The 82,387-nt window shown below is 71.9% G+C and carries 72 protein-coding genes and 8 pseudogenes (1 of these 80 only partly in view); 33 read left to right on the forward strand and 47 right to left on the reverse strand.

The genetic code is table 11. The features are described from left to right. Positions 1 to 64, forward strand: the end of a protein-coding gene (locus ACFXGN_RS22830; protein WP_366444482.1) for an amino acid permease. Its footprint begins 1,466 nt before the window's first position; the window shows 64 of its 1,530 coding nt (coding positions 1,467-1,530); its start codon lies beyond the left edge, outside the window; its stop codon occupies positions 62 to 64. Between the two features lie 54 nt (positions 65 to 118). Here the strand turns inward: ACFXGN_RS22830 and ACFXGN_RS22835 are convergent, their stop codons facing one another. Then, entirely contained in the window at positions 119 to 874 is a 756-nt protein-coding gene (locus ACFXGN_RS22835) for a GntR family transcriptional regulator (protein ID WP_384862148.1), read from the reverse strand. A 183-nt stretch (positions 875 to 1,057) separates the two neighbouring features. Here ACFXGN_RS22835 and ACFXGN_RS22840 point away from each other — a divergent pair, with 183 nt between their 5' ends. Next, entirely contained in the window at positions 1,058 to 2,398 is a 1,341-nt protein-coding gene (locus tag ACFXGN_RS22840; RefSeq protein ID WP_384862151.1) for a DUF2252 domain-containing protein, read from the forward strand. Between the two features lie 69 nt (positions 2,399 to 2,467). On the opposite strand, the gene ACFXGN_RS22845 is transcribed toward ACFXGN_RS22840, so the two are convergent. From ACFXGN_RS22845 to ACFXGN_RS22885, 9 genes are all read right to left on the reverse strand, one after another. After that, complete coding sequence (locus ACFXGN_RS22845) at positions 2,468 to 3,859, reverse strand: FAD-dependent oxidoreductase (RefSeq protein ID WP_384862154.1); 1,392 nt, start codon at positions 3,857 to 3,859, stop codon at positions 2,468 to 2,470. 201 nt (positions 3,860 to 4,060) lie between these two features. Continuing rightward, a complete protein-coding gene (locus ACFXGN_RS22850) occupies positions 4,061 to 4,789 on the reverse strand; it encodes a S1 family peptidase (RefSeq protein WP_384862157.1) in 729 nt (242 codons plus the stop codon). Between the two features lie 135 nt (positions 4,790 to 4,924). Then, positions 4,925 to 5,461 (reverse strand): PadR family transcriptional regulator, encoded by a 537-nt coding sequence (locus tag ACFXGN_RS22855; protein ID WP_384862160.1) that lies wholly within the window; start codon positions 5,459 to 5,461, stop codon positions 4,925 to 4,927. Positions 5,462 to 5,565: 104 nt separating this feature from the next. After that, complete coding sequence (locus ACFXGN_RS22860) at positions 5,566 to 7,581, reverse strand: FAD-dependent oxidoreductase (protein WP_384862163.1); 2,016 nt, start codon at positions 7,579 to 7,581, stop codon at positions 5,566 to 5,568. A gap of 631 nt (positions 7,582 to 8,212) precedes the next feature. Further along, positions 8,213 to 8,632, reverse strand: coding sequence for a dihydroxyacetone kinase phosphoryl donor subunit DhaM (gene dhaM / locus ACFXGN_RS22865; protein ID WP_384862165.1), 420 nt, complete (start codon positions 8,630 to 8,632; stop codon positions 8,213 to 8,215). Then, the gene (gene dhaL / locus ACFXGN_RS22870) at positions 8,629 to 9,258 is read right to left on the reverse strand and encodes a dihydroxyacetone kinase subunit DhaL (RefSeq protein ID WP_384862342.1); all 630 of its coding nucleotides are present in this window, start codon (positions 9,256 to 9,258) and stop codon (positions 8,629 to 8,631) included. The genes dhaM and dhaL overlap by 4 nt, the downstream gene beginning before the upstream one ends. 26 nt (positions 9,259 to 9,284) lie before the next feature. Next, positions 9,285 to 10,277, reverse strand: coding sequence for a dihydroxyacetone kinase subunit DhaK (gene dhaK / locus ACFXGN_RS22875; RefSeq protein ID WP_384862168.1), 993 nt, complete (start codon positions 10,275 to 10,277; stop codon positions 9,285 to 9,287). Positions 10,278 to 10,852: 575 nt separating this feature from the next. Beyond that, positions 10,853 to 11,653, reverse strand: a complete 801-nt coding sequence (locus ACFXGN_RS22880; protein WP_384862171.1) for a serine protease — start codon at positions 11,651 to 11,653, stop codon at positions 10,853 to 10,855. A gap of 331 nt (positions 11,654 to 11,984) precedes the next feature. Beyond that, positions 11,985 to 12,509, reverse strand: a complete 525-nt coding sequence (locus ACFXGN_RS22885) for an RICIN domain-containing protein (protein WP_384862174.1) — start codon at positions 12,507 to 12,509, stop codon at positions 11,985 to 11,987. A gap of 1,290 nt (positions 12,510 to 13,799) precedes the next feature. On the opposite strand from ACFXGN_RS22885, the gene ACFXGN_RS22890 reads away from it, so the two are divergent. The 3 genes from ACFXGN_RS22890 to ACFXGN_RS22900 all read left to right on the forward strand — a co-directional run bounded on the left by ACFXGN_RS22890 (position 13,800) and on the right by ACFXGN_RS22900 (position 16,503). Then, positions 13,800 to 14,834, forward strand: a complete 1,035-nt coding sequence (locus ACFXGN_RS22890) for a hypothetical protein (protein ID WP_384862176.1) — start codon at positions 13,800 to 13,802, stop codon at positions 14,832 to 14,834. Positions 14,835 to 15,076: 242 nt separating this feature from the next. Next, on the forward strand, positions 15,077 to 15,952 hold the full coding sequence (locus tag ACFXGN_RS22895) for a hypothetical protein (protein WP_384862179.1): 876 nt from the start codon (positions 15,077 to 15,079) through the stop codon (positions 15,950 to 15,952). 107 nt (positions 15,953 to 16,059) lie between these two features. Beyond that, complete coding sequence (locus tag ACFXGN_RS22900; RefSeq protein WP_384862182.1) at positions 16,060 to 16,503, forward strand: hypothetical protein; 444 nt, start codon at positions 16,060 to 16,062, stop codon at positions 16,501 to 16,503. Here ACFXGN_RS22900 and ACFXGN_RS22905 read toward each other — a convergent pair. Continuing rightward, entirely contained in the window at positions 16,485 to 23,930 is a 7,446-nt protein-coding gene (locus ACFXGN_RS22905; protein WP_384862184.1) for a LamG-like jellyroll fold domain-containing protein, read from the reverse strand. The genes ACFXGN_RS22900 and ACFXGN_RS22905 overlap by 19 nt on opposite strands. A gap of 819 nt (positions 23,931 to 24,749) precedes the next feature. Here ACFXGN_RS22905 and ACFXGN_RS22910 point away from each other — a divergent pair. Beyond that, positions 24,750 to 25,274 (forward strand): hypothetical protein, encoded by a 525-nt coding sequence (locus ACFXGN_RS22910; protein ID WP_384862186.1) that lies wholly within the window; start codon positions 24,750 to 24,752, stop codon positions 25,272 to 25,274. On the opposite strand, the pseudogene ACFXGN_RS22915 reads toward ACFXGN_RS22910, so the two are convergent. The 5 genes and pseudogenes from ACFXGN_RS22915 to ACFXGN_RS22935 form a co-directional block, all read right to left on the reverse strand. Beyond that, positions 25,264 to 25,434: pseudogene (locus ACFXGN_RS22915) on the reverse strand (IS110 family transposase); the annotation flags it as partial. The gene ACFXGN_RS22910 and the pseudogene ACFXGN_RS22915 overlap by 11 nt on opposite strands. Positions 25,435 to 25,604: 170 nt before the next feature. Further along, complete coding sequence (locus ACFXGN_RS22920) at positions 25,605 to 25,787, reverse strand: hypothetical protein (protein ID WP_384862189.1); 183 nt, start codon at positions 25,785 to 25,787, stop codon at positions 25,605 to 25,607. 96 nt (positions 25,788 to 25,883) lie between these two features. After that, positions 25,884 to 26,012, reverse strand: a complete 129-nt coding sequence (locus tag ACFXGN_RS22925; RefSeq protein ID WP_384862191.1) for a hypothetical protein — start codon at positions 26,010 to 26,012, stop codon at positions 25,884 to 25,886. Between the two features lie 387 nt (positions 26,013 to 26,399). Beyond that, the gene (locus ACFXGN_RS22930; RefSeq protein ID WP_384862193.1) at positions 26,400 to 26,990 is read right to left on the reverse strand and encodes a hypothetical protein; all 591 of its coding nucleotides are present in this window, start codon (positions 26,988 to 26,990) and stop codon (positions 26,400 to 26,402) included. Positions 26,991 to 27,149: 159 nt separating this feature from the next. Then, on the reverse strand, positions 27,150 to 28,121 hold the full coding sequence (locus ACFXGN_RS22935) for a dimethylarginine dimethylaminohydrolase family protein (RefSeq protein ID WP_384862196.1): 972 nt from the start codon (positions 28,119 to 28,121) through the stop codon (positions 27,150 to 27,152). A gap of 1,674 nt (positions 28,122 to 29,795) precedes the next feature. Here ACFXGN_RS22935 and ACFXGN_RS22940 point away from each other — a divergent pair. From ACFXGN_RS22940 to ACFXGN_RS22960, 5 genes and pseudogenes are all read left to right on the forward strand, one after another. Next, positions 29,796 to 30,575, forward strand: a complete 780-nt coding sequence (locus ACFXGN_RS22940) for an META domain-containing protein (RefSeq protein WP_384862198.1) — start codon at positions 29,796 to 29,798, stop codon at positions 30,573 to 30,575. Positions 30,576 to 31,013: 438 nt separating this feature from the next. Next, a pseudogene (locus ACFXGN_RS22945) lies at positions 31,014 to 31,582 on the forward strand (N-acetylmuramoyl-L-alanine amidase); the annotation flags it as partial. Between the two features lie 34 nt (positions 31,583 to 31,616). Then, positions 31,617 to 31,799, forward strand: coding sequence for a hypothetical protein (locus tag ACFXGN_RS22950; RefSeq protein WP_384862349.1), 183 nt, complete (start codon positions 31,617 to 31,619; stop codon positions 31,797 to 31,799). Between the two features lie 5 nt (positions 31,800 to 31,804). Next, positions 31,805 to 32,302, forward strand: a complete 498-nt coding sequence (locus tag ACFXGN_RS22955) for a VanZ family protein (protein ID WP_384862345.1) — start codon at positions 31,805 to 31,807, stop codon at positions 32,300 to 32,302. A gap of 467 nt (positions 32,303 to 32,769) precedes the next feature. Continuing rightward, on the forward strand, positions 32,770 to 33,267 hold the full coding sequence (locus tag ACFXGN_RS22960; RefSeq protein WP_384862201.1) for a lipocalin/fatty-acid binding family protein: 498 nt from the start codon (positions 32,770 to 32,772) through the stop codon (positions 33,265 to 33,267). A gap of 420 nt (positions 33,268 to 33,687) precedes the next feature. Here ACFXGN_RS22960 and ACFXGN_RS22965 read toward each other — a convergent pair whose 3' ends face one another. From ACFXGN_RS22965 to ACFXGN_RS22975, 3 genes are all read right to left on the reverse strand, one after another. Beyond that, entirely contained in the window at positions 33,688 to 33,915 is a 228-nt protein-coding gene (locus ACFXGN_RS22965; RefSeq protein WP_384862204.1) for a hypothetical protein, read from the reverse strand. A gap of 398 nt (positions 33,916 to 34,313) precedes the next feature. Beyond that, positions 34,314 to 34,643, reverse strand: a complete 330-nt coding sequence (locus ACFXGN_RS22970; RefSeq protein WP_384862207.1) for a thioredoxin family protein — start codon at positions 34,641 to 34,643, stop codon at positions 34,314 to 34,316. Between the two features lie 147 nt (positions 34,644 to 34,790). Continuing rightward, entirely contained in the window at positions 34,791 to 35,342 is a 552-nt protein-coding gene (locus ACFXGN_RS22975; protein ID WP_384862210.1) for a hypothetical protein, read from the reverse strand. 295 nt (positions 35,343 to 35,637) lie between these two features. Here ACFXGN_RS22975 and ACFXGN_RS22980 point away from each other — a divergent pair, with 295 nt between their 5' ends. The 4 genes from ACFXGN_RS22980 to ACFXGN_RS22995 all read left to right on the forward strand — a co-directional run bounded on the left by ACFXGN_RS22980 (position 35,638) and on the right by ACFXGN_RS22995 (position 40,714). After that, positions 35,638 to 36,159, forward strand: a complete 522-nt coding sequence (locus ACFXGN_RS22980) for an EF-hand domain-containing protein (RefSeq protein WP_384862212.1) — start codon at positions 35,638 to 35,640, stop codon at positions 36,157 to 36,159. A 1,205-nt stretch (positions 36,160 to 37,364) separates the two neighbouring features. Continuing rightward, positions 37,365 to 38,783: a beta-propeller fold lactonase family protein gene (locus tag ACFXGN_RS22985; protein WP_384862215.1), complete on the forward strand. Its 1,419-nt coding sequence runs from the start codon at positions 37,365 to 37,367 to the stop codon at positions 38,781 to 38,783. Positions 38,784 to 39,264: 481 nt separating this feature from the next. Further along, the gene (locus tag ACFXGN_RS22990; protein ID WP_384862218.1) at positions 39,265 to 39,795 is read left to right on the forward strand and encodes an RICIN domain-containing protein; all 531 of its coding nucleotides are present in this window, start codon (positions 39,265 to 39,267) and stop codon (positions 39,793 to 39,795) included. A gap of 283 nt (positions 39,796 to 40,078) precedes the next feature. Then, entirely contained in the window at positions 40,079 to 40,714 is a 636-nt protein-coding gene (locus ACFXGN_RS22995; RefSeq protein WP_384862220.1) for a histidine phosphatase family protein, read from the forward strand. On the opposite strand, the gene ACFXGN_RS23000 is transcribed toward ACFXGN_RS22995, so the two are convergent. From ACFXGN_RS23000 to ACFXGN_RS23030, 7 genes and pseudogenes are all read right to left on the reverse strand, one after another. After that, positions 40,694 to 41,434, reverse strand: coding sequence for a lysophospholipid acyltransferase family protein (locus ACFXGN_RS23000; protein ID WP_384862223.1), 741 nt, complete (start codon positions 41,432 to 41,434; stop codon positions 40,694 to 40,696). The genes ACFXGN_RS22995 and ACFXGN_RS23000 overlap by 21 nt on opposite strands. Then, on the reverse strand, positions 41,431 to 42,654 hold the full coding sequence (locus tag ACFXGN_RS23005) for a hypothetical protein (protein WP_384862226.1): 1,224 nt from the start codon (positions 42,652 to 42,654) through the stop codon (positions 41,431 to 41,433). The genes ACFXGN_RS23000 and ACFXGN_RS23005 overlap by 4 nt, the downstream gene beginning before the upstream one ends. A 10-nt stretch (positions 42,655 to 42,664) precedes the next feature. Continuing rightward, entirely contained in the window at positions 42,665 to 43,687 is a 1,023-nt protein-coding gene (locus ACFXGN_RS23010) for a beta-ketoacyl-ACP synthase III (RefSeq protein WP_384862230.1), read from the reverse strand. After that, positions 43,684 to 43,923 carry an acyl carrier protein gene (locus tag ACFXGN_RS23015; protein ID WP_384862233.1) on the reverse strand — a complete coding sequence of 80 codons (240 nt, stop codon included), beginning with the start codon at positions 43,921 to 43,923 and terminating at the stop codon, positions 43,684 to 43,686. The genes ACFXGN_RS23010 and ACFXGN_RS23015 overlap by 4 nt, the downstream gene beginning before the upstream one ends. Before the next feature lie 112 nt (positions 43,924 to 44,035). Next, positions 44,036 to 44,878 (reverse strand): annotated as a pseudogene (locus tag ACFXGN_RS23020) (IS630 family transposase); the annotation flags it as partial. Beyond that, positions 44,821 to 45,033, reverse strand: a pseudogene (locus ACFXGN_RS23025) (hypothetical protein); the annotation flags it as partial. The pseudogenes ACFXGN_RS23020 and ACFXGN_RS23025, both read right to left, overlap by 58 nt. Next, a pseudogene (locus tag ACFXGN_RS23030) lies at positions 45,000 to 45,161 on the reverse strand (IS630 family transposase); the annotation flags it as partial. The pseudogenes ACFXGN_RS23030 and ACFXGN_RS23025, both read right to left, overlap by 34 nt. Positions 45,162 to 45,401: 240 nt before the next feature. Between ACFXGN_RS23030 and ACFXGN_RS23035 the strand changes: the two are divergent. Beyond that, a complete protein-coding gene (locus ACFXGN_RS23035; protein WP_384862236.1) occupies positions 45,402 to 46,028 on the forward strand; it encodes a SulP family inorganic anion transporter in 627 nt (208 codons plus the stop codon). Positions 46,029 to 46,301: 273 nt separating this feature from the next. Here ACFXGN_RS23035 and ACFXGN_RS23040 read toward each other — a convergent pair whose 3' ends face one another. Further along, positions 46,302 to 47,345: an SgcJ/EcaC family oxidoreductase gene (locus ACFXGN_RS23040; RefSeq protein ID WP_384862239.1), complete on the reverse strand. Its 1,044-nt coding sequence runs from the start codon at positions 47,343 to 47,345 to the stop codon at positions 46,302 to 46,304. Positions 47,346 to 47,448: 103 nt separating this feature from the next. Further along, positions 47,449 to 48,240: an alpha/beta fold hydrolase gene (locus tag ACFXGN_RS23045; RefSeq protein WP_384862241.1), complete on the reverse strand. Its 792-nt coding sequence runs from the start codon at positions 48,238 to 48,240 to the stop codon at positions 47,449 to 47,451. Positions 48,241 to 48,508: 268 nt separating this feature from the next. Here ACFXGN_RS23045 and ACFXGN_RS23050 point away from each other — a divergent pair, with 268 nt between their 5' ends. Further along, a complete protein-coding gene (locus tag ACFXGN_RS23050; RefSeq protein WP_384862244.1) occupies positions 48,509 to 49,462 on the forward strand; it encodes a GlxA family transcriptional regulator in 954 nt (317 codons plus the stop codon). Between the two features lie 369 nt (positions 49,463 to 49,831). Here ACFXGN_RS23050 and ACFXGN_RS23055 read toward each other — a convergent pair whose 3' ends face one another. Next, positions 49,832 to 50,764, reverse strand: a complete 933-nt coding sequence (locus tag ACFXGN_RS23055) for an LLM class F420-dependent oxidoreductase (protein ID WP_384862246.1) — start codon at positions 50,762 to 50,764, stop codon at positions 49,832 to 49,834. Positions 50,765 to 50,826: 62 nt separating this feature from the next. Here ACFXGN_RS23055 and ACFXGN_RS23060 point away from each other — a divergent pair, with 62 nt between their 5' ends. After that, the gene (locus tag ACFXGN_RS23060) at positions 50,827 to 50,961 is read left to right on the forward strand and encodes a hypothetical protein (protein ID WP_384862249.1); all 135 of its coding nucleotides are present in this window, start codon (positions 50,827 to 50,829) and stop codon (positions 50,959 to 50,961) included. A 104-nt stretch (positions 50,962 to 51,065) separates the two neighbouring features. Here ACFXGN_RS23060 and ACFXGN_RS23065 read toward each other — a convergent pair whose 3' ends face one another. Continuing rightward, the gene (locus tag ACFXGN_RS23065; protein ID WP_384862252.1) at positions 51,066 to 51,698 is read right to left on the reverse strand and encodes a nuclear transport factor 2 family protein; all 633 of its coding nucleotides are present in this window, start codon (positions 51,696 to 51,698) and stop codon (positions 51,066 to 51,068) included. A gap of 307 nt (positions 51,699 to 52,005) precedes the next feature. Here ACFXGN_RS23065 and ACFXGN_RS23070 point away from each other — a divergent pair, with 307 nt between their 5' ends. Further along, on the forward strand, positions 52,006 to 52,653 hold the full coding sequence (locus ACFXGN_RS23070) for a TetR/AcrR family transcriptional regulator (RefSeq protein ID WP_384862255.1): 648 nt from the start codon (positions 52,006 to 52,008) through the stop codon (positions 52,651 to 52,653). Between the two features lie 31 nt (positions 52,654 to 52,684). Here the strand turns inward: ACFXGN_RS23070 and ACFXGN_RS23075 are convergent, their stop codons facing one another. The 4 genes from ACFXGN_RS23075 to ACFXGN_RS23090 form a co-directional block, all read right to left on the reverse strand. Next, positions 52,685 to 52,861, reverse strand: coding sequence for a hypothetical protein (locus ACFXGN_RS23075; protein ID WP_384862258.1), 177 nt, complete (start codon positions 52,859 to 52,861; stop codon positions 52,685 to 52,687). A gap of 95 nt (positions 52,862 to 52,956) precedes the next feature. Next, positions 52,957 to 53,445: a hypothetical protein gene (locus ACFXGN_RS23080; protein WP_384862260.1), complete on the reverse strand. Its 489-nt coding sequence runs from the start codon at positions 53,443 to 53,445 to the stop codon at positions 52,957 to 52,959. Between the two features lie 80 nt (positions 53,446 to 53,525). Then, positions 53,526 to 53,831 (reverse strand): hypothetical protein, encoded by a 306-nt coding sequence (locus ACFXGN_RS23085; protein ID WP_384862262.1) that lies wholly within the window; start codon positions 53,829 to 53,831, stop codon positions 53,526 to 53,528. A gap of 124 nt (positions 53,832 to 53,955) precedes the next feature. Next, positions 53,956 to 54,126: a hypothetical protein gene (locus ACFXGN_RS23090; protein WP_384862265.1), complete on the reverse strand. Its 171-nt coding sequence runs from the start codon at positions 54,124 to 54,126 to the stop codon at positions 53,956 to 53,958. Positions 54,127 to 54,139: 13 nt separating this feature from the next. Between ACFXGN_RS23090 and ACFXGN_RS23095 the strand changes: the two genes are divergently transcribed. Next, complete coding sequence (locus ACFXGN_RS23095; RefSeq protein ID WP_384862267.1) at positions 54,140 to 54,490, forward strand: hypothetical protein; 351 nt, start codon at positions 54,140 to 54,142, stop codon at positions 54,488 to 54,490. A gap of 223 nt (positions 54,491 to 54,713) precedes the next feature. Here the strand turns inward: ACFXGN_RS23095 and ACFXGN_RS23100 are convergent, their stop codons facing one another. Genes ACFXGN_RS23100 through ACFXGN_RS23110 form a run of 3 tightly spaced genes read right to left on the reverse strand, consistent with a single transcriptional unit; the run spans position 54,714 to position 57,166 of the window. Next, positions 54,714 to 54,938, reverse strand: coding sequence for a hypothetical protein (locus tag ACFXGN_RS23100; RefSeq protein ID WP_384862270.1), 225 nt, complete (start codon positions 54,936 to 54,938; stop codon positions 54,714 to 54,716). Next, complete coding sequence (locus ACFXGN_RS23105) at positions 54,884 to 55,477, reverse strand: hypothetical protein (RefSeq protein ID WP_384862273.1); 594 nt, start codon at positions 55,475 to 55,477, stop codon at positions 54,884 to 54,886. Before ACFXGN_RS23105 ends, ACFXGN_RS23100 begins: the two co-directional genes overlap by 55 nt. Positions 55,478 to 55,483: 6 nt before the next feature. Further along, a complete protein-coding gene (locus ACFXGN_RS23110) occupies positions 55,484 to 57,166 on the reverse strand; it encodes an IPT/TIG domain-containing protein (protein WP_384862276.1) in 1,683 nt (560 codons plus the stop codon). 620 nt (positions 57,167 to 57,786) lie between these two features. On the opposite strand from ACFXGN_RS23110, the gene ACFXGN_RS23115 reads away from it, so the two are divergent. Together ACFXGN_RS23115 and ACFXGN_RS23120 are read left to right on the forward strand one after the other, a co-directional pair. After that, a complete protein-coding gene (locus ACFXGN_RS23115) occupies positions 57,787 to 58,020 on the forward strand; it encodes a hypothetical protein (protein WP_384862277.1) in 234 nt (77 codons plus the stop codon). Positions 58,021 to 58,033: 13 nt separating this feature from the next. Continuing rightward, on the forward strand, positions 58,034 to 58,528 hold the full coding sequence (locus ACFXGN_RS23120; RefSeq protein ID WP_384862347.1) for a serine protease: 495 nt from the start codon (positions 58,034 to 58,036) through the stop codon (positions 58,526 to 58,528). A gap of 461 nt (positions 58,529 to 58,989) precedes the next feature. Here the strand turns inward: ACFXGN_RS23120 and ACFXGN_RS23125 are convergent, their stop codons facing one another. Together ACFXGN_RS23125 and ACFXGN_RS23130 are read right to left on the reverse strand one after the other, a co-directional pair. Next, positions 58,990 to 59,679, reverse strand: a complete 690-nt coding sequence (locus ACFXGN_RS23125) for a response regulator (protein ID WP_384862280.1) — start codon at positions 59,677 to 59,679, stop codon at positions 58,990 to 58,992. Beyond that, positions 59,676 to 60,803, reverse strand: coding sequence for a sensor histidine kinase (locus ACFXGN_RS23130; RefSeq protein WP_384862283.1), 1,128 nt, complete (start codon positions 60,801 to 60,803; stop codon positions 59,676 to 59,678). The genes ACFXGN_RS23125 and ACFXGN_RS23130 overlap by 4 nt, the downstream gene beginning before the upstream one ends. A 168-nt stretch (positions 60,804 to 60,971) precedes the next feature. Between ACFXGN_RS23130 and ACFXGN_RS23135 the strand changes: the two genes are divergently transcribed. Together ACFXGN_RS23135 and ACFXGN_RS23140 are read left to right on the forward strand one after the other, a co-directional pair. Then, a complete protein-coding gene (locus tag ACFXGN_RS23135) occupies positions 60,972 to 62,177 on the forward strand; it encodes an alpha/beta hydrolase family protein (RefSeq protein ID WP_384862286.1) in 1,206 nt (401 codons plus the stop codon). Positions 62,178 to 62,533: 356 nt separating this feature from the next. Further along, positions 62,534 to 62,707, forward strand: a complete 174-nt coding sequence (locus ACFXGN_RS23140) for a hypothetical protein (protein ID WP_384862287.1) — start codon at positions 62,534 to 62,536, stop codon at positions 62,705 to 62,707. Between the two features lie 125 nt (positions 62,708 to 62,832). Here ACFXGN_RS23140 and ACFXGN_RS23145 read toward each other — a convergent pair whose 3' ends face one another. Continuing rightward, on the reverse strand, positions 62,833 to 63,066 hold the full coding sequence (locus ACFXGN_RS23145) for a hypothetical protein (RefSeq protein WP_384862289.1): 234 nt from the start codon (positions 63,064 to 63,066) through the stop codon (positions 62,833 to 62,835). Here ACFXGN_RS23145 and ACFXGN_RS23150 point away from each other — a divergent pair. Continuing rightward, positions 62,983 to 63,294, forward strand: a pseudogene (locus tag ACFXGN_RS23150) (hypothetical protein); the annotation flags it as partial. The gene ACFXGN_RS23145 and the pseudogene ACFXGN_RS23150 overlap by 84 nt on opposite strands. Here ACFXGN_RS23150 and ACFXGN_RS23155 read toward each other — a convergent pair. After that, positions 63,264 to 64,544: a glycosyltransferase gene (locus ACFXGN_RS23155; RefSeq protein WP_384862292.1), complete on the reverse strand. Its 1,281-nt coding sequence runs from the start codon at positions 64,542 to 64,544 to the stop codon at positions 63,264 to 63,266. The pseudogene ACFXGN_RS23150 and the gene ACFXGN_RS23155 sit on opposite strands and share 31 nt — an antisense overlap. 561 nt (positions 64,545 to 65,105) lie before the next feature. Here ACFXGN_RS23155 and ACFXGN_RS23160 point away from each other — a divergent pair. Beyond that, complete coding sequence (locus ACFXGN_RS23160; protein ID WP_384862294.1) at positions 65,106 to 66,797, forward strand: hypothetical protein; 1,692 nt, start codon at positions 65,106 to 65,108, stop codon at positions 66,795 to 66,797. 76 nt (positions 66,798 to 66,873) lie between these two features. Here the strand turns inward: ACFXGN_RS23160 and ACFXGN_RS23165 are convergent, their stop codons facing one another. After that, positions 66,874 to 68,568 (reverse strand): alpha/beta fold hydrolase, encoded by a 1,695-nt coding sequence (locus ACFXGN_RS23165; protein WP_384862297.1) that lies wholly within the window; start codon positions 68,566 to 68,568, stop codon positions 66,874 to 66,876. Between the two features lie 1,295 nt (positions 68,569 to 69,863). On the opposite strand from ACFXGN_RS23165, the gene ACFXGN_RS23170 reads away from it, so the two are divergent. Continuing rightward, positions 69,864 to 70,244 (forward strand): SAV_915 family protein, encoded by a 381-nt coding sequence (locus ACFXGN_RS23170; RefSeq protein ID WP_384862300.1) that lies wholly within the window; start codon positions 69,864 to 69,866, stop codon positions 70,242 to 70,244. Between the two features lie 13 nt (positions 70,245 to 70,257). Then, positions 70,258 to 71,853 (forward strand): diaminopimelate decarboxylase, encoded by a 1,596-nt coding sequence (lysA, locus tag ACFXGN_RS23175; protein ID WP_384862303.1) that lies wholly within the window; start codon positions 70,258 to 70,260, stop codon positions 71,851 to 71,853. A 95-nt stretch (positions 71,854 to 71,948) separates the two neighbouring features. On the opposite strand, the gene ACFXGN_RS23180 is transcribed toward lysA, so the two are convergent. After that, entirely contained in the window at positions 71,949 to 75,587 is a 3,639-nt protein-coding gene (locus ACFXGN_RS23180) for a CHAT domain-containing protein (RefSeq protein WP_384862306.1), read from the reverse strand. Positions 75,588 to 75,749: 162 nt separating this feature from the next. Between ACFXGN_RS23180 and ACFXGN_RS23185 the strand changes: the two genes are divergently transcribed. From ACFXGN_RS23185 to ACFXGN_RS23195, 3 genes are all read left to right on the forward strand, one after another. Beyond that, entirely contained in the window at positions 75,750 to 76,127 is a 378-nt protein-coding gene (locus ACFXGN_RS23185) for a hypothetical protein (RefSeq protein ID WP_384862309.1), read from the forward strand. Between the two features lies 1 nt (position 76,128). Further along, a complete protein-coding gene (locus ACFXGN_RS23190) occupies positions 76,129 to 77,121 on the forward strand; it encodes a hypothetical protein (RefSeq protein WP_384862312.1) in 993 nt (330 codons plus the stop codon). 279 nt (positions 77,122 to 77,400) lie between these two features. Beyond that, the gene (locus tag ACFXGN_RS23195; RefSeq protein WP_384862315.1) at positions 77,401 to 77,700 is read left to right on the forward strand and encodes a DUF1876 domain-containing protein; all 300 of its coding nucleotides are present in this window, start codon (positions 77,401 to 77,403) and stop codon (positions 77,698 to 77,700) included. Here ACFXGN_RS23195 and ACFXGN_RS23200 read toward each other — a convergent pair. The 4 genes and pseudogenes from ACFXGN_RS23200 to ACFXGN_RS23215 form a co-directional block, all read right to left on the reverse strand. After that, entirely contained in the window at positions 77,693 to 78,355 is a 663-nt protein-coding gene (locus tag ACFXGN_RS23200) for a CBS domain-containing protein (protein WP_384862318.1), read from the reverse strand. The genes ACFXGN_RS23195 and ACFXGN_RS23200 overlap by 8 nt on opposite strands. 180 nt (positions 78,356 to 78,535) lie before the next feature. Beyond that, positions 78,536 to 80,602 (reverse strand): discoidin domain-containing protein, encoded by a 2,067-nt coding sequence (locus ACFXGN_RS23205; RefSeq protein WP_384862320.1) that lies wholly within the window; start codon positions 80,600 to 80,602, stop codon positions 78,536 to 78,538. 155 nt (positions 80,603 to 80,757) lie between these two features. Further along, a complete protein-coding gene (locus tag ACFXGN_RS23210; RefSeq protein WP_384862323.1) occupies positions 80,758 to 81,351 on the reverse strand; it encodes a TetR/AcrR family transcriptional regulator in 594 nt (197 codons plus the stop codon). A 106-nt stretch (positions 81,352 to 81,457) separates the two neighbouring features. Next, positions 81,458 to 81,842, reverse strand: a pseudogene (locus ACFXGN_RS23215) (DNA polymerase III); the annotation flags it as partial. A 32-nt stretch (positions 81,843 to 81,874) separates the two neighbouring features. Here ACFXGN_RS23215 and ACFXGN_RS23220 point away from each other — a divergent pair. Together ACFXGN_RS23220 and ACFXGN_RS23225 are read left to right on the forward strand one after the other, a co-directional pair. Next, a complete protein-coding gene (locus ACFXGN_RS23220) occupies positions 81,875 to 82,057 on the forward strand; it encodes a hypothetical protein (protein WP_384862326.1) in 183 nt (60 codons plus the stop codon). Then, a pseudogene (locus ACFXGN_RS23225) lies at positions 82,011 to 82,387 on the forward strand (aminoglycoside phosphotransferase); the annotation flags it as partial. The gene ACFXGN_RS23220 and the pseudogene ACFXGN_RS23225, both read left to right, overlap by 47 nt.

Below are 82,387 nucleotides of genomic sequence, written 5' to 3' on the forward strand. Positions count from 1 at the left end.
CGGCACCCCGACGGCCTACGGCACGGCCCGCGAGGAGGCCGAGATCGCCGAGGGCATCGTCTGACACCGGGCCCATGTCCCGTCCGCGTTCCCCCCACGGACGGGAGCGGGAACACCGTCAGGCGCTGAACTCGTACGTCCAGGAGGCCGAACGGGACGAACAGCAGTCGATGTCCGTGATCTCCAGCGCGTGCCCGTGCTGGTCCGACACCACCCGGTGGACGACCAGCCGAGCCGCGCCGCCGGCCGTCGTCGTCATGGGACCCGGCGGAACGCCGACCGACTCCCGGTGGGTGATCCGCAGCCCCGCCTGGTGCATCCAGTGGTACAGCAGCCGCAGGTCCGGCTGCTGGCGGTAGTCCCGTCCGCGCCGGTAGCGGGACAGCTGCGGGATCTCGGTGAGGGCGGGCCGGGAGAACCAGGACACCGCCCGCTGGAGCGCGTTGCCCTGAGGTCCGAGCACCACGTGCCGGTGCACGAGGGTCGGCTCACCCGGGGTGAGCAGCAGCCTCGGGGCCAGTGGCGCGGGCGGTGTCTCCCAGGTCAGCGAGGCCCGGACCAGGGCCTCCGCCGCGCGCGGACCGCCCGGGAAGGTCGGCCGACGGGCCGTCAGGGACGGGACGGCCTCCTGGCTCTCCGCCCCGCCCGCGGCGAACGTGCCTCGTCGGTCCGTGACCACCAGCCTTTCCTCCCGCAGGAGTTGCAGCGCGCTGCGCACGGTCTGCCGGTTGACGTGGTACCGCTGGGACAGGGAGCGCTCCGAAGGGAGCCTGCTGCCGGGGACGATGCGCCGGTCGGCGAGGTCCTCGCGCAGCGAGGCGGCAACCCGGAGGTAGAGCGGCGGGACCGCCGCCTCGGAATCGGGCTCGGCCATGATCAAACCTTTCTTCGCTCTGTGTGACCACATGGGTCGATTGTGTGAGCAATTCCTATCATTGGTCTAAACCATTTAGCTAGGCCGGTCCGGCAGAGTGGCCGAAAGGAGCGTCGCACCGTGTAATGAGGTAGCAGGTGGCGGGCCAAGGGACCGCGCCGAGGCGAAGGCGGGTGAGGCCGGATGACGACGCCGTCGGAACGCGCCGCACGGGGCAAGGAAGCCCGTCGACGAGTCCCCCGATCCTCCCACGGCCGCTGGATACCCAGCTCCCAGCGCCCCGACCCCCTCGACGTCCTCGCACAGCAGTGCACCGACCGGCTGCCCGACCTCGTACCCCTCCGGTACGCCCGGATGGCCGCCTCCCCCTTCGCCTTCCTGCGCGGCGCCGCCGCCGTCATGGCCGCCGACCTCGCCGCGCCCCGCCACACCGGACTCACCGTCCAGCTCTGCGGCGACGCCCACCTCCTGAACTTCGGGGTCTACGCCTCCCCCGAACGGACGCTCCTCTTCGACGTGAACGACTTCGACGAGACGCTCCCCGGCCCCTTCGAATGGGACGTGAAACGGCTCGCCGCCAGCGTCGCCGTCGCCGCCCTCCAGAACGGCAGCGCCAAGGCGGGGGCCCACCGCGCCGCCCTCCTCGCCACCGAGTCCTACCGGACCCATATGCGCCGCCTCTCCGGACTCGGCGAACTCGCCGTCTGGTACGAACGGATCGACGCCGACGACCTCGTCCACCTGGTCCGACGTGAGGAACGCCCCCGGGTCGCCGACCGTCTCGCCCGTGCCCGGCGCCGCACCAGCCTCCACGCGCTCGCCAAGCTGACCGCCCCCGACGCGGACGGCACCCACCACTTCGTCGAGGACCCGCCGCTCCTCGAACGCACCACGGACCTCGACCGGGTCACCCTCGGCAAGATCTTCAGCGACTACCGCAGTTCCCTCTCCGAGGAGCGCCGCGTCCTCCTCGACCGCTACCGCTTCCTCGACGCCGCCCGCAAGGTCGTCGGCGTCGGCAGCGTCGGCACCCGCTGCTTCGTCCTCCTCCTCGAAGGACGCGACCCCGGCGACCCGCTCGTCCTCCAGATCAAGGAAGCCGTGCCGTCCGTCCTGGAGCCCTACCTCGGCCCGGCCCCCTACCCCCATCAGGGACGGCGGGTCGTCCACGGCCAGCGCCTCACCCAGGCGGCCAGCGACATCTTCCTCGGCTGGATGACGGGCCCCGAACGACGGCACTTCTACTGGCGCCAACTGCGCGACATGAAGGGCTCGGCGGAGGTCGAGACCATGTCACCGGCCACGCTGCGGGAGTACGCGCGGCTCTGCGGGCGCGCCCTGGCCCGCGCCCACGCCCGTTCCGGCGACCGCGTCGCCGTCGCGGGCTACCTGGGCGGCTCGGACGTCTTCGACCGCGCCGTGGCCGACTTCGCCCTCGCCTACGCGGGCCAGAACGCCGACGACTACGCCGCCCTCGGCGCGGCGATAGCGGCGGGCGTGGTCACGGCCGCACCAGCGGGCTGACGGGCCCGCCGGGGCGGGGCGACCGGGTCCGACCGGCCCGGCCCGGAGGGGCCCTGCGGGCCCGCTCCCTCAGGTCTCCCGGTGCAGTGGTGGTTCCGTCGGGGTCGGGGACGCCGGGCCGAACAGCACCGCGCGGGCCACCGAGGGGGCGAAGAGCCCCGTCAGGGGTCCGGCCAGGGTCAGCGCCTCCCGGAACGAATTCCCGACCACCGGATCGCCCGCCGCCCGTTCCTGGACCCGGGCCAGATACCAGCCGACGGCCTTGTCGAGCGTCCCCGAACGGGCCGCGTCGCCCGTCGCGCCGGGCATCTTCTTGTCCGCCCCTGCCGAGATGTCCCACGCCTGCCGCGAGGCGGCGAGCAGCGCGCGCTGCACCCGCCGGGTGGTCGGGACGCGCCTCCGGTCCGCGAGCGCCCGGCGCAGCGCGACCGCCGTGATCGCGGCGACGGCCATCCCCTGCCCGTAGACCGGGTTGAAGGCGCAGAGCGCGTCCCCGGTGGCGAGGAACCCGGCCGGGCGCCGCCCCGGACGGTCGTACCTGCGCCGGATGTTGGCGGTGCTGCGGAAGCCGTACACCGGGGACTCCGGTTCGGCCCGAGCCAGCCAGTCGCTGATCAGCGGGTGGGGGAGCCGCTTCGCGTACTCCTCGAACGCCCCCTCCTGGGTGGGAGGTTCGTCGCCGCGCAGGCCCGAGAGGGTGACGAGGTGCCGTCCGTCGCCGAGCGGCAGCACGACACCGCCGTACACCTGCGAGGGGTTGGGCACGACGTTGTAGCCGACGGTGTCGGTTCCGGTCTCCCCGGCGGGGACGCGGTACACGCGCGTGCCGTACGCGAGACCGGTGTCGAGGGTCTCCTCGTGCGGCGCCTCGGCGCCGATGCCCGCCAGCCAGTCGGCCGCCTTCGTGGACCGCCCGGACGCGTCCACCACCAGATCGGCGGCGAGCGTACGGGTCTCCTTGTCGCCGCCCGCGCCACGCGTCCGCAGCCGTACGCCCCGGACCCGGGTGGAGTCGCCGACCAGGCCCACGGTCTCGGTGCCGTCGAGCAGTTCGATCCGGGGGTCGGCCGACACCCGCCGCCGCACCAGCCACTCCAGCTGAGGGCGCGGACCGCTGTAGAAGTGCGAGCTCGCGGACGAGCGGCGGAACCACCGGCCGGCCTGCCACTGGATCATGTCCTGCGGGATGCCCACCTTCGGGGCACCGAGCTCCCGCAGCTCGTCGGTGAACCCCGGCAGCAGTTCGTCGAGCGCCCGCTGCCCGCCGTGGATCAGCACGTGCAGATGCCGTCCCTGCGGGACCCCGGCCCGTGACTCCGGCCCCTCCGGGAAGCGGTCGCGCTCGACGACGGTCACCTTCTCCGCGTGTTCGGCGAGGACCCGGGCGGCCAGCAGCCCGGCGAGACTTCCCCCGATGACCACCGCGTGACGTGTCGCGCGATGCCCCAAGTCGTCGGTCATACCCGCCCTTTCGTGTCGTGGACTCCCCGCCGCCCAGTATCCACGGCGGTACGTGCCCCGTCGTGCTCCGGCACCGGTGCGGCGGGCGTGACCGCACGGTTTCGGCCGCCCCGACCGGCCCCGGAGCGGGGCGCGGAACCGGGGCCCGCCCGCTGCGGGGACGGGCCCCGGCCGGGACGGACCCCGGGACGGACCTCCTGATCAGACTCCGGCGATCGACCGGATCCAGGAGCGGTAGGCCGTCACGTTGGTGTACGCGGTGGTCGTCTGGCGGTCGCTCGTCGACGCCACCCCGACCTGTATGCCGGAGGCCATCATCGGACCGCCCGAGTCGCCGCCCGCGGTGATGCCGTCGCCGCGCCGGGCGCAGATCGCCGAACCGCCGTAGGCGTCGGTGCAGCCGCCGGTCACCGTCACCTGGGCGACCTTCAGGTACCGGGACTGGCAGTTGATCTCGGAGCCGCACTGGGACGTGGCACCCCAGCCGTACACCTGGACGCCCTGCCCGACGCTCACCGAGCCCGGCTGGCCGAGCGGGGAGTAGGTCGTCGACACGGACCGGTCGAGGCGCACGAGCGCCAGGTCCGAGCTGTGCGTGTAGGTCTGGGCGCCGTTGGCGACGGTTCCGCCGCTGAACTGGTCCAGGCTGCCGATGCGGAAGGAGAGCCCGCCGCCGCTGACGCAGTGCTTGGCGGTCAGGATCCAGGTGGGGGCGATGATCGTCGCAGAACAGGTCTCCCTGCCCTGGGAGTACAGACGGGCGGCCCACGGGCCGCTGGAGGCGTAGCCGCCGCCGATGATGGGCCGGACGCTCTGGCCCGTGGCACCGGCCGGTCCGTCGTCGGGCGCGGCGGTCGCGGTGGGGGCCAGCAGGGCGAGCACGGAGAGCGCTCCGGCCGCGGCGGACGCCCAGATGCGGTGAATGCGCAAGGTTCCTCGTCTCCGACGGCGCGCGGAAGCGCCGCCCGTGGGGGTGGGGACAGTGGAACCAGACTCTTCTCGCGGGAGGCCGCCGGGTAATCCCGTCCGGCCATAACACCGTGCTATCGGTCGGCCTCCCCGGGCTCATTCCGCCCCGAGTTCCCCCAGGGCGCCCGTCAGCCACTCCACCCAGAAGCGCTCCGTCTCGATCCCGCCCCGCAGCACGAGATGGCGCAGCCGGTCGGGTTCCGTCCCCCGACGCTCCACCGGGAAGTCCCGCACCTCGATCTCCAGGTACTCGGCCAACTGTGCCTGGTGCAAGGCGAGATGACGGGACAGCTCGGCCCGGAGCCCGGCCGCGCCGACCACGGCCGCCGCCCGCATCCGCAGCAGCAGGGCGGCCCGCATCGGCCTGGGGTCCTCGGCGGTCGCGACCCAGGCGCTCAGCTCGGCGCGGCCCTCGGGCAGCACCTCGTACTCCTTGCGCCGTCCCCGTACCGGCACCGGGGCGGGCAGGGCGCGGATGTGTCCCGCCCGCTCCAGCCGGCCGAGTTCGCGGTAGATCTGCTGGTGCGTGGCCGACCAGAAGTAGCCGATCGACCGGTCGAAGCGTCGCGTCAGTTCGAGACCGGAGGACGGCTTCTCCAGCAGCGCGGTGAGGATCGCGTGCGGCAGGGACATGGCCGCATCCTAGGCCGGGTCCGGACGGCCCCGGCCGGGCCGCGTCGCCCGGCGCGCGGGGGCGCGGAACCTCCCGCGCCCCCGGAACGGGCGGTCCGTACGGCTCACAGGGTGGCCGCGAGCCGGGTGCCCTGGTCGATGGCCCGCTTGGCGTCCAGTTCGGCGGCGACGTCCGCGCCGCCGATCAGGTGCGCCGTACGGCCCGCCGCCACCAGCTCCTCGTACAGGTCGCGGCGCGGTTCCTGGCCCGCGCAGAGCACCACCGTGTCGACCGGGAGGAGCTGAGCCCTCCCGTCGACGGTGAGGTGCAGTCCCTCGTCGTCGATCCGGTCGTACGTGACGCCCGCGACCATCGTCACGCCCCGGTGCTTGAGTTCGGTGCGGTGGATCCAGCCGGTGGTCTTGCCGAGACCCGCGCCGACCTTGGACTCCTTGCGCTGGAGCAGGTGCACCCGGCGCGGCGCCGCGCCGCGCTCGGGGGTGCGCAGACCGCCCCGGTTCTCGTACGAGGTGTCCACGCCCCACTGCCGGAAGTACGTCTCGGGGTCCTGGCTCGCGCCCTCGCCGCCGTCGGTGAGGAACGCGGCGACGTCGAAGCCGATGCCGCCCGCGCCGATGACCGCGACCCGCTCGCCGACGGGCGCGCCGTCCCTCAGCACGTCCAGGTAGCTGAGGACGCTGGGGTGGTCGACGCCCGGGATGGCGGGGGTGCGGGGCGCGACGCCGGTGGCGACGACGACCTCGTCGTGGCCGTCCAGGTCGGCGGCGGTGACGGGGGCGCCGAGGCGCACCTCGACGCCGTGCTCGGCGAGCTGGACGCGGAAGTAGCGCAGCGTCTCGTCGAACTCCTCCTTGCCGGGGACCCGCTTGGCGATGTTGAGCTGGCCGCCGATCTCGGCCGCCGCGTCGAACAGGGTCACGGAGTGGCCGCGTTCGGCCGCCGACACCGCGCAGGCGAGCCCGGCGGGTCCCGCGCCGACGACGGCGATCCGCTTGGCGCGGCGGGTGGGGGAGAGGACCAGTTCGGTCTCGTGGCAGGCGCGCGGGTTGACCAGGCAGGAGGTGATCTTCAGGTTGAAGGTGTGGTCCAGGCAGGCCTGGTTGCAGCCGATGCAGGTGTTGATGGTGTCGGCCCGGTCGGCCGCCGCCTTCGCGACGAAGCCGGGGTCGGCGAGGAAGGGGCGGGCCAGCGAGACCAGGTCGGCGCGGCCGTCGGCGAGGATCTCCTCGGCGACCTCGGGGGTGTTGATGCGGTTGCTGGTGACGAGCGGTACGGAGACCGCGCCCATCAGCTTCTTCGTCACCCAGGTGTAGGCGCCGCGCGGCACGGAGGTGGCGATGGTGGGGATGCGGGCCTCGTGCCAGCCGATGCCGGTGTTGATCAGGGTGGCCCCGGCGGCCTCGATCTCCTGGGCGAGCCGGACGACCTCCTCCAGGGTGGAGCCGCCGGGCACGAGGTCGAGCATGGAGAGGCGGTAGACGAGGATGAAGTCCGGGCCGACCCGCTCGCGGACCCGGCGGACGATCTCCAGGGGGAAGCGGACGCGGTTCTCGTAGGAGCCGCCCCAGCGGTCGGTCCGGTGGTTGGTCGCGGCGGCGATGAACTCGTTGATCAGATAGCCCTCGGAGCCCATCACCTCGACGCCGTCGTACCCGGCCTCCCGGGCCAGCGCGGCGCAGCGGGCGTAGTCCTCGACGGTCCGCTCGACCTCGGCATCGGTCAGCTCGTTCGGTACGAAGGGGCTGATGGGGGCCTTGAGGGCGCTGGGGGCGACGAGCCCGGGGTGGTACGCGTACCGGCCGAAGTGCAGGATCTGCATCGCGATCCGGCCGCCGGCCTCGTGGACGGCGTCGGTGACGGTCCGGTGCTCGGCGACCTCTTCGGCGGTGGTGAGCTTGGCGCCGCCGTCCCAGGGGCGTCCGGCCTCGTTGGGCGCGATGCCGCCGGTGACGATGAGGCCCGCGCCGCCCCGGGCGCGCTCGGCGTAGAAGGCGGCCATGCGCGCGAAGCCGCCCTCGGTCTCTTCGAGGCCGACGTGCATCGACCCCATGATCACCCGGTTGGGCAGGGTGGTGAAACCGAGGTCGAGCGGGCTGAGCAGGTGCGGGTACGGGGTCATGGGGCGCCTCCTCGCGCGGGATCGTCGCCCTCAGTTCTAGGGGACCCCCTCTCGTTATGCAACTAGTTGCAGAACTTTCCGGGAGTGACATCTACTACTCGGTAGCATCGGGGGCCGCCACAGGGCCGGTACGCGTCCGGCGGCGGTGGCCCGCACGGCTTGGGGGCCTCGGGGGTGCTGGGTGGCTGGGACCCCTGAGGGGCCTTGGGCGGCGAACCCGGTATGGCCCCGGGCCGGGTGTTCGGGCGGTGAACCCGTACGGCCCCGGGACCGGTGGCTTCTCCGGGTGTCCGGGCGGCGCCCCCCGGGTACGGCCCCCGGACCGGTGGCTTCTTCGGGTGTTCGGGGCGGCGGACCGATGGGCCCCGACCGGTGGGCCCCGAGCCGCAGGCCCCGGCCCGTAAGCCGTGGTCCGTAAGCCGTGGTCCGTGACCCCCGCACCGTCGGCCACAGCCCACCCCGCCGACGACCGGCGAGGCGCGCCACGAAGGGGGCACGCCGCCCCGCTCGCGGGCGCCGCCGTGCGGTCCGTGCGTGTCGCCGCCCTACCCGCCGACGGCTAACGAGGCGCGCGCCTCGAAGGGGGCGCCCCGCATCCGCCTCGCGGGCTCGCCCCGCACCCGGCGGGCCCTCACTGCTTGCGGTAGGTGTACGCCTCCGACGCCGCCGCCGTCACCGCGTCGAGGTCGCCGCCGACGCTCGCCGTCACCACGGCCGCGACCGCGCCCTCGACGAACGGCGCGTCCACCAGCCGGGTCCCTCCGGGCAGTTCGTCGCCCTCGGCGAGCAGCGCCTTGACCGTGAGCACCGCGCTCCCCAGGTCGACCAGGACCGCGACCCCGGCCCCCCGGTCCACGGACTCCGCCGCCTTCCGGATCAGCTCCGCGCTGGTTCCCAGACCGCCGTCCGGGGTCCCGCCCGCCGGGGCCACCGGAGCGAGGTCCCCACCTCCGGCGAGGCCCCGCGCCAGCTCGGCCACCGCCGACGCGACGGCGGCGCTGTGCGAGACGAGCACGATGCCGACGGGCCCCGCGCCGCTTCCCGCGCTCATGACGCCGCCCCGGCGCGCGGGGTCCGCGCGGTCTCGTCCAGGGCCGCGAACAGCAGCGCCGAGGACGTCGCCCCCGGATCCTGGTGCCCCTCCGACCGCTCGCCCAGATAGCTCGCCCTGCCCTTACGGGCCCGTAGCGGCACGGTCGCGAGGGCGCCCGCCTCGGCGGCGGCGCGGGCCGCAGCGAACGACTCCCGCAGCCCGTCCACGGCCGGTACCAGCGCGTCCAGCATCGTCTTGTCGCCGACCTGCGCGCCCCCCAGCTGGGACACCGCCGTCACCCCGGAACCGAGGGCCTCCGCCAGTTCCTGCCGGGTGACCCGCGCCCCCTCGCCCAGCGTCTTGCCGGTACGCCGCAGCAACGTGCCGTACAGCGGCCCCGCGGCGCCGCCGACCGTCGAGATCAGCTCCCGCCCGGCGGTGGTGAGCACCGCGCCCGGTGTCCGGGGCGGCTCCTTCGCCAGCGTCGCCGTCACGGCGGCGAACCCGCGCCTGAGGTTGGCCCCGTGGTCGGCGTCGCCGATGGCCGAGTCCAGCTCGGTGAGCCGGTCCGCCTCGCGGTCCACGACCCCGGCGGCGGCGGTGAGCCAGCGCACCAGGAAGTCCGCGCCGAAGGTCTCCGTCATGTCGTCCATCCGTCCCATCCCTCGTCTCACCGGCCCCAGCGCAGCGCGGGCGTCCGCACGGGCGCGTCCCACAGCCGGAGCAGTTCCTCGTCCATCTCGCACAGGGTCACCGAGCAGCCCGCCATGTCGAGCGAGGTCACGTAGTTCCCGACCAGCGTCCGGGCCACCGGCACCCGCCGCTCGCCGAGGACCCGCTGGACCTCGGCGTTGAACCCGTACAGCTCCAGGAGCGGGGTCGCGCCCATCCCGTTCACCAGAGCGATCACCGGACCGGTGGGGCGGAGGTCGTCGAGGACGGCGTCCACGGTGAAGTCCGCGATCTCCCGGGAGGTCATCATCGGCCGCCGCTCCCGCCCGGGTTCGCCGTGGATGCCGACCCCGAGTTCGAGTTCGCCCGCCGGGAGGTCGAAGGTGGGGCTGCCCTTGGCGGGCGTCGTGCAGGCGCTCAGGGCCACGCCGAAGGAACGGGAACGCGCGTTGACCCGGCGGGCGATCGACTCGACCCGCTCCAGGGGCGCGCCCTCCTCGGCCGCCGCGCCCGCGATCTTCTCCACGAACAGGGTGGCGCCGGTGCCGCGCCGCCCCGCCGTGTAGAGGCTGTCGGTCACGGCGACGTCGTCGTCGACGAGGACCCGGGCGACCTGGATGCCCTCGTCCTCGGCGAGTTCCGCCGCCATCTCGAAGTTCAGCACGTCACCGGTGTAGTTCTTGACGACGAACAGCACCCCGGCGCCGCTGTCGACCGCCGCCGCGGCCCGGACGATCTGGTCCGGAACGGGGGACGTGAAGACCTCGCCGGGGCAGGTGGCGGTGAGCATCCCGGGTCCCACGAACCCGCCGTGCAGGGGCTCGTGCCCGGACCCCCCGCCGGACACCAGCGCGACCTGACCGGCCACGGGCGCGTCCCGCCGCACCACGATCCGCCGCTCCACGTCCACGTTCAGCTCGGGATGCGCGGCGGCCATTCCCCGCAGGGCGTCGGCGACGACGGTCTCGGGAACGTTGATGAGCATCCTCAACTGTCTCTCCTCGGCAGGTTAGCCAGACTGGCCCATGAGCTGCGTTCTTGCAGTTCAGAGCAGGTTTCATCGTTTGTCGATCTGGGTGCTTCGCGGCGGTTCGGGGCGCTCCTCGGCGGAACGCTCGCTGACTTTTCTGACACTTCACCGGAATGCGTTGAGCGGACCTGGGAGTTCTCGTGCAAATACGCGAACCAGTATCGGGTGACGGGGCCCGCCGGTGGAGGTGTAGTCGAGAACTGGTGTGGTGCGCCTGTCGCGGGGCTGTTCGGAGCCGATCGGTTGAAGCCGAAGCGGCAGTCCCGCTGGGGCGGGGCGGTGCGTGGGGCTGGCGCGTGGCGCGCAACGACTCGCGAGATCACGTAGGAGCACACCTTCCGCTTCACGAAGCGGACACTCGGGACGGACGGCCCACAGCGCCGGATCGACCGGGGGCCCTTGGGCAGCCCACGACCAGTCGAGGATGTGCGGGTGGCCACCACCCACCAGGAGGTCGTGTTCGTCACGGCGATCGGGGCTTCGGGGTGTTGCGGTGGTACGGCGGGGCGGGGCGGGGCGGGTGGGGTGTGTGCGGGTCAGATGCCGGTCTTGCCGGTGATCCAGGTCCGGTAGGCGCCGACGTTGGTGTGGACCGACGGGTAGGTGCCGCTGCACGTGGAGTGGCCCCAGCTGATGATGCCGATGACCCGGCCGTTCTGGGTGAGGGGGCCGCCGCTGTCGCCTTCGCACGCGGAGATGCCGGAACCCTTGTCGTAGGTGCAGATGTGCGTGAGGTTGATGTTCTGGCCGTACCAGCGTAGTTGGCACTCGCTCAGGGGCAGGACGGTGGCGGTGGCCTGCCGGAGGGTGTTCGACGAGGTGCCGTTGGCGGTGGTGTGCCCCCAGCCGGTCAGGACCGCGGTGCCGCCGAGCAGGTCGGGGAGCGCGGGCAGGGCGATCGGCTGGATCTGCGGGGTGTAGATGATCGGGGCGGCGAGTTTCAGCACGGCGATGTCGTTGGGATTGCCGGCGGCGTTGCCGTCGTAGTTCTCGTGCAGGCGGTACTCCTGCGCCGGGTAGATCACGCCGGCGGGGTCGAGGGTGTTCGACCCGGCCGCGACCCGCAGTCGGTTGGCGGCCCTGCCTTCCAGGCAGTGGGCGGCGGTCAGGACCCACTGCCGGTCGATGATCGACCCGCCGCAGCTGTGTCGCCAGCCGGTGGAGCCCTGGTACTGCAATGAGACCTGGTACGGGTACGCGCCCGCCGGGGCGTCCGTCCCGCCCACGATCGCGGACGCCTGCCCTGCCCCACCGCCGACCATTCCGGCCGCCGCCAGTACGGCTCCCAGCACCGACGCCACCATCCGCCCGAACCGGCCGGTCTCGCGCACCGTCATGCCGCCACCCCCGTACGACGTTGCACCCCCTCGGAGTGCGACCGTTTCGGAGCGTGACGGTCAGATACGGGGCCCGCAAGCGGCGAACCGGCCGTTCCCGGGCGACGGGTCCGGCCGGTTCGCCGCACACCCGGTCGGTATCAACATCCGGACCAGGGCCGTCGACTGCTGATGAGCCGTACGAACCGGGCCTACGAGGAAGGCGCGGCCCGAGGGCTGACCGGGCGGGTGCCAGATCTCGTGGCGGACGGGCCCGCCCGGGAGCACCTCAGGGTCGGCTCTGCCTCGGCCCCGGTGCGCCCGGACGGATGGAGGGAAACGGGGAGGGGGTTCAGGGCGCGGCGGTGAACGTCCAGCCGGTTTCGAAGGCTGTCCACCCGCTGAGGGCGATCGGGGTGCCGGAGGCGGCGGGGGTCGCGTCGACGGGGCCGTGTTCGAGGATGCGCAGACGGGTGCCCGGGGAGCCGGTGGGGTGTGGCTGGGCGGGCTTGGCCGGGTCGAAGGTGCTCCCGGCGAAGCCGGGGTAGCCCATGGCCCACATCTGCCGACGTCCCTCCGGCTGACCGGCTGCCGCGTGGGGCTGCTGGGTGATCGTGCCGTCCGGCTGGACGGCCAGGGCCAGACCGCTGTGGACGTTGACGATCCGGAAGAACGTGTACTTGGTGCCGTGGTGGTCGACTTCGAAGCGCCACCGCTGGTTCGCACCGTTGTTGCGGGTGTAGATGATCGGGGCGATGCCGGGTGCGGTGGACAAGCGCGGCATGTCCCACACCAGCGTGGGATGGGACGCCAGGGCGATGTACAGCTCGCCGTCCGGTGCCTGGTGCGTCTCGTCGAGGTCGCGGAACTGTGCCATGTAATCCCCTTGCTCCGTCTACGGTCCCGCCACTGGGCGGGGCCGTCGTCGGCCCTCGCCCGGGACGGACCTGTGGACACGTCCGCCACACAGTAGGAAGCCCGCCCGCCGCTGCCCAGAACGCCAATCCGGCCATCGGGCCCGTACACAGCGGGAAAGGTGCGGCCAGCGCCTGCCGCAACCGTGGCGCATCCACGTATCCGCAGCTGAGCGCTTTGTGCAACGCGCCATGTCCACGCCGACACTCGGTGGTCCGTGCACCGTGGGTTCGCCGTGATGCCGAACGTCTCGCTGTGGGGTCCCCGGCGGGTGTTGTCAGGCCGGGCTTTCGACGGACTGGGTGCGGAGGGTGGTCGGATTCTCTCGATCAGCCAGTGCTGGTTGGGCTTGTTCCGGTAGTTCCACCGGTCGGTGTCGGCGCCGTCGTCGACCGTGCCCCCGTGCACGGTGAGGGCTTTGTCGCTGTTCTGGTCGACCACCTTGGAGCGGGGCCGCGGTATGCCCCGGCATCCACGAGTCGCCACACGGATACGGGCCTCGCCCCGGCCGGTCCCGTCGATCGTTTCCTCGAAGACATGCGGAGCCAGCGGCCCTCGCGACCCCGCTATGAACCCGCTGTCAAGGAACGAAGTCCCGCCACCGACGTAGTCATGGGACTCGTCACCTCACGCCGACGTGAGGAGACGCCCGTCGTACTGGAGCGGCGTGAACAGGGGTTGCTGTGTCTTCTGGAGGGCGACGCCGATCGCCTCCACGGCGCGCTGCCGCCGTTGTCCTCTTCCCACACCTTGTACGCGATCAACAGCCCGTCGCCCGAGAGGGGCCGCTGTCCCACCGCGCCGTCGCCCGGGAATCCGTGCCGCTCCCCGGCGTCGACGCTCCCGAACGTCGGCGGCACATAGCCGGAGCTGGAACCGCTCCGGCTGATGCCGAAGAAGTCACACCCCGGGCCTGTGGTCTTGGAACACCACCCGGCCGCAGGTCGGCAACCGTCCCCTGCCCGGCCGCCGGGCGTGAGCGGAGCGCGCACCTCCGGGACGGGCGGCGCTTGGGTCAGAGGAGCCGTGCCCATGGCGCGAGGCCCGGAGGCGGAAGCTGGGCGTGACACCTTGCCTGGCCCGTCGTTGAGCTGGAAGGTCAGTGAGGTGGAGGCTCCGGGGTGTCGTGACGCCCGGGGCCTTCGTCTTGCCTTGCGACACCGGATCGGTGGATTGCTTGGCCCGCTGCTAAGGACTGGCCAGCTGGGACATTCCACGCACTCCATATAAATGAGATTAGTTCGATGAAAGGATGCCAACGATGCTCGCCGTCGAGGATCTGACGCAGCAGGCCGTGCGTGCCTTCGTCTACGCACTGAACACCCGGGACGGTGAAATCATGCATCACACCGTTCATCGCGGTTTCTCCTTCACCGTGAAGGCGCTCCGGCAGAGCGGCGGGATCAAGCAGCTGATGTCCTCCGAGGCGCTGCTGGCGGTGGCTGCCCAGAGCGACGACGGCCTGACCTTGGCCGGGGCCATGAAGTACGCCCCGTTCACCCAGACGCTTCCCGCGCGCTGGGTGTTCACGACCGACGGGGACGACAGGGTCCTCAGCCTCACCGTCGACGACCAGGCGGAGCTCACCGACGAGCAGCGGGAAGAAGCCAACGGCGCGGTCGAGGAACTCGAGAAGCAGGCCACCGCAGCCGTGTATGCCCGGGTCCGGGACGACGACGGGCGCACTCACCTGCCCGGCACGGCCCGCCGCCGGAAGATCGGTTCGGTCCCCTACCTGCACGCGTGGAAGCCCGGCGCTCTCGGCGCGATCAGCTGGATCAACACCGGCACGAAGCTGGAGGACCCGGAGGTGTTCAAGTCCTTCGCCAGTCCGGAATCCGGCGACTCCGTCCGCAAATCCGCCTCCAGCAGGGTGGACTTCCGGCTGTCCCTGGTCCTGGGCTGGGACGGGGACGACTACCAGAAGGCCGTGGTCACACTCGACGCCACGTCGTACTTCAAGGACGGGACATCCATTCTCGACTTCGGGACCTGGATCAAGGAGAAGCACGGTCTGGTCGACCGCGCCGTTCCGCGGGTGACCGGGACGCTGACCCTGACCGGTTCCGACGGAGTGGTGATCAGCACCGAGGAGATCACGGCGAAGGGAGTGAAGCCGCCCTACCCCATGTCCTTCACCCGTGAGTACGCCCTTGCCGGCCTGCCGGCCGGCCGCTACACCGTCGCTCTGACCGGCGCGGTCAAGACCGGTGGCTTCCAGTTCAGCGGGGACGACAGCACGGTGGACATGGACGACCGCTCCATCACGTTCGACGTCGGCGCCTGAGCCGGAAGGGCCGAGGAGACGAGAGGGCACGAGGTCGCCGGGCTGCCCGCTCCGGCGGGCAGGCAGGTGCGGCGGGAGGCCGCCGAACAGGTGTGGGCGCATCCTCAGCTGCCGTCGCACGTCAAGCCGTTCGCGACCCCGTCATCCGATCGGCTGAGTACGGCTCGTCACGGCATCGGCACGCCGTTGATCACCTAGCGTCTACCCGCCGCAACGAACTGCTGACCCGGGAGGACCGCCCCATGGGCTACCTGCGCACGACCAGCTTCCTGATCTTCCACGACCCGAAGGCGCCCGATACGGAGAAGACGTTCGACGCGGCGGAGATCGCGAAGATTGAGGCCGAGCACGAGGCCGGCAAGCAGGCCCGCATCGACGCCCTGATCACCAAGACGCTGAAGGCACCGGCGAAGAACTACTCCCTGGCCATCGAGGTCCCCGACGGCGTCCCCACCGGGGACGACACACCGGCCCCGGCGACCGTCACGCGCGAGGGACTGCGGGAGATCGTCCAGCGCGTCCAGGACGACAGCATCATCGACGAGAACGCGTTCAAGGACTACCTGCGCGAGACCTTCCGCGCCGGAAACGAGAAGAACCTCCGCGACTTCGCGTGGGAGGTCTACGGCATCGTGACCTCCAGGGCCACCCTCCCCGACACCAAGTACCGCCCGGCCCGCGACGCCTTCAACACCGTGCGGTTCAAGGACGGCGCCCGCTTCGGCGTCAACGAAGTCGCGGACAGGGTGTTGTGGAACAACAAGAAGACGATGTTCGACAACATCGACCACGTCGCCACCACCCGGGCCCAGCACCAGCTGCTGTGGGTGAAGGTCGCCGACGGCGGCTGGGAGGAGGACGGCAACTGGGGTGGCTACCTCCAGATCACCTCCGGCGGCCACCTCAAGGACCTGTGGATCGACTCCATCGAGGGCTGGGTGACCTCCCAGGGAAGCAAGGTCGACGGGACCACGTTCTACGACATCGGCCCCTACTACGAGATCTGGCAGGGCACCAAGGAGAACGGCAGGCCCCTGATCATCGAGAACGACCAACTCCGGTTCGTCAAGGGCGCCACCCCCGGCAGGTTCCAGATCGAGGACGCCACCTGGCACTGACCTGGCCCGCAGAACCGAACGCCCCGTCCAAAGGAGACCCGGACGGGGCGCGTACTGGCCTCGTCCCCGCCCCGGACCTCCCGCCCTCCCGGTGGTCGCGGGCCGCTGTGGGCGCTGGACACCGACGCCGTCCGGGCCGCGATGCCCATCTCGCCCATCAGCGGAGCGCGGCGGCGGACCGGATCGCCGAAGCGGTCGGCGACACCCCCAACCCCACCGCGTACGGCGAGAAGGCGTACGTGACCGCGTTCGTCGCGCGGCGGTTCGTCGGCTGCGGTCTGCTCGTCGACCTGAGCGCGAACCCTGACGGGGCGCTGCACCACCCCGGCCAGGTCTGTCGGCGCGAGAACCCGGCGGACCCGGTCGCCGCCGACGCCCCGCTGGAGAAAGCTCGCGGCGCTGCCTCCGGCACCCGCGCCCGCTTGATCCAGCGGGCGTTCGTACAGCACTACTGTCGCCGATCCGGCGCGCTTGTCGCCCGGGGTGGGCATCACCGTGCCGCCGGGCCGGGGTCCGGCCCGGCGGCAGGCGGCTACTCCGTGATGCCGTAGTAGTCGGTCAGGAAGGTGATGATCGAGTCCGCGTGTGGGAGCAGTTGGGGCAGGTGGGCGGTGAGGGCGGTTCGGGTGGCTGTGGCGAGGTGGGCCTGGCTGGTGGTGGCGGTGCGGACGTAGGGGTCGAGGCGGCGGATGAGTTCGTAGTTGCTGGGGATGTCGAGTTCTTTCAGCACCGTGTCGACCGGGGGTGCGCCGTCCGGGGGGATGGGCGGGAGGATGCGGGAGATGTAGGTGACCCGGTGCAGGATCCGCCAGCAGGGGGGTTTGTGGTCCGACTGGCGGGCCTGGCGGAGGGCCGTGGCGTTGGCCTCGGCGCTGTCGGCGAGCCAGGTGGGGTCGGCGACCTTGTTGTAGAAGTCGTCGAAGTGGGCGCTGTCCTGGCCCAGGTAGAAGGTCATGAACCGGTAGGCGTCGACCTTGCCGGGGGCGAGGACTGGCGTGCCGTTCAGCTCGACCGGACTGCCCTTTTCGTCGTACTTCTGGAGGTCGTTGGTGGGGGTGCAGGCGACGCTGAGGCTGTGGGTGCGGGTGGCCTCCTTGGAGCGGTGGCGGGTGGTGGTCGTCCCGCCGCCGACGGAGCCGTCGAACTGGACGCCGGAGCCGACGCCGAAGACCTCGAAGTCGACCTCCAGGGAGCTGGTGACGGAGCCGGAGAGGCTGTAGGAGCCGCCGGTGGTCTGGGTGACGACGTCGACGGTGCTGGTGGTCTCGGCGAAGAAGCCGCCGTCCGCGGTCCAGACGTAGGTGTTGGCGATGTTCCGGTTGGCGAAGGCGTCCCGGGTCCGGGTGGGCTCGCCCTTCGCGGGGGTGGCCGGGGTGGCGCCGATGGCGGAGTTCAGCACCCGGGCGGCGAGGTCGTGGGTGGGGTCGGGGTCGTGGGTCTCGGTGGAGACGGCGTTGTAGTAGCTCTCCAGTTCCTGGCGTTCGCGGAGGATGCGGCGCTTGAGGGCGTACGCCTCACGGGGCTTGAAGTAGCTGTACTCGCCGTACTGGCCGGCGTTGGGGTAGGCGGTGTCGAAGACCTTGGCGCCCTTGGCGTCGAAGCCGACGGCTCCGTCGAGGGTGCCCTGCTTGGTGTACTGGGGGTTGATGGGGAAGGTGAGGATGTTCCAGTCCCGGGGGATGTCCGGGTTGGGCATCATCCGGTAGGCGACGAGGGTGCCGGAGTGGGCGAGCCGGAGGGCGTAGACGTCGGCGGTCTCGGACTGCACGAGGGCGTACCCCTGGTTGGTGGGGACGTATCGCGCGCCGATGGTCGTGTTGCGCTCGCTGCCCTTGGCCTCCCAGTAGCCGGTGAGGGTGGCGGTGGTGGCCCGTTCGGTGGTGGTGCCCTGGGAGAGCGAGGTCTCGTCCGTCCAGGCGTTGGAGAATTCCACGGTGCCGCCGGCGCGGGCCCGCAGGGCGACGGAGGCGGCGGGTTCGGCGGTGCCGATGCCCAGTGGCGCCGAGATCATCAGGACGTTCTCGTCGATCTCGAAGCCCGCCGCGAAGCTGAAGCTGCTGTCGACGCTGCGTTCCCGGGAGGAGGAGAGCGAGGAGGTGACGGAGTCCGCCTGCTCGAAGGTGACGCTGGAGCAGCCTGCGGGCTCGGTGGTGGTGGTCGTGCGGGTGAGGTTCTCGGACGGGACCGGCGGTGCGCCCTCGATGTAGCCGATGAGCTGCGGATCGTACTGGACCTGGCCGACCCATTCGCTGGTCAGGTCGCCGACCTTGTATCCGGTGGTGAGGCTCCAGACGCCGTCCTTGAGGTGGCTGTAGCAGCGCTTGAGGACGCCGTACGTCTCGCCGGTCGGGGTGTACTGGAGGTCGGCGTACTCGGTGACCGCGGGCGGTGCGGAGATCTTCTGGTGGAAGGGGGAGGTGATGCCGGTGAGGGCGGAGCGGACGGCCGCGGTGTCGGTGGAGACCGGTGCGGAGGAGGTGGTGACGGTGGGCCGGTCGGTGCCGGTGCCCAGGGCGAGGTCGTTGCCGCGCAGCGAGTGGTCGGCCACGGTCGCGGCGTCGGCGGTGGTGGAGGCGCTGTCGAAGGGCCAGTAGCCGAGCAGGTCCTTCTTGTCGCCCTTGATCCGGGTGAAGAGGTTGTCGAGGAGTTGTTCCTCGGTGCGGGCGGTCTGCCAGACGCGTACCTCTTCGAGGGTGCCGTGGAAGAACTCGGCGTGGGTGGTGCCGCCGGTGTTGATGGCGCCGAGGGTGAGCTGGTTGCCGCTCCAGCCCTGGAGCGACGCGGTGGTCACGGCGGTGGAGGGGAGGGGGCGGCCGTCGCGGTGGAGACGGAAGGTACTGGCCTGGGGGTCGGGGTCGGTGGTCCAGCGGGCGCCGCGCAGTCGCAGGGTGTGGCCGCCGGCCGGGTCGTCGGTGGTGCTGCCCTCGTTCTCCTCGAAGCTCCAGCGGGCGATCAGGCCCTCGTCGCGGGGGTGGAGCGGGGTGCCGAGCTGGAGGGTGTCGCGGGCCTTGCCCCAGAGGCGGATCTCGCCGATGCTGCCGGTCAGTGAGGCGGTGTCGGTGCTGTCGCGGACGCGGCCGATGTCCAGGGTGCCGTCGTTGCCCTGGGGGCCGGGGCCGGTGTAGCGGCCGGTTCCGATCTCCTTGCCGTCCACGACGAAGAGGATGTCGTCCCAGGTCTTGGTGTCCACCCGGTCGATCACGTCGACGGTCTGCTTCTTCTCCTTGCCGTCCGCGTCCTTGTAGGTGATCTCCTTGGTGCCCTTGATCTCCTCGGTGGACCTGCCGCTGCGGCGGACCACGGCGAGGCGGTGGAAGCCCGCGGTGATGGCCTCGGCGGAGGTGTAGCGGCGCAGTACGGGGCCGGGTTCCTCGAAGGCGAACTCCAGCTTTCCGTCGGCCAGGACGGAGAGCTGGTACGGGACCGTGCCCGTGCTGTCGCCGAGCCGCCCCTTGGAGATCAGGCCCTGGCGGGCACCGAGGGCGTCGACGGTGGCGAAGACCTCGATGGTGAGGTCCTCGGTCAGGTCCAGCTGGTCGGCGTCCTGGGTCTCCGCCCAGGAGGAGCCGTCGAAGCGGAGCCCCCAGGACTGCTCGTACACGGCGGCCAGATGGGTCCACTGTCCCAGCGGCAGGCGCTGGTCGCCGAGCCGGGTCTGGTCGCCGACCTTGGCGACCACCCGGTGGCCGAGGGGGGAGTCGCAGACGGCGGGGTCGCCCCAGACGCCGCCGTGCCGCTGGGAGGTGGAGCGGTCCACGAGGGCGAGCGCGCCCGAGGCGACGGCCGTCGAGCCCTTCTCGTAACCCCAGGCACCGGTGAGGCCCTGCTCGTTCCCCGCCGCGGGCAGGTCTTTGAGCCGCGTGATCTCCTCGGAGGAGCGGGCCGTGTTCCAGGTCCGGAGTTCGGCGAACTGTCCGACGAAGAAGTTCTGTCCGCCCTGGTCGGTGCGCCCGACGATGAGGGGGCCGACCGGGGTGGGGGCCGTGGTCGCGGTGCGGCGGCCGACCTCGGCGCCGTCCCGGTAGACGATCTGGACCTTGGTGGTCGCGTTGAAGGTGGCCGCCCAGTGGTGCCAGTCGGTGTCGGACCAGGTCCCGGTGGTGGTGAGCGTCTGGGCGGAGCTCCCCGTGCCGAAGGAGAAGGAGAAGGCTCCGGCGGAGGTGAAACCGAAGGTGAGCCCGCTGGCCCCGCAGGAGACGAGGGTGTCGGCCGTCGCCGTTCGGTTGGCGCCCCGCTTGATCCAGCACTCGATGGTGAAGTCGCTGTTCGCCGCGGGATGGCCGTTGTCGATACTCATCGCCTGACTGCCGGTCAGGGTCATGCCGGGCGGGGCCGCCAGCAGCATCAGCGCGGCCTTCGTCTCGCCGGACTCCAGCTGGACGAGGCGCCGACGGACCGCCCTGGCGTTGCTCTCGGGTTTGGCCCACAGCTCCACAGTGAGATCCCCGGCCGCGACCGCGACCTGGGTGAGCAGGGTCCTCGGCAGGGAGAGCCGCTGGGCCGTGCCGTCGAAGGAGAGGGCCCGGCCGGGTGAGTCGCCGCGCCAGCGGGGGCCGTGGCCGGGGGTCGTCCCGTCGGCCGTGGCGAAGGGGGCCAGGGTCTCCAGGCTCTTCGCGCTGACGACGATCCAGCGGGAGCCGCGCTCCAGGGAGACGCCGGGTCGGGACGCGGCGGCCAGGGCCGTGTCGTAGCGCACCAGGGAGACGGGGGTGTCCGCGACGGCGGCGGCGCCCGGGGCGGTGGCCAGGGTCACCGTGAGCTGCCCGGCCTTCACGGCGGCGGCGACCCGGTGGGAAGTGGCGCCGATGCTCAGATAGTGGGTGTCGGTCAGGTCCACCGGAGTGCCGTTCGCGAGCGTGAGCGTGGTGCCCGACACGCTCCTGACCACGCCGATCCGTACGGGTTCGTCCTGGACCCCGTTGACGACGGCCGCGAGGTCGGCGGCGCGGCGGGGCACGTCCCGGAAGGTCTCGGTCTCGGTGCCCCGGGTGATGGTCAGGGTGCACAGGCCGCTCACGGATCCGGCGGTGGTGATGATCGTGGTGTTCTTGGCGAGGTTGACGGCGGGATCGCGGGCGGTGAACAGCAGGGTGCCGTCCGTCCCGGAGAGCCGCTGGGTCGAGCGGACGGTGGTGGTGTCCAGGTAGGCGGCGTAGAACTGCTCGTCGGAGCCCTGGTAGTAGAGGGCCACCCGGCCCGCCGCGCTGTCCAGCAGGAAGGGGGTGGAGGCCGTCTTGGCGAAGCCGAGCAGGGCGCCCGTGGTGCTGAGACCGCTCGCGTCGACGCCGAGGAGCGGCACCGCGAGGGTGACGTCCGCGGCCCCCTGGGCGCCGTCGGTGAGCCGGGCGAGATCGGCCCTGGCCTGGTCGAGGGAGAAGCCCTTGGCGCTGAGCGCGCTCTCCTTGGACGCGATCTGACCGTCGATGCGGGCCTCGCTCGCGCGCTTTTCGGAGTTGAGCACGTCGGGCGCGGGCCGGTGCAGATCGGAGACGGCGATCCGGACCTCGGTGGACTGCAGGGTCCCGGCACCCAGCCACAGCTGGCTCGCGACGTTCTTGAAGCCCCGGGCCATGCGCTCCAGCGAGTAGGTGCTGCTGATCTCCCACTGGGCACTGTCGGGCAGCGCCTGGCCGAAGGAGCGCTTCTTGAGCAGCAGCCTGGCGCCGGCGTTGTCGCTCTCCGGCTCCACGACCCGGTAGCCGTCCGCGCCGAGGTCGACGATGGCCACCCGGCTCACGCCCCGGGGGCCGGGCACGGGCAGCAGCTGCCACGCGTAGGACCGGTTCAGTGTGGTGACCGGCGCGCCGTCGGCGGTGGTGCCGTCGCTTCCCAGGGTCACGAGCGAGCCGCCCTGGGGCATGAGAGTCACCTGCTGCCGGAGCAGGTCGATCACCCAGGGTTCGGCCGGCAGGGTGCGGTCGGGCCCCAGTGCCGCGCGCTCCGCCCGCAGCGCGTCGATCTCCGTCTGAAGGGTGTCTGCCTCGCTCTTGAGGGTGGTGATCCGCTGCTTCAGCTGGTCGACGGTGTCGGCGGGAACATCCGTGGTCTCGATGTCGGCGAGGGCGACCACATCGGTGATCTGGGCCAGCCGGCCGTCGAGACCGACTCCGAAGTCGACCGCGACGAGGCTCGCCTGATCGGCGGAACTCCCGGCTGTCCGGGTGGCGCAGGCCAGCAGCACCCGCGCCTGCCGCTTGGCCGGCTGGACGGTGCGGTCGTGGCCGGAGGCCAGTTGTTCCTGCTGGTAGTAGACGGCGGCGGCGAGTCCGGAGACGACGTCCTGCCCGCTGAGGGTGAAGCTGTCGCGGCGGACGCCGGGGTGGTCGCCGATGGGCGCCTCGGACGCCACCCAGGAGATGCTGCCGGTGAAGGTGCCGTGGGCGGCGCTGTCGCTCTGGTCGTAGGCCTTCGTCCCGCTCGCCTCGTCGAAGCGGTAGTAGGCGGCCAGACCCTCCTCGTTGCCGATGAGACGGTAGCTCCGCTCCTCGGCCAGCTCGGTCTGGGAGCGGGCCCGGTTCCAGATCCGTACCTCGTCCACGACGCCGGAGTAGCTGCCGCCCCGCCCGGTGGCGGAATTGTTGTTGATGGCGAGACGGGTCGTGCCGGGGGGCGCCTTGGCCAGCGCCCCTTCCGCGGCCTTCTCCCCGTCGACGTAGAGCGTCGCGGTCGTCCCGTCGTAGGAGGCGGCGATGTGGTGGTACTCGCCCTTCTTGAGCGCGTTCCTCGCGGTCACCGAACCGGTGGGGTGTTCGAGCGTCAGATGCCGGTCATCGGTCGGGACGCTGTACAGGTCGGTCTTGTCGGTGTGGACGCGGAGCTTGAAACCCTTCTGGAAGTCGTAGTCGGCCTGGCCCACCACCACTCCGCCCATCCTGCCCGGCTTGACCCACGCCTCGACCGCGTACGGCGTGTCGCCGAACCCCTTCGCGGGGACACCGCAGTCGATCCAGTTGCTGACACTGTCGGGAAAGCTGATCGCGCTCTCGGCGTGCAGGGCCTCCGGCACCACCGGCACCAAGTCCCGCCGGGTGAAGGGGCAGACGCCCGGGGCGCGTTCGTAGACGGAGTCCCGGTAGGCCGGGTCGGGGCTGGTCCAGTACCGGGTGCCCTGGGTGTTGAACAGGCCCTCGGTGCCCTGCTCGACGCTGAACGAGTCGATCCGGCTGGTCAGGGCGTTGTGGGCGAAGAACTGCCAGCGCTGGCGGCCCTGGACCGAGGTCGGGGTGAGCACGGCGGCGAACCGGCCGTCCTTCAGGTTCCGGATGAACGCCAGCTCCTGCGTGGGTTCGAAGAAGGGCCGGCCGTCCATGTCCGTGGCGCCCAGGCTGTCCTTGGCGGACGCGGGGGCGGTCCTGTGCCGACTGCGCCGGAAGCGGACCTCGTTGACGGGCTTCAGCACACCGCCGACCAGCAGGAAGCGGTCGACGAGCAGGGTCGCGTCCACCACCGGCGTCTTCGCGCCCGCGGTGTCCTTCACATAGTCGGTGCGGGTCACGTCACCGGAGCTGCCCTTGCCCGTGAGGACGTGCACCGCGTCGGCGTGGTCACCGTCGACGGCCTGGCGCAGCACCACGACATGGGTGCCGTCCGAGATCACCTGGAAAGGGGCGCCGGGGGCCGTGAGGCGCGCGGTGGAGGACAGGAAGGTGTCCGTCTCGTCGGCGGCGAGCAGTTCGTCCCCCGTGGCCTCGGTCCGGCCACCCCGTTTGACCACGGGCATCGCGGTCGCGCCGACCACGGCATAGCCGACTTTGACGATCTCGTTCGGGAACGGTAACTCGGCCGGGTTCTCCGACCAGTAGGCGGCGTCCAGCTCACCCTTGGCCTCGTCGTGGGTGGACAGGTCGAGCACCGTGTAAACGATTCTGCGGTCCTCGTCCAGCGCGAAAGCCAGGGCCGTTCCCTGGTGGCGCGCCACCGTCGTACGGGTGTAGCGGCGGTCGCTGTAGACCTTCAGCAGACTCCGGTCATCCGTCATGAGCATCCGTCCTCGGCGGGCCCGCCGGTGAGTACGGCGGGCAGCGGGCATGACACCGTGCACGACAAACGCGTGGCTCCGTCCACCGATCGGGAGATCCGGTGGGAGAGCCGCCGGACAGTGGACCACGCGGCGACAGCGCACGAATATCGAACAAAATGGCCAACCGGCCGCAGAAGGGTGCCGAGTGACTCAAACCGCACGGCTACCCTGGGTAAGCCCCGGCCCGTCGCGGAGAGCGGGCGCTCCGACCGGAGAGCTCGGGACCAGCACGATCCACCTGCCCACGCTCGGCCGCCGGGCCGACGGTACCGAAGGCCACGAGCGGGAAGAATGACCGGTTCGCCTTCGGCGGATCGCCACCGCGCTGCGGATGGCCCGATCACCCCGGTACGCGCCCGCGGTCAGGACCGTCCCGAGCCGGTGGGACGTGGACCTCGCGGACGGTGTCGATCAGATCCGGGAACCGGCCCCCCCGCGCCTTCGTCAGCTGCGCCGAGAGGCGCCGGTACATCGGCGCCGTATACGGCAGCACGCCCTCCGACACCAGGCGGTACATCACCCGCCGCAGCGTGCCCCCGCCGTCGTAGCCCTCGATGATCTCCCGGGCTACTCCACGACGACCGGCCACCGGATCCGCTCACGCGCCATGCCGGTACTCGTACCCATCGCGCCGCCGCCGGGCCTCACGGTCGGGGCCTACCTCTTCCCACGGCTATTGCGTGGAAGGACACCTCATGCGGCTGAGCCGTCAAGCGGAGCCCGGTCTCCGTCGGAAATGAGGTACTTGCTGCGGACACGGCCTGGGAGACTGCGCGGGTGACTGAGACGACCCCTTACGACGCCGACCGTGCCCGATTCACCCGCCAGGCACTGGCACGCCTGGTCCTCTGCGACCACGCCGTGGATGTAGCGGATAGCGCGAGGGGACTGGTCGCCACCGAGAACGACCCTGACACTGGTCCCGGGGGTCGGGTCAGCCAAGCGTTCCAGCTCGTCGAACTCGCTCAACGCGCATTGGCCTCGGCCGTGATCTACGAACGCGAACGGGGCAGCTCCTGGTCGGAGATCGCCCAGTACTTGGGGATCGACGCCGCGGAAGCGGGCGCTCGTTTCGCCGCAGACCTGGACGGCTGGGACAAAGCCTTCGACGCTCCCTACCGCCTCGACGAAACCGGCCGCAAGCGCGTACCGCAGCTGCCGACGGCGGCGTACGACCCCTCATGGGCCTGCGACCAGCTCGACCTCTGGGCCCGCCTCCAGCGCATCGATCGGCACCAGGCTGTGAGTTCCGGTCTGGTCATGGCCGCCCCGGAGGAGGAGTCCTCGTCAGTCACGCCGTAGCGGTGTCCACCGGAAAGGCCATCGCTTCGTCGAAGGGGACACGAGTCTGGAGGCAGTGGTGGAGCTGGCCGATCATGCGGTTGAACAGGTGCCGCAGGGCTTGCGTATGCCGGTCTCCGTGCTCCCGTCGCTTCCGGTGGTGCGCGTTGGCGCCCGGCGAGCGCGGCCTCGCCGGTCCACGCGAGGACGGCCTTGACGAGGCGCTCGTACGGTTCGCGGTCGAGCGGGAGCTCCGCCTCGATCAGCCCGTCGGGGTCGTACAGGACCGTGTGGCTGCTGGTGTGCATGGTGGCCTCGCTGCCGGGAGCGTCTCGTGCGGATGGCCGACGGTCACCGCTGGGGGTCCTCGCCGCCGTCGGCCCGGTCCTCCTGGTCCTCGCCGTGCCGACCGAGGAACCGGGCGGATCCGCGGTCCGCGCGGGCGAGCGGGGCCGGGGAGGGGACGCCGTACGCGGGAGGCCGAAGGCCGCGGCCCTCCGGGACCGGGGCGGTGGTGTCGTGGCGTGCGCGCATGAGGCCCCGCTTCTCCGGCTGGTGGCCCGTCGGTGGCTTCGCCGCCACGCAGCGTGGGGGCTGGCCCGCAACGGGATCGCGGGCAATCGCGGAGGTTCACTCCAGGGCGTCGATCGCGGTCGCGATGAGGTCGCGGGCGGCGTCGCCGTCGGGCAGCCACACGGCCGCCGCGCACACCACGCTCAGGAGCAAGCGCGGCCACGGCGACTTGATGGTCTGGAACACCCGGGTCCGCCCAGCGTCGAGCAGCTCGGCCAGGGGCCTCGGGCGAGGGCTCGGGCGGGGTGGTCGTGTCGTTCAGGTGGCGTCCTTCGGGGCGGTGGGCGGAGCCGCGATACCGGCCCGGCAGAAGAGCAGAAGATCAGCTCCTGCCCGATCGCCGAAGGTTGCTCCGGGGCCGCCCCGCGCGGCGCGGTCGTGGAGATCACGGTCGACGGCGAGGCGGAGCCGGTGCCCGTGAAGCTGGGGGTGTGGCTCTCGAACGCCAAGTCGAGGCGGGACAAGCTCCGCGCGGAGCAGCTGGCCGCCCTCGCCGCGCTCGGACAAGGCGGCCGGGCGGTTGCAGGCGGCCTGAAGGACGCCCCGGGGGTTGTTGTCTCCCAGTGTGAGCGGTCACTTGATCAGGGCATTGGCCACGATGACGGCCACGCCCAGGAGGGCGGTGGAGGTGCCGACGAGCGTGGCGCCCCGCCGACTCCGGCCACCCGCGCGGCCCGCGGCGGCGCCCCAGCCGAACAGCAGAAGGATGTTCATCCCGAGGATCACGTACTCCAGGTACAGCGCGGGCCACAGGCCGGTGTCGGCGCCCAGGAGGAGGACGACCGACGGCAGGGTCGCCACGACGAGCGGCCACTCGTCGAGGAGGCGGCCAGCCAGCTCGCCGGGGGTGTGGCGGCCGTGCGCGCCGTACGAGACGAAGTGGGCGTAGCCGTGGGCCAGGGCGGCGGCGAGGGCTGTGGCCACCAGCCACACGGCGCTGTAGTGGAAGCGGTGGGCCGGATCGGCGGGGTGTGAGGTGAGTGCGGCCACCAGGGAGCTGGCGAGCACGGTTCCGTAGACGCCCCCGAAGAAGAAGCCCGGCGACGTGCGGGACGAGGAGCCCCGCGTCCTTGAGGTGGCCCGCTGCTCCGGGACGCCCGGTGCTTCTCGCACCTCGGGGGTTTCGCGCGCGTCCTGTGGGTGGCGGGTGGGGAAGGCGCCCATGACCCTCCTTCCGGGGTCGGTGGTCCGGGATGCCGTTTCTCCTCAACGGGAGGGGCGGGGCGACGATTCCGCCGTCCCGCCCCTCCCGTACCGGCACCGCTGGACAGAGGACCTCCGGCCCCGTGCGGGACGGGGCCGGAGGTCCCTCCCCGGGGGTCTTCAGAACCTTCGCAGCAGCGGCTGGGTGCTGCACCGGAAGGACCCGCCCAGCGAGCGGGTGACGGAGAAGTCCACGTACTCGACCCGGACACCGAAGCCCTCCACCCGCTCGCCCACGAAGGCGAAGGCGGGGTCGGTCACGTAGACGTCGGGGCCGAGCGGGAGACCGTTGGTCGCCAGCAAGGTGGCCCGTTCCAGGTCGACGGTGATCCGGTCCCAGTCCTTCAGCGACTCGGGCAGCCCGTCCGGGAGCGCCTCTTCGCAGACGACCAGCAGGCCCTCTCGGACGAGCCCCAGGGCGCAGTCGAGGTGCAGCATCCGCTCGTGCAGCCGGACCGTCTCGACCGTGTAGCCGTGCGGGGCGAGGAGTTTGTCCAGCCAGCGGATGCCCAGCGGATTCGAGGCCAGTCCGGAGGTGCCGACGAAGACCCGGTCGCCCAGGACCAGGACGTCGCCGCCTTCGAGGAAGGGCCCGGGGCCGAGGGCGGGGTCGTCAGGGGCGGCGACCTCCGGCACCGGCACGGCGACGTACGTACAGTCGGCCGGGTAGACGTGGTCGAGCATCACCGGCCGCAGCGGCAGCACCTCGCGGCGGCGGTGCAGGAAGCGCATGGACGCCTCGACGACGTGGCGGCCGACCGTGAAGAAGGGGTCCCGGGCGAAGAAGTTCGCGTAGCCGTCGGTGCCGGCCGCGGCCTTCTCGGCCGCGGTGAGCGCCCGGGGGCGGTGGACCCGGACCCCGTGCCGCTCCAGCACCGCCCGGAACGCCTCCCGCTCCCGCTCCCAGCGGGCCTGACGGGCGGGATCGAGGTCCCGCATGTCGCCACCGACGGGATTGCGCAGCAAGGAGTCCGCCGGGAGGAACCGCATGTCGTCCGAGGAGACGGCCGACGAGGGGACGGCCACCTCGCTGCGGGCCAGCACCACGGTGCGCAGGGGGGCGAACTCGCTCTCGACGTACACCTCGGACATCGCTGCTCCTCCTGACGCCGCCCATCGTGCGGGCCTTTTGTCGCCTCCCCCTTTTTGTTCTTTCTTGTGAAGATAGCGCCAGGCTCCGCGCCCCGCAGAAGACCCGGCGGGGTGCCGTCGCAGAGTTCTGGTGGCAGGGAGCGCCGGGATCTGGCGGGTCACGGGGCGGTGCCGGCGTTCGATCGCGGTGGGACCGCCCGGGGCGGAGACGGTGGCCAGGGTGCGAGCCGTCGCACCGCTGGGCGGGAAACGACGGCCGCGCCGGTGGACCAGTCGCCGCGCGAGACACCCGGCTCCGGGTCGAAGCACCGGCCGCGGTGACACGCCCTCGACACCGGCACGGACGGGTCCCGGCGGGGGCGCCGTGCGTACGGCTCACGGACGATCTCCACGCTCGTACCCCAGCCAACGGCGTCAGACAGCGACCGGACACGGCTCCGCCGGGCGGCGCGCCGGAGTCGGGGGCGGCCCCGAGACCGGGGCGGATTCCCGGGGCCGCCGGACCGTGCACGCGTCACTCAGCACAACAGCCCGGACTCCCCCGAGGACGCGCAGCCGCGCCCGGCGGACTCGGCCCTGGCCCCTCGGGCCCGCCCGCACCTGTGTGTTCCGGAGTCGGCGGTACCCACGCCCAGGGGGTGGCGGCGGGGCCGGGATCCTGGCGGGCAGAAGAAGGCGGGGTGCGCCCGGCGGCCCTCCCGCCCGGGGAGGCTTGTCCAGGTGCGATGGGCGGGTGACGGACGTCCCCGTCGACCCGCAGCAGCGCGCCGCCCTGGAGACCGTGGCTGCCGCCATGGCGTACCCGAGCCCCCCGGGCAAGCTCCCAGCGTGCCCAGGGGAGGCTTCGGCTTGCCGGAGACCGACTCCGGGCCACCACGTCCCAGACGGTGACGCCGCGACCTCGGGAACCCGTCCCGCCCCGCGATCCGGACGCTGGGCAAGCCCTCCGCCCAGAGGGGCTTGCCCGACGGACCCATGGCGGATCGGCGGGCCAGGCGTGACCGATCCGTCTCCCCGCATCGGCCAACCAGCACGTCAGTGCCCTGACAGGCCCATGCGACTCCCGACCGGGACGATCACCGGCCACCGATCACCGATCACCGGCCACCGATCACCGGTCAGCCGCGCCCACGCCGTGAAGCCGGGATGCCCGTGCCCCGGTGACACCCCGGCGGGATCGACTCCGGCGGGATCGACTCCGGCCGGGGTGATCAAGCCGGTGCTCAGGGAGGTTTGCCCAGGTCGCCCCGGGCTTGCCCGGCAGGCGTCGCGGAGCTGGGGCGGCGGAAGAAGCGGCGGCCGGGCCTGCCCCGCTCCTGTTCGTCCTCCGGGGCGGGGCGGCGGCCTGGACGCGGGCGGCTTCGGCGGCGGCCTCCTGGCAGGGGCGGCTACTCCCTCTACGACCCTGTGCTCGGCCGCGTAGACCGTGACGTCCGAGAGGCCGGGCCCGCCGCCGCGGACCCGGCCGCGCACGCCGAGCGGTGGACGGCCCGAAGGCCCTGGCGCCGAGAGGCGCTCTACAACCTTACGGGGACCCTGTCCGTCTCATGCTGCATGTACAGGAGTTCCAAGCATGGATGCCGTACGGGAAGCATCGTCGGATCTCTGTTCGCCGCTCTGCTGCTCATCACCGGGTGTACGCCGACAGAAACGGATCGGGCCCCGGTCACGGCCATGCCCACGCCCACGGGACCTGGCGGGAACGGGGGGCTGCTGGTGGGAGCACGCTGGTACGTGCAGTGGATCAGCGCAGGAGGGCAGGTGACCACAGCCCCGCCCCGGGCCGCCGCCTGGCTCGAGTTCGGCTACGACGACACGACCCTGGGAAACTACGGGTGCACCCCGTTCGAAGCGGCGACCACTGTCACCGAAACCACACTCACCGTCGGCCGGAAAACCGATGAGGCGTCCACGGCCGGAACCTGCCCGAAGGCGCGTCTCTCCTTCGAGGAAGAGCTGCGGAAGCTCCTCAGCGGGCCGTTCACCATCAACCAACGCGTCGACGACCTGACGATGGACCTGAAGAACCGGCAGGGCGACTTCATCGCGGTGAAGCTGATACGGCCGAAGGGACTCTTCGGCTCCCGGTGGCGGCTCGACCACCTCGTCGTGGGCGACTCCATCGGACCGGTGATCGGTGGTAGGGAGGTGTACTACGTCTTCCACCGGAACGGGACCGTCACGGGCAAGGCCGGCTGCAACGACTTCACGGGCAGGGCCGTCTTCGAGAACGATGTCCTCCTGATGTCCCGGCTCACCCCGACAACCCGCCGGACCTGCTCGCAAGAGCTCATGGACCAGGAGAAGGGCCTGCTGACAGTCGGGCTGGGAGACGGGGAGCCCCCGCGCCGCATGTACTACAACAATGTCCTGACTCGCTCCTTCCAGGCCACCGACGAGAGTCAGGGGCTGAACTACTTCGGGTACAACTGGGTAGCGATGTCCGACGGCTGACGCCATCGTGCGCCGCCGAGCAGGAGGCGGGCGCGGTTCCGGAGCGCAGCGGGCGGTGCCTTTCAGCGGTGCGGTGAGGCGTCGGCCGACTTCGCGGAGGATGACCTCGGCGAGGGCTCCGCGACGGTCGCTCCTGGGCAGGACGGTGGCGCGCTCGGCGGCCGTCAGGGCGCGTGGGTCACGAACAGCCGGTTCGGGGAGAAGTGGGGCCGGGGCCGAGGGCCCGGCGGCGCGGTTGCGGTACTCGCCACCCCAAGTTCCCGGTGGTCCGCCGGGCCGCGACCGTCACCGAGGTCGACCCCGAGGACCCCGGCCGCGTCGGTCCGGCTGTCTTCAATCCGACCGGCACCTTCTTCCACCCCTTGCGGCGGGCGGCTGCGTGCAGTCCGGCGACGGCGCGATGCTGGCCGGGTCCTGGCACTGGCCGGAGCGTGCCCGATGGCGGCGCCGCTGTCCTCCGACGTTTTCCCGCGCGCGCTCCTCGATGAGGGCTTGGACGTCGTGGGGTTCCCGGCCGGTAGACCCGGAACCGCGACGCGCGCGGGCCCTGGGGCCCGGTGCACGGAGTAGCCGTCCACCACACCGTGACCTCTGGGACGGCCCGCACCGTCGGCATCGTCCGCGACGGCTACGAAGGGCTGCCCGGCCCTTGTGTCACGGGACGATCGCCAAGGACGGCCGAGTCCACCTCATCGGCCACGGACGGACCAACCACGCCGGGCTCGGCGCCCCCGACGTGCTACGTGCCGTGATCGTGGAGCAGCCGCTCCCGGCCGACGGCGAAGCGAGCGTCGACGCTAACCGCCACCTCTACGGCGTCGAGTGCGAGAACCTCGGCGACGGCATCGCCCCGTGGCCGGACGTGCGGTTCCTGTCCATCGAGCGCGCTGCGGCGGCCCTGTCGCCGGGGCGCCCGGCCGGTCCTGGGCCACCTGGAGCGGCAGCCGGGGAAGCCGGGCCCCAGAGGCATCCCCATGGCCGGGATGCGCGAACGGATCGCGGCGCGCCCCGGCCACGGCGCCCCCGGCACCGTCCCGCCCGGTGGTCTCCCGGAGCCTGCTGCGGGCTGCGGCCCGGTCCAACTCCCAGATGGCCGGGACGAGGGGCACGTACGCCGGGGTCATCGTGGTCGAGGCCGCGCTCGTCGACGAAGGCCTCCTGGCCGAGCAGTACGCGGACGGCCACTACGGGACGACCACCCTCACCGGCATGAGCCGCTGGTAGGAGCGGTGCGGTCATCGGGGCCGGAAGCCGGGCCTGTCCCCGCCGACGGCACCCCCGGCCGGGGCAGCCTGAACCGGCTCGCCGCGAAGCACCAGTTCGACACCCTTTCAGACGGGTACGGCACCGGCCGCAGCGTTTCCCCTGTCCCCTTCAAGGAATTCTGGGCCGCATCTTCCAGCACCGGTGTCGCCTTCTCAGAGGTGACCTTGGTCAACTTCGCTGGGAACATGCTCCTGCTCGTACCGTTCGGCGGAATCACCGCGCTTCTGTGGCCGCCACCCCGGCGCACGGTCAAAGGGGTCTTGACCACGGCAGCGCTCTCACTGGCCGTCGAGATCGCGCAGTACCACCTGTCACTGGGAAGGGTCTCGTCCGCCGACGACGTCACCCTCAACACGGCCGGAGCAGCGGCGGGAGCCCTCCTGGTGCGCCGATGGAACAAGACCGCACAGGCGTCCACTCCGCCGCTCGCAGAGCCCAGCTCCGCCGGAAAGGTCAGGTAACCAGGTCTACGGACACGACGGCCACCGGGTCGGTCTGCCCTCCTGGAAGAGAGGGGACCCGACGGCCACCGGACGCACCTTCGTGCCTGGTTCATGTGCGACACCGCAAGGGTGCCCACGGCCCGGGCCCGTATGAGCGGATGGGGCGACGGCCTCACAGTCCAGTCCGGGGAGGTAGCCATGGTCGCTGCTCTTGGCCTGGCCGCTTCCGGACAGGCCGCACCCGCGCACCGCTTAGTGAACCGCCCCGGTGCGGGCGGCGACCTCCGCGCGCACCGGGGCTATCGCCACCGTCCGCTCACTGTGCCCGCTGCCGTCGACCAGGGCGACGGAGACGGCGAACCATGCGCGGTCGGCCGCACTTGGGCCCGATTACTCCTGTTCCCGCCCGGCTGACAACCGGATCATGGTGAACGCGGCGCCGGTCACAGCCTCGCACCCACGATGACCACGATGGAGGGGCTCGCATGGGGCTCGGAGCGTTCACCGACTTCACCGGCACGTACGAAGTGGCCGGCAGCGAAGGGTACGAGGAGTACCTCGAGTCGATCGGTTTTGGACCGGACGCCCGCAAGGACATGGCATCGCCCGAGCAGGTCATGACGATCACTCAGGAGGGCGACCACTACACGTTCGAGACCACCGGCCCTGCCCGCACGATCGTCTCGCAGTTCACCCTCGGCCAGGAGTTCGTCGAGAGCCCGTACGGCGAACCGGTCAAAGGGATAGCCCGCCGGGACGGGAACCGCATCATCCTGCAGCAGCGGAACACCGTCGCCAAGCTCGACAGCACGATCGTGTTCGAAGTCGACGACGAAGGCATCGACGTGCACTTCACCGGCCCCGGCAACACCGTTGCCGAGCGACGCCACAAGCGCCGCACCCGACAGCGGCAGCCAGGGGCCCGGCTCCGTCCCGGGCTGCTGCCACAGCCACAGCTCCGGCCACTCGAACGGGACCCGTAAGGAAATGCCACGTTCGTGAGACTGGGCCGCCATGTCACCGGTCCGAGACGGATAGAAGCACCTTGTCACCGGGAATGTCCTGCGTCAGAGGCGGCGAGATCCTACGGCTGCGCCCGAGCTCGCCGGGCACGTTCGGGACGTGGGGTTCGACAAGGAGTCCGGCCGACTGGACGTCGTGCCCGCTGCTCTCGCGTACGGAACGAAGGCCCGCTGGTACGCGCCGCGGCTCATCGAGGCCGCCGACAGCCAGATGTCCGGCGCGAACGTCCGAGCGGTCAACGTGCTGTCGCCCGCCTCACGCGCCGTCACCACGGCGATGTCCTCGGCGGCCTCCGACGCACAGGGGCCGAGGTCCGGTCGTTCCGGCCGGGCTGACATCGGAGACCACATCGGCCGGGGCTACCACCGCGCCTCCGCCGCTCACCGCGCAGTGGTTCCGCCCCACCAGAAGAAGCCCGCCGCCGTACGGCAGGACCAGGCTGGCGCGAACTCGCCGCCGCGGCCTTCCCCCGGGAGCGCGGCGACCAGCCCCCGGGAGGCGAACGAGGCCTCCGCGTCCGTGCTCGGGTCGGGAACGACGACAGCCGCGTTCAGGTCCCTCGTCAGCGGGGTGGCGGGCTGGGTCCGGTCGCGATCGGGAAGAGCCAAGGGCGTTCTCTGCCTTTCGTCGGCTTGCCTGAAGGACCGTCACGAAGCTTCGGGGCACGCCGAAGGGGCGCCCCCGGGACCGGCGGGGGACATTCCCGCCCGGACACGATGCGTAGCGATCCGCATCCGCATCCGCGCAGTGCGACCGGGGAGATGTCGCCCCCCAGCCTCGTTCCGGACAACCCGCCCGTGAAACAAGCCGGGCGCCGTGCGGTTCTCGGACCGTCGGCCCAGACTCATGGCGTCGGGCGGATCCCGGGTGGTGGCGGTGCCCGTTGCTTCTGCTCCGCTGCCCCGGCTGTGCTTTGGACGCGGACGGCTGCGGCTCCGTGCCAGGCCGGGACCGGGGTGGGTCGGCAACCCGTGCGGGTCCCGGCGGGCGGGCGGAGCGGTGGTGCTCAGATGCCGTTGCCGCGGAGCCATTCGACGAGCTGGGCCTTGGACCAGGGGCCGATTTTGGTCCCGGCGACCTTTCCGGCCTTGAACAGCAGGTAGGTGGGGACCGCGGTGACCGTGAAGCGGGGAGGGGTGAGCGGGTTGCGGTCGATGTCGAGGCTGCCCACGGTCAGCCGTCCGGAGTTCTCGGCCGCGATCTCCGCCAGAGGTTGCTCGGCCGCCTTGCAGGGCCCCGACCACTGGGCGAGGAAGGCCACCAGGACAGGGCCCTGAGCCTTGACCACCTGGGCGTCGAACCCGGCGTCGGTGAGGGTGATGACGGTTCCGCTCATGCGTGTGACTCCTGGCGGCTCGTGAAGGGAACAGGGAGGGAACGAGCCGCGGGGAAACGGCGGTCTGCCTGGTCCAGTTCCCGCATGGGCGCCTGGACCAGGCCGAGGGGCAGTCGTCCCGCGCGACGCTCGTCGGCGGGCGGGACGTCAGGTGGTGGCCGCGTCCTTGTAGGGGTAGGCGGTCAGATGGACGAGCCAGTTCTGGACGAGGAACTTCTCGCCGCCCTCCAGGCGGAGCCGGACCTTGACCTCGGCGTTGCGGACCTTGGCCGCGTCCCAGGGGTAGTTGCGGGCCCGGGTGATGGTGTGGCTGCTCCAGGACTCGCCGCCGCTCTCGGTGAGGCACACCTGGTCGGTACGGGTGCCGGTGGTGCGGGCGGTCAGGGTCAGGTGCGGCTGCTCGGCGGTGAGCAGCGGGTGGTTCTCGTTGCGGGGGCTGCCGGGCTCTCCGCCGAAGGTGATGTCCGCGTGTCCGATCCCGCCGGGGCCCCGGACGGCGGCCTCGGCGGAGAAGGTGACCACGAGGAGCCCTCCGTTGAGGGAGAAGGACGGCCCCAGGGAGATCGGGATGAGCGCTCCGGGCAGGTTGACCCAGCCGCCGGGCGCGGTCTCGAAGGGCTCCGAGCCCCACGCGACCGCGGTCTGCGGGGTGATCTGGCTGCGGTAGGCGTATACGGGAGCGGTGGTCGAATCGGCCACGTTGCGTTGACCTCCATTGAGCTGACAGTCATCGGGCCTCCGCAGCCTAAGTGCGGACCGAGAGCGCCGCGTCGCTGTTTCCGGACAATCGGATCAGCGGACGGAACGTCCCAGGGGCGTGCTGCCAGGGTTGGGCCGCGCTCGTTGCCGCCGCCCCGGTGGGCAAGGTGAGGCCGTCCTGATGCCGTCAGATGTCCGGGTGGGCCCGGCATCACACCACTGGCCCAGTGTCCGATGTCGGCGGGAAACCGTTCTTCGGGTGAGACCACGTTCTGAGGAAGGGAAGGGTGAGGGGATGTCGGACACTGCGAAGCGGCGCATCTTCGCCATGCTGGACGTCGACGGGGACGGTGTGATCACGCTCCCCGAGTATCTGGGCCGGGTGCATCGTGCCGCGGCTGCGTGCGGCCGGGACCCTCACGACCTCCTCGTCTCAGCCGCCCTGACGGCGCACCGTGAGGTGTTCGACCGGATGGACGGGAACAACGACGGGGCGGTCACCTTCGAGGAGTACCGGGCCTGGGCCGGACACGACGCGTTCGAGGAGTCCTGTCGCCCCGCCCTCGGTTCTCTGTTCGACCTCGCGGACCTTGACGGCGACGGACACCTGAGCCGCGACGAGTTCACCCGGCTGCGGGCCGCCACCGGAAACAGTGCCGACGGCGCGGCCGCCGCGTTCACCGCACTCGACGTCCATGGTGAAGGCGCCGTGGACCGCGACACCTACCTCACGTCCATCCATGACTTCCTCACCACGGGAACCTCTCCCATGGCGGATGCCTATCCCGATCCCGCCGGAGCCACCGCCGCCTCCTGAACCAGATTCCGTGCGACGACGGCCCTTTCCGAGTGCCCAGGCCCGTCGTCGCACAGCCGAACGCACCCAGGTCCATCCCTGTGTGCGCAAGGAGCAGGGCGGACGCCGTCGGACGGCCCCTCCCGGGCAAGGTCCGTCCTCGGGCGAACGGAACGCTTCGCGATCCGCAGCACCGCACGTTGGATCGTGGGAAGGCCGAAACCCGCGACCGATGCGGGCGTTCCACGACATCCGGTCCTCCATGGGCACCGTCGCCCACGCCGTGAGACCGGGCGGGAGCGGCGTCGGTGGGGCGTGGCGGCGGGTTCCGGTTCGACCCTCTCGTCCCGAAGGCCACTCTCCAAGTCGACGAGCGTGGGCCCGGCGGGTGTACCGGCAGCCTGCGGCGCGAGGGTGCCGGTGCCGCAGAAGAGGGCGGGGGCGAGCAGGCGGCGAGGCCGCACCGACGGTCGGCGCCCCGGCCGTCGGTGTCCGAACGGGCTGCCGCCCGTCAGTCGCCCTGTCAGCGCCGGACACGGCCTGAGGGTTGGGGTCGGACCCTCCACCGGCTCCGCCACGGCCGTTCTGACCGCTGGTGCCGACAGGAGCTCCCGCACCGCCATCCCCATGTATGCGGGTACGACACGGGGGCACCCCATCCGTTGATCCGCGGGAACAGTGCGGCCAAAAATTGAACACATGACCTAGTGATCATTCGTTCGGATGATTGTGTGGACGGTCGCGATCAGACCGGCGCGGGAGGCACCACAGTGATCACCGGGCGCCATACCGATGGCGAGGGGAGTGGGGGTGAGGGAGCGCGCCGCCGAGGGGCCGCCGGGGCGAGACAGAAGGTCCCGCAGCCAGGGCACCGCAGGAACGGGTCCCCCGACGGCGGCGGCCCGCGCCAACCGCCGGGAAGAGACCTATGGGCCGCGGCCCGTCCCAGGACATCGCCCCCGGTCGGTGGCTACGAGTCCTTTCCGCACAAGGTCGGCTCAGGACTGATCAGTACCCCCGAACCGACACCGTGTCCCGGCACGGCCCCGAAACCCGGGAGGCCGGAATGCCCCTCGGTCAGGCCGTCACCCCGGCCCCCGCTCTGTTCGGCACGTGACCCGCCGCACCACCGTCTGACCCACATCCACGACATCGCCACACGGGCCACCGGTCGGCCACCTGGCCACGCGCTCCCACACCGGGGCCCGACGAGAGGAACCCGCCGTATGAGCCTGCCCATAGCATCCGTCTGGCCCTGGAAGCGGCCCGGCCGCCGATTCCTCGCGATCGCCGGTTCCTTCGGCCTCGCCATGGCGTCGTTGACCGCCGCGGTACCGACCGCGTACTCCGCCCCGGCGGCACGGATCACGGCTGAGGCGCCGCTCGCCTACGTGACGAACTACAGCGACGACACGGTCTCTGTGATCGACACCGGCACTGAAACCGTCATGTCGACCTTCCCGGTCGGCGACGGGCCCAAGGGCGTGGCCGCTTCCCCGGACGGAGCCCGCCTCTACGTGAGCAACGGGAACGCCGGCTCCGTCACCGTGACCGACACCGTGACGGGAACGGTCACCGCGACCATTGCTGTCGGCAACGGCGCCAACGGCATCGCCGTCTCACCCGACGGGACGCGCGCCTACGTCGTCAACAGCGCCCTTCAGCGGCTGACGGTCATCGACACCACGGCGAACACGGTCACCGCCACCATCGCCGTCGGCAGCGCCCCCCAGGACGTGGCCGTCTCCCCGGACGGCAGCCGCGCCTACGTCACCAACTACAACGCCCGCTCGGTATCGGTGGTCGACACCGCGACGAACACCGTGACCGCAACGATCAACGTCAGCGGATTCCCCCAGAGCGTCGCCTTCACCCCCGACGGCAGCCGCGCCTACGTCACCCGCCCCTACGCCAACTCCGTCGCCGTCATCGACACGGCCACCAGCACCGTGTCCGCCGGCATTCCCCTTACCGACGGTCCGTACGACGTCGCCGCGTCCCCGGACGGCGCACACGTCTACGTCTCCCGGGGCCAGGGCGCCACCGTCGCCACGATCGACACCGCGACGAACACCGTGATCGCGACCACCGCCTCCGGAAACACCCCCCGAGGCGTGGCTATCACCCCCGACGGCCGCCACGTGTACACCGCCAACGGCAACTCCGCCACCCTCTCCGTGATCGACACCACCACCCACACCACCAGCGGCATCCCCGTGGGCACCACCCCCGTCGACATCGCGATCGCCGAACGTCCGCTCGCCGACCTCGGCGTGGAACTGACCGCCACCCCCCGCCCCGGCCTGCTCAATGGCCGTATCGACTACACCTTGACCCTCACCAATCACGGCCCCCACACCCTCGCCTCCGCCACCGTCACCCTGGACCTGCCCACCCCCACCGGAGCGACCAGCCCCGACTGCACCCTGACCACCGGCAAGGCCACCTGCACCACCACCGCCCTCGCCCCCGGCGCCACCACCACCCGTCGGATCACCGTGCCCGTCGCCATCCTCAGCCTCGGCACCTCCTACACCGTCACCGCCACCCGCACCACCAGCACACCCACCGACCCCAACCCCGTCAACGACACCGCGTCACGCACCTGCACCGCCACCACCGCACTCCTCATCAACTGCACCTGACACACCCCCGCACCGACAGGGCCGGACCGGCCCATCACCGGCCGCTCCTCCCCACACCCGGGAGGAACGGCCGGTCCAGTGGGTCCGACGGCACATCATGCTGAGTACCTTCCCGGGAAAGGGAGAGGCTCGCTCACGGCAGCGGCCTGCGCGGGTGCGGTGAACAAGCCGGCCACCCCGAGGTACTGGTGGCCATCCCCGGGTCCACGCCCGGCGCGGGTGACGGAGGACAGAGAGAGCGGATAGGGCGGGAGCTCATGTGGAGAGCCTGCGGCCGGTTGCCGTGGTGGGCGGAGAGGCGGTGGTACGGGAGGAACCCCTGCTCGGCGCTGCGTCAGGCCCCGTGATGGCCTCATCCGAAAGGCTGAACTCGGTGGCCCGGACCGTTTTCCACGGCGTCGACCGGCAAGCATCCTCCTGCCGGTGGGGCAGGACCGTCACGGCACGCTGTCCCGAAGAACGAGAGAACCGAGGTGCTGCCATGCGTACACGACACAAGGCGCTGACCGCTCTGGCCGTCTTGGCCGCTGCCGTAGGAGCCCTCACCGGTCCGGCGGCCCTGGCCTCGCCGGAGGCCGCCGTGGCGGCCGATCCGCCGGGAACCCAGGTCTCGGTCGAGACCTTCGCGAACAAGTGCTTCGACGTGCGGACCCAGGACAGCGGTGCTCCCCTCGTGCAGGCCGACTGCGACAGCAACTCCCGTACCCAGCGCTTCTGGGTGAACACCGTTTCCGGCGGTGTGGAGATCCGCACCGCCGGAAACCTGTGCCTCGACCTGGAGGCCGCGAAGCGCGGCAACGGGACGAAGATCATCCAGTACCCGTGCGGATCGCTCCCCAGGTTCACCCAGACCTTCCTCACCTTCCCGGCCGGCACGGGACTGTCCACGATCCACACCATCGATCTCAGGTGCTTCGACGTCGAGAACGCCGATGAGGCGGCCGGGGCGGGCATCATCCAGTACAGCTGCAGCGGCGACTCCAACCAGAGTTTCAGGCTCCGCGAGATCTAGCACCACCAGCCACACACCCCGGACCACCATGGCGCCCGGCAGTCACACAGAGCCGTGGTGTCCGGGTCGTAGTCGTTCCTCCAGACCGTCCCCGGGAGGCACGGACCGCCGGAGAAGCGGCTGGGAGGCACGGGTGGTCAGGTGGGCCGGGCCGACGTTCGTGTTCCGTACGGGCCTCCGGCCTGTCCGGGTGAATTCCTGGTCGAGGGCGCCACGTCCAGTGCTGTGAGCGCCGTTGAGGGGGTGAGCGGCCCGATGGTGGTCGATTGCCTCTGGAGGGCAGATGCGTCTGTTGTTGATTCGTCATGGCCAGACGGCCGCGAACCTGGCGGCCGCCCTCGATACGGCGGCCCCTGGGTCGCCCTTGACCGAGGTGGGGCACCGGCAGGCCGAGGATCTGGTCCACGTTCTGCGGGAGGAGCCGATCGGGGCGGTGTTCGTCTCGCCTCTCACACGGGCCCGTCAGACGGCGGGGCCGTTGTCCTCGGCGCTCGGACTGCGGCCTGCGGTGCGCGACGGGCTCCGCGAACTGGAGGCGGGTGTCTGGGAGCTGAGCACCGAGGGGGACGACGTGAGCAGGTACGCGGCGGTGGCCTCGGCGTGGGCGTGCGGGCGTCCCGACGTTCCGATGCCGGGGGCGTCGGACGGGAGGGACTTCCTCGGCCGTTTCGACGCGGTGACCGCTGAGGCTGCGGGCTGCGGGGCCCGCGTCGCCGCGCTGGTGACGCACGGCACGGCGATCCGGATCTGGGCGGCGGCGCGAACGTACAACGTCTGCATCGGATTCGCTCTGGAGAACGAGGTCCCCAACACGGGTGTCGTCGTGGTGGAGGGCACGCCGACGGCAGGCTGGCGGGTGCTGTCGTGGGCCGGGAACGAAGTCGGGGATCGGACGGAGTCAGCCCTCCTGATGGGGTGAGTGCCAGGCCGGGGGTGCCTTGCGGGGGGCCGGCAGGTCGAGGAAATCCTGCCCGGAGAGGTCAGCGATGCGGTGCATGAGGTGGAGCGTGGTCTCCCGCAGTGCCGCGGTGGTCGGGAATCCGTCGGCGCGGCGCCCGTGGCCCTGGACCAGAGCCCGGGCGTCGAGCGGCGGCCCGAACCGGATCCGGACGGGGTGGGGACGCAGCCGGGTGGTACCGATGGGCTGTACGCGGTCGGTTCCGGTGATGCCGAAGGGGAGGAGGGGCGCGCCGGTGACGAGGGCGAGGGCGGCGGCGCCCGGGCGTCCTCGGTAGAGCCTGCCGTCGGGTGAGCGGGTGCCTTCGGGGTAGAGCGCGAGGAGGCCGCCGCCGTGCAGGACCCCGTGGCCTGTGTCCAGGACGGCGCGGGCGGCTGACGGCCCGCCGTACCGGTCGACCGGCAGTACGCCGAGGCGGCGGTAGTACCGCGCCAGGAGCCTTCCTCCGACGCCGGGCCGTGTGAAGTACTCCTCCTTGCCGAGGACGGCGACCGCGCGAGGGACGGCGGCGTAGAGGAAGAAGGTGTCGCAGACGGCGAGGTGGTTCCCGGCCAGAATGACGGGCCCGGTGGCAGGGATGTGCTCCACGCCGGTGACCGTCACGGGGCACCGGGTACGGCCGACCAGCCGCATGGCGGCGCGCACGGTGCGGTAGCAGAGGTGCGGCTGTCGGTGCGTCACGGAGCGGTGGACGCGGCCGGGGCCAGGACGTCGACCGCCTGGAGCCACCGGTCGGCCAGCTTCTCGGCGGCGGGCAGCGCGGTGTCCGCCGTGAAGGAACAGACGGCCTCGTCGCGCCACAGGGTGAGCGCCGACTGGTAGGGGAAGGGGGCCGGGAGGCAGTTCAGATTGGTGAAGCGGGTGGCCCGGCGCCCGGCGAAGCCGATGTCGGCGGTGAAGCCCAGGACGGTGGTCTGCATACCGGCGCGTGCGAAGAGCCGCCCGGAGAGCGTGCGGACACCGGTGACGTCGAGCCGTCCCATGGTCTTGCCCATGGCCCAGCGGACACCTGGATCCCGGAGCCGACTGGTGTGGCGGGCGATGATCCTGGCGCGCTCGCCGAGGTCGCTGTGCTCCCAGGGAAGGTCGACCAGGGCCATCGCGAAGCGGTTCCCGGTGTAGGGGGTCACGCCCACCTGGTCCAGGGACACGGGCAGGACGATGCCGCGGGTGCGCCTGCCCTCCGCCGTCCAGCCGGTGGGATCGGTCTCCTCCGCGACCCGGGTCAGAGCGGCGACGTGTACGTCCAGGACCGAGCACCCCAGCGATCGCGCCGCCGAGCGAAGGCGTGCGACGGGCACCACGGCCGAGGTGAGCACTCGCCGGTTGTCCGGCGTGCCGTGCAGCAAAGGCCGTCGCGGTTCCCGCACCAGCAGACGAGTGGAGGTCACGGCTGTGCGCAACTGTCCGCGGACGCGCGGGCCGAGGGCGGGGGGTTCTCTGTGGCGTTCCGGTACCGAGGCGGCTGCGGCGGGTTCGGCGAGGGCGAACAGCAGGCGGGCCAGCCGCATCAGACCGACCCCGTCGTGGAGGGCGTGGTGGGCGCGGTAGCACAGGACGTACCCGTCCCCGTCGTCCCCGGCGGCCAGCCATACCCCCCAGGGCCGTTGAGCGCACGCGGGAGCGGGGAGATTGACCAGAGCGTCGTAGGCCCGCGACCACTCACCCGAGCGGCAGCCCGGCACGGAGAGCTCGCGCACATGGTCGGCGAGATGGTCACCGCAGTCTGCCAGGGGAGGCAGCAGGGGAAGCCGCCGCCGCACCTGATCCAGGACCGTGTCGATGCCGGGTGGCGCACCGGGCATCTCCACGGCCGCCCCGATGTGAAGGTAGTGGACGACCTCCTCCATCTCGCGGATCGTCCGGTCGACCGCCGGGTAGGTGGCGGCTGCCTCACTCATGTCCGTCCTTTCATTCACCCGGAGTCAGTTCAGGCCACACGACAGTGGTGGCCCCCCAGGTCAGACCAGCCCCGAACGCCGCGATCACCAGGCGCGCACCGGACGCGAGAGAACCGTCGCGAACCGAGTGGTCCAGCAGCAGCGGCACCGAAGCCGAGGACGTGTTGGCCACACGGTCGATGTTCGCGAGCCAGCGTTCCTCCGGCACGGCGAGTCTGGTCGACAACGCCTGGCAGATACGTGCGTTCGCCTGGTGGATCGCGACGCGGTCGACGGCAGGCAAGTCCCAGCCACGGCTGTCGGCGGCTTCACCGATCGCCGCGCCCATGCGCTCGACCGCGTGCCGGAAGACCTGCCGCCCCTCCATGCGCACGTAGGGACGCGGTTCGGCGGCGGTGTAGTCGTACCGGGTACGAGAACCTCCCCGCGGGTTGCCCAGGAGGCCCGCGCCGGTTCCGTCGCTGCCCAGCACGAACGGTCCGAGAGCCCCGGGCTCGTCTGGGCGCCCGGCCCGCAGCACAGCCGCCCCCGCGCCGTCGCCGAAGATCGCGGCGGTTGTCCGGTCCTCGTGATCGGTGACGGCGGACATCGTGTCCGCTCCGATCACGAGGACCCGTTCCGCGGTTCCGGCGGCGATGTAGCCCGCGGCCACCGACAGGGCGTACACGAACCCGGAGCAGGCCGCGCCGAGATCGAACGCGGCCACACCCGTCAGCCCGAGGCGGGAGGCGATCTCGGGCGCGCACGAAGGGATCAACCGGTCGGGCGTCGCCGTCGACAGCAGAACGGCGTCGGCCTGCCCGTGGCCCTGTGACTTCAGGGCGCGTGCCCCGGCCTCCACAGCCATGCCGATGGTCGCCGTCCCCGGGTCCACCCGACGCCTGCTGCGCACTCCTGTGCGCTGATGGATCCAGTCGTCCGTCACTCCCAGCCGCTCCGCGACCTCGGTGTTGGGCACCACCGTGGGCGGCAGCCACGCACCCAGGCCGCACAGCACCGCCGCCGGAGCGCCGCCGTTCCGTGCGCCGGTCACCGTGCGGCGTGCTGCTGGCGGCCCTGCTCGACCAGCGCGGCCACGGCATCGACCGTGGCGCACGCGGCGAGCTCGTCCTCGTCCACCACGACACCCCACTCCTCCTGGACGATCATGACGAGTTCCGTCACGGCCAGGGAATCGAGCCCCGCCTCGTCCAGCGTCGCCCCGGCCGTCACGGCGTCCGCCGGCAGCCGGAGCCGGTCCACCAGAGTTTCCCGCAGCCACTCGTACACAGCTCTTCCCGTTCCTCGTATCCATCGCCACGCCAGCGCGGCACTCCGGATCAACGTTCCAGAAAAGGATCTTGGACATGGCACGGCGACCACCCGCAAGGGTGAATGATCGTCATGGATTCCCCCGATCGGGGGATAGCCCACACGGGCTAGTGATCTGAGCCGGAGATTCGTCGGCGGTAGGCGGCGGCTTTGTCGAGGATCTCGTCGGCGGTCTTCGTCCGGATGAAGGGTCTGGGGTGCTCGTTCCAGTGGGCGAGTCAGGCCCGGATGTCGTGTTGGAGGGTTTGGGTGGAGCGATGGGCGCCGCGCTTGAGTTCTTCTGGGTCAGTTCGGCGAACCACCAGTCGACCGGGTTGAGCCAGGACGTGCTGGTCGGTGTGAAGTGCAGGTGGAACCGTGGGTGGGACAGTGACCACTTCTTGACGTCGGCCGTCTTGTGGGTCGCGTAGTTGTCCAGGATCAGGTGGAGGTCAAAGCTCTCGGGCGCCTCCGGCTCGAGTTTGGTCAGGAACTTCTTGAACTCCGCCGCCCAGTGGCGGCGGTGGAGGGAGCCGATCGCCTTGCCGGTGTCGACCTCAAGGGCGGCGAAGAGGGTGGTCGTGCCGACGCGGATGGAGTGGTGGCTGCGGCGTTCGGGGACTCCGGCCATCATCGGCAGGACGGGCTGGGGCCGGTCCAGGGCCTGGAGCTGCGACTTCTCGTCCACACAGAGGACCAGGGCCTTCTCGGTCGGGTCGAGACAGAGGCCGACGACGTCGCGGACCTTGTCGATGGAGGGCGGATCCGTCGACAGCTTGAAGGCCTGTGAACGGTGCGGGCCAGTGCGAACGCCCGCCAGATCCGCGAGATGCTCGACTGCGACATCCCTGTCGCTGCGGCCATCGACCTCGTCGACCAGCGGGTCGCGTGTCTCGGTGTCTCCTCGAGGGTCTTGACGATGACCCGCTCGACGTCGGCGTCGGTGATCTTCCGGGGGGCGCCGGGGCGCGGATCGTCGCACAAGCTGTCCAAGCCCCGCTCGATGAGCGCCGCCGCCAGGTGCGGACCGTCTCCGGAGCGATCCGCAGCCGACGGGACACCTCCATGATCGAGTGGTCTTCCGCGCACTCCAGTACGATCCGCGACCGCTGGGCCAAAGCCTGAGCCGTCGTGCGACGACGTAACCAGCCCTCCCACACCATCCGCTGGGCGGCAGTGACCGACAACGGCGGAATCTTCGGACCCGGACGACCCATACCCGACTGACAACGAATCTCCGACTCAGGTCACCAGTGGCTCGTCCGGTACCCCATGCCCGCTACTACGCACCATGAACATATGTTGCCCTCTGGCCTGTGCGACGGCTGGCCCGAGATCCCAGGGGGTGGGCCGTCCTGCTGGAGTGGTCGCTCGGATGGGCGAGCTCGGATCGTGCACGGGATCCTTGGCCGTCAGGCTTGTTGATCAGAGGGACGGGTCGGGCGGGAAGGTACGGGGTGAGCGTGCGGTTGAAGCGGCTGGGGCGGCCGACTGTCTCCGATGCCAGTTCGGGTGCGGTCACGGGTCTGTTCTCGATCCCGGAGGGGATGGCGTACGCGGCGATCGCCGGCTTCAATCCGGTGATGACCGGGTTCTCCACGGGCATCGCGTTGCAGATCATCACCGGCGTCCTGAAGGACGCGACCGGCTTCGAGCCGCAGGGGCACAACAAGCTGTACCAGCTCGGGGACTGGCTGGTGCATGTCGGTGACTGGAAGGGGGCAGCGACGCTCGTCGCCGTGGCGACTGTCGCCGTCTGGGCGGCGACTCGGGCGGTGAAGCGGCTGGCACCGGTCGCGCTGCTGGTGGCGATGGTCGTGGTCAGCGTGGGTGTCGCGGTGCTGTCCGTGGACGTGGAGCTGGTCAGGGACATCGCTTCCATCCCCGGTTCCCTGCCTTCCTTCACCGCCCCCGACCTGGCCGCGGTCCCCGGCCTCGCCTGGGGCGCGGTGTCGGTCGCGCTCGTCGCTCTGGCCCAGGCGGCCGGGACAGGAGGATCCCTCCCGCGACCCAACGCTGTATGTACCGCCGTGCGGACTTCCGCAAAGTCGTCGAAGTGCCGACCTCGTCGCACGTGGCGATGATCAGCCGCTCCAGGGCCACCGCACAGCTCATCGAGGCCGCCGCCCGAGCCACCAGCCGACCCCGACGTTCCCGGCCCGCAGCCACGGGCCGGGACTCGACGTCACGTCACGGCTGTGGGAGAAGACGATCACTGGGGGGCATGAAGATGCTCCGGCCTCCCCATTACCGTCTTCACGGCTCCGTAACGAGGCTTCCAGGTATGAGAGTTGACAGGGGAGGCGGCGGTGCCGCCGGTCACGGTGGTAGTCCACACATGGTCTGAGGGTTCCCAGTCAGTGGAAGAACGGGTCATCGATGACGTGGGCCCAGCTTCCGTCGGGCTGACGGCGCACGACCTCGGTGGTGTCGGTGGTGAGCGGGTCGGGGCCCAGGCCGGTGAGGGTGGCGCGGTTCGACACGAGAGCGATGTCACCGACCTGGCGGATGTCGCGCAGTTCGAGGGTCAGGCGGGCGCCGGCGTCGATGAGGTGGCGCAGCCCCTCGCGGATCGCGTCGGCGCCGGTGAGGTGGGTTCCGGGGGTGGGGGCGAAGTGGGCGTCGGGTTCGTAGAGCGACAGCAGGCCGTCGAGGTCGCCCGCCGCCAGGTACCGGGTGAAGAACTCGGCCAGTGCCTGGGGGGTTTGGGGGCGAGGTCGGGCGCCGGCTCCGGTGGGGCGGTCGCCCCAGCCGGCACCGGCGAGGATGTCGTTCCAGGTCGGGCGGGATCCGTGGGGCAGGTGCAGGCGCAGCAGTTCGCCGGGGAAGCTCATCGGGGACGCCTTGTGCGGCTTGGCGAAGGCCTGGGCGAGGATGGCGTCCGTGAGGGCGTAGCCGAGGTCCATGCGCGGCAGAAGGGTGTGAGCGTCGTCGGCGAGGCCGTCGGGCAGGTTCTCGCGCCGGGCGCCCATGATGTCGGTGCCGATACCGGCCTGGGCGAGGGCGGCGACGGTGCCCTTGCGAGGGGCGATGCCTTCGGAGGTGTGCAGGGCGATGGCGTCCCACACGATGGCGATGCGCTGTTCGTCGACGCCGTACCGGCGCAGGAACGCGGCGGCGGTGTCGGCGCCGTCGACCTCGAAGCGCTGGTCGCCGTTGCCGTCCTCGCTCAGGCCGATGTCGTGCAGGACGCAGGCGACAAACAGCAGTTCGTCGTCGTAGTCCGCGCCGGGGCGCCGTGCCTGGGCCCGTGCGTGGGCGCGGGCGAAGAGGTAGCTGCGGACGCTGTGGTTGTAGACGAAGTCGGCGGTCGACTTCTCGGCGTAGGCGTCGCTGGCCCGGGTCAGCTCGGTGTCGGGCAGGTCGAAGTGCTCGAACACGTTCGCGGGCGTTGCGGTCATGGTGTGCTCCTTGGCGTGTCGGTGCAGGGCTGCGGCCTGGGCGGTCGCGGTTCGCGGCGATGGGCGCCTCGGGCGTGCGGGGCGGGCCGCGCGGCCGAGGGGTCTACAGGGACGCGGTGAACGCGGCGATGTGAGCGGCGACCTGGTCGGGGACCTCCAGCGGGGACAGGTGGTCGGCGCCGTCGAGGGCGGTGCGGATGGTCGGCAGCAGGTGGTGGCTGCTCAGCACTCCGAGCGGGTCGATCTTGTTGTGGCTGCCGACGAGGAGCAGTACGGGCACATCGATGTCGCCCACGCCCGCGGAGACGTCCTGGACCATGCCGTGGCGGGGCCATTCGAGGCGGGCCTCGGAGCCGACGCGCAGGCTGTCCTCGATGACCTGGCGACGCAGCTTGTCGGCGAGCTCGCGGTGGGTGAGGATCTGGTCGATCCCGGCGGCGACGGTCGCCTCGCTGTCGTAGGCGTGGGAGGCGTTGTCCTGGATCAGCTCGGTGACGGCGACGGGTGCGGCCGGGGCCGGTACGACGAGGACCACGTCGGCCAGACCGGCTGGCTTGCGGGCGGCAACCATCTGCGCGACCTTGCCGCCCATGGAGTGCCCCACCAGGACGAAGCGGTCGTGGCCGAGCTTGCTGAGGACCTGCTGGGCGTCGTCGGCGAGGCGGTCCGGGCCGTAGGGGCCGGGCAGGTCGGCCGAGTCGCCCCACCCGCGCTGGTCGTATGCGGTGAACGGCAGTGCCGGGTCCAGGGGGCGCAGGACCGGCATCCAGGTACGGCGCGAGCCTCCCCAGTAGTGGAACAGGACCAGGGCAATGCCCTCGCTCTCGCGGACGTGGGCGTACAGCTGGCCGCTGGGGACGTCGAAGTACCGGCCGGTCACGTTCTGCGGTGTCATGGTCCTCCTTCGGCGGGTCCCGGGCGTGCCCGGGATGGGCGGCAGGCCCACGTTTCGCCTCCGATCGTGCCCCGCGTTCGTACGCACCGGCCACGGCTCGTTTGGCACCTTCCATAATTTTCGGGCCACACTGGCAGGGGCCTTGCGAGTGATTCGGCCGCGACCGCATCCGTCTGAGAACGCAGAAATAGCGGGCCCCATGCCGCACCTGTGGCTTCGGAACCCAGGCACGAGTGCGTCAACTGATTACGGGCGTACTATTCAGGCCATGGGCAGACACCGTGTGGCAGTACTGGCTCTCGACGGCGTGCTGCCGATCGATCTCGGGATTCCCACGCAGATCTTCAAGAGCGGCCCGCGCACTCCCTACGAGGTGACGGTGTGCGGGGACGACGAGCAGGTGGTCACGACCAGCGCCGGGTTCACGCTGGGACTGTCGGCTGGCCTGGAGGCGCTCGCCGAGGCCGACACGATCATCGTGCCCGGCTTCCAGGACTTCCGGCGGCCGCCGCACCCGCGGGTGCGGGCGGCGTTGAAGCTGGCAGGCCGCGCAGGCATCCGGATCGCGTCGATCTGCACGGGTGCATTCGCGGTGGCCTCGGCGGGGCTGCTCGACGGCCGGACCGTCGCGACGCACTGGGCAAGCGCCGACGCGCTGGAGGAGCTGTATCCACGGCTGCGGGTGGACCGCAACGTCCTCTATATCGACAACGGCGCCATCCTGACGTCCGCGGGTGTCACCGCTGGTATCGACCTGTGCCTGCACATCGTCCGCAAGGACCTGGGCGCCGCGGTCGCCAACGAGGTCGCCCGGGAGATCGTCGCCGCACCGCACCGCGACGGCGGGCAGGCACAGTACATCGCGCGCAGCCTGCCCACGCCGGTCGCCGCGACCTTGGCCAGCACGCGCGAGTGGGCACTCGCCCACCTGCAGGAGGATCTGACACTTCCTCAGCTTGCCGCGTGCGCGGGCGTATCCGCACGGACGCTGACACGCCAGTGGCGCCAGGAGACGGGGGTCAGCGCCCACCAGTGGCTGTTGAAGGCGCGTCTGGACCAGGCGCGGGAGCTGCTGGAGACGACCGACCTGCAAGTGGAGCAGGTCGCGCAGCGCTGCGGGCTGGGTAGCGGGACCAACCTGCGCGCCCGCTTCCGCGACGCGGTGGGCACGACACCCACCGCCTACCGACGGGCCTTCCAGCACCGCAGCCAGGCCGGGTGAGCACCAAGCCCTAAGCATCGGGCAACATGCGCGGCTCACCTCACCGCGGATGTCTCATGAGTGACGCTGAATGCGCAGAAGTCTCCAAGGTGACCGACGCGTCAGGGCGGCTGTCCACTGACTCGTAAATCATTGGTCTGGTTCATGACTCCGGCTTCTGGCGCACTTTACGGAAAGCGAGCCAGAACCCGAAGTCGTGGACCGGTGCTGTCCGTTCGAGAAGGGGCTCTCGTGACCGAAACCACCGTGGCCGTCTGACCGCCGCTGCGCGATGACGTGGAAGATCTCCGCCTTGTGAGGAAGGGACTGAGGATGTCCGGTCGGCGCGGGCCGGGGACGTCTCCGGGCACAGCCCCCTTGAGGAACCGCTCAGAGGCCGGCTGCACGGGCTGCCGAGTACACCTCGGCGGCCACGCCCTTCAGTTCCTGCGCGTCCCGTGCCGCCCACGAGAGGTCGACGAGGAACTCGTCGAGGCCGATCTCGGCGTACTCCATCAGGTCGTTCACGATCTGTTCGACATCGCCCTGGAAGGGCCGGCGGTCCCAACCCTCGTACCGTTTGGGCGTGTAGTCCGGGTTCACGCGCACCACCGTCCGCAGCGGACAGGTGCGGGCCCGCTCGGCTGCGAGGTCCTGCAGCTCGCGCCAGCGGGCCGCTACCTGATCGGGGCCGTCGGCGTAGGGCAGCCAGCCGTCGGCGTGGTCGACGAGCCGGCGCATCGCCCGCGGGGTGTTCGCAGGGACCAGGATCGGGACCGGCCGGGCCGGCTTCGGCCCGACCATGGCCGAGGCGATCTTCGTGATCCGACCGTTCTCGTAGACCACCGGGTCCGGTCCCCACACCGCCCGACACACCTCGAGCACCTCGTCCAGGACCTTGCCGCGTTCCTCGAACGGGCGGACACCGGCGGCCGCGTACTCGTCGAGGGACCAGCCGGTGCCAAGGCCCGCGACCACCCGTCCCCCGCTCGCAGCGTCCAAGGTGGCCAGGGACTTGGCCAGCTGGAAGGGGATGTGCAGCGGCGCCACGAGGACTGCCGTGCCCAGCTCGACCCGCTCGGTGACCGCTGCCGCGAGTGTCAGCGTGACCAGCGGCTCGGCCACGCCCCGGTAGTCGTCGGGCCAGGGCAGGCCCGGAATGCCGTACAGAGGCTGGGTCTGGGGTTCGGGGAACAGGGCCCGCTCGTACACCCAGACGCTGTCGTATCCGATGTCCTCGGCGGACCGTGCCACGTCGGGGACGTCCTTGCCGATGTCGTACTGCCGATTCTGCGGAAGGCCGATTCCGAGCCGGGTCGTCATGCCGGTGCCTCCTGTGTGGTTGGTTGTGCAGTGAAGCTGATGGGGCGGGGCGGGATCGGCCGATGCCGTTCCCGAACGCCGCCCCCTCGTTGAGGAGCGGGGCCCGCAGCATCGGCCGCGCTCCCGGCGCTTCGCCGACGAGCGGCCCGGTGACCTGCTCGATGCGGCTCGCCCGTCAGCGCGGCGCCCATGCCTGATCTCCAAAGGAAGGCCGGACGGCACATGGTTGCGACGGCGGGCTGGCCGTCAAGCCTGGCGGGGATGCCCGGCCAACCCTGCCGGGAATCCCGGGTGGAGGGGTTCAGTGCTTGTCGACCGCCGAGGCCCAGTTGAAGTCCACGCCCATGTCGGAGTACATCTTCGAGTACCCGACGAAGCAGTTGAACGCCTCGACCTTGCCGTTCTTCAGATACCAGAAGTCGGCGGTCGGGGCGTCGACCTTGTGGCCGTTGCCCCTGACGACGCCCGCCGGCGTCGGCAGCTGCCCGTCGAAGGTGCCCTGGATGGACAACTCGATGCTGATCACGTCACCGTTCACGGTGATCCGCTTGAGGTCGCGGTGGACGTCGGAGAACAGGCCCTTCATGTAGGGCAGGACGGTGGCGAGCGTCTCGCCCCGGTAGGACACGCCGGTGACCATGTCGTTGAAGACGCCGTCCTCGGCGAAGCTGTTGACGAACGTCGGGATGTCCATGTGACTGCCCTCGGCCGAGTAGTAGGCGCGCAGGACGACCGCGAGGTTGCGCCTCTCACGCTCGGTCAGGTGGCGGTCGGTGAGCGGCAGCCCCGCCAGCTGGCGCTCGGTCAGGTCCGCAGTCGCGGCTGCGCTTCGGGCGGGGGGTGCGGCCTGTGAAGGCACCGCAGCGATGGAGAGCCCACCCAGGACGGCTACCGCGGTCGCGGCGGTGATCGACTTTCGGCTGATCAGCTTCATGTCGGCTTCCTTCAGTGAGTGACAGGTTCCGAGGCCCTCCACACGACGGCCTCACCTTATTCAATCAAACGCTCGCTTAAGGTTACTGAGCGGCGAAGCACGCCGTCAAGCCTTTGCTTGAATTCTTTGGCCGCGCAGCCGTCGGAGCGCGGGGCGGGCGCGCCGAAAGGCTGAGGTGAGTCCATGACGGCACCCCTTAGTGGCGACCCGGACGCCCAGCTCGCATGGGGTCGCGGCCGAACAGGCGTGACCTGACCTGCGGGGCGAGCGTTGACGATATGCTCAAACGCCTGATTGAATGCATTGCATGGTGAGTGCGAAGAAGGCGGGCAAGGCGGACCTGCGCCGGGAGGCCGGTCAGCGCACGCGGGACGGTCTGCAAGCGGCAGCTCTGGAGGTGCTCGCGCAACGAGGGCAGGACGGCGTGACGCTCCGCGAGATCACCGATCGCGCCGGAGCCAACGTCGCCGCGGTCAGCTACCATTTCGGGTCCCTGAAGGCGCTGTGTGACGCTGCGATCGAACATGCCCTGGAGCGGTATCTGGACGCCCAGATCCTGGCGCTCGGCTCGCTCGGGCCCACGGCGACACTGCGGGAGGTGGCGGCAGCCTTCGCCCGGCCGATGATGCGTGCGCTGGCGGCCGGTGGGCAGGACCTGGCCATGATCCGGACCGTGGCGCGCGTCGGCATAGATCCGCCCCAGGCCTGGGAGCGGCTGAACGGCAAGTTCGACCACAGCCGCCGGGAAGTACTCCGAGTGCTGACGGCGAACCTTCCCGGTGTCGACGAGCAGGAACTGATCTTCCGCACCCGATGCGCGGCCGGCCTCCTGAACTGGCTCGCGCTGGCGCCCATCGGCGCCGAACTTGCCGTCATGCCCGCCGAACGGATCGAACGGCAACTGATCCCCGTCGTGGCCGGAGCCTTCCGCGGGGACGCCGCCATCGGCTGCTGACCAGGCCAAGGGCCACCCGCATACAGGATCCTCAAGGCCGGCGACGTCGGGTGAGGTCCAGGACTCCCGCGAGGTCGGCCAGCTGCCTCTCCAGGGTGAGAGTCCTCTCCTTGAGCCGGTGGTTCTCGATCTCCAGGACCTGGATGATCCGGGCCATGAGCTGGGTCTGGGTGCGCAGGTCGTCGCGTTCGGCGCGGACGCGCGCCAAGTCCTGCTGCTGCTTGGCCGCGCGCGCCCGCGTGGCTTCGGAGGCCGTCTCCGGGAGGGGATCGCGGGCTTTGATCAGGGCGTAGGAGAGGTCCTTCAGTCTGGTGTGCTTGTGGGTGCGCTCGGCGCTGCTGTTCGCGGGCCGCGATGGGGTAGGGGGCCAGGCCGGCTTCGGTGGCTGGCGTCGATCCGCGTGACCTCGGCTTGCAGCAGGGTGATCTGGCTGTTGGTGCGGCTGATGTTCGCGTATGCCGGATGGCAGCGGGAGTGGTCCGGGATGCTGCGGCCGCCGTCGCGTACCCGGTCGCGGTCCGGGGTGCACAGGGCGGTGAACGCGTCGTGGTTGCAGGTCAGGAAGGCTTTCGGGTCCTCGTAGACCCGGAGGCGGGGGTTGGCGACCAGCGCGCGCGGCTCCCGCTTGCCGAGGTAGGTGCCGACGTAGCGGTCGCAGAACTCGGCGGCTGCGGCGCGGTAGCGGTCGGCGGCCGGTCCGCTGACCCTCTCGCTGGTGGCGATGCGTTCGCCGACGTCGGCGAGCGTCTCAGCCAGGGCCAGGCCCTTCTCCATCTCCAGCACATCGAGCATGTCGGTACGGGAGGGGCCTAATGGTGGAGTCGGGTATTGGAACTCTCCGAACACCCCGTCGACGGCGGCGATCTCGACCGTCACCACAGGGTCAGCGGAGGTTCTGCCCCGTGCTCATTGCCTTCGATCGGCTCGGCAGCCTGCCCTGGCCGATCTTTGTCCTCCCTCTGCTCGCGGGCGCGAGTATGAAGATCAGCAAGGATCTGCTCCGCCCGGTCAACTGCCCGCGGCCCGGGGAGTCGCAGATAGTCCTCAGCCTTCGAGCTCGAGATGATGTCGACCTTGGCCAGGTGCTTCAGCACGATGTCGGCCGCCGTTTCCGGGGCGGCTTGGAAAGGAACGACGGCATCCCAGACAGGATCCAGACATTCCGAGGGGATGCTCACGGACACGCGCCACGTGCTTTCAGCGCTGCCGCAGCATGGATTCGGCTATCGCGACTGGAGAGCCCGCGTTCCCTCTCGTCATGGTCTGCCTCGCCGAGGAGACCTCCCCGTCGGCGTGGGGGCGCTACAGCGGGCACTGGCCCACCACGGCGTCGACCGCGAGGTCCGCCCGGTCCGCTTCGCCACTCGCGGCATCGTCCACCTCGACGACCACTTCACCATTGTCGCGCCCGGCACCGCCCTCATCCACCGCGCCGTCTTCCCGCCCGCCGAACTGGACTGGTTCGAGCAGCACTTCGAACTCATCGGTGTCACCAGCGCGGAAGCGCGCCGTCCAGGCCAACGTCCTGGCGATCGCCCCGGACACCGAACTCGACCTGCGCAGCCTGCGCACCACCCGCGGCGCCGTCGCCGCGGTCAGCCTCACCGGACGCCTGCTCCCCATGGCTCTCGGCGCAGCCCTGGCCGCCGCCCTCTACCCGCACTTCGCCCCCGACGGCGTCGGGCGGCTGCCGTTCACCCTGTTCGTCGCCGTCGCCCTGAGCATCACCGCCTTTCCGGTCCTCGCCCGGATCCTCGCCGACCGCGGCCTGGAGACCACGCCCCTGGACACCTTCGACCTGGCCTGCGCCGCCACCGACGCCGCCCCGGATCGGTGAGACGCTCCCGAAACCAGACGTAGCCCGCCGGACACACCTCGGGGGAAGGGCGACACACAGGAGTGGCGATGCGCGCGAGTAGGGGGGGATGGACCATGGCAAGCGTGCACCGTGCGCTGCGGGCACCGGTCACGGCTGTTGGTGTCGCCGCCGAGGAGCGCCGGGTAGTGGACGCGCTGGTCACCGCGCTGGACCCACTTGAGCAGGTGCGGTGACGGCCGGTTCACCGGAGGTCTCCTTCGTCTCTGGTTGTCAGGTGGCGGACGGGGGAGCGCCGGAGCGCGGTGGCGGACAGGAGGAGGACGAGGACGCTGGTGAGCATGACGGTGCGGACGTTGGTGAGGGTGGCGAGGGCGCCGGCCGCGAGGGCCGCGAAGGGCCGGCCGCCTTCGATCAGCCACAGTCCGGTCTGCTGGACCTGGGCCGCAGAGGGGGAGGGCAGTTCCACATCTGCACGGTGCGCTGGGTGGTTCCCACGCACGTGGCTGCGGCGAAGTGGCCGTAGCTGGAGAGGGTGAGCACGAGGAGCCAGGCGGGGCCGGGTGCGGCGAGGAGCGGTGGAATCTGCATCAGGGCGTAGGCAAGGAACCCGAAGGCCAGGGCGGCGCCTGAGCCGTAGCGGCCGGTGAGCCGCGGCGCGATCAGGGCGCCGGTGAGACCGCCGAGACTGCCCGCCGCCATGATCACCCCCAGCCCGGTCGTGCCCACCCGCACCGCGGTCAGCAAGCGATACGACAGCAGGGTGGCGGTGAGAGTCCCGCCGACGCCGGTGGCCGTCAGCGTCACGAACAAGGGCCGCAGGACGGGGTCGTTCGCGCAGTGGCGAAGACCCTCACGGATCTCGCCGAACACCGGCCGCCGCGCCCGCGCCGGGCCGGCCGCCGGCAGGGCGCGGACGCGCAGCGCGCAGCAGGCGGACAGGACGTGGGTTCGGTTGCGGCGGGCGGGCCCGCGGTCGGCTGGTGTTCCGGCCGGCCGCGGGCTCATGGTGGTTCAGGGGCAGGTGGTGAGGATGACGGAGACGACGGTGCAGGTGACGGATGCGGTGTCGTTGGCCGGGTTGGGGTCGGCCGGGGCGGACGCGGTCCGGGTGCCGGTGACCGTGACGTGGCCGAGGGAGAGCAGGTGGAGCGGGACGCGGAACTTCTTGTCCACGGACCCGCCGTTCGTGATCGCGCCGTAGACGCAGGTGACCGTACCGGAGGAGACGGTGCAGCCGGGGGAGAGGTTGGTGGCGGTCGCGCCGGGCGGCAGGGAGGCGGTGACGGTGGCCGAGGTGACTGCGTCGGGTCCGGTGTCGCGGGCGGTGAGGGTGTAGGTGAGGTAGGGCACCAGGATGCCCAGGTGGGGCTCTGCGGAGACAACGACGTCGATGTCGGCGGTCGGGGCGATGTAGGTGAACTCACCGGCCGGTGTGATCGAGCTGGTGCCGCCGGGGGTGGTGACCCTGACGTCGACCGTGCCGGCCGCGTGGGCGGGGGCTGTGGCGGTGCAGGAGGTCGCCGTGCAGGTGACGCCAGTGGCGGGGGTCCCGCCGAAGGTGATGGCGGTGGCGCCGTTCAGGTCCGTTCCGGTGATGGTCACGGGGGTTCCGCCGGTGGTGGTTCCGCTGGTCGGCGAGAGGCCGGTGATCTCGGGGGCGGGGATGGTGCGCAGGGTGAGTTTGCGGGGGCTGCTCAGCCCGCTCGCGGCGGTGGTGGCGGTGTTGGTGGCGGTGTCGATGGCGTAGAGGAACCCGGGGACGCTGGCGGCCGCGTTGACCGTGTCGGTGACGTAGACGGTGGTGCCGGTGGAGTTGACGGCGACATCCTGGGCGTTGCCGAGGCCGCCGACGGTCGTGGTGAGGGTGGCGGTGGCGGTGTCGACGACGTGGACGCCGCTGCTGAGCGGGCTGCCGCCGTAGAGGGTGCTGCCGTTGGGGCTGAGGGCCACGCTGGTGGTGTTGACGGCGGCGGGGATGGTCGCGGTGACGGTGTTGGTGGCGGTGTCGACCTTGGTGATGCCCGCACCGGCGGTGGCGACGTAGACGGCGGAGCCCGCCGGATCGACGACGGCGCCGTATGCGACGGCCGGCATGGGGATGCTCGTGGTCACGGTGGCGGTGGCGGTGTCGATGACGACCAGCCGGTTCGGCCCGGACGCGGCGACGTACGCGGTGGTCCCGGCCGGGTTGAAGGCGATGCCCTGGAGGCCGCCCGCCACGGGGATGGTCGCGGTGAGGGTGTTGGTGGCGGTGTCGATGACCTCCACGGCGTGCGCGGTGGTGTCGGTGACGTACGCGGCGGTGCCCGCGGGGTTCAGCGCGATTCCTGTGGGGATGCCCGCGAGCGGGACGGTGGCGGTGACGGTGTTGGTGGCGGTGTCGATCACCGCGACGGCGTTCGCGAACCCGGTCGCCGCGTACACGGTGGTTCCCGCGGTGTTGACCGCCACGTCCTGGGCGTAGCCGCCGACCGGGATGGACGCGGTCACGGCCCCGGTCGAGGTGTCGACGGCCGAGACGGTCTGGCCGTTGCTGTTGGTGATGTAGGCGGTGGTGTGGCCCGGTTGCACCGCCTGTGCGGACGGTCCGGTCAGAGCGACCAGACCGGTCGCGGTCAGCAGGACCGCGGCGGCGGCCGAGATCCGGCGGCGCAACCGAGTGCGCGGGGGTCTCGGCCGTGTGATCGGCTGCATGGTTGTCCCCTCTCCCCACGGGCCCGCAGACCGGCGGCGGAACACGACGGCCCCGACGACCACCGGCACGGTCCCGTACGGCCCCGCCGACCCGGATACGAGAGCGCCGGGTACGGCGGGAACCAGGACAACCCTCACGGAGCGGGTACCGTGCCCGCTGCCGCAAACACCGGACATGACCGGAAAACCGCCACTGGAGACCGGATCGCCAGGCCTCATAAAGAACTGCCCCGTACTCGAAGGCCGTCGGGCCCGGATTCTGGCCGCACGACCTTTCTCCCTATCAGTCCGTGCGGACCGGTGCCGGGCAACGGCCGCCCCGGGGGCGCCGGCCCGGTCCCAGGCGTGACGGTGTGGGCTCCGGCCCGGCTACCAGGGCATCGGCACCTGGCCCCGAACCGCTCGCACCGGGCGGGGTGGTGGCAGCCCCGGGGGTGTTGAGCAGGCCGACGGTCGGGTTCAGGGCGGTGGAACGCATGACTCCGGCGGCCCCCGCCTGCTCCCGGGCGGGGGCCGCCGGGGTTCCATGGCCGGCGGGTTAAAGCAACTCCGCTTACCCAGAGGGGAGTTGCTGTGCGAGGGGCTGTCTCACTTGGCCGGTGCACTCATAGAGTGATGCCGTGCTGGATGTTCTGGTGGTGCTGCTCCTGTTCGCCCTGATGATCATGGTGCTCCTGGGCATCAGGCTGCTGCGGGGCCCTGATCGGATGGCCTGGCCATGGCGGGTCCTCTACCTCGTCCTGCTCGCCGGTCTGCTGGTCGCGATCGTCACCTCTGCTCGAGCGAGCTTCGCGGAGTGCGACACCCAACCGGAGAGGTGCGAGGGGACGCCGCCCGGGGAGCGAGGTTTCTGAGGGACGTCTGATGATGCGGGGAGCTGGGCCATGCGCCGGAAGTACTCCTCCCGAGAACCACAACGGCAACGCCGCAGGCAGCCCGAACGACATCGGGGTGCTCAAACTGAGCAACCCCCTCGTCTACACCCCGCAGATCCAGCCGATCGCCCTCCCGGACCCGCCCGCCTACCCCACAGGCGGCGCGACACTCACCGGCTGGGGCCGGCTCAGCGGCAACGGCGAGAAGCCGAACACGCTCCAGCACGCCACCGTCACCCTCCTCACCCTGGCCGAATGCCGATTGCGCTGGCTGGGCCGGAACATCAACGCCGGCCACCTCTGCACCCTGGACAGGACCCCTCCCGTCTCGGGATGCGAGGGCGACAGCGGCGGCCCGCTCGCCCAGAACGGCCGGGTGGTCGGCATCGTCAGCTGGGGCACCACCACATGCGGCGGCGCGTACCCGTCCGTCTATACCAACGTCGCCGCCCACCGCACCTGGATCACCGGCAAAATGGGAATCTGACAGCCCTCATGCCGTCCCCGCTCCATGTGCCCCCTCTTCCCGCTCCGCCTGGCCGGGTGGAGCGGGCGTGGCGGCCGACCTCGGTGATCCGGCCATGCCGGCTCCTTGGGCCCCGGCCTGCGCGAACGGGGCTGTGGTGTGGGCTCGGCCGCCCACCCGGGTCGTCAACCCCATCCGGCGTTCCTCAACCGTGGGAGGGATCGTCCGCGGGGAGGGTTCGGCATACGGTCCCCCCACCCGTCAACGCGGCTGGTGTCCCGTCGCGGTGCCCGCTGCCGGTTCTCAGGAGGTTCTCCTCGTGCGCACGCGTACTCTCGCGGCTCTGGCCACAGCCGCCGGTCTGCTGCTGGCCCTGCCGCGCCCGCCCAGGCGGCTCCCTCGCCCGGCACGTACACCGTCACGGCGGCACATTCGGGCGCCGCGGGTGTCCCTTCAGGTCGATCGTCCCGGCCGGGGAGGCGTCAGCTGGTGGACGGGGGGTTGTCACCTGCGGTGACCAGGCCCGTCTCGTAGGCGATGACGACCAGTTGGGCCCGGTCATGGGCGTGAAGCTTGGCCAGCAGTCGCCGCACATGTGTCTTGACGGTCGCGACGCTCAGCCCGAGATGCTCGGCGATCCCGAGGTTGGGCAGGCCCCGGGCCACCAAGCGGAGGACTTCCCGTTCCCGTGGGGTCACGCCCGCCAGCTCCCGGGCGAGTCGCGGGCGCGGCTCGTGGAGTCCGGCGAACTCGCGGATCAGACGGCGGGTGACCGCGGGCGCGAGCAGGGCGTCGCCGGAGGCGACCACCCGCAAGGCGGTCAGCAGATCGGCGGGGAGGATGTCCTTCAGGAGGAATCCGCTGGCCCCGCCGCGGAGCGCCGCGTACACGTACTCGTCCAGGTCGAACGTGGTGAGCACCAGCACACGGGTGCCGACGGCGGCCGGGTCCGCGCAGATGCGCCGGGTGGCCTCCAGGCCGTCCGTGCCCGGCATCCGGATGTCCATCAGCACGACGTCGGGCCGCAGCCGCAGCGCGAGTTCGACGGCCTGGTCGCCGCTGACGGCCTCGCCCGCGACGGTGAGGTCCGGCACGCTCTCGATGAGCAGCCGGAAGCCCGTCCGCAACAGCGCCTGGTCATCGGCGATGAGGACCCGGACCGGCCGGTTCACCGTGCTGTCCCCGGTCCGCAGGGCAGCCGCGCGTGCACCCGGAAACCGCCCGTCGCCAGGGGACCGGCGGAGAGGGTCCCGCCGCACATGGCCGCCCGCTCCCGCATCCCGACGAGTCCGTGCCCGCCGCCGGGACGCCGGGACGGGAGCCGGGCCGGCGCGTCGTTGACGACCTCGATCTCGACCGCTTCGGGACCCGTCCGGGACAGGTTCACCCGGCAGTCCGCCGATCCCGCGTGCCTGACGACATTGGTGAGGGCCTCCTGAACGATCCGGTAGACCGCCAGTTCCACCCCCGGGGGGAGCGGTGGATCCGGGTCGACGGACAGTTCCACGCGCGGGCCCGCGCCGTCCGCGAGCGCGGGCAGGTCCGCCAGACCGGGGGCAGAGCCCAACTCGGCTCCCTCACCGGGTGACCGCAGCACGCCGAGCATCCGGCGCATCTCGGTGAGCGCCGTCCGGCCCGCGGTCCCGACCAGCGCGAGGGTCCGCTCGGCCTCCCGAGGGCTGGTGGAGGCCACCGCACGGGCGACCTCGGCCCGTACCGTGATGACGGTCAGATGATGGGCCACCACGTCGTGGAGCTCCCGGGCGATCCGCAGGCGCTCCTCCGTCACGGCCTGCCGGGCGGCCAGCTCCGCGTACGACCGCTGCTCCCTCAGCGCGGTGCCGACCAGCCACGGCAGGGTCATCATCAAAGACGCGAAGACGACGCCCCACGCGACCTCGGAGGCCGGGACCGGTCGCGGTACGAAGACCATGGCCGCCGCTACGGCGCCCAGCGAGCAGCCGAGCGCCGTCGCGGACCGGCGCCGAGGCTCCCGCGCCGCCACCGTGTACAGGGCGGCCCCGACGGGGACCCACGACTCCTCCCATCCGGTGGACGCCATGGCGCAGACCGCTCCGCCCAGGACCGTGTACAGCACCGGGACGGGCCGTCTGCGCCGTACCGCGACCGGCAGCCAGACCACCGCCGCCACGGCTGCCGCGCCCCAGCCACCGTTCCGCGTCTCGCTCGCGCCGAACACCAGGGCGAGGAGGACGGCCGCGACCGTGTCCACGCCCTGCCACTGTCCGTCCCGCAGACGTCTGGCCACCAGCGGCCGTGACTCCCCGTCGTCCATGCCGACCACGCTATCCAAGCGGCGCCCCGGGGCCGGTCAGCCCGGAGGACGTCATCTCGCGGGCTGAGTCATCCGCGCGGCTGACGCCCGTCGTACCCTCCTGGGCTGACACCGGGTTCCTCCCCAGGGGCGAAGCCGCCGGGCTCGTCGGACGGAACAGTGGAACGCATGAACCGGAGAACACTTCTGTCCTCGTGCGTCGGCCTGGCCGCCGCCATGATCCCGGGGCCGCTGATCCCGGGCCCGCTCGCGACGGCGGCCGTCGCGCGACCCCGGCAGGAGGAACCCGTACGGTTCCAACTGCCCGCCCCGAACGGACCGTACCCGCTGGGTACGGTCTCGCTGCACCTGGCCGACACCGCGCGCCCGGACCCCTGGGTGCCCTCCCGCCCCTGCCGTGAGCTGATGATCAGCATCTGGTACCCCGCCCGCGGCGGGACGGCCCGCCCCGCCGCCCCCTGGATGCCTCCGGCGGCGGCCGACCGCTACCTGAGCCTCCTCGGACTGCCTCCCGGCCGCGTACGACTGGGACACACCCACGGCCACGAGGGCGCTCCCGTCGGCGGCCCACCGAGCCCCCTGCCCGTCGTGCTCTACTCGCCCGGCGCCAACGCGTCACGGTCGTTCGGCACCGGCGTCGTGGAAGACCTCGCCAGCCACGGCTTCCTGGTGGTCACCGTCGACCACACCTACGACGCGGCGGCGGTCGAGTTCCCCGGCGGACGCGTCGAGACGAATCCGGCGGGCGGGATCAGCGACTACGCCAAAGCCCTCGCGGTCCGTACCGCCGACATCCGCTTCGTCCTGGACCGGCTCGCCGTCCTCCGCTCGGGCGGCCACCCCGGCGTCTGCCGCACCCCCCTGCCCGCAGGCCTGCGCGGAGCGCTCGACCTGCGGCGCGTCGGGATGCTCGGCCACTCCCTGGGCGGCGCCACCACCGCCGCGACGATGCTCACCGACGGGCGGATCACGGTGGGAGCGAGCCTGGACGGAGGTGCGGCGGGCCCGGTGGTGGACGCCGGACTCGACCGCCCGTTCCTGGTCGTGGACACCCCGGGCAAGGGCGGCATGGACAGCAGCCCCGCCCTGCGCGCGTTCTGGTCGCACCTGCGCGGCTGGCGCCTGCGTCTGACCGTACGGGGAGCCGCGCACCAGGCGTTCGGCGACGACGCGCTGATCCTGCCGCTGCTCGCCCCTCTCCTGGGCATGTCACCACACGATCTGGAGGAAGAGGTCGGGACCATTCCCCGACACCGGGCACAGGCCTTCCAACGCGCCTACCCACGAGCCTTCTTCGACCTCCACCTCCGCGACCGGGGGCGGCTCCTCGACGGCCCCACCCCCGCCTTCCCCGAGGTCGACTACGCCCGCTGAACGGCCCCTGCACCGGTCCCGCACGGACCCGTCCGGACTCAGAGACACGACACCGGAATGCCCACCGGGCGGGGTCCGGTGAGGAGGGTCGCCGGTGTCCTCGGCTTCCGTCGGGAAGACCACGACCCGGGGAATCCCGTGGGACGGCCAGGAGGGCTACGCGGAACTGTTCCTCCCGGACGCCGCCCCGCAGCACCGTCGCGATCTCCGGCCCGCCCAGCGCTACCAATACACGCCCAATACACGCCCAGTTCCCACGGCGAAGAGCCCTACTCGTCCCCGGGTCTGCCCCTACGCGAGATCGCGGTGGCGACGGGTCGTGCGCCGCGTTCTTCACGTCGCGGGCGTACTTCGGCGTGACACCGCCGAACTCCGCGATCTTGTTGATGCTCCAGGAGTACGGCTCCTCGGTGCGCGCGAGCGCCGCGCCCCGGAGAACCGTCATCGCCGCCTTCCGGAGGGCCCGTGCCACGGTCACCTTCTCCGACGGCTCCGGAAGCCGCTCCACCGCGTCCTCGACCTGTGGCTGACCCGCGGCCCCCGCCGTAGAGGGCCCGCACCGGAGTTGACGCCGCCGACGGAACCACCGGTGCCTCCCCGGCGGGGCCGACCCTCCGGCGCTGGTGCGCCGGGCGGGACGGGCCAGGGGGCGCTGTCAGACCCGGCTCATCTTGGCGACGCCGGTGTCCAGGGACGCCCATGCCGTTGTGGGTCCCGCCCAGGCAGAGGCCGATCTTCTCGAAGGTGGTACGAGCACCTGGCCGCCCCCCTCTACGCACTGCTCCCAGGTGACGATCTCTCCGACCTGCGCGTCGGCGAGGCCCGCGCTCGCGGACGTGAGGGCGACGGTCGCGGTGAGCAGCGCGACCGCCATGAGGGGACGACGCATGGGGACACCCTTCGGTGGGGACGACGGGACACGACGACCTACCGGCCGACAGCCTCATCGCATCGACGACCCGCCCGTCCCGCCCCGCGTTCACTCGCGGGCGGGCGGGCGGGTCACGGGCACCCGCCTGCTCGGAGGCCGGAATCGTACGAGTGGGGCCCGTGCTCGACCATCGAGCGCGGGGTCAGCCGCCAGGGCTATCCGCCCTCGACGCGGGAGACCGGCGCCGAAGTCGCACTCGGCGGCACGTCCTCCGTCGCCCACCAGTTCATGGCGCTGGATTCGGCTCCGCTCTGCCCGGCGGCGGCGACGATGTCCGCCAAGTCGGCGGGGGCGCGCGTGATGTCGGGCAGGGCGAGGACGGCGAGGCGGGCGGCGCGCAGTCGCGCGGCCGTGGCGGCGTCGTCGAGGAGGTCCCGGCACATCGCGGCGAGCGCGTGGGGGGTCGGGTCGGTGAGGGAGCGGCCGAGGCCGATTTCCTGGACGCGACGGGCGTTGTGCGGCTGGTCGGCGAAGTTGGGAACGACGACCATGGGCGTGGCGGTGCGCAGGGCTTCGCTGACGCTGTTGTACCCGCCGTGGGTCACCAGGAGATCGGCGCACTCCAGCAGCAACGGCTGCGCGACGCGGTCGATGAGGTGGACGTTCGGGCCGGGTTCGACGCCGCCGAGGTCGATGCCGGCCGTCGCGACGACCGCGACGACATCCAGCTGGGACAGTGCGGCGATGATGGTGCGCAACTGTGTGGCGGGATCGGTGAGACCTTCGGGCATGTGCCCGTCGGGCGACCCGTTGCGGATCACCGGCAGGGAGGTCCCCACGGAGGCGAACACCAGCGGCGGGCCGGACGGGAGCCGGGCGACCCAGGAGGGCAGGGCCGTGGTCTCCACCGGTGTGCTCTGCCGGTAGGCGAGGACGGGGATCGGGGAACCGGCGAAGGAGTACTCCGGAGGGACGTAGTCCAGCCGCCCGTACGGGTAGAGGGACGCGGGGTCGTCTCGCGCGGGCAGCCCGACCTCGGCCCGCAGTCCGTTCAGTGCCGGGAGCATCGCCACGGGGTCGGCCAGGTTGACGAAACCGCAGGGAACGGGCAGATGCGGAACGCCCAGCTCCTCCGCGAGGAGGCAGGAGCCCAGGTCCATTCCGTGGCGCAGGACGACATCGGGGCGTCGCTCCCGCGCGACACCGCGCAGGACGTCGAGGACCTCCAGCGCGTAGGGGCCGGTGAGCTGCGCGACGCGCACGCGGAACCGTGCCGTCATGTCTCCGGGGGCCGACGCCCTCCCGGGCGCCCGCAGTCGCGGGAGCACCGGCATCGACGTACGGAGACCGATGCCGTCAGTGCCGGAGAGGAGCGGCGCGATGGCCTCGGTGGCGACCACCGTGACCTCGTGCCCGTCCCCGGCCAGCGCCCGGACCAGAGGCAGCAGGGCCCGGCCGTGCGACGGCGCGCCCGTCGCGGTGCACAGGACACGCATACGGCTCCTCCAGACGACGCCGGGTACCGAGGACGGCCGTCGGCCCCCACTATCGCAGGCCCAACAATGATGAAACCATCATCAACTCGCCCATGGCGGCAGAAAACGGCGCCAACCCTTCCACCGGACGTCATGGGCCCAACGGGTGGCGGGTCGCGTGGCCGGTCCCGCGGTACAAGGCCCAGGACCGGTCCGCAGTCCCTCACGCACCTGGTGAACCGTGAGAGCGGCGGGCGGTTCGGCTCTCGTCCGACGGCGGACCACGCACCACAAGCCGACAGGCGGCGCCTTCACCACCGTGGACACGAGCGGGACCACGGCCACATCGACATCGACCTCACCGAAGCGCTCGTCCGTGACGCGGGGGCCGTACTGCCGCTGACCTCCTGCTGCCGCGAACCCGAGGACGACGTCGCCCTGCCCCATTTCCCGCAGGCGACGCCAGATCCGGACGACGGCGTGCGCGCCATGATCGCAACGCGGTCACCCACCGTCTCGTTAGCGGGGGGACGAGCGCCGACCGAGACCCGGGGCGCCCCGCCAGGCTCTAGGGAGCTGACCGTGGAATCCACCATGACACCGTCCACCACCGTCCGTCTGCCGGACGGCACCGAGCTCGCCTGGGAGGGCTTCGGCACCGGCCCCCTCGTGTACGACGGCGACTTCGCGGACCACAGCGAACGCCTCCTGGGCCTCTCGCCGAGCGAGGTCGCCGAGCAGACCTCCCGCCGGCTGCTGCCGTACCGCGCCGACGGCGGTGACGCGCCCGCCCTCATCCTCCACTCCGCCACCCGCGCCACCAAGGGATTCGACGCCGACGTCAGCGACCTCGCGGCCGGGCGGACCCCCTACGACTGCGCCACCTACCTGGAGGCACGCGCGGTCTTCCTCGCCCGCCCAGGGGACCTGACCGTCGGGCGCACGGCCCCCTGGAAGGAGTCCGTACGGGTCTTCGGCATCGACTCGGTCGACCTGGGGGACCTGGAGCACTACTACCTCTACCAAGCACTGCTCCAAGCGGCGGTCCGGCACACGGAAGGCGCCACGGACGTACCGCTGGCCCGCATCATCGACTGGGTCCGGGCCCGCCCCGACGCGATCGTGCGCACGTACGCGCTGGACCGGGAGATGCAGATCTTCCTGCTCTGGCTGCTGCGGCGCACCGGACTGGAGAGCATGAGGATCGACGCCAACAACCACGTGGTGTCCATCGACTGGAACCGCAAAGGGCACATCCACCCCCTCGTCGACGACGCCGGATCACTGTCCGCGACCGGGATGACCCCGGACGAACTCCTGACCGCGGAGCAGCGCCTCAGCGAGGGCTACCGCCGGGTGGGCATGGCCATCCCCGTCCTCCCCGGATACACCATGGCGCGCACCGACGCGCCCGCTGAACAGTTCGTCGAGGACACGGTGCGCGCCGCCGCACTCCTGCGCCGCCGCTACGGCCTCGCCCACGCCTTCCTCAAGCCCAGCCAGTCCGGCAGCGGTGCCCGCATCGTCGGCCCCGTCGACCTCCAGGACACCGCACTCCTGCGCACAGCCGCCACGGATGCCCATCGGCACGGCGACGACTACCTGCTGGAAGCCGCCGTGGACTACATCACCGTCCCAGGAGCCCGGACGCGATGCCCCGTGGCCCCCTCGGGGCACATCCGCAACGGCGAGATCGCCCCCGGCCTCACCCTCCAGATCCTGGACCGCTACTCCTGGGAGGGCAACGCCTACATCGACCGCCCCGAATGGGAACGGTGCGGACTCGCCGTCGATCTGTACGACGACATGCTCCGGGCCATGCACGACATCCACGCCGCCTTCCTCAGCGAGGCCAGCGCCGTCGACGGCAGCCACGGCGGACTGGTGACCGGCGGCGTCGACTTCGCCGTCGGCCGCGTGGGCGGAGTGTTCGGCGACCGTGTCCTGACCAGAGCGATCGACTTCAACTTCTCCTCCCACGGCGCCGAACTGCTCCGGGCCTTCCACGAACAGATCACCGCCGAGCGGGCTCCCGAGCGCTACACCGCCACCCGCGTCTACCGGCCCACGAGCACCGCCACCCTCGCCGAGACGCGCGCGGCGGTCCTGACCTCCGTCCCCGGCACCGCACGGGCCGAGGCCATCGCCTGCGTACCGAACCGGTGGGGCATGGTGGCCTCCACCGGAACGCACATGAACCAGGCCATGGAACGCACCCGCCAGCTGGTCGACATCCTCACCGAAGCCCGCCTGGCCCGGAAGGCGGACGGCTGACGGACAGGGCCGAGACAGTGGCGCCCCCGTCCGCCGCCCGCGCGCTCCGGTCCCGGGCCCGGGACCGGAGCGGTGGTCAGCTGGTGGGGTGGAGGGGGATGTCGAGGTAGGACTCGGTGCCCTTCGGGGAGGTGATGTCGATGGTGGACACCGGGGTGGTGGTGGTGTCGTAGGCGAAGAAGGGGTCGTGGGTGTCGATGACCAGCTGCAGCTGGCGTCCCTTCTGCACGGGGTAGTGGGCGGGCTGGAGCGGGAAGGTCACGGTGGTGGCCTTCCCGACCTGCTCGGCGGTGAAGGTGTATGGGGCATGGGTGATGATGTTCGCCCTGTTGGTGCCCGGGTTGTGCTCCAGCAGATAGGCGACGATCGTGGCGTCCGCCCGCTGCGGCGTCACCGTCACCCGCAGTTCCAGGTCGCCCTGGACGAGCGAGGCACGCTGGAGCGGCGCGGTGGTGAAGACCGCCGCGAGACCGCGGTCGATCTCGGCGGTCCTGTAGGAGTGGGGCAGTCCCAGGCGCTCGGACAGGCCGGTCTGGACGAGCTTGGGGGCGACGACGATGTCGGTGCCCTTGCCGGTGGCCTTCACCGAGCGGGTCCAGCCCGCCTGCGGCGCGCCCTCGGCCAGCTGCCCGTCGCTCCGCCCGTCGGCGGCGTCGGTGAGGTGGAACCGCTTCTTGGGCAGGGCGTAGTCGCTCCAGGTGGCGTGGCGGAAATCGGAGAGGGGCTGGAACATCGCCTCCGTGCGGATGTCGTGCCGCGGAGTCTCCCCGTCACCGGCCGTGCCGCCGAGGTGGTGGTCCATCCACCGGTAGGCCATGTCGGTGGGCTTGGCGGTGAGGCCGACCAGGCCCGGGAGTTCGCTGTTGCCGTGGTCGCCGACCTGGACGAGGAGCTGCTTGGGGCCGGTCAGGCTGTTGTGGAAGTCGATGACGGCGGGCACCGAGAAGATGGTCTCGTGCCAGGCGGTGGTCAGCAGGACGGCCGTGCCGGCGTCGTTGTACCGGTCCAGGTAGGTCCTGGGGGAGCGGACCCGGGCGAAGTCCCTGACCTCGTCGTCGATGGTGTCGGCACGGATCTTCTGGATGACCTCGCGGAACTCCGGCGAGCACCGGTCCTCGCCGAACAGCTTCACGAGTGCCTCGAAGGCGGCGAGGTGGCGGGTGCCGTTCTCGTAGAGCGAGGCGAAGAGGTCGGCCCAGGCGCTGGTGCCCGCGACGGCCTTGATCCGCGGATCCCGCGCAGCCGCGAGCAGGCTCGTACCGGCGCCGTACGAGGCGCCGAAGAACCCGATCCGGTCCGCGTCGACCGCGTCCTGCCGGACCAGCCAGTCGATGACCTCGGTGGCGTCGGCGACGTCCTGCGGTCCGGCGACGTGGATCTCGCCCGTGGACTTGGCCAGACCGCGCTGGCTGTAGGCCAGGACGGCATAGCCGCCTCGCGTCCAGCGGGCGAGCATCCCGAGGTAGGCCCGGTGTCCGATGCCGGTCAGCGGGGCGGGCAGCACGACCGTGGGGAGGCGCTGTCCGGGGGCGAGGTCCTTGGGGACGCTCAGCGACGCGTCCAGGACCGTGCCGTCCGCCATGGTGAGCGAGACCTCCGCGTACCGGGCGGTCTCCGCGTAGATCTCGTAGTCGTCGGCCAGGCCCCACTGGTCCAGACGGCCGATCCGGCGCGGCGACGGGTCGAGCAGCGCCTCACGGATCGCGTCGATCCTCGCGAGGTCACTGTCGTCGAACGCGAAGAAGACATTCGTGGTTCCGTCTGCAGACATGGCTGTGGCCGCCTTCTGTGAAAAGGATGGTGACGAGGTGTCGAACACATGCTCACCTCGTCAAGATCACCCCGGGGAGGGTTCCGCGTCAGTCACTCGAATGAATGAACGGCGCCGGGTAAACCTCAAGGCGGGCAACAGGTCAGAGGTTGACTGGGAACGGCTGCCTCGTCGGCACCCTCATGAGCCTGGCCCCTCCATGGGGGCATGGTGCCCCTGGCCACGGTCCTCCTGTGACCAGCGGAAGCGGCGGGCCGACCCGCTCGACGCCGTCCTCCGGCACGGGCGCGCCCGGGGATCGGTCGCGGACACACGTCCCGGCGACTCTGATCCCGATACGGTCGTCCGCTGGCCGAGGCGATCCACCAAGGTCCGCGACAGGGGCCGCTGCGCCGGTCTCCCCGCGCCATCGGACGGGAACCGGAGCGGACGCGAACCGGCCGAGTTCCGGCCGTCTCGGCGTGCCGCCGCTGATGGAGCGACCCGGTGGCCGGTGGGGGCGCGCCTCGCGGACGGTGGCTCTCTCCCGCGCCGCCCGTCGGCCGATCGCGCGGAGTCTCGTCATCGCGGGCGGACCACCACGGGCCCGGTCCTCCGGGACCTCGTGGTTACTCTCCCGCCGCCCCTGGGCGTTCCCGGCCACGGGGGCTTCCTCGTGCTCGTCGGACCCGGTCGCCCAGGGACGTGGCCGACTTCGCCCGGCGCCGCGCCGCCGCGTCCGGCTGGCGCGCCGGACGTGGTTCCGGCCGAAGCCGGTGGCCGCCCCCGGCGAGGGGACGGCCACCGTACGGGGGACAGCGGATCAGCTCCGGTCGCCCAGGTCACGGCGGGTCAACCGCCGGGACTTGCCGAGTCGGCGCCGTACGGCCGCGGGATCCTTCTCCGAGCGGCCGACGCCGCGCACCTTGTGCGGTGCGCACAGCGGGCAGCAGCCCCTCCAGCGCCGGTGCGGTGAATGTGCCATCGTTCGAGCCCTTCCCCAGACGCCCCGCTCTGGGGCCGGTCTGGCTCGAACAGCTGCGAAGGGAAGACCATGACCGGCATGGGGGTCATTCTCCCCCATGTCCAGAGGGCTTGACCAGCCAGTTCCCTGGTGGGCGAGGGTGGGGACGCCCGGGGCGTACGGGCCCTGGCCCCTGAGGGGACGGGGCCGGGTGTCAGGGGTCCGTATACGTCCGGGGCTTCCGCGTCAGGGGCGTGTCAGGGCCCGCCGGGGAGGGGTGATCGCCGGGGATAGCGTCGGGGAGAACCCGGCGCGACCGTGCCGGGATCACTCCCCGAACCCGGAGGAAACCATGACGGACGCCCCCTACGGAGACGACCCCGAGCCTGCGGAACCCTTCCCGGCCGGACGGCTCTGCGTCCCCGTCCGGCCGGGCACCCACGGCCGGGTGACCGCCCGGCTGTTCCGCACGCCGGTCGGTGACCGGACCGCCGTCGCCTTCACCGACCCGGCCCGGCTGACCGCGCTCCTGGGGGTCGGCCAGCCCTGGATCCGGCTGGCGGAACCGGCCCTGCGGACCCTGGTCGAACCGCTGGGCGTACGCGCCCTGACGATCGACCCGACGTTCACGGCCCCGGCGTCGGCCGCCGCCCGCGCCGCCGTCCCCGGCCCGCTGTCGGCGGTCGGGGCACGGCAGCCGCTCCCGCGTTCCCTCACCGCCCTCGCGGGCTGAAGGGAGACCCGAGATGACCACCCTTCCCCTGACGGACACCCCGATCCCTCCGGCCCAGCCCATCGTGGCCGAGGCCGCCTCCACTTCTCCGGTCCGGAGCGTCGGCTCCGAGGCCGCCTCCATCCCTCCGGCCCAGCCCACTGTTCCCGAGGCCGCTTCCACCTCTCCGGTCCGGACCTTCGGCTCGGAGGCTGTTTCCGCCTCTCCGGTCCGGAGCGTCGGCTCCGAAGCCGCTTCCGCCTCTCCGGTACAAGGGCTCGACCCCGAGACCGCTTCCGCCCCTCCGGTCCCGGCCCCCGACCCCGAGGACACCGCCGCGCTCTCCGTCTGGCCCCGCACCACCGTCGAGCGGCCCCACGGCGCCCTCCTCGTCGGCGGTGTGCCGCTCAGCGAGATCGCCGAGGGCCACGGCACCCCCGTCTACGTCCTGGACGAGACCGAGGTGCGCGAGCGCTGCCGCGCGTACCGGGCGGCCTTCCCCGACGCCGAGATCCACTACGCGGCCAAGGCCTTCCTGTGCCGTGCCGTCTCCCGCTGGGTCGCCGAGGAGGGCCTCGGGCTCGACGTCTGCTCGGCGGGCGAACTGGAACTCGCCGTGACCGCCGGATTCCCCGCCGAGCGCGTCCTGCTGCACGGCAACGCCAAGTCCCCGCAGGACCTGGAGACCGCCCTGCGCCTCGGCGTGGGCCGCATCGTCATCGACGCGCCCTCCGAGATCGCCCGCATCGCCGCCGCCGTCGGCACCGGCGGACACCAGAAGGTCATGATCCGGGTGACGCCGGGGATCGGCGCGGGCGGCCACCGGAAGATCCGGACCGGCACCGACGACCAGAAGTTCGGCCTCTCCCTGCGGGACGGGCACGCCCAGCACGCCGTCGCGCGCGTACTCGACCAGCCCCAGCTCGAACTGACCGGCCTCCACTGCCACCTGGGCTCACAGATCACCGACGTCAAGCCGTATCTCGTCGCGGTGCGGCGGCTCGTCGGACTGATGGCCAGAATCCGTGACACCCACGGCGTCACCCTGCCCGAACTAGACCTGGGCGGCGGCCACGGCATCGCGCACCGCCCCGGCGAACCCGCGCTCGACCTCGCCGCGCTCGCCCGGAAGGTCCGCGCCGAACTGGCCGGGAGCTGCGCGGCGGCCGGGCTGCCCGTCCCGCGCCTGCTCATCGAACCGGGCCGCGCGGTCACCGGACCCGCGGGCGTGGCGCTCTACCGGGTGCTCTCGGTGAAGCGGACCCCCGGGACGACCTTCGTGGCGGTCGACGGCGGAATGAGCGACAACCCGAGGCCCGCCCTCTACGGGGTGCGTTACGTGCCCCGCCTCGTCGGCCGGCACTCCACGGCGGACCCCGAGCGCGTGACGGTCGTCGGCCGCCACTGCGAGGCCGGGGACATCGTGGCCGAGGACGTCCCGCTGCCCGCCGACATCCACCCCGGTGACCTGCTCGCGGTCCCGGTGGCGGGCGCGTACCACCTGTCCATGGCCTCCTCGTACAACCTCGTGGGCCGCCCCCCGGTCGTCGCCGTCCACGACGGCCGGGCCCGTCTCCTGGTGCGCCGGGAGACCCTGGCGGACCTCAGGGTCCGGGACGTGGGGCTCTAGGGGTACGGAACGCGGCCGTCACGGTCCCTCGGGCGGTCGTCCGCCGCACCGCCTGGGCGGGCCGGGCGGTGCGGCTCCCGCCGTGCCGCCGGGCGCTACGGGCCCAGGTGGACGTAGCAGGCCCAGTGCAGGGGCGATCTGTGGGCCGGGTCCCGGCGGATCGCCTGGACGGCGTCGTGCAGCGCCCGCGCGCTGGCGTCCGCCCCGCCGTCCGCTTCCAGCGCCCGGTAGAAGGCGCGGGCGACCTCCGGGGCCGGGCCGTCGGCGAGGCGCCAGAGGGTGCCGACGACATGCCGGAACCCGGCGAGCTGGAAGGCGGCGGCGGGATGGATCGCCTCGTCCGCGAGCGTGCTGGTGCCCAGGGCGGTGTGACACGCGGACAGGAAGGCCAGCTCGGCCCCGGACAGATCCTGATCGGCGATGCCGGTGACGGTCAACGGGCCGTCGTACAGAGCGAGATGACTGTCGGAGGGGTCGTCCGGTTCATAGACGCCGTGGCAGGCGAAGTGCACCCAGGGATGGGAGGGCAGAGCGGCGAGGACCGTCGGCAGGACGGCTTCGGCGTCGACCCGGCCCGTGTGGCGCTCGCCGAAGACCTGCGCCAGCATGGACAGTTCGGCACCGACGCCCGGCAACTCGCCCCGGACGGAGGGGCCGTCGCCCGGGGCGGTGTGCCGCACCCCCACGCCGAGTACGCGCGGTCGCCGGACCGGGGGCCGCGCTCGGGCCCTGATCAGCGAGCTGAGGGTCGGGGTGTACGAGGAGACCACCAGGTCCATGACGCGCGGTCCCTCCTCGGGCCCGGCGGCGTGCAGGGGCAGCAGGGCCAGCGGGCCGGTGGGGCACCACCAGAGCCGGGGTGGCGTCGGCCCCGGACGGTCCAGTCCGAGCGCGGTCAGCACGGGCCGGGCGATGTCCTCCCACAGCCGGGTCAGCGTGCCCGTGACCAGGCCCGCCAGACCCAGGGCTTCGGCGGGTCCGGGAGGGGGCCCCGGCCGGGACAGGCGCCCGACGGCGCTGCCGAACTCCGTGGCGAGGCGCTCGATCTCGTACGCCGAGACGCGGGGCAGCTCGACCAGCCGGACCGGAGGCTCGCCGGGTGCGGTGCTGAGCAGCAGCGCGTCGCAGCGGTGGTGGCTGATGTTGACGATCGCGACCGGCCCGTCCTGCGCGGCCCGGCGCAGGGTGTCGAAGTCCGGCGGCGCGAGGAAGCCCTCGAAGCCGGGGAGGGCGCGGATGCGCGCCAGCACGGTGTCGAACCGTTCGCTGAGCTCCCACGGCAGACCGCCCCGCGCGGGTCCGTCGCCCGGGGAACCGGCCTCCAGAGCGGCGCAGATCGCGTCGAACTCCTCCGCCTGCTCCGGGTGCCGGGCGCGCAGCGCGGTCCGGTCGGTGCGGGTCTGGGTCAGCTGCGACCAGATCACCGAGCGGCCCTGTTCCAGCAGCCGCACCGCGCCGGGCAGGTCCCCGACGGCTGTCGCGGCCGCGGCGGCGTCGCGGGACAGCAGCGGCACCCGGGCGATCTGCGCCAGCCGGGAGACCCGGGTGAGGCCGCGGTCGGCGAGCCGGGGGAGCAGCTCCTCGACGGCCGTCCGGTAGGCGTCGAGCGCCTCGGCGGCGTCGCCGCGCGCCATGGCGACCGAGCCCCAGGACCCGGCTGAGGACAGCCGGGTCCTGGTCTGGGCGGTCACGGTCCCGGCGGCCAGCCGGAACGCCTCCTCGGCCTCGCGCAGGTCTTCGGGGCCGCCCCCGGCGGCGAACCGCCGCACCAGGGTGAGGCCGAGCTCCGCGCGCGCGTGGGCGGTGTTCGGGTCGCGGCCCCGACGGGACTCCAGTTCCGTGATCGTCCGACGGAGCAGCGCGGCGGCGGCGTCGAGGTCCTCGGCGCCGCCGCGTTCGCGCAGGGCGACGGAGAGTTTGAGCCGCATGACCGGGAAGTCGATATGACCGGACGGTGTGTCGGCGACGGCCGCTTCGAGGGCGGCGATCGTGTCGTCCAGGTCCGCCCGCCGCTCGAAGGCGTCGTAGCGCGTCTGGAGCGCGGCGGCCAGGTGCGTCTTGGCCCGTGCGGCCTCGGAGCCGTCCGGCGCGGATTCCACGGCGGTCCGTCCGGCCGCCACCGCCCCGTCGATGTCCTCGGGGCGGCGCAGGACGACGAACCGGGCGAGGAGCGCGGCGCTGAGGTTGGACCAGGCGGTGAAGTGGACCGGGCTCCGGCGGTCGGCCAGCCGCACCGCGGCCTCCGCCGCGGCGAACGCCGCGTCCAGGTCGTCCAGAGCGCCCAGGTTCTCGAACCTGACCCGCCGCATCAGCGAGACCGCGGCGAACCGTCCGGCGGCTTCCGGGTCGTCCGGGGCGGTGGCGGCCGTCGCCGCCGTGATGTCCTCCACCGCGCCCGTCAGTTCGGCGGGTCCGGAGGAACGGCGGCTGTGCCAGAAGCGGGCGGCGGCGCGCGCGGTCAGGGCGGCCGGGTCGCCGGGGAGCGCGTCGACCGCCTCGTCCGCGATCCGCAGCGCGGCTTCCATCGCGTCCGGGTCGCCCGACCGCAGGAACCGTTCGACCAGGCCGGTGACGAGTCGGGGGAGCGTGCTCGGATCGACCGGCTTCCTGTCCGGCCGGGTGCCCGGTGTCGGCGGTACTGTCCTCCGGACGTCGCCGTCCGTGTCCGTCGGCTCCGCGCCGCCGTCCTGGGCCCGGTCCCATATCGACCGGACCGCGTGCGCGTTCTGGTGCAGGGCCGCGTGCAGCGGATGCCCGGGCGGCGCGGCCCGCTCGCCCAGGCGCATGGCGACCAGGGCGCCTTCGAGGTCGGCACGGTCCCCCGCGAGGGAGTGGCGTTCGAGCAGCATGTTCCCGAAGCTGCCCAGGATTCCCGGGAGATGAGGGTTGTCGTCCTCCATGTCCGTCAGTTCGTCGGCGGTCCAGGAGATCGCCTCGTCCAGGTCCGCCGGGATCCCGGCGAGCTGGAACCGGGCGACGAGGGCCGCTCCGAGCAGGAACCGCCATCCGGGCTCCGGGGCGTCCGTGTCCACTGCCGCCCGCCGGGCCTCGACGGCGTGGTCGAGATGCCGGACGTCAGGGTCGTTCTCGTACTGTTCCAGGCGGACGAGCGCCAGCTCGTGCCACATGAGGGTCCGTTGCGGATGGCCCTCGGCCGCCCGTGCCGCGCGGTCCAGGTCGCGGGCGGCCAGGGCCCCGCACTCGGGTACGGCGTCGGACAGGTGCTTCCAGGCGCGGCCCAGGCCGTACCAGATCACGGGCAGTTCGCTCTCCGGCGCCGTCCGCTCCGCCGCCTGGAGCAGGGGGACGGCGGGTCCCACCCCGGCGTCCTCCCCGGTCCGGTCGTGGTGCTGGAGCAGGACCAGGGCGAAGGAGGCGAGCAGGCCGTGCGGGTGCGGTACGCGTGCCGATCCGTCGGTGAGGGCCCCGGCCGGGGGTTCCTGGGCGAGCGTCGGGTCGAGGAAGCGCACGCGCTCGGACAGGAGGGCCCAGGCGGTGTGGTCGGCTTCGGACGCCTCGTCGCCGAGGGCCACCAGACGCGTGTGGAGCAGGACGGCGACCACATGGGCGGCGACGATGTCCTCCCTCGCCACGGTGTCCGCGTACAGCCGTCCGCCGACGCGGCGGATCACACCGGCCGCCAAGGGCAACAGATCCGGGTCCAGGGCGAGTCGGGGTTGCCCGGTCTCCAGGAACGGCGTCATCAGCCGATGCAGCCGAATGGTCAGTTCCATCGAACTAGCGTCGTGAGACTGGTCGTTGTCATCCTCGCGAGTGTCCACTGGTCGCCTCCGCCCCCGGGTAATCTCGGCATTGAATCAGGTCGGACGGACGTTCGCGGGGCGGTGCGGGAAAGCTCGCGGTCACCGCCCCGGCGCTGAGAGAGGGGGACTGGCTTGGGGGCGGATGTCGCGGCCGGACTGGCGTATGTGTGCACGCATCTGGGGGAGTTGAGGGAGCTGCTGGGTGACGAAGGGGCCGATCCGGCGACGCCGCTGGGGCGGCTGCTGGCACTGTCCGGCGCACCGGGCGAGGATCCGGAACTCGCCTCCCTCCTCGCCGAAGTGGACTCGGTGCTCAGGGAGTCGACCGACGGCATGGTGAGCCTCCACGGGTTCGGTCAGGGGCGGGACGGGAGCGGTCTGGAAGCGCTGGAGTTCGTCTACCGGTGCCCGCTGCGCCGGTGCGCGGGCAGGCCCGGCGGCGAGGTGGCCGAGGCCAGGCCGGTCTGCTCGATCAGCCGCCGGGCCCTCCTGCGGGAACGGCTCTTCTGAGGTGGGCGGCCTCTGGAACGAGCTGGGCAAGAAGCTCGCCGAACGCTGGCTGTCCCTCCTGGTGCTGCCCGGCGCGCTCTACCTCGCCGTCGCCTTCGCGGCCCGCACGCTCGGCCAGCGGCACCCGCTGGACCTCGCCCGGATCGCCCGGGAGATCACCGCGTTCGCCGCCGGTCCCGTCATGACCGGCCTCGGCGGGCAGATCGTGCTGCTGGTGGCCGTGCTGCTGGCCTCGGCCGCGGCCGGAACCGTCGCGACCGCCGTGGGCACGGTCGTCGAGCGGCTGGTGGTGGCCGACGGCTGGCGCACCTGGCCCGCCCCGCTGTCGTACCTGGCCGGGCGCCGGGCGGAGCGCCGACGGGCCCGCTGGGACGCGGCCGACCGCGCGTACCACGAGCGGCGGAAGCGGGCCATGGCCCCCGACCCCGCCGACCGGCCCGCCCCCGCGCTGCTGCGGGCCGCCGCCCGCAGACGGGCCAGGCTCGCCCCGGAACGGCCCGAGCGCCCCACCTGGAGCGGCGACCGCATCCAGGCCGCCGCATTGCGGCTGGACCGGGACCACCGTCTGGACCTGGCCGTCCTCTGGCCGTATCTGGAGCCGGTCCTCCCCGAGGCGCTGAGCGCCCGGATCGCGGACGCCCGTGCCGCGCTGGTACGGGCCGCCACCCTCGCCGGCTGGGCCCTGCTCTACGCGCCGCTGGCCCGCTGGTGGTGGCCGGCCGCCCCGCTGGCCCTCGTCCTCGCCCTGGCCGCCCGGCACCGCGTGCGCTGCTCCGTCGACAGCTATGCCCGGCTGCTCGAAGTCGCCGCCCGTCTCCACGTCCCGGCCCTGGCCGCCCAGCTCGGGATCGACCACACCGGCCCCCTGACCGATGACCTCGGCGCCCGCCTCACCCACCATCTGCGGACCGAGTCCCCGCCACCCCCCGATCCACCGGAACGGCACCCCGGCGGACGGACGCGCGCGGTACCCGCCGCCAGATCGGACGGGTGAAAGGACCCGGGACGCCGATCCCCGGCACCGGGTCCGCGCCGACACCGCCGCGACCCGCGCGGGTGGGACGTTCCCCGCCGCTGGGACCGGGGGCGCCGCTGGGACCGGGCCCCTTCGGCCGGTGCCTCGAAGGCCCTCGCCACCGCCTGTGCCGTACGGGTCACCCGCCGGTACGGCCCCGGCCCCTCCGCGCGCGCCCGCGTTCCTCCCGGGGGATCCTGGAAGTGGTAGGGGCCGCGCCCCGCTTCCGCGCGGCCCGCTGTACGAGGAGGCGGACCCATGACCCGGACCCAGGAGTGGACGGTCGGCGTCGAACTGGTCGAGGACGGCGGCCGGACCAGGGCCGAGGCCCGGCTGCGCACCGGCGGCTCGACCCTCACGGGCCACGGCACGGCCCGGTGCGACCCGGGGGACGTGGACGTGCCCGCGATCGGCGACGAGATCGCCGCGAGCCGGGCCATGAGGGACCTGGCGGGCAAGCTGATGAGGGAGGCCGACCGGGAACTGGAGGCGGCGGGCGCCGCCACCCTGCCCCGGCGCACCGGCCCCGGTTACGGCTGGCCGGAGGCGGTCACCTGACGGGACCGCCGCCCCCGGTGGACCCCGTCCCCGTCCCCGTTCCGGTCCCGGAACCGTCCGCCCCGGCTCCTTCCCCGTACGCCAGCCGGTCGGTGACCTCCACGACCCCGTCGACCGACTCGCAGAGGCGGAGCATCGCCGGGGCGAGTCCCGGACGGTCCACGGTGCCGCTCAGCGTCACCCGGCCGTCGTCGACGTCGATGTGCACGGCGGAGGGCGAGAGGCCCAGGATGCGGACGACGACGTCCTCCCGGATCTCCTCCTGGATCGAGCGGTCCCTGCGCAGGAACAGCTGGAGCAGATCACTGCGGCTGAGCACGCCGATCAGCAGCCCGTCCGCGTCGACCACCGGGAGCCGCTTCACCCGGTGCCGTTCCATGAGCCGGGCGGCCTCGACCGCCGTCCAGGAGGGCCGGGCCGTCACCGCCGGGCTCGACATCATGGCTCCGGCCGTGCTGGGCCCGTCCTTCGTCGTGTGCCGTCGCAGCAGGTCCGCCTCGGAGACGACACCCACCGGCCGGTTCTCGTCGTCGACCACCGGGACGGCGGTGATGCCGTACTCGTCGAGGAGCCGTGCGATCTCCTTGAACGAGGTCCCCGCGCGCACCGTCACGGCGGCCGGAGTCATCAGGTCGGCGACACTGCGGTGCCTCATCGTCCGTTCCGTCCCTTCCACGTTCCGGCTCCCATGATCCCTCACCGGCGGACGGAGCGGCACGAGGGGCCGGGACGGCCCTCCCCGGAACAGGACCGGCCGCCCCCGGGGAGCCGGACGGCCGCCCCGGGAACAGGACCGGCCGGACCCCTGACGGATCCGGCCGGTCGTACGCGCGGGTCAGGCCCGGTGCACCGAGACCTCGTGGAGCGAGTAGCCCCACTGGGTCGCCCGCCGCTCGCCGTGCACCCGCACGTGCCGGGCCGACGTCGACGGGAACTCGGCCGTGTCGTAACCGCCGTCCCCGGTGCTCGTGGACCACACCGTCCGCCAGTCCGTGCCGTTCTCCGACACCTCGATCCGGTACTGGCGCGCGTACGCCCGCTCCCAGTCGAGGGTCACCCGGCTGATCCGGCGCACGGCCCCGAGATCCACGCCCAGCCATTGGTCGTCCGACCAGTCACTGGCCCAGCGGGTGCCGACGTCGCCGTCCACGGCCCGGCCCGGGGCGTAGCTCGTGAACGGGTTCCACTCCGAGGAACTGGCCGAGGCGGGCGCGCCCGCCGCCAGGTCCACACCCATCTCGTGGTCCTCGGTCGCCTTCAGGGTCGTCAGGTACGACTCCGCGCCGCGCGCCAGCTCGTCCACCACGCCCTGCCCGCCGCCGGTGAGCCGGATCTGCTCGACCCAGTCCGGCACCATGCCGTTGTGCGCGGCGCCGTCGGTGTTCAGGTCCCAGGTGCGCTCTCCGGTCACCTGCCGGTCGAGGACCGATCCGCCGTCGAAGCTACGGAAGGGGTACTTCACCGCGTTCGGCGCGTCGGCGCCCACCGGACCCGGCCAGCCGCCGACCCCGTTCATGTCGGTGCCGTAGCCGAGCCCGACCCCGTACTTCGCCCGCAGCGCCGCCTTCCGGCCCGCCTCACCGACGAAGCCCTCCGCGCCGTGCATGTACTGGGCGACGAAACCGCCGAGCCGGTAGAGCCGCTCGGTCCAGTCCAGGTCCATCCAGCTGTGGCTGGAGATCACCCCGGGGTACTCCTGGGACTCCAGGATGTCGAGGGCCCGCCCGGCGGCCTTCACGCTCATGTGGTCGAGCTCCAGCATCATGCCCCGGTCCATCATGCCCCGCAGCGCGTACTCGCCGAGCCGCGTCAGCCCCCGGGTGTTGCACTTCGCGTCGGAGGCGTACGAGGGGACGCTCACGCCTACCGGGAGCTTCGACGCCATCACCGGCGCCGCCACGAGCCCGATCGGGTTGTCGTGCTGCGCACCCGCGCACTTCTCCGTGGCCCAGAAGGTGCCCGTGGACAGGAACTGACCGATGTTGACCGCCGTACCGATCGCGCCCTCGTCGAAACGGACACCGCACAGGGCGTTGTCGAACTTGTGGCACAGGAACATGCTGCGCACCCCGAGCCCGTACAGCTCGTCGAGACCGCGGTCGATGTCCTCCTTGCCGCACTGGGCGACGTCCAGGATCTGCTTGCAGCCGAACGGCTCCGAGGTCTCCACGCCCAGGACGACCGCGAGCTTGCCCTGCTCGATCACCGAACGCGCCTGCGCGGCGCTGGTGACGACGCGGAACCAGCCCTTGCCCGGACCGCCGTACTGCCGGTCGACGTAGTCCTGGAGCTCGTACGTCTTGCGGGCCTGGAGGCGGATCGAGGTCATCTCGTCGCAGCTCCGGTCACGGGGCAGGATCGAGCAGATCAGGCCGTTCGTCACCAGGTCGTTGACGAGGACCCGCTGCCCGCCGCGCCAGGCGCGCTCCACCCACGCGTAGTAGTTCTGCTGGTGCGTCAGGGAGTTGTTGGCGGGCCAGTCCTTGAACGTCGGCCAGCCGACCGGGTCGTGATGGCCGTCCGCGCCGCCCGTGATGTTCTCGAACAGCGCGCCCGAGCCGTCGGGATAGTGCTCGGGACAGTCCTTGAGCGCCTCCGGGGCGCCGCCCTCGGCGAAGGTCTGGCCGCAGATGAGCCGGCCGCCGAAGCCCTCGTTGGACATGAGGTGGTTGTGCGCGTCGACGAAACCGCGCACCTTCCCCCGCGCATCCGTCCCGGTGAACGGCGTCCCCGTGACGTTGATCCGCGAATCGGCGGCGGGCCGGGAGACGGGCTCCCACCAGTCGCCGCCCGCCGCCGCGGCGGGGACGGGACCGGAGCCGAAGAGCACGGCGGCCAGGGCCAGGAACAGCGCCAGGAGGACGGATCGGCCACCCGTCCGGCGCGTGAAGGGTCGGGTCATCTCTGGGAAGCCTCCGGACGGTGGGGGAGTACCGGGCGCCCCGAGGATCGCGGTGATGACGGAGTGAGTCAAGAGTCCGGGACGGATGACCTGGTGGAGTCCGTACGAGTCCCGACGGCCCCGCCGCACTCCCTGGGGGAATGTCCCCTCCGGACTCAACCCTCTATCAGGCGTACGAGTTGATCCGCCGTCAGGTCCAGTTGCTCGGCCGCCGCCCGCTCGTCGCCGAGGACCAGGAACTGCAGCGTGAGACCGTCGATCGCCGCCGCCAGACACCGCGCGAGCGACTCCACCGGCACCCGGGGCGCCAGCCCCCGCGTCTCACGGACCTGCTCGATCAGCGAGCCCGCCGCCGTCACGTACTGCTCGTACTGCGCACGGGCCAGATGCTCGAACCCGGGCTCCCGCAGGGCGTACTGGGTGAGGTCGTACGTGAGCATGTGCTCGCCCGGACGGGCCGTGACGTGGTCCCAGTACGTCTGGAGCGCGCCCCGCACGGTCTCCCGCAGGGTGGCGCCCCGCTCGACCGCGGGCATCACCCGTGCGAGGTTGTTGCCGGTGATGGTCCCGATCGCGGCCTCCAGGAGCGCCTGCTTCGACTCGAAGCAGTAGTGGAAGACGCTCAGCGAGACCCCCGCCTCCGCGCAGATCGAGCGGGTGGTGGTCCTGGCGACGCCGTCCCTGGTCATCGCCCTGATCGCGGCTTCGACCAACTGCCTGCGCCGTACGGCCGACGGCATCCGCCCCATGCGTTCCTCCTCGGGTCCGGCGCCAGGGTAGCCGGGACCCCCGCGTCCCCTGCCCGGCGGTCCCGGGCCGCCCGCTGGTCCCGTCGGTCCCGTCGGTCCCGTCGTCCGGCCACGCGCCGCGTTCCGCGAGGCGCAGGACGAGCGCCGCGATGTTCCACGCGTCGTCCTCACCACGGTGGTGCCGTCCTTCGAGCGGCAGACCGGCGACCTCCAGGGCCCGTGCGGTCCCCGGGCGCCGGTCCAGCCCGTATGCCTCGGTGAAACGCCCTTCGCGTCGGTGTGCCGCCACCCGAAGGGGTACGCGGTGCCGGTCGCCCGGCACTGGCGGGTGAACTGGTTCCGGTCGTAGTCGCCCAGCTCGCCCAGGGCCGCACACCCGCCCTGTACGCCGTCGCGAGCGTCCGGCAGGCGGCCGGGAACTCCAGCCCGCCGTCCACCTCCGCCTGCGTGAGCCCCGTCAGGACGGTGCGGAACGCGCCGACCCGCCCTCGCCTCCTGGGCCTGGCCGTCCTCGGGCGGCGGCATGGTGTTCATCAAGGGCCTGCCCCTGGACCACGAGCGGATCGGCGAGCTGGAGACCGAGGCAGTCGTCGCGCCCTTCCTTCCCGCCGGCGCCCCGGCGGTCCTGTGGGAGGAGAGGGCGGGCGGGCTGGCTGCTGGTGTGCTTCGAAGGGCTCCAGGCGTCGGCCTGGACCTACTTCGGTGACGACGGCGACCACCTCGAAGACGTCGCCGCCGTCCTCCACGAGCTGAGCCTGCTCCCCGCCCCCGAACAGGTCCGGCGCACACCCTGGGAGCGGTGGGGCGAGTACTGCGCCCCCGCCGACCGGCCGCTCCTGACCGGGGACCGGCTCGTGCACTCCGACCCGGCCGCCTCGAACTTCATGGTCGAGCGGAGCGGCCGGGTACGGATGATCGACTGGGCGTGGGTGATGCGCGGGCCCGCGTGGCTCGACGCGGCCCTGTGGGGATTCCGGCTCGTCCTGGACGGCGAGCAGACCCCCGAACAGGCCGCCCGGTGGGTCCGGACCGTCCC

The sequence above is a fragment of the Streptomyces sp. NPDC059247 genome, assembly GCF_042754005.1.
Lineage (GTDB): Bacteria > Actinomycetota > Actinomycetes > Streptomycetales > Streptomycetaceae > Streptomyces.

Excerpts from the sequence above, each read along its gene's own strand:
- ACFXGN_RS23170 (WP_384862300.1), top strand. The coding sequence starts at position 69,864 with ATGACGGACGCCCCCTACGGAGACGACCCCGAGCCTGCGGAACCCTTC.
- ACFXGN_RS22995 (WP_384862220.1), top strand. The coding sequence starts at position 40,079 with ATGCGTCTGTTGTTGATTCGTCATGGCCAGACGGCCGCGAACCTGGCG.
- ACFXGN_RS22990 (WP_384862218.1), top strand. The coding sequence starts at position 39,265 with ATGCGTACACGACACAAGGCGCTGACCGCTCTGGCCGTCTTGGCCGCT.
- lysA (WP_384862303.1), top strand. The coding sequence starts at position 70,258 with ATGACCACCCTTCCCCTGACGGACACCCCGATCCCTCCGGCCCAGCCC.
- ACFXGN_RS22935 (WP_384862196.1), bottom strand. The coding sequence starts at position 28,121 with ATGTCCGAGGTGTACGTCGAGAGCGAGTTCGCCCCCCTGCGCACCGTG.
- ACFXGN_RS23080 (WP_384862260.1), bottom strand. The coding sequence starts at position 53,445 with ATGCTCGATGTGCTGGAGATGGAGAAGGGCCTGGCCCTGGCTGAGACG.
- ACFXGN_RS22940 (WP_384862198.1), top strand. The coding sequence starts at position 29,796 with ATGCCCACGCCCACGGGACCTGGCGGGAACGGGGGGCTGCTGGTGGGA.
- ACFXGN_RS23105 (WP_384862273.1), bottom strand. The coding sequence starts at position 55,477 with ATGAGCCCGCGGCCGGCCGGAACACCAGCCGACCGCGGGCCCGCCCGC.
- ACFXGN_RS22845 (WP_384862154.1), bottom strand. The coding sequence starts at position 3,859 with ATGACCGACGACTTGGGGCATCGCGCGACACGTCACGCGGTGGTCATC.
- ACFXGN_RS22890 (WP_384862176.1), top strand. The coding sequence starts at position 13,800 with ATGCCAACGATGCTCGCCGTCGAGGATCTGACGCAGCAGGCCGTGCGT.
- ACFXGN_RS23200 (WP_384862318.1), bottom strand. The coding sequence starts at position 78,355 with ATGAGGCACCGCAGTGTCGCCGACCTGATGACTCCGGCCGCCGTGACG.
- ACFXGN_RS22860 (WP_384862163.1), bottom strand. The coding sequence starts at position 7,581 with ATGACCCCGTACCCGCACCTGCTCAGCCCGCTCGACCTCGGTTTCACC.
- dhaL (WP_384862342.1), bottom strand. The coding sequence starts at position 9,258 with ATGACGGAGACCTTCGGCGCGGACTTCCTGGTGCGCTGGCTCACCGCC.
- ACFXGN_RS23165 (WP_384862297.1), bottom strand. The coding sequence starts at position 68,568 with ATGTCTGCAGACGGAACCACGAATGTCTTCTTCGCGTTCGACGACAGT.
- ACFXGN_RS23205 (WP_384862320.1), bottom strand. The coding sequence starts at position 80,602 with ATGACCCGACCCTTCACGCGCCGGACGGGTGGCCGATCCGTCCTCCTG.
- dhaM (WP_384862165.1), bottom strand. The coding sequence starts at position 8,632 with ATGAGCGCGGGAAGCGGCGCGGGGCCCGTCGGCATCGTGCTCGTCTCG.
- ACFXGN_RS22985 (WP_384862215.1), top strand. The coding sequence starts at position 37,365 with ATGAGCCTGCCCATAGCATCCGTCTGGCCCTGGAAGCGGCCCGGCCGC.
- ACFXGN_RS22835 (WP_384862148.1), bottom strand. The coding sequence starts at position 874 with ATGGCCGAGCCCGATTCCGAGGCGGCGGTCCCGCCGCTCTACCTCCGG.
- ACFXGN_RS22895 (WP_384862179.1), top strand. The coding sequence starts at position 15,077 with ATGGGCTACCTGCGCACGACCAGCTTCCTGATCTTCCACGACCCGAAG.
- ACFXGN_RS22885 (WP_384862174.1), bottom strand. The coding sequence starts at position 12,509 with ATGGCACAGTTCCGCGACCTCGACGAGACGCACCAGGCACCGGACGGC.
- ACFXGN_RS23180 (WP_384862306.1), bottom strand. The coding sequence starts at position 75,587 with ATGGAACTGACCATTCGGCTGCATCGGCTGATGACGCCGTTCCTGGAG.
- ACFXGN_RS23005 (WP_384862226.1), bottom strand. The coding sequence starts at position 42,654 with ATGAGTGAGGCAGCCGCCACCTACCCGGCGGTCGACCGGACGATCCGC.
- ACFXGN_RS23060 (WP_384862249.1), top strand. The coding sequence starts at position 50,827 with ATGCCGTTCCCGAACGCCGCCCCCTCGTTGAGGAGCGGGGCCCGCAGC.
- ACFXGN_RS23065 (WP_384862252.1), bottom strand. The coding sequence starts at position 51,698 with ATGAAGCTGATCAGCCGAAAGTCGATCACCGCCGCGACCGCGGTAGCC.
- ACFXGN_RS23050 (WP_384862244.1), top strand. The coding sequence starts at position 48,509 with ATGGGCAGACACCGTGTGGCAGTACTGGCTCTCGACGGCGTGCTGCCG.
- ACFXGN_RS22970 (WP_384862207.1), bottom strand. The coding sequence starts at position 34,643 with ATGAGCGGAACCGTCATCACCCTCACCGACGCCGGGTTCGACGCCCAG.
- ACFXGN_RS23130 (WP_384862283.1), bottom strand. The coding sequence starts at position 60,803 with ATGGACGACGGGGAGTCACGGCCGCTGGTGGCCAGACGTCTGCGGGAC.
- ACFXGN_RS23045 (WP_384862241.1), bottom strand. The coding sequence starts at position 48,240 with ATGACACCGCAGAACGTGACCGGCCGGTACTTCGACGTCCCCAGCGGC.
- ACFXGN_RS22855 (WP_384862160.1), bottom strand. The coding sequence starts at position 5,461 with ATGTCCCTGCCGCACGCGATCCTCACCGCGCTGCTGGAGAAGCCGTCC.
- ACFXGN_RS22930 (WP_384862193.1), bottom strand. The coding sequence starts at position 26,990 with ATGGGCGCCTTCCCCACCCGCCACCCACAGGACGCGCGCGAAACCCCC.
- ACFXGN_RS22840 (WP_384862151.1), top strand. The coding sequence starts at position 1,058 with ATGACGACGCCGTCGGAACGCGCCGCACGGGGCAAGGAAGCCCGTCGA.
- ACFXGN_RS23145 (WP_384862289.1), bottom strand. The coding sequence starts at position 63,066 with ATGCGTCGTCCCCTCATGGCGGTCGCGCTGCTCACCGCGACCGTCGCC.
- ACFXGN_RS23040 (WP_384862239.1), bottom strand. The coding sequence starts at position 47,345 with ATGACCGCAACGCCCGCGAACGTGTTCGAGCACTTCGACCTGCCCGAC.
- ACFXGN_RS22960 (WP_384862201.1), top strand. The coding sequence starts at position 32,770 with ATGGGGCTCGGAGCGTTCACCGACTTCACCGGCACGTACGAAGTGGCC.
- ACFXGN_RS23055 (WP_384862246.1), bottom strand. The coding sequence starts at position 50,764 with ATGACGACCCGGCTCGGAATCGGCCTTCCGCAGAATCGGCAGTACGAC.
- ACFXGN_RS23135 (WP_384862286.1), top strand. The coding sequence starts at position 60,972 with ATGAACCGGAGAACACTTCTGTCCTCGTGCGTCGGCCTGGCCGCCGCC.
- ACFXGN_RS23210 (WP_384862323.1), bottom strand. The coding sequence starts at position 81,351 with ATGGGGCGGATGCCGTCGGCCGTACGGCGCAGGCAGTTGGTCGAAGCC.
- ACFXGN_RS23195 (WP_384862315.1), top strand. The coding sequence starts at position 77,401 with ATGACCCGGACCCAGGAGTGGACGGTCGGCGTCGAACTGGTCGAGGAC.
- ACFXGN_RS22920 (WP_384862189.1), bottom strand. The coding sequence starts at position 25,787 with ATGCGCGCACGCCACGACACCACCGCCCCGGTCCCGGAGGGCCGCGGC.
- ACFXGN_RS23155 (WP_384862292.1), bottom strand. The coding sequence starts at position 64,544 with ATGCGTGTCCTGTGCACCGCGACGGGCGCGCCGTCGCACGGCCGGGCC.
- ACFXGN_RS23070 (WP_384862255.1), top strand. The coding sequence starts at position 52,006 with ATGGTGAGTGCGAAGAAGGCGGGCAAGGCGGACCTGCGCCGGGAGGCC.
- ACFXGN_RS23120 (WP_384862347.1), top strand. The coding sequence starts at position 58,034 with ATGCGGGGAGCTGGGCCATGCGCCGGAAGTACTCCTCCCGAGAACCAC.
- ACFXGN_RS23220 (WP_384862326.1), top strand. The coding sequence starts at position 81,875 with ATGGTGTTCATCAAGGGCCTGCCCCTGGACCACGAGCGGATCGGCGAG.
- ACFXGN_RS22880 (WP_384862171.1), bottom strand. The coding sequence starts at position 11,653 with ATGACGGTGCGCGAGACCGGCCGGTTCGGGCGGATGGTGGCGTCGGTG.
- ACFXGN_RS22905 (WP_384862184.1), bottom strand. The coding sequence starts at position 23,930 with ATGACGGATGACCGGAGTCTGCTGAAGGTCTACAGCGACCGCCGCTAC.
- ACFXGN_RS22980 (WP_384862212.1), top strand. The coding sequence starts at position 35,638 with ATGTCGGACACTGCGAAGCGGCGCATCTTCGCCATGCTGGACGTCGAC.
- ACFXGN_RS23110 (WP_384862276.1), bottom strand. The coding sequence starts at position 57,166 with ATGCAGCCGATCACACGGCCGAGACCCCCGCGCACTCGGTTGCGCCGC.